Source organism: Spiroplasma endosymbiont of Sarcophaga variegata, assembly GCF_965178695.1.
GTDB classification, from domain to species: domain Bacteria; phylum Bacillota_I; class Bacilli_A; order Mycoplasmatales; family Mycoplasmataceae; genus Spiroplasma; species Spiroplasma poulsonii.
The window spans coordinates 1,441,785-1,557,127 of sequence record NZ_CBCXVU010000002.1; the positions used below are offsets into that span (position 1 = coordinate 1,441,785).

The 115,343-nt window shown below is 26.8% G+C and carries 130 protein-coding genes, 5 pseudogenes and 1 riboswitch (2 of these 136 cut by a window edge); of the genes and pseudogenes, 111 read left to right on the plus strand and 24 right to left on the minus strand.

Annotated features, from left to right (window positions below):
* From oppD (ACOBME_RS09590) to ACOBME_RS09665, 16 genes and pseudogenes are all read left to right on the plus strand, one after another.
* Positions 1–1,624, plus strand: partial view of an oligopeptide ABC transporter ATP-binding protein OppD gene (oppD, locus tag ACOBME_RS09590; protein ID WP_419335071.1) — the 3' portion only. The gene continues 80 nt to the left of window position 1, outside the view; only the last 1,624 of its 1,704 coding nucleotides appear in the window; its start codon lies off the left edge, out of view; its stop codon occupies positions 1,622–1,624.
* Position 1,625: 1 nt separating this feature from the next.
* Positions 1,626–3,845, plus strand: a complete 2,220-nt coding sequence (gene oppF, locus ACOBME_RS09595) for an oligopeptide ABC transporter ATP-binding protein OppF (RefSeq protein ID WP_419335073.1) — start codon at positions 1,626–1,628, stop codon at positions 3,843–3,845.
* A 2-nt stretch (positions 3,846–3,847) separates the two neighbouring features.
* Positions 3,848–6,022: an ABC transporter substrate-binding protein gene (locus ACOBME_RS09600; protein ID WP_419335075.1), complete on the plus strand. Its 2,175-nt coding sequence runs from the start codon at positions 3,848–3,850 to the stop codon at positions 6,020–6,022.
* Position 6,023: 1 nt separating this feature from the next.
* Entirely contained in the window at positions 6,024–6,674 is a 651-nt protein-coding gene (locus ACOBME_RS09605) for a hypothetical protein (protein ID WP_338965959.1), read from the plus strand.
* A gap of 165 nt (positions 6,675–6,839) precedes the next feature.
* Complete coding sequence (gene efp, locus ACOBME_RS09610; protein WP_338965961.1) at positions 6,840–7,397, plus strand: elongation factor P; 558 nt, start codon at positions 6,840–6,842, stop codon at positions 7,395–7,397.
* Positions 7,398–7,428: 31 nt separating this feature from the next.
* A complete protein-coding gene (locus ACOBME_RS09615; RefSeq protein ID WP_338965996.1) occupies positions 7,429–7,734 on the plus strand; it encodes an MMB_0454 family protein in 306 nt (101 codons plus the stop codon).
* Between the two features lie 300 nt (positions 7,735–8,034).
* Positions 8,035–8,226 carry a hypothetical protein gene (locus ACOBME_RS09620; RefSeq protein WP_338965965.1) on the plus strand — a complete coding sequence of 64 codons (192 nt, stop codon included), beginning with the start codon at positions 8,035–8,037 and terminating at the stop codon, positions 8,224–8,226.
* 284 nt (positions 8,227–8,510) lie between these two features.
* The gene (locus tag ACOBME_RS09625) at positions 8,511–9,833 is read left to right on the plus strand and encodes an amino acid permease (protein ID WP_419335078.1); all 1,323 of its coding nucleotides are present in this window, start codon (positions 8,511–8,513) and stop codon (positions 9,831–9,833) included.
* Positions 9,778–10,005 carry a hypothetical protein gene (locus tag ACOBME_RS09630; RefSeq protein WP_338965971.1) on the plus strand — a complete coding sequence of 76 codons (228 nt, stop codon included), beginning with the start codon at positions 9,778–9,780 and terminating at the stop codon, positions 10,003–10,005. Before ACOBME_RS09625 ends, ACOBME_RS09630 begins: the two co-directional genes overlap by 56 nt.
* 214 nt (positions 10,006–10,219) lie before the next feature.
* A complete protein-coding gene (locus ACOBME_RS09635) occupies positions 10,220–11,977 on the plus strand; it encodes an ABC transporter permease (RefSeq protein ID WP_419335058.1) in 1,758 nt (585 codons plus the stop codon).
* 23 nt (positions 11,978–12,000) lie between these two features.
* Positions 12,001–13,035, plus strand: coding sequence for an ABC transporter ATP-binding protein (locus tag ACOBME_RS09640; RefSeq protein ID WP_419335080.1), 1,035 nt, complete (start codon positions 12,001–12,003; stop codon positions 13,033–13,035).
* Positions 13,036–13,185: 150 nt separating this feature from the next.
* Positions 13,186–14,341: pseudogene (ilvA, locus tag ACOBME_RS09645) on the plus strand (threonine ammonia-lyase).
* An 80-nt stretch (positions 14,342–14,421) separates the two neighbouring features.
* Complete coding sequence (locus tag ACOBME_RS09650) at positions 14,422–14,796, plus strand: RidA family protein (RefSeq protein ID WP_338965935.1); 375 nt, start codon at positions 14,422–14,424, stop codon at positions 14,794–14,796.
* Positions 14,797–14,799: 3 nt separating this feature from the next.
* Positions 14,800–14,982: a hypothetical protein gene (locus ACOBME_RS09655; protein ID WP_338965937.1), complete on the plus strand. Its 183-nt coding sequence runs from the start codon at positions 14,800–14,802 to the stop codon at positions 14,980–14,982.
* An 80-nt stretch (positions 14,983–15,062) separates the two neighbouring features.
* On the plus strand, positions 15,063–16,154 hold the full coding sequence (locus tag ACOBME_RS09660) for a TSUP family transporter (protein WP_419335082.1): 1,092 nt from the start codon (positions 15,063–15,065) through the stop codon (positions 16,152–16,154).
* Between the two features lie 8 nt (positions 16,155–16,162).
* Entirely contained in the window at positions 16,163–16,435 is a 273-nt protein-coding gene (locus ACOBME_RS09665; protein WP_338965983.1) for a hypothetical protein, read from the plus strand.
* Between the two features lie 98 nt (positions 16,436–16,533).
* Here the strand turns inward: ACOBME_RS09665 and ACOBME_RS09670 are convergent, their stop codons facing one another.
* Positions 16,534–16,929: a hypothetical protein gene (locus tag ACOBME_RS09670; protein ID WP_419335084.1), complete on the minus strand. Its 396-nt coding sequence runs from the start codon at positions 16,927–16,929 to the stop codon at positions 16,534–16,536.
* Between the two features lie 277 nt (positions 16,930–17,206).
* Between ACOBME_RS09670 and oppB the strand changes: the two genes are divergently transcribed.
* The 18 genes from oppB (at position 17,207) to ACOBME_RS09760 (ending at position 35,084) form a co-directional block, all read left to right on the plus strand.
* Positions 17,207–18,451, plus strand: a complete 1,245-nt coding sequence (gene oppB, locus ACOBME_RS09675; RefSeq protein WP_338965949.1) for an oligopeptide ABC transporter permease OppB — start codon at positions 17,207–17,209, stop codon at positions 18,449–18,451.
* A gap of 12 nt (positions 18,452–18,463) precedes the next feature.
* Positions 18,464–19,456, plus strand: a complete 993-nt coding sequence (oppC, locus tag ACOBME_RS09680; protein ID WP_338965952.1) for an oligopeptide ABC transporter permease OppC — start codon at positions 18,464–18,466, stop codon at positions 19,454–19,456.
* 26 nt (positions 19,457–19,482) lie between these two features.
* On the plus strand, positions 19,483–21,186 hold the full coding sequence (oppD, locus tag ACOBME_RS09685) for an oligopeptide ABC transporter ATP-binding protein OppD (protein WP_419335086.1): 1,704 nt from the start codon (positions 19,483–19,485) through the stop codon (positions 21,184–21,186).
* Between the two features lies 1 nt (position 21,187).
* The gene (gene oppF / locus ACOBME_RS09690; RefSeq protein ID WP_338965956.1) at positions 21,188–23,407 is read left to right on the plus strand and encodes an oligopeptide ABC transporter ATP-binding protein OppF; all 2,220 of its coding nucleotides are present in this window, start codon (positions 21,188–21,190) and stop codon (positions 23,405–23,407) included.
* Between the two features lie 2 nt (positions 23,408–23,409).
* The gene (locus ACOBME_RS09695) at positions 23,410–25,584 is read left to right on the plus strand and encodes an ABC transporter substrate-binding protein (protein ID WP_419335075.1); all 2,175 of its coding nucleotides are present in this window, start codon (positions 23,410–23,412) and stop codon (positions 25,582–25,584) included.
* Between the two features lies 1 nt (position 25,585).
* Positions 25,586–26,236, plus strand: coding sequence for a hypothetical protein (locus ACOBME_RS09700; RefSeq protein WP_338965959.1), 651 nt, complete (start codon positions 25,586–25,588; stop codon positions 26,234–26,236).
* A gap of 165 nt (positions 26,237–26,401) precedes the next feature.
* Positions 26,402–26,959: an elongation factor P gene (gene efp, locus ACOBME_RS09705; RefSeq protein ID WP_338965961.1), complete on the plus strand. Its 558-nt coding sequence runs from the start codon at positions 26,402–26,404 to the stop codon at positions 26,957–26,959.
* 31 nt (positions 26,960–26,990) lie between these two features.
* The gene (locus tag ACOBME_RS09710) at positions 26,991–27,296 is read left to right on the plus strand and encodes an MMB_0454 family protein (protein ID WP_338965963.1); all 306 of its coding nucleotides are present in this window, start codon (positions 26,991–26,993) and stop codon (positions 27,294–27,296) included.
* 300 nt (positions 27,297–27,596) lie between these two features.
* Entirely contained in the window at positions 27,597–27,788 is a 192-nt protein-coding gene (locus ACOBME_RS09715) for a hypothetical protein (RefSeq protein WP_338965965.1), read from the plus strand.
* A 147-nt stretch (positions 27,789–27,935) separates the two neighbouring features.
* A complete protein-coding gene (locus ACOBME_RS09720) occupies positions 27,936–29,318 on the plus strand; it encodes an amino acid permease (RefSeq protein WP_419335089.1) in 1,383 nt (460 codons plus the stop codon).
* Positions 29,319–29,555: 237 nt separating this feature from the next.
* The gene (udk, locus tag ACOBME_RS09725; RefSeq protein ID WP_419335091.1) at positions 29,556–30,113 is read left to right on the plus strand and encodes a uridine kinase; all 558 of its coding nucleotides are present in this window, start codon (positions 29,556–29,558) and stop codon (positions 30,111–30,113) included.
* Between the two features lie 74 nt (positions 30,114–30,187).
* Positions 30,188–31,150, plus strand: a complete 963-nt coding sequence (locus ACOBME_RS09730) for an IS1/IS1595 family N-terminal zinc-binding domain-containing protein (RefSeq protein WP_338963247.1) — start codon at positions 30,188–30,190, stop codon at positions 31,148–31,150.
* 199 nt (positions 31,151–31,349) lie between these two features.
* Positions 31,350–31,820, plus strand: a complete 471-nt coding sequence (gene greA, locus ACOBME_RS09735) for a transcription elongation factor GreA (protein ID WP_040093552.1) — start codon at positions 31,350–31,352, stop codon at positions 31,818–31,820.
* Between the two features lie 86 nt (positions 31,821–31,906).
* Positions 31,907–32,173, plus strand: coding sequence for a bacteriocin leader domain-containing protein (locus tag ACOBME_RS09740; RefSeq protein ID WP_338966003.1), 267 nt, complete (start codon positions 31,907–31,909; stop codon positions 32,171–32,173).
* Between the two features lie 6 nt (positions 32,174–32,179).
* Complete coding sequence (locus tag ACOBME_RS09745) at positions 32,180–32,404, plus strand: hypothetical protein (RefSeq protein ID WP_338966006.1); 225 nt, start codon at positions 32,180–32,182, stop codon at positions 32,402–32,404.
* Positions 32,405–32,669: 265 nt separating this feature from the next.
* Positions 32,670–34,208, plus strand: coding sequence for a cytoskeletal motor fibril protein Fib (gene fib / locus ACOBME_RS09750; protein ID WP_338966008.1), 1,539 nt, complete (start codon positions 32,670–32,672; stop codon positions 34,206–34,208).
* 106 nt (positions 34,209–34,314) lie between these two features.
* The gene (locus ACOBME_RS09755) at positions 34,315–34,926 is read left to right on the plus strand and encodes a YitT family protein (protein ID WP_338966010.1); all 612 of its coding nucleotides are present in this window, start codon (positions 34,315–34,317) and stop codon (positions 34,924–34,926) included.
* On the plus strand, positions 34,896–35,084 hold the full coding sequence (locus tag ACOBME_RS09760) for a YitT family protein (RefSeq protein WP_338966012.1): 189 nt from the start codon (positions 34,896–34,898) through the stop codon (positions 35,082–35,084). Before ACOBME_RS09755 ends, ACOBME_RS09760 begins: the two co-directional genes overlap by 31 nt.
* A gap of 159 nt (positions 35,085–35,243) precedes the next feature.
* Here the strand turns inward: ACOBME_RS09760 and ACOBME_RS09765 are convergent.
* Positions 35,244–36,229 (minus strand): annotated as a pseudogene (locus tag ACOBME_RS09765) (IS30 family transposase).
* Between the two features lie 313 nt (positions 36,230–36,542).
* Here ACOBME_RS09765 and ACOBME_RS09770 point away from each other — a divergent pair.
* The 7 genes from ACOBME_RS09770 (at position 36,543) to ACOBME_RS09800 (ending at position 43,289) form a co-directional block, all read left to right on the plus strand.
* The gene (locus tag ACOBME_RS09770; RefSeq protein ID WP_419335095.1) at positions 36,543–36,941 is read left to right on the plus strand and encodes a hypothetical protein; all 399 of its coding nucleotides are present in this window, start codon (positions 36,543–36,545) and stop codon (positions 36,939–36,941) included.
* The gene (locus tag ACOBME_RS09775; RefSeq protein ID WP_419334685.1) at positions 36,934–38,394 is read left to right on the plus strand and encodes a PBSX family phage terminase large subunit; all 1,461 of its coding nucleotides are present in this window, start codon (positions 36,934–36,936) and stop codon (positions 38,392–38,394) included. Before ACOBME_RS09770 ends, ACOBME_RS09775 begins: the two co-directional genes overlap by 8 nt.
* Positions 38,394–38,672 (plus strand): hypothetical protein, encoded by a 279-nt coding sequence (locus ACOBME_RS09780; protein WP_338963373.1) that lies wholly within the window; start codon positions 38,394–38,396, stop codon positions 38,670–38,672. Before ACOBME_RS09775 ends, ACOBME_RS09780 begins: the two co-directional genes overlap by 1 nt.
* Entirely contained in the window at positions 38,665–39,492 is an 828-nt protein-coding gene (locus ACOBME_RS09785) for a hypothetical protein (protein ID WP_419335097.1), read from the plus strand. The genes ACOBME_RS09780 and ACOBME_RS09785 overlap by 8 nt, the downstream gene beginning before the upstream one ends.
* Before the next feature lie 225 nt (positions 39,493–39,717).
* Positions 39,718–40,056 carry a hypothetical protein gene (locus ACOBME_RS09790; protein WP_419335099.1) on the plus strand — a complete coding sequence of 113 codons (339 nt, stop codon included), beginning with the start codon at positions 39,718–39,720 and terminating at the stop codon, positions 40,054–40,056.
* A gap of 3 nt (positions 40,057–40,059) precedes the next feature.
* Complete coding sequence (locus tag ACOBME_RS09795) at positions 40,060–40,311, plus strand: hypothetical protein (RefSeq protein WP_419335101.1); 252 nt, start codon at positions 40,060–40,062, stop codon at positions 40,309–40,311.
* Positions 40,275–43,289 carry a hypothetical protein gene (locus ACOBME_RS09800; RefSeq protein ID WP_419335103.1) on the plus strand — a complete coding sequence of 1,005 codons (3,015 nt, stop codon included), beginning with the start codon at positions 40,275–40,277 and terminating at the stop codon, positions 43,287–43,289. The genes ACOBME_RS09795 and ACOBME_RS09800 overlap by 37 nt, the downstream gene beginning before the upstream one ends.
* A 105-nt stretch (positions 43,290–43,394) precedes the next feature.
* Here the strand turns inward: ACOBME_RS09800 and ACOBME_RS09805 are convergent, their stop codons facing one another.
* Complete coding sequence (locus ACOBME_RS09805; RefSeq protein ID WP_419335104.1) at positions 43,395–43,946, minus strand: lipoprotein; 552 nt, start codon at positions 43,944–43,946, stop codon at positions 43,395–43,397.
* Between the two features lie 83 nt (positions 43,947–44,029).
* Entirely contained in the window at positions 44,030–44,458 is a 429-nt protein-coding gene (locus ACOBME_RS09810; protein WP_419335106.1) for a hypothetical protein, read from the minus strand.
* Between the two features lie 300 nt (positions 44,459–44,758).
* On the opposite strand from ACOBME_RS09810, the gene ACOBME_RS09815 reads away from it, so the two are divergent.
* The 15 genes and pseudogenes from ACOBME_RS09815 (at position 44,759) to ACOBME_RS09885 (ending at position 54,680) form a co-directional block, all read left to right on the plus strand.
* Entirely contained in the window at positions 44,759–44,929 is a 171-nt protein-coding gene (locus ACOBME_RS09815) for a hypothetical protein (RefSeq protein ID WP_419335108.1), read from the plus strand.
* A 90-nt stretch (positions 44,930–45,019) separates the two neighbouring features.
* Positions 45,020–45,220, plus strand: a complete 201-nt coding sequence (locus tag ACOBME_RS09820) for a hypothetical protein (protein WP_419335110.1) — start codon at positions 45,020–45,022, stop codon at positions 45,218–45,220.
* 15 nt (positions 45,221–45,235) lie between these two features.
* Positions 45,236–46,501 (plus strand): hypothetical protein, encoded by a 1,266-nt coding sequence (locus ACOBME_RS09825; RefSeq protein WP_419335112.1) that lies wholly within the window; start codon positions 45,236–45,238, stop codon positions 46,499–46,501.
* A 6-nt stretch (positions 46,502–46,507) separates the two neighbouring features.
* Positions 46,508–46,807, plus strand: a complete 300-nt coding sequence (locus tag ACOBME_RS09830) for a hypothetical protein (protein ID WP_419335114.1) — start codon at positions 46,508–46,510, stop codon at positions 46,805–46,807.
* The gene (locus tag ACOBME_RS09835; RefSeq protein ID WP_338966611.1) at positions 46,808–46,963 is read left to right on the plus strand and encodes a hypothetical protein; all 156 of its coding nucleotides are present in this window, start codon (positions 46,808–46,810) and stop codon (positions 46,961–46,963) included.
* A 168-nt stretch (positions 46,964–47,131) separates the two neighbouring features.
* The gene (locus ACOBME_RS09840) at positions 47,132–47,224 is read left to right on the plus strand and encodes a hypothetical protein (RefSeq protein WP_419335391.1); all 93 of its coding nucleotides are present in this window, start codon (positions 47,132–47,134) and stop codon (positions 47,222–47,224) included.
* A complete protein-coding gene (locus tag ACOBME_RS09845; protein ID WP_338963620.1) occupies positions 47,224–47,475 on the plus strand; it encodes a hypothetical protein in 252 nt (83 codons plus the stop codon). The genes ACOBME_RS09840 and ACOBME_RS09845 overlap by 1 nt, the downstream gene beginning before the upstream one ends.
* Before the next feature lie 410 nt (positions 47,476–47,885).
* The gene (locus ACOBME_RS09850; protein ID WP_338963247.1) at positions 47,886–48,848 is read left to right on the plus strand and encodes an IS1/IS1595 family N-terminal zinc-binding domain-containing protein; all 963 of its coding nucleotides are present in this window, start codon (positions 47,886–47,888) and stop codon (positions 48,846–48,848) included.
* Positions 48,849–49,036: 188 nt separating this feature from the next.
* Entirely contained in the window at positions 49,037–49,999 is a 963-nt protein-coding gene (locus ACOBME_RS09855) for an IS1/IS1595 family N-terminal zinc-binding domain-containing protein (RefSeq protein WP_338963247.1), read from the plus strand.
* A gap of 117 nt (positions 50,000–50,116) precedes the next feature.
* A pseudogene (locus ACOBME_RS09860) lies at positions 50,117–50,551 on the plus strand (DUF3627 domain-containing protein).
* 151 nt (positions 50,552–50,702) lie between these two features.
* Positions 50,703–50,906, plus strand: a complete 204-nt coding sequence (locus ACOBME_RS09865; RefSeq protein ID WP_338963585.1) for a DUF2649 family protein — start codon at positions 50,703–50,705, stop codon at positions 50,904–50,906.
* Positions 50,906–51,919, plus strand: coding sequence for a hypothetical protein (locus ACOBME_RS09870; protein ID WP_419335116.1), 1,014 nt, complete (start codon positions 50,906–50,908; stop codon positions 51,917–51,919). Before ACOBME_RS09865 ends, ACOBME_RS09870 begins: the two co-directional genes overlap by 1 nt.
* Positions 51,912–52,172 (plus strand): annotated as a pseudogene (locus tag ACOBME_RS09875) (hypothetical protein); the annotation flags it as partial. The gene ACOBME_RS09870 and the pseudogene ACOBME_RS09875, both read left to right, overlap by 8 nt.
* Positions 52,173–52,222: 50 nt before the next feature.
* Positions 52,223–52,459, plus strand: a complete 237-nt coding sequence (locus tag ACOBME_RS09880) for a hypothetical protein (protein ID WP_419335118.1) — start codon at positions 52,223–52,225, stop codon at positions 52,457–52,459.
* A gap of 142 nt (positions 52,460–52,601) precedes the next feature.
* Positions 52,602–54,680, plus strand: coding sequence for a spiroplasma phage ORF1-like family protein (locus ACOBME_RS09885; RefSeq protein WP_419335120.1), 2,079 nt, complete (start codon positions 52,602–52,604; stop codon positions 54,678–54,680).
* A 20-nt stretch (positions 54,681–54,700) separates the two neighbouring features.
* Here ACOBME_RS09885 and ACOBME_RS09890 read toward each other — a convergent pair whose 3' ends face one another.
* A complete protein-coding gene (locus ACOBME_RS09890) occupies positions 54,701–54,886 on the minus strand; it encodes a hypothetical protein (protein WP_338965864.1) in 186 nt (61 codons plus the stop codon).
* A gap of 123 nt (positions 54,887–55,009) precedes the next feature.
* Complete coding sequence (locus tag ACOBME_RS09895; RefSeq protein ID WP_338964746.1) at positions 55,010–55,132, minus strand: lipoprotein; 123 nt, start codon at positions 55,130–55,132, stop codon at positions 55,010–55,012.
* A 119-nt stretch (positions 55,133–55,251) separates the two neighbouring features.
* On the opposite strand from ACOBME_RS09895, the gene ACOBME_RS09900 reads away from it, so the two are divergent.
* The 6 genes from ACOBME_RS09900 to ACOBME_RS09925 all read left to right on the plus strand — a co-directional run bounded on the left by ACOBME_RS09900 (position 55,252) and on the right by ACOBME_RS09925 (position 60,404).
* Positions 55,252–56,223: an IS30 family transposase gene (locus ACOBME_RS09900; protein ID WP_419335122.1), complete on the plus strand. Its 972-nt coding sequence runs from the start codon at positions 55,252–55,254 to the stop codon at positions 56,221–56,223.
* Positions 56,224–56,351: 128 nt separating this feature from the next.
* Positions 56,352–57,047 carry a hypothetical protein gene (locus tag ACOBME_RS09905; RefSeq protein ID WP_419335123.1) on the plus strand — a complete coding sequence of 232 codons (696 nt, stop codon included), beginning with the start codon at positions 56,352–56,354 and terminating at the stop codon, positions 57,045–57,047.
* Positions 57,037–58,083: a hypothetical protein gene (locus ACOBME_RS09910; RefSeq protein ID WP_338966017.1), complete on the plus strand. Its 1,047-nt coding sequence runs from the start codon at positions 57,037–57,039 to the stop codon at positions 58,081–58,083. Before ACOBME_RS09905 ends, ACOBME_RS09910 begins: the two co-directional genes overlap by 11 nt.
* A 74-nt stretch (positions 58,084–58,157) precedes the next feature.
* Entirely contained in the window at positions 58,158–59,120 is a 963-nt protein-coding gene (locus ACOBME_RS09915) for an IS1/IS1595 family N-terminal zinc-binding domain-containing protein (RefSeq protein ID WP_338963247.1), read from the plus strand.
* Between the two features lie 245 nt (positions 59,121–59,365).
* Positions 59,366–59,992, plus strand: coding sequence for a hypothetical protein (locus ACOBME_RS09920; protein WP_338966019.1), 627 nt, complete (start codon positions 59,366–59,368; stop codon positions 59,990–59,992).
* A 73-nt stretch (positions 59,993–60,065) separates the two neighbouring features.
* On the plus strand, positions 60,066–60,404 hold the full coding sequence (locus ACOBME_RS09925; RefSeq protein ID WP_419335126.1) for a hypothetical protein: 339 nt from the start codon (positions 60,066–60,068) through the stop codon (positions 60,402–60,404).
* Positions 60,405–60,423: 19 nt separating this feature from the next.
* On the opposite strand, the gene ACOBME_RS09930 is transcribed toward ACOBME_RS09925, so the two are convergent.
* From ACOBME_RS09930 to ACOBME_RS09945, 4 genes are read right to left on the minus strand one after another with little or no spacing between them, the layout of a single operon-like run.
* Positions 60,424–60,633 (minus strand): hypothetical protein, encoded by a 210-nt coding sequence (locus tag ACOBME_RS09930; RefSeq protein WP_338966021.1) that lies wholly within the window; start codon positions 60,631–60,633, stop codon positions 60,424–60,426.
* A complete protein-coding gene (locus ACOBME_RS09935; protein WP_419333849.1) occupies positions 60,626–60,829 on the minus strand; it encodes a hypothetical protein in 204 nt (67 codons plus the stop codon). The genes ACOBME_RS09930 and ACOBME_RS09935 overlap by 8 nt, the downstream gene beginning before the upstream one ends.
* Positions 60,819–61,283 (minus strand): hypothetical protein, encoded by a 465-nt coding sequence (locus tag ACOBME_RS09940; RefSeq protein ID WP_338966024.1) that lies wholly within the window; start codon positions 61,281–61,283, stop codon positions 60,819–60,821. Before ACOBME_RS09940 ends, ACOBME_RS09935 begins: the two co-directional genes overlap by 11 nt.
* Positions 61,268–62,080 (minus strand): recombinase RecT, encoded by an 813-nt coding sequence (locus ACOBME_RS09945; RefSeq protein ID WP_338966599.1) that lies wholly within the window; start codon positions 62,078–62,080, stop codon positions 61,268–61,270. The genes ACOBME_RS09940 and ACOBME_RS09945 overlap by 16 nt, the downstream gene beginning before the upstream one ends.
* Before the next feature lie 306 nt (positions 62,081–62,386).
* Between ACOBME_RS09945 and ACOBME_RS09950 the strand changes: the two genes are divergently transcribed.
* A complete protein-coding gene (locus ACOBME_RS09950; RefSeq protein WP_338963247.1) occupies positions 62,387–63,349 on the plus strand; it encodes an IS1/IS1595 family N-terminal zinc-binding domain-containing protein in 963 nt (320 codons plus the stop codon).
* Between the two features lie 24 nt (positions 63,350–63,373).
* Here ACOBME_RS09950 and ACOBME_RS09955 read toward each other — a convergent pair whose 3' ends face one another.
* Genes ACOBME_RS09955 through ACOBME_RS09965 form a run of 3 tightly spaced genes read right to left on the minus strand, consistent with a single transcriptional unit; the run spans position 63,374 to position 64,313 of the window.
* Positions 63,374–63,997: a hypothetical protein gene (locus ACOBME_RS09955; protein WP_419335128.1), complete on the minus strand. Its 624-nt coding sequence runs from the start codon at positions 63,995–63,997 to the stop codon at positions 63,374–63,376.
* A gap of 3 nt (positions 63,998–64,000) precedes the next feature.
* On the minus strand, positions 64,001–64,138 hold the full coding sequence (locus ACOBME_RS09960; protein ID WP_338965593.1) for a hypothetical protein: 138 nt from the start codon (positions 64,136–64,138) through the stop codon (positions 64,001–64,003).
* Positions 64,139–64,154: 16 nt separating this feature from the next.
* On the minus strand, positions 64,155–64,313 hold the full coding sequence (locus tag ACOBME_RS09965) for a hypothetical protein (protein ID WP_338965591.1): 159 nt from the start codon (positions 64,311–64,313) through the stop codon (positions 64,155–64,157).
* A 797-nt stretch (positions 64,314–65,110) separates the two neighbouring features.
* On the opposite strand from ACOBME_RS09965, the gene ACOBME_RS09970 reads away from it, so the two are divergent.
* Positions 65,111–65,656, plus strand: coding sequence for a hypothetical protein (locus tag ACOBME_RS09970; protein ID WP_338966029.1), 546 nt, complete (start codon positions 65,111–65,113; stop codon positions 65,654–65,656).
* Here ACOBME_RS09970 and ACOBME_RS09975 read toward each other — a convergent pair.
* A complete protein-coding gene (locus ACOBME_RS09975) occupies positions 65,653–66,633 on the minus strand; it encodes a hypothetical protein (protein ID WP_338966031.1) in 981 nt (326 codons plus the stop codon). The two genes, ACOBME_RS09970 and ACOBME_RS09975, sit on opposite strands and share 4 nt — an antisense overlap.
* A 90-nt stretch (positions 66,634–66,723) precedes the next feature.
* Here ACOBME_RS09975 and ACOBME_RS09980 point away from each other — a divergent pair, with 90 nt between their 5' ends.
* Positions 66,724–67,650 (plus strand): deoxyribonuclease IV, encoded by a 927-nt coding sequence (locus tag ACOBME_RS09980; protein ID WP_338966033.1) that lies wholly within the window; start codon positions 66,724–66,726, stop codon positions 67,648–67,650.
* A gap of 3 nt (positions 67,651–67,653) precedes the next feature.
* Positions 67,654–68,127 (plus strand): protein-tyrosine phosphatase family protein, encoded by a 474-nt coding sequence (locus tag ACOBME_RS09985; RefSeq protein ID WP_338966036.1) that lies wholly within the window; start codon positions 67,654–67,656, stop codon positions 68,125–68,127.
* A 240-nt stretch (positions 68,128–68,367) separates the two neighbouring features.
* Here the strand turns inward: ACOBME_RS09985 and ispG are convergent, their stop codons facing one another.
* The gene (gene ispG / locus ACOBME_RS09990; RefSeq protein ID WP_338966039.1) at positions 68,368–69,462 is read right to left on the minus strand and encodes a flavodoxin-dependent (E)-4-hydroxy-3-methylbut-2-enyl-diphosphate synthase; all 1,095 of its coding nucleotides are present in this window, start codon (positions 69,460–69,462) and stop codon (positions 68,368–68,370) included.
* Positions 69,463–70,118: 656 nt separating this feature from the next.
* Positions 70,119–70,220, plus strand: a riboswitch (purine riboswitch).
* An 89-nt stretch (positions 70,221–70,309) separates the two neighbouring features.
* Between ispG and ACOBME_RS09995 the strand changes: the two genes are divergently transcribed.
* The 10 genes and pseudogenes from ACOBME_RS09995 (at position 70,310) to ACOBME_RS10040 (ending at position 79,207) form a co-directional block, all read left to right on the plus strand.
* Positions 70,310–71,710, plus strand: coding sequence for a BMP family ABC transporter substrate-binding protein (locus ACOBME_RS09995; protein ID WP_338966042.1), 1,401 nt, complete (start codon positions 70,310–70,312; stop codon positions 71,708–71,710).
* Positions 71,711–72,253: 543 nt separating this feature from the next.
* Positions 72,254–72,403: a hypothetical protein gene (locus ACOBME_RS10000; RefSeq protein WP_004027793.1), complete on the plus strand. Its 150-nt coding sequence runs from the start codon at positions 72,254–72,256 to the stop codon at positions 72,401–72,403.
* Positions 72,403–72,654 carry a hypothetical protein gene (locus ACOBME_RS10005; protein ID WP_040092696.1) on the plus strand — a complete coding sequence of 84 codons (252 nt, stop codon included), beginning with the start codon at positions 72,403–72,405 and terminating at the stop codon, positions 72,652–72,654. The genes ACOBME_RS10000 and ACOBME_RS10005 overlap by 1 nt, the downstream gene beginning before the upstream one ends.
* A 45-nt stretch (positions 72,655–72,699) precedes the next feature.
* Positions 72,700–73,146: a hypothetical protein gene (locus ACOBME_RS10010; protein ID WP_419335132.1), complete on the plus strand. Its 447-nt coding sequence runs from the start codon at positions 72,700–72,702 to the stop codon at positions 73,144–73,146.
* Positions 73,147–73,557: 411 nt separating this feature from the next.
* The gene (locus tag ACOBME_RS10015) at positions 73,558–74,520 is read left to right on the plus strand and encodes a transposase (protein ID WP_419334611.1); all 963 of its coding nucleotides are present in this window, start codon (positions 73,558–73,560) and stop codon (positions 74,518–74,520) included.
* A 361-nt stretch (positions 74,521–74,881) separates the two neighbouring features.
* Positions 74,882–75,313 (plus strand): DUF3627 domain-containing protein, encoded by a 432-nt coding sequence (locus tag ACOBME_RS10020; protein ID WP_338966047.1) that lies wholly within the window; start codon positions 74,882–74,884, stop codon positions 75,311–75,313.
* A 153-nt stretch (positions 75,314–75,466) separates the two neighbouring features.
* A complete protein-coding gene (locus tag ACOBME_RS10025; RefSeq protein WP_338966050.1) occupies positions 75,467–75,670 on the plus strand; it encodes a DUF2649 family protein in 204 nt (67 codons plus the stop codon).
* A pseudogene (locus tag ACOBME_RS10030) lies at positions 75,606–76,130 on the plus strand (hypothetical protein); the annotation flags it as partial. The gene ACOBME_RS10025 and the pseudogene ACOBME_RS10030, both read left to right, overlap by 65 nt.
* Before the next feature lie 85 nt (positions 76,131–76,215).
* Positions 76,216–78,045, plus strand: coding sequence for a hypothetical protein (locus ACOBME_RS10035; protein ID WP_419335134.1), 1,830 nt, complete (start codon positions 76,216–76,218; stop codon positions 78,043–78,045).
* Positions 78,046–78,157: 112 nt separating this feature from the next.
* Positions 78,158–79,207 carry a hypothetical protein gene (locus ACOBME_RS10040; protein ID WP_338966054.1) on the plus strand — a complete coding sequence of 350 codons (1,050 nt, stop codon included), beginning with the start codon at positions 78,158–78,160 and terminating at the stop codon, positions 79,205–79,207.
* Between the two features lie 25 nt (positions 79,208–79,232).
* Here ACOBME_RS10040 and ACOBME_RS10045 read toward each other — a convergent pair whose 3' ends face one another.
* Together ACOBME_RS10045 and ACOBME_RS10050 are read right to left on the minus strand one after the other, a co-directional pair.
* The gene (locus tag ACOBME_RS10045; protein ID WP_338966057.1) at positions 79,233–79,640 is read right to left on the minus strand and encodes a lipoprotein; all 408 of its coding nucleotides are present in this window, start codon (positions 79,638–79,640) and stop codon (positions 79,233–79,235) included.
* An 83-nt stretch (positions 79,641–79,723) separates the two neighbouring features.
* Positions 79,724–81,187 carry a ribosome-inactivating family protein gene (locus ACOBME_RS10050; protein ID WP_419335136.1) on the minus strand — a complete coding sequence of 488 codons (1,464 nt, stop codon included), beginning with the start codon at positions 81,185–81,187 and terminating at the stop codon, positions 79,724–79,726.
* Between the two features lie 339 nt (positions 81,188–81,526).
* On the opposite strand from ACOBME_RS10050, the gene ACOBME_RS10055 reads away from it, so the two are divergent.
* From ACOBME_RS10055 to ACOBME_RS10065, 3 genes are read left to right on the plus strand one after another with little or no spacing between them, the layout of a single operon-like run.
* Positions 81,527–81,988: a hypothetical protein gene (locus ACOBME_RS10055; protein ID WP_419335138.1), complete on the plus strand. Its 462-nt coding sequence runs from the start codon at positions 81,527–81,529 to the stop codon at positions 81,986–81,988.
* 15 nt (positions 81,989–82,003) lie between these two features.
* Positions 82,004–83,368: a hypothetical protein gene (locus ACOBME_RS10060; RefSeq protein ID WP_419335139.1), complete on the plus strand. Its 1,365-nt coding sequence runs from the start codon at positions 82,004–82,006 to the stop codon at positions 83,366–83,368.
* A 6-nt stretch (positions 83,369–83,374) separates the two neighbouring features.
* The gene (locus ACOBME_RS10065) at positions 83,375–83,548 is read left to right on the plus strand and encodes a hypothetical protein (protein ID WP_419335141.1); all 174 of its coding nucleotides are present in this window, start codon (positions 83,375–83,377) and stop codon (positions 83,546–83,548) included.
* Positions 83,549–83,727: 179 nt separating this feature from the next.
* Here the strand turns inward: ACOBME_RS10065 and ACOBME_RS10070 are convergent, their stop codons facing one another.
* Positions 83,728–84,129 (minus strand): hypothetical protein, encoded by a 402-nt coding sequence (locus tag ACOBME_RS10070; protein ID WP_419335143.1) that lies wholly within the window; start codon positions 84,127–84,129, stop codon positions 83,728–83,730.
* 58 nt (positions 84,130–84,187) lie between these two features.
* Here ACOBME_RS10070 and ACOBME_RS10075 point away from each other — a divergent pair, with 58 nt between their 5' ends.
* The 22 genes from ACOBME_RS10075 to ACOBME_RS10180 all read left to right on the plus strand — a co-directional run bounded on the left by ACOBME_RS10075 (position 84,188) and on the right by ACOBME_RS10180 (position 103,496).
* Positions 84,188–84,472: a hypothetical protein gene (locus ACOBME_RS10075; protein ID WP_419335145.1), complete on the plus strand. Its 285-nt coding sequence runs from the start codon at positions 84,188–84,190 to the stop codon at positions 84,470–84,472.
* A 94-nt stretch (positions 84,473–84,566) separates the two neighbouring features.
* On the plus strand, positions 84,567–85,529 hold the full coding sequence (locus tag ACOBME_RS10080; protein ID WP_338963247.1) for an IS1/IS1595 family N-terminal zinc-binding domain-containing protein: 963 nt from the start codon (positions 84,567–84,569) through the stop codon (positions 85,527–85,529).
* 278 nt (positions 85,530–85,807) lie between these two features.
* Positions 85,808–87,127, plus strand: a complete 1,320-nt coding sequence (locus tag ACOBME_RS10085) for a DEAD/DEAH box helicase (RefSeq protein WP_419335147.1) — start codon at positions 85,808–85,810, stop codon at positions 87,125–87,127.
* 278 nt (positions 87,128–87,405) lie between these two features.
* Positions 87,406–88,095 carry a glycosyl hydrolase family 18 protein gene (locus ACOBME_RS10090; RefSeq protein ID WP_419335149.1) on the plus strand — a complete coding sequence of 230 codons (690 nt, stop codon included), beginning with the start codon at positions 87,406–87,408 and terminating at the stop codon, positions 88,093–88,095.
* Between the two features lie 46 nt (positions 88,096–88,141).
* Positions 88,142–89,104 (plus strand): IS1/IS1595 family N-terminal zinc-binding domain-containing protein, encoded by a 963-nt coding sequence (locus tag ACOBME_RS10095; protein ID WP_338963247.1) that lies wholly within the window; start codon positions 88,142–88,144, stop codon positions 89,102–89,104.
* Between the two features lie 130 nt (positions 89,105–89,234).
* On the plus strand, positions 89,235–89,636 hold the full coding sequence (locus ACOBME_RS10100) for a glycoside hydrolase family 18 protein (protein ID WP_419335151.1): 402 nt from the start codon (positions 89,235–89,237) through the stop codon (positions 89,634–89,636).
* A gap of 323 nt (positions 89,637–89,959) precedes the next feature.
* Positions 89,960–90,187 carry a hypothetical protein gene (locus ACOBME_RS10105; RefSeq protein ID WP_338966068.1) on the plus strand — a complete coding sequence of 76 codons (228 nt, stop codon included), beginning with the start codon at positions 89,960–89,962 and terminating at the stop codon, positions 90,185–90,187.
* A gap of 248 nt (positions 90,188–90,435) precedes the next feature.
* The gene (locus tag ACOBME_RS10110; protein WP_338966070.1) at positions 90,436–91,416 is read left to right on the plus strand and encodes a hypothetical protein; all 981 of its coding nucleotides are present in this window, start codon (positions 90,436–90,438) and stop codon (positions 91,414–91,416) included.
* A 488-nt stretch (positions 91,417–91,904) separates the two neighbouring features.
* Complete coding sequence (locus ACOBME_RS10115) at positions 91,905–92,060, plus strand: hypothetical protein (protein WP_338966072.1); 156 nt, start codon at positions 91,905–91,907, stop codon at positions 92,058–92,060.
* 23 nt (positions 92,061–92,083) lie between these two features.
* Positions 92,084–93,703: a helix-turn-helix domain-containing protein gene (locus ACOBME_RS10120; protein ID WP_419335154.1), complete on the plus strand. Its 1,620-nt coding sequence runs from the start codon at positions 92,084–92,086 to the stop codon at positions 93,701–93,703.
* 218 nt (positions 93,704–93,921) lie between these two features.
* Complete coding sequence (locus tag ACOBME_RS10125) at positions 93,922–94,209, plus strand: hypothetical protein (protein ID WP_419335156.1); 288 nt, start codon at positions 93,922–93,924, stop codon at positions 94,207–94,209.
* A gap of 208 nt (positions 94,210–94,417) precedes the next feature.
* Complete coding sequence (locus ACOBME_RS10130; protein ID WP_338966079.1) at positions 94,418–95,425, plus strand: hypothetical protein; 1,008 nt, start codon at positions 94,418–94,420, stop codon at positions 95,423–95,425.
* A gap of 300 nt (positions 95,426–95,725) precedes the next feature.
* Complete coding sequence (locus ACOBME_RS10135; RefSeq protein WP_419335159.1) at positions 95,726–96,379, plus strand: ABC transporter permease subunit; 654 nt, start codon at positions 95,726–95,728, stop codon at positions 96,377–96,379.
* An 84-nt stretch (positions 96,380–96,463) separates the two neighbouring features.
* Entirely contained in the window at positions 96,464–97,009 is a 546-nt protein-coding gene (locus ACOBME_RS10140) for an ABC transporter permease subunit (protein WP_419335161.1), read from the plus strand.
* The gene (locus ACOBME_RS10145) at positions 96,997–97,245 is read left to right on the plus strand and encodes a hypothetical protein (protein WP_419335163.1); all 249 of its coding nucleotides are present in this window, start codon (positions 96,997–96,999) and stop codon (positions 97,243–97,245) included. Before ACOBME_RS10140 ends, ACOBME_RS10145 begins: the two co-directional genes overlap by 13 nt.
* Before the next feature lie 74 nt (positions 97,246–97,319).
* On the plus strand, positions 97,320–98,282 hold the full coding sequence (locus ACOBME_RS10150; protein WP_338963247.1) for an IS1/IS1595 family N-terminal zinc-binding domain-containing protein: 963 nt from the start codon (positions 97,320–97,322) through the stop codon (positions 98,280–98,282).
* Between the two features lie 188 nt (positions 98,283–98,470).
* Positions 98,471–99,433: an IS1/IS1595 family N-terminal zinc-binding domain-containing protein gene (locus ACOBME_RS10155; protein WP_338963247.1), complete on the plus strand. Its 963-nt coding sequence runs from the start codon at positions 98,471–98,473 to the stop codon at positions 99,431–99,433.
* Positions 99,434–99,793: 360 nt separating this feature from the next.
* Positions 99,794–100,729, plus strand: coding sequence for a tRNA (adenosine(37)-N6)-dimethylallyltransferase MiaA (gene miaA, locus ACOBME_RS10160; protein WP_338966093.1), 936 nt, complete (start codon positions 99,794–99,796; stop codon positions 100,727–100,729).
* A 12-nt stretch (positions 100,730–100,741) separates the two neighbouring features.
* The gene (locus tag ACOBME_RS10165; protein ID WP_419335165.1) at positions 100,742–101,317 is read left to right on the plus strand and encodes a chromate transporter; all 576 of its coding nucleotides are present in this window, start codon (positions 100,742–100,744) and stop codon (positions 101,315–101,317) included.
* A complete protein-coding gene (locus ACOBME_RS10170; protein WP_338963247.1) occupies positions 101,318–102,280 on the plus strand; it encodes an IS1/IS1595 family N-terminal zinc-binding domain-containing protein in 963 nt (320 codons plus the stop codon).
* Positions 102,281–102,540: 260 nt separating this feature from the next.
* Positions 102,541–102,849, plus strand: coding sequence for a hypothetical protein (locus tag ACOBME_RS10175; RefSeq protein WP_419335167.1), 309 nt, complete (start codon positions 102,541–102,543; stop codon positions 102,847–102,849).
* Entirely contained in the window at positions 102,849–103,496 is a 648-nt protein-coding gene (locus ACOBME_RS10180) for a chromate transporter (RefSeq protein WP_338966089.1), read from the plus strand. Before ACOBME_RS10175 ends, ACOBME_RS10180 begins: the two co-directional genes overlap by 1 nt.
* A 124-nt stretch (positions 103,497–103,620) precedes the next feature.
* Here ACOBME_RS10180 and ACOBME_RS10185 read toward each other — a convergent pair whose 3' ends face one another.
* On the minus strand, positions 103,621–104,583 hold the full coding sequence (locus ACOBME_RS10185) for an IS1/IS1595 family N-terminal zinc-binding domain-containing protein (protein WP_338963247.1): 963 nt from the start codon (positions 104,581–104,583) through the stop codon (positions 103,621–103,623).
* A gap of 245 nt (positions 104,584–104,828) precedes the next feature.
* Here ACOBME_RS10185 and ACOBME_RS10190 point away from each other — a divergent pair, with 245 nt between their 5' ends.
* The 8 genes from ACOBME_RS10190 to hpf all read left to right on the plus strand — a co-directional run bounded on the left by ACOBME_RS10190 (position 104,829) and on the right by hpf (position 109,941).
* A complete protein-coding gene (locus tag ACOBME_RS10190) occupies positions 104,829–105,419 on the plus strand; it encodes a DnaJ domain-containing protein (RefSeq protein WP_419335168.1) in 591 nt (196 codons plus the stop codon).
* A 114-nt stretch (positions 105,420–105,533) separates the two neighbouring features.
* Complete coding sequence (obgE, locus tag ACOBME_RS10195; protein ID WP_338966098.1) at positions 105,534–106,838, plus strand: GTPase ObgE; 1,305 nt, start codon at positions 105,534–105,536, stop codon at positions 106,836–106,838.
* Entirely contained in the window at positions 106,838–107,590 is a 753-nt protein-coding gene (nadE, locus tag ACOBME_RS10200; RefSeq protein ID WP_338966101.1) for an NAD(+) synthase, read from the plus strand. The genes obgE and nadE overlap by 1 nt, the downstream gene beginning before the upstream one ends.
* A gap of 146 nt (positions 107,591–107,736) precedes the next feature.
* A complete protein-coding gene (locus ACOBME_RS10205; protein ID WP_419335171.1) occupies positions 107,737–108,033 on the plus strand; it encodes a hypothetical protein in 297 nt (98 codons plus the stop codon).
* 74 nt (positions 108,034–108,107) lie between these two features.
* A complete protein-coding gene (locus ACOBME_RS10210; RefSeq protein ID WP_419335173.1) occupies positions 108,108–109,070 on the plus strand; it encodes a transposase in 963 nt (320 codons plus the stop codon).
* A gap of 54 nt (positions 109,071–109,124) precedes the next feature.
* Positions 109,125–109,304, plus strand: coding sequence for a hypothetical protein (locus ACOBME_RS10215; protein WP_419335175.1), 180 nt, complete (start codon positions 109,125–109,127; stop codon positions 109,302–109,304).
* A 27-nt stretch (positions 109,305–109,331) separates the two neighbouring features.
* Entirely contained in the window at positions 109,332–109,466 is a 135-nt protein-coding gene (locus tag ACOBME_RS10220) for a hypothetical protein (RefSeq protein WP_255516867.1), read from the plus strand.
* 94 nt (positions 109,467–109,560) lie between these two features.
* Positions 109,561–109,941, plus strand: a complete 381-nt coding sequence (gene hpf, locus ACOBME_RS10225) for a ribosome hibernation-promoting factor, HPF/YfiA family (RefSeq protein ID WP_338966112.1) — start codon at positions 109,561–109,563, stop codon at positions 109,939–109,941.
* 49 nt (positions 109,942–109,990) lie between these two features.
* Here hpf and ACOBME_RS10230 read toward each other — a convergent pair whose 3' ends face one another.
* Both ACOBME_RS10230 and ACOBME_RS10235 read right to left on the minus strand, forming a co-directional pair.
* Positions 109,991–110,437 (minus strand): hypothetical protein, encoded by a 447-nt coding sequence (locus ACOBME_RS10230; protein WP_127092665.1) that lies wholly within the window; start codon positions 110,435–110,437, stop codon positions 109,991–109,993.
* Positions 110,438–110,505: 68 nt separating this feature from the next.
* On the minus strand, positions 110,506–110,925 hold the full coding sequence (locus ACOBME_RS10235) for a hypothetical protein (protein ID WP_338966117.1): 420 nt from the start codon (positions 110,923–110,925) through the stop codon (positions 110,506–110,508).
* A 74-nt stretch (positions 110,926–110,999) separates the two neighbouring features.
* On the opposite strand from ACOBME_RS10235, the gene ACOBME_RS10240 reads away from it, so the two are divergent.
* Together ACOBME_RS10240 and ACOBME_RS10245 are read left to right on the plus strand one after the other, a co-directional pair.
* A complete protein-coding gene (locus ACOBME_RS10240) occupies positions 111,000–111,551 on the plus strand; it encodes a DJ-1 family glyoxalase III (RefSeq protein ID WP_338966119.1) in 552 nt (183 codons plus the stop codon).
* 339 nt (positions 111,552–111,890) lie between these two features.
* Positions 111,891–113,588 (plus strand): lipoprotein, encoded by a 1,698-nt coding sequence (locus ACOBME_RS10245; protein WP_419335179.1) that lies wholly within the window; start codon positions 111,891–111,893, stop codon positions 113,586–113,588.
* 960 nt (positions 113,589–114,548) lie between these two features.
* Here ACOBME_RS10245 and ACOBME_RS10250 read toward each other — a convergent pair.
* From ACOBME_RS10250 to ACOBME_RS10260, 3 genes are all read right to left on the minus strand, one after another.
* Entirely contained in the window at positions 114,549–114,959 is a 411-nt protein-coding gene (locus ACOBME_RS10250; protein WP_419335181.1) for a DNA cytosine methyltransferase, read from the minus strand.
* Between the two features lie 116 nt (positions 114,960–115,075).
* Complete coding sequence (locus ACOBME_RS10255) at positions 115,076–115,312, minus strand: hypothetical protein (RefSeq protein WP_419335183.1); 237 nt, start codon at positions 115,310–115,312, stop codon at positions 115,076–115,078.
* Positions 115,303–115,343, minus strand: partial view of a hypothetical protein gene (locus ACOBME_RS10260; RefSeq protein WP_338966130.1) — the final stretch only. Its footprint extends 184 nt past the window's final position; the window shows 41 of its 225 coding nt (coding positions 185–225); its start codon lies off the right edge, out of view; its stop codon occupies positions 115,303–115,305. Before ACOBME_RS10260 ends, ACOBME_RS10255 begins: the two co-directional genes overlap by 10 nt.

The window sequence follows — 115,343 nt, forward strand, 5'->3', positions numbered from 1 at the left end:
GAATATTTCATTTGATATTTATGATGGTGAAACATTAGCAATTGTTGGTGAATCAGGGAGCGGAAAGTCAATAATGACAAAAACTTTTACAAATATGTTAGAAAATAATGGGTGAATTAGTAATGGCTCAATTGTTTATTCACCATCAACTAATATTTTAGCGGATGAGCTAGCGTACTTTAAAAAACCAGTGCACTTAGTTGATTTCCATAAAATTTTATTAGATAGTAGTTTACGAAAAAGTATTATGAAATATAATAAAAAATTAATTACAAAAACAGAACAAAAAATTAAGATAATTAATAGTTTACAATTAGAACCAGTTAAAGCAGAAATTACCCAATTAAAGGCAAAAGAACAAGAATTAAAAAAACAAATTAGTTTTACGCATTCAAATCGCCTAAATAATAAGTTAGTAAAAGTTAGTACCTTAATTAAAAAAATGGAAAAAAACGAAGCAATGTTATTAGATGATAATCTTAAAGCAAAAAACATTGAATTATTACAAAGCCGAATTATTGATTATACTAATGAAATTAGTAAGATAAAAAATTTAACATGACCAGAAAAGCATTTATTAAATAAAAATATGTTGTTTTTAAAAAAATATTTTGATGAACAAATCGTTCCAACCGTTGAAGAATTTAAAAAGATTACAACTTATTTTAATAAAAAAACTTTTACTGATGGAGTTCGTTATCGGATTAATAAAATGAATCTTTTAATGTTGAAAAAAGAGACATTAAATGTTAGTGATTTTAATAATTTGTGAGAAGAATGAAATTTAATTAAAAATTTTGGTTTTATTAATAAACTAAAAGCAGCAAAACAAATTAGTAAACTACGTGGACAAACAATTGCAACAATTTTTCAAGATCCCATGACATCATTGAATCCATTATTATCCGTTGGATTTCAAATTTCAGAAGTATTACGAAAACATCGTAAGTTTTCTCGTTCAGCAGCAAAAAAAATGGCAATTGAATTATTAGAAAAAGTTGGAATTCCAAAGGCAAAAAAACGTTATCATGATATTCCTGGGATGTATTCTGGCGGAATGCGCCAACGGGTGGTTATTGCAATTGCGTTAGCTTGTCAACCAAAAGTATTAATTTGTGATGAACCAACAACCGCTTTGGATGTAACAATTCAAGCTCAAATTTTAGATTTAATTAAAGAATTGCAAAAAGAATACAAATTTACAATTATTTTTATTACTCACGACTTAGGAGTTGTTGCAAATATTGCGAATCGAGTAGCTGTAATGTATGCTGGTCAAATTATTGAATATGGAACAGTTAATGAAATCTTTTTTAACCCAAAACATCCATATACATGAGCATTATTATCTTCGTTACCACAATTTGGTGAAAAAGGTGAAGAACTTTATTCAATTCCTGGTTCACCACCATCATTATATGCTAAAGTTTATGGGGATCCGTTTGCTCCTCGAAATAAATATGCAATGAAAATTGATTATTTGTTAGAACCACCAATGTTTAAAGTAACCGAAACACATTATGCGAAAACATGATTATTAGATCCACGTGCAGCAAAAGTGGAAAAACCAAAACAATTACGACAGTTGGCAAAACTTGAAAATGATGCAAAGGTAGGTGAATAAGATGAACAAGAACAAACAAGAACAATTTATTATGGTTCGCGATTTGTTAATTCAATTTCGCCAAAAAAATAAAAAAGTAAATGCGGTTAAAAGAGCAAATTTTGATATTTATCGGGGAGAAATTTTTAGTATCGTGGGAGAATCTGGTAGTGGTAAAACAACAATTGGTCGTGCCATTGCGGGAGTGCAAGCAATTAAAGATGGAACTGTTTATATGGACCGTCGGGTACTACGTGGAAAACCACCACAATTATATAAAATTAATTTACATATTAATGAACAATTTCGCCTTTTAAAAAATAATAATATGTTACTAAATAAAAACTTAAGTAATTATATTAATAATTTAAAAATTAGTTATTATCGTTATTTTGAAAATAAAAACTATGTGATTAGTACAAAGGAATTACTTTCATATGGAACAGAGCGTTATTTAATTACTAGTGATGTTGCTTTAAATAAAGTTGATTTGTTAAACTTTAATCATAGTAAAAATAATTTTGCGTTAGTAAAAGAAATGTATGAAAATAATTTAATTTTATTAAAGGAAATTTTAAAAAATTACCAACGGATTTATCGTTTTGCTCATAATTTACACGAATGAATTCCAACTTTATCGTTAGAGTTAGAAGCAGAAATTACAATGCGGGTACAAGAAAATATTGCCATTATTGAAGGATGTATTTTATTGGGTCATCGAATTTATAAGACTTTGTTAAAATTAGAACAAATTCGCAATGAATTAAAAGATAACTTTGTTCTAATGCAAGCAAAAAAATATTATAATCAATCTTTTTCAGAATTAGAAAAATTATTACCAGTTCATAATGAGTTATTAGATAAGGTTAAAAATATTACAAAAAACCAACGAAAAGCTTTTATTCTTTTTGTACCAATATCAAAACGAATGAAATATATTTCTGCTTATAACAAACGTTATAATGTCTTTAAAAAAGATTTTGAAAAAGAATATTTTAAACAGTTAAAGAAGTTACAATTAGAGCCAGTTGCAAATGCGCAAGCAATTAGTAATTTACAAGAAAAATATGCTAATTCTTTGCTAAAAACATCAATTTCACCAACTGCTAGTGGTAATTTATTAACAGCAACTGATTTTACAGCAACATTAGCGGCGTTATCTGCTGATGAGTGTAGTAATTCATTAAAAGATATTTTAGCGGCGATAAAAGATAAGGACCAGTTACAAGTAATATTAAGAGACTTATCTTACTTAGCAAGACATGGGGTTTTTCGCGACCAAGAAACAATTAAATTATATTATTTATGAATTAACAAGGAATACAAGTATTCAAGAGCTGAAATTAACGATTCAAATCGGTTGTTAGATTTATTAGATTTACCATTAATTGATGAAATTGTAAAGGAATCGGCGCTTTTTAAATTACCAACGCATCGGGAAAATCGTGCCCAAAAGAAAAAGATTCAAATGATTTTTCAAGATCCATCTTCGTCACTAAATGACCGTATTTCTGTTGCAGAAATTGTTGGCGAAGGGTTAAATAATTTTCCCGAGTTATATAAAAATGATGAAGCCCGAAAATTATATTTAGATTATTATAATAATAATTTAGGTACAAATGAAAAACAACTAACATTGGAGGCTGTTAATGACAATAATGTGAAGAATTTTTTAATTCTAAATATTTTAAAAGAAGTTGGTTTACTACCAGAACATTTATCACGTTATTCACATGAGTTTTCAGGTGGTCAACGCCAACGAATTGGGATTGCCCGCGCTTTAATTATGAAACCACAATTTATTATTGCCGATGAACCAATTTCAGCGTTAGATGTTTCAATTCGTGCGCAAGTTTTAAATTTATTAAAAAAATTTCAACAAAAATATAATTTAACTTATATTTTTGTTGCCCATGATTTGTCGGTTGTGCGCTTCATTGCGGATCGAATTGCTGTAATTTATCATGGTCAGGTTGTTGAATTAGCACCTGCCGAAGAATTATTTGCAAATCCGTTGCATCCGTATACGCGGGCATTATTATCAGCAATTCCATTACCGAACCCAAATTATGAAAAGGAAAAAGTTCATTTTATTTATGAACCAGAGAAAGAACATTGAGATTATTTATTTGATTTACCAGAGTTTACTGAAATTAAAACGGGACATTATTTATTTGGTAATTCCCGCGAAATTGTGGCAGCACAAACTAAAATTGCTGGTCCAAAAGGTAAGGAGGCATAACGATGTTAAAGAAGAAATTAGCGCTTTTTGCAAGTTTAACGACCATTACAACGGTGACGCCCTTGGTAGTATCGTGCGGAATTAGTTTAGAGCGATTAGCTAACCGTTTAAATTATGATAATGTTTTTCGTTCAATGTTTAAATATCCGTTAACATCATGATCAAGCGGAACAACAATGCAAGGAGAGGATAATAAGATTTTAGCGGACTTAGTTGGAACATTAGTGGCAACCGATAAATATAATCGTAGTTTTGGTGATCTTGCGGTGCAAGCCGATAAAACATCAAAATATGTTGGGCAACCAAATGCTAATGCAAGTGAATGAAAATATAAAATTTCTTCAGCAGCAAAATGATTTAATTATCAAGGTACCTTTCAACGACAAATTAAAGCAAGTAATATGATTAACACAGCTAAGTTTGTGTTATTTCCAAAAAACTTATCAGCAACCGCTGGGATTTGACGAACTTTTATTGCTGGAGCACAAGAAATTTGAGAGTATTTTCAAGCTGGTAAATATCAACCGGATTATTATAATGACCCAATTTGAACAAAATTAGGAATGAGTGTTAACGCGGCAGATGATGAAATTACAATTAAATTAGCAAAGCCAGCAGAGTATTTTGATACCTTAATGACTTATTTAGCGTTTGCACCAATGCCAGAAAAAGCAGTATTACAAGGTTATAATTATGGGACAAATTATAAAAATATTTGGTATTCGGGGGCATATTTAGTTGAAAAATATAGTTCAACCTCGCAAGTTTTATTACGAAAAAATGCTGCCTATCGTCATTCTAAATTAACTTATATTGATAAATTGAATTATACCTATTTAGCAAACAATGATGTTTCGCGGGAACGAGTATTATTTGAATCAGGGGATGTTAATGACTTTGTTGTTCAACCAACTGATACCAATGGTTGGGGGAAATATGTTGGGCCTAATCCTGCCAATCCCGTTTTTAGTGGGGCCTCAAGTATTATTAATCCTGATCCAACCACTTATACGCTAATGCTTAATTATGCTAATGCAAATATTTTAAGTAGTAACAGTAGTTTGGCTCAAAAAAGTTTAAATGCGAGCAAGGCACTACAATATGATAAAATTCGAAAATACTTAGCAACTCATTTAGATCGTAGTAAGTTTGTAAAATATTATTCAGAAACATTAGATGATTCACAAACATCAAAATTTTTACGAAATGTTTATACTGCTCGTGATTTTATTAATAATGCGGGGGTTGATTATCCGTACTATGTTGAAGTAGAATATGCGGCGAAATTTCGAAACAATGATGTGCAAGCAAGCAGTCAGTTATTAAAAGATGGTAGTGATGCCTTGTATCTGAATGAAGATTTATTAAAAAACGATAAAGATATTTTGAATGATATTCGAACTTGGTTACAACAAAACACAGGTTCATCAAATGTTGAAATTATCTTTTTAATGAATGGGGCATCAACATTAACAAGTAATCGCTTCTTATTAAATATGATTGATTCGTTTAATGCGGAAAATAATGTTATTAAAATTATTCCAGACATTACTGTTGATGCAACAGAATATACTAGTCGTACGAAAAAAGCTGATTGAGATCTGTTGGTTTGTGGATGATCACCAGATTATGCTGACCCATATACTTATTTACATACCTTTTCCCTTGGTGGTGATTTACAATATTATTCAGGAACATCACGCATTTTTAGTGATTTAAAATTAGTAAATAATCGTGCTCCTGATTTTGCTGATATTGAAAATAAATTGAATAATCCATATTGAAATCGGTTAAAAGAAACTTCGGCAATTGAAAATTTCTATAATGTTTTTAAAAATTATACTAATCAAGTTAATGATGCTGATCATATTACTGATCCAAAATTATTAACTAATCGTTATAAAGGTTTTGCTAAAGCAGAATTTAATTCAATTTATACTGATTTTATTTTTATTCCAATTTATGTTCCCAATGGTTCATATCAAATTCGAATTTCATATGTTACCCCTCGAACACAAATTACCGTTGGTTATGGAAGTTCAAAATATAAACACTGAGGAATGGAATTAAATCCGTACTTATTAACTGCTAGTGAACGTCAAATTATTGAGGCTCGTTATCAAAAACAATTAGGAATTATTCAAACTGATTATGCGGCTTTTGGGGAGGATTATTAAAATGAAAAGACTATTGACAATGTTTAGTGCTTTGACCGTATTTAGTGCTCCCGTAACAGCTGTTAGTTGTAATAATTTTGCAACACGTGATCGTAGTAAAATTTCCTTAGCGTTATTTAAAACCCAATTAGCATTAGTTCCTGTTTTTGATCACCAAAACACAATTGCCACTGTAACGGAACCAATTTTTCAAAATGCAATTTATGAGGCACTAGAAACCAATCAATATCGCGGTGAAGTTGCTAGTAATGAACTGGAGTTCACATATTATCAGCAAGGAACAACTCCAACTAGTTGAACTGATTTAACTTGACAGCAAATCCCTGGTGGGGGCGAAAAGACAACTTTGATTAATGTAAAAATTAAGGCAAATGCGACGAGTGTTCATTTTGCTGATACAACAGAAATTATCGCAATCGCATTGTACCGAACACAACCAGCTGATTTAGCAACAATTAAGTTTAATTATGAAACAAAGGTTTTAGCAACGTTACCAGTTAGTGAAATGATGGAATATTTTGCGGTTTTAAATCCAACCTTTTATTTTACACCGCGTCATTTTGAAATTCAAAAGACGGCAACTGAGGTTGAAATTATCGCAGCGAAAAATTCAGAACGTTATATTGGTAAAAATGTTATTACTTGGAGTTAACAGAACCGGGGTGTAGTTCAAAAGAAGAATTAGCGCCTTTTTCTTTTTTAAAACATTAAGAGGCAAAAAAGCGCAAAAAATTTAACAATTTTTCTTTGTGTCTTTATTTATTATTAAAATTAGGTTATAATCATAAAAAAGATAAGATAGAAAAGGAAGAAGAAAATGATTAGTGTAAATGATTTCCGTCCGGGATTAACATTTCAATATGAAGGTAATATTTATGCTGTAGTTGAAGCACAACACTCAAAGTCGGGGCGGGGGCAAGCTCACGTTAAGGCAAAAGTAAAAAATCTTCGTAGCAACGCGACAACATCAATTACTTTTACTGGCGGTGATAAAGTTGAAAAAGCAATGATTGATAAGGTTGAAATGCAATATTTATATGATGATGGAGCGAATGTTATTTTTATGGATACCCAAAGTTATGAACAATTAGAAGTTCCGTCAAGTAGATTAACATGAGAAAAAAACTTTTTTAAAGAAGGAGTAATGGCTTCGGTAACAAAATATGAAGGTGAAGTTTTGGGTATCATTTTACCAGATAAAGTTGATTTAACAATTACCACAGCGGAAGCGGCTGTTAAAGGTGATACTAGTTCTGGCGCGATGAAAAAGGCAGTTTTAGAAACTGGGTTAGAAGTACAAGTACCATTATTTATTAAAGAAGGGGAATTAATTACGGTCTCAACAAGTGATGGTAAATATTCTAGCCGTGCATAAAAAATAAAATAAATGTAAGGGGTGATCGAAAATGGCTAATAATTTTACTGAGTTAACAATCGATAGTAATCACCGTGGTAGTATTATTGTGAGTTTATTAACAATTAAAAAAATTATTTTATATGCAATTCGTGATATCACTCACCAATATTTTATTGATAAAATTGAATGCCGTATGATTGATAATTCAATTTTACATATTTATATTAGTGGAAAGATCTTACGTGAAGAAGAATTAACTGAGTTAACAGAAGAAATTAATGAAGCAATCACGAAGGAACTAAGTTACTCATTACAAATTAAACTAAAAAATATTAGTATTGCTTATCGTCATTAACCTAAAGTAATTAATGATGGAATGCTGAATAAAAAAAATAACAAATTAACAAAATAATAGCATTATTTATGAAAATCTTTGGATTTTCTTTTTTATTGGTAAAACAATCTTTTCACAGGAACCTAAAAGGTCTAGTTTTTTTCTTTTTCGTGCTTGCTTTTTCACCTCAGATTTTTATAATTATAGATAAATTATTTAGAAAAAATTTAAATAATTTGAATGTTATAATTTAATTTTTATGTAAATATCATCAATTAAATATTAACACTGTTTTTTAACTAGGAAGGAAAAAACTATTTTATGCTTAAAAAAGAACAGAACAAAAAATTTAGTTTGGCGGATTTTGTTTGATTAGGCTTTAATTATATTGTTGGAATTAGTTTTATCGGTAATTTTGCTATTTTAGCAAATATTTCAGAACCTAACTCAATTGGAATTCATACTATGTGGTTATTTGCAGTGGAAGGACTAATTGCTGGAATATGTGCATAAGCATTTGCTAAAATGGCACGAGTTCACCATTCAAACAATAATGGAGCTTCATATATTTATGTGCGAACAACTTTCGGAAAGTTTTGAGGAATTTTTGTTGCTTTTATGCAATATGTCTAATTACCATTCTTAATTACGATTCAAGTAATGATGTTAATTCGTGGTTCATTTGGAGCTGATTGAATCTCACAATTTAATCCTGATGGAAGCATTACCGTTCCGTGGTATGCTGCTGATTGAGGCTCATTTGGGGATTTATGGTTTAGTTTTAGCGGTTCAACATGGTGCATGGTGGGGAAAATTTAAGTTATTGGGGGCACAATACTAAATTTTCATTACCGGGATTTATTAAAGCTTTTAACTCTTGCTTTTTCTTCTTTGCTGGTTTTGAAGTATTCTCAACCGCGGGGAGAAATATTAGTAATCCAGAAAAAAATATTGGCCGTGGAATTATTTTAATTATGTTAATTAGTACCATTTTCTATATTGTTATTTCAATTATTTTCTTTGCAGCTTTTAATCACTTTGTTCAAAATATGAACATAGGGACATGGAGTTTAGGGTTTAACAATAAACTTATTTTATATGGTGGTCCGATTATTATGATTATTAGTGCGTTGTCCTTAAAGGTTAATGTTGCAATGCAAAATGCGCTGTATGGTGGAACTTCGTTACAACCATTATCAACTGAAGTATATTTACCTGATCGTTTACGAAAACTAAACAAAGATGGTTTACCAGCGCGTGCTTCGATTTTAAACTTGGTAATTACTAGTTTAATTATTTTTATTTGATTAGCAATTCCCGATATTATTAAAGGAGTTGGTTTAACAAAAGAATTTTGGTTTATGGCAACTCCAGCGCAAGCAATGACATATCAACAACCGTTTGATATTTCATCTTTAACAGAAGCGTCATCAGCAATTACAATTTTTATTTATGCGATGGTCATTGCCGTTACATTAAAACTAGGGTATCAACGTAAAATTAAAATGCGGTTATGAGAACATATTGCCTTTCCAATTGTATTTATTATTTTATGCTTTGTTTTTGTGTGACATTATTATAGTTTAATTGATAATATTGTTTCAACAACAGGAACTAATGCTAATTGGGTTTTAAATAACGCTAAGGAAATTTTACTACGATCACGTGTTGCAAAATTATTAGAATTAAAAGATGTTTCTGATTCATTACAAACCTTATTCAAAAATAATAACCTTAAAATAGTTTTAGAACAAGAATCATCAAATATTGTTAATTTACAATTAGATGCGACCGAAATAGAAGGTTATACTGGACAAGCGATTCTTCGTCTTGCTGTTAAAATTAAACAAGAAGTGCTTGATGATGCTATTAAAATTAATGGTGTTGCTAATTTAAATAAGGGGGCCAATAATGTTTATGAAACAACTACTTTTAAAAAACATTTTGAGCCATTATTAAAACTATATGATAAACCAGTTAAATTTAGCGTTGACATATGAACAGGATATTTACCAACATTGGGATTACCAATTGCTCTTTCCCAAAATCAAAAAAAATATTTTAATGTCAGCTTTAAACGAAAGATATTTACCAACGCGTGAAATTGTTCAAATTCGTAAAAATGGAAATATTCAAAATTTACGTATTCATTGAATTTTTAGTAAAGAGAACAAGAAAGATAAAATTATTGACCTTGTCCCATACGCTTGAGAACAACCCTTTGATCAATCGCACTTTCAATTAGATTTTAAATATAGTTTAAAAATTAAATATACAAATAATATTGCCTAAAAGGCAATATTATTTATTTTTTGGTCATTATGGTATTTTTCGCTGCAGTAAAAAAGCAGTATCAAAAATCATGAAAATGTTATATAATATATATGTATAACAAATTATTAAAAGATTTGAGGGGTTGTAGGTGGCGAATAGAGTATTAAGATCAGGCAAATCAAATTTATGATGGTCGTTGATTTCTTTTTCAATTTTTAAAATACGCCGTTCAATGGCGGTTTGAGTTCTTTTTATTTTATCAGTTGTCTTATTTGGGGCAGTTGCTATTACTTTATTTTCTTCTTCAAAAAATGTTTATGAGTTTTTTAAGAATTTTCAGTATGGCGTTTTTATCTTTAATAATATTTTGTTATTGCTATTTATTTTATTAGTAATTATTAAAATTTTTGGTCGTGAATTTGAAGATGGAACATATTTGTTATTAATTTCAAAGCCATATTCACGATTTGTCCTGTTCTTATTAAAAATAATTGCCCTTTGAATTTTAATTCTTCTTTTTTTAGGAACAATTATTCTTTTTGCTTTTGGGATTGGTTATTTAGGTAATATTTTTAATAAGGATCCCCAATATTTACAAGTTTATCAAAATTTATTATTAAAATTATTTCTTTATTCAATGGCATTATCATTTTTTGCTTCAAGTGGGATTTTATTTGCGGTAACATTTTTAAACTCACAAGTTGTTTTACTAATTGTTGTTATTTTCTGTAGTTTGTTTCTAGTTGGTGGGATGCCATATTCATTAATTATGAGTTTAGCAAAAACCGTTGAATTAACATTTGCTAATGATAGTATTACTCAAAACTATCCAGTTCCAATTATTAAAAGTACAATTAATTTTAAAAAGAATCTTAAAAAAGATTTAATTAAATATCCTCATTTAACTAATGCGATTTGAAACTTTTATGATGAATGAAGTTATAGTGATTTAAATTTAGTCTTTAAAAATGATGACTACAAAGATATTACTAGTGACCCAGCATTACGTGTTAGTCGCTTAGATTTTTATAAAAATTTAGGATTAACTGTTCCTAAAACAGAAGAATTTGAAATCAAAAAACTTAAAGCATGAGATTCATCAACAAGATATCTTTATGATAATAAGCTTGAAGATCTTAAAACAATTATTAATAATGTTGGAGCAGCGAGCGGAAATGATGTTTCAATGAAAGTTAATTTTGCAACAGATTATTTTTTCAAATCAGAACAAGAATTAGATCAAAATGACCCCGTTCAAAAAGAACTTGCTGATTACATGGCAGTTGTCTCAAAGGCAGCGGGTTCATGAACAAATTATATTACAATGAATCTTTTTAGTGGGACATCGTTATTTTACTTTAATCCCACTGCTTCCTATTATAGTTTATCAACGACAAATGATAGCAAATTAGTAACAGTTGATCGGACATTATCGGAAGAAAATTCATTTAATCCAACGGATGTTTTTCGTCAAGAATGAGATAATGAATACAAAGGAACATTGTCCGATTATAATAATGGTAGTGATTTTAGAGATTGGGTCTTAGATTATTTTGATTCACCAACCCTGTTTGTTCTTCGTGAAATTGAAATTAATATTTTAAAGAAAATAATGGATTATAAATTACTTGAAGAACAACCAATTAAAATTAACAATGAGTGAATTAAATATGATAACCTAATGAATACTTATGGTTTAATTTCGAAGTTTAATATTATTGAACATTGAAACCAAATTTGAACCGCTTCGTTAAACTTCACGCCATATTGATTTGAACCATTACAGCGGAGTAACATTGACTTTGAGGTTCAAAATAACTATTTAATGAGTTATCAAGATTTCCGTCTAGCCTTAGGGGCTGATAAGAAAATTGATGTTTACCCAGCACCATTTTTGAACATTAGTTTAATTCAATATATCTATCTCGGTTTATCGTGTCTTTTCTTAATATTTGCTTATTTAATCTTACGCCGTAAAAATATTACTTAAAAGTTGAAAGGGGATGCTAAGAAATGAATAATAATGCATTAGTAGTCAGTGAAGTTGCAATCTCATCACGAAATTTTACTAAAAAATTTAAAAATAGTGTTGTTGGTCCTTTTAACTTTAATGTTGGACGGGGAAAATTACATGCAATTTTAGGAGCTTCTGGTAGTGGAAAAACCGTTTTCATTAAGTCTTTAATTGGTGGGTTAAAAGGTTTTAAAGGTGATATCTCTATTTTTGGTAAAAAAGCAACCAAACTTGGAATGAAAAAAATGATTGGTTATGTACCAGAATTTATTACTTTTCCAGAAAACATTAGTTCTTATAACTTCTTAAAATACATGGGAAAAACAAATGGTTTGCGTGGAAGATATTTACGGGAACGAATTGAATACTTAATGAAGTCATTAGAAATTTGAGAACACCGTGATAAAGATGTTAATTCTTTTTCATCGGGGATGAAAAAAAGGGTAATGATTATTCAAGGAATTATTCATGATCCAGAAATTTTAATTTTGGATGAACCAGAAGCAGGATTAGATATTAATAATCGAAAAAAAATTATTTTTTATTTAAAACAATTAACCCTACGTGGAAAAACAGTCTTTTTTTCATCACATTTACTAGATGAAATTAAAGAATATATTGATGAATTTACAATGGTTATGAATGGAACCCAAATTTATAGTGGTCAATTAGCGGCTTTTAATATTAAAAACAGTTATTATTTTGTTACTAATAATCCACAGGCTATGATGCGTTATTTTAACTCTAATCGGGTACCAAATTGATATGATAAGACCAATAATTATTTAAATTTTGTTTTAAATTCGCCGTTACATTTATATTATGTTACTCAGTATGCGTTAAAGAAACGGATTAAGATTGTAAAAATTAGTGAAGTTGAATTTTCATTTGATTTCTTACTACAAAAATTAAATATTACTTTACCACCTAATATGACAACAAATCGAAAATTACGAAAAAAATCAAATCAAAAAAGTCAAAAATTTTTACCAGGTCCTAGGGTAGGTCCTGGACCGGGGGGATACGGTCGTTAGGGAATGATAAAGTGTCATAAATTACAGTAAATTATGGTAAAGTACAACCAAATTAAGAAAATATTTTTATAAGAATTGAAAAATTTAAGAATATTTTTTTTGTATAATTAAATTAGGCTCAAACAAATTCGGAGAAAGAAGGAACAATATATGGAATATGATATTTCAAGAGAACGAATTGAAAATACATATAACAAAATTAAAAACCACATTATCAAAACTCCAGTAATTTATGCAACAAAATTAAGCAATATTACTGATAATGAAGTCTATTTAAAATTAGAAAACTTACAACGTGCTGGTTCGTTTAAATTACGAGGAGCTTTATCAAAAATGATGGCTCTTGAACCAGCGACAATTAAAAAGGGCGTTATTGCGGCAAGCGCTGGGAATCATTCACAAGGAGTTAGTTTTGCAGCTAACTTATTAAAAGTTCCAGCGACAATTGTGATGCCAAAAACAGCTCCAATTAGTAAAATTAATGCAACTAAAAATTATGGTGTAGAAGTGATTTTGCATGGTGATTTTTTTGACGATGCCAATCAAAGAGCATTAGAGGTTGCAAAAGCAGAAGATAAAGTATTTGTTCATGCCTTTAATGATCATGATGTTATTATTGGTCAGGGAACAATTGCAATAGAAATATTAGAAGAATTGAAATATGTTGATTACATTCTTGTCCCAATTGGTGGGGGGGGTCCTTTCAGGAATTGCAAGTTATGTCAAAGCTGTAAATCCCAATTGTAAATTAATAGGTGTACAAAGTCAAAATGTTCCAAGTTATTATGAAGCAAGGAAAAGCAATAAATCGTTTTCAGTTCACGGTAAATTATCAATTGCCGATGGAATTGCGGTTAAACAAACTGGTGATATTACCTTTAGTATTTTAAATAAATATGTTGATGATGTTATCCTTGTATCAGAAGCAGAAATTGCTGAAACAATTTTATTTTTATTTGAAAATTGTAAAATTGTCGCAGAAGGCGCAGGGGCAGTAACCACGGCCGCAATGCTATTTAATAAACTAAATGTTAAAAACAAAAAAATTGTTTGTGTTTTATCAGTGGGAAATATTGATGTGACAACTTTCTTAAATATTACAAACCGAGCTTTAATTAATCAGCGGCGTAGGGTTGTTTTAAAAATTGATGCACCACTAGGGAAAGGACATTTAACAAAGATTACGAATGTTGTTGATTCTCATGGTGTTCAAATTCATAAAATTTCTGATTCACAATTAGAAAATAGTTTAGAAATTAATCGAGAAATTATTCGATTAGTAGTTGATATTAATACAAAAGCTTAATTAGGAGACATTGTTATTGACTTAGAGAAGTTGGGATATACTGTGATGGAAAAAGAATTTATTGATTCAATTATAAAATAATGGAATTAATCTATACTGATCAAGCACCCAAAGCAGTGGGTCCATATTCTCAAGCAGTAAAACTTTCAAATGGCTTTTTGTATATTTCGGGACAATTAGGATTTGATCCGAAAACAATGGTGTTAGGCGCTGATATTCAAAGTCAGGCTAGCCAAGTTCTAACAAATATTGCTGCGATTTTAACAGCCGCAAACTATCACAAAAATAATGTTGTTAAAACAACAATTTTATTAAAAGATATTAACGATTTTTTTGTTGTTAATGAAGTTTATGAAGCATTCTTTGGTTCACATAAACCGGCAAGAAGTACATTTGCGGTGAAAGACTTACCAAAATCTGGCCTTGTTGAAATTGAAGTTATTGCCTTTAAATAACATATGGAAAATCAAACTCAAGTAGAAAAAATTATTAAGAATGAGAATGATTTACTTCATCACACAGAAAAAATTTATCAATGAACTGATCGGCAAGGGGAATTAAAAGCGTTTTATAAACAACAAATTTCGTTTTTAAAACAAGCACTTAAAAAAATAATCTTACCAAAGCTGATTTTGAATTAAAAGAAAAATATATTAAAGAAGCTTATCATTAATATTGCCAAAAGATTCAAGAATATTTAAATTTAAATTATTCATTGGCAATGTGAGAATATCAAGAAACAAATAAATTAAAAAGTGATTTAGACCATCAATCATTACACCAAGAATTTAAAACAAAAATTGCTAGTGTTTTGCACGATGAAACTGAAACAAGTCAAGTTAAAAAAAAACAATTAAAAAATATTAAAACAGAACATAATATGATGAAACGAAGTTTAAGTGGGCGCACAATTGCTATAATTGCCGTGACCTTAACATTATTGTTATTATTAGCTAGTTTATTAGTAAATTACTTATTTTATTTTAAAATTGTTAATGATGGCCAAAACTTCACTTTTACTAATAAAAACCATTTAACAGCCTTTATTTTTATGTGTGTTGGTATTATTTTAATTTTAGGATTTTTAGTTTTTATTATTTATAATACAACAAAACGAATTTTTTTAGATAAACAAGAAAACCTTTTCAAAATTTCAACAATTTGTTTTCTTGGTAGTTTTACTGATACGATTGGGGTTGGTAGCTTTGTGGTAACGGTTGCTGCTTTGAATGCAACAAATAGTGTTCCAGATGTTAAAAAGTTACCAGGAACATTAAATGTTGGTTTAACAATTCCAAATTTATTAGCTGGAACCTTGTTTGTTAGTGCAATTCAAGTTGAACTAGTAACCTTAGTAACTTTAGTGATTGCCGCTATGATTGGGGCTTTTTGTTCCGCAAAGATTGTTAATAAAGTTAATAAAAAATTTGTCGCTTTATTCGTGGCAGTGTCCTTAGCGGCGGCTGGAATTTTAATGATTTTAGGCCAAGTTGGACTATTTAATACTGTTGGAACAAAAGGACTTAGTGGTTGAAAATTAGCTGTTGGGATTATTGCGTTCTTTATCATTGGAGGATTACAAAGTTTTGGCGTTGGATTGTATGCGCCAGCTTTAGCGATCGTGTCATTATTAGGAATGGAAACAATTATTGCTTTTCCAATTATGACGTGTGCTGCTGGTTTTGCCTTGCCAACAACCGCATGAACATTTCATTGTGATAATAATTATAGTCCCAAAGTGGCCTATGGTCTTTTAATCGGTGGTGTTGTGGGAACTGTTACTGCTTTCTTTGTTGTTTTTGTTGGAATTTAGGGGTTAAAATGAATGATTTTACCCATTACTTAAAATGATTTGCCGTTGGGGTAATGTACTATGCGGCATTTATGTTATTTAAGAAATACTTAGCTTTACGGAAAGAAAATGTTAACGTAAGTAAGGCACAAACCGAAAATTATTATCAGAAATATAAAGAGCAATTTAATGAAATGCTTCTCGAAAAAATGGTCAGTATTAGTTGAATGCATACTGATGATATCTTAAAAGAACAGTCAAAAATGAAGATATGTAATGTTAAATCATTAGTATGAACTTAAAAACCAACTTTTAAGAATTATGGATTAGCTTTTTAATTATAAATTTAGTTTTAAAAGCCTTGCTTGTAATAGCAAGGCTTTTTCTTTTTAAAAAAGAATTAGACAGTAAAGAAAATAATTAGGGAAGAAATTAATAAGATGGCGCCAATAATTAGTAAAATATTACGAATTTTTTTAATGTTTGCTTCTTCATCAGTTAACGTTGGTTGATAACGGCGACGGTGATCATTAAAATAAGCAGCAGCCGTTTTATTTTTATATCATCCCAAGATAAATCAAATTAATAGAATAACAACTAAAAAACTAACAACAATTCATTCGGTTTTTTTAATGTCTTTAAATGCAAAAATACCGAGCAAAAAACTAAAACCAATAATAATTGCACTAATTAACACCGCAATCAAACAATGAAATCAAGTAATTTTTTTTAGTTTTTGATAAGTTTCTAATTTTAAAGTGTGATTTTGATATGTCTCATCAACAATTTCTGCCACCTCTTTTTGGTGGTTTTTTTTTGCTCTTGTTTTAATTTATGTAATTGTTTAAAAACATTCTTCTTTTTTGCCATTGGATCCCCCTTATTAATATTTTTTAAATTTATTATTAAATTATATTGTATTTTTTACAAAAGTAAAATATAATAATATAATATAAAATTATATTTTGTATCGAGCACATTATTTGAACGAATTATTTTAAGTACATTATTTTATTAAAAATTTAAAAAAGGGACATTTTATTTTTACTTAATATAAGGAGGGGAAAAAATATATGAAAGGGATTAACAAGAGGAAAAATATTTCCGAAAACAATATTTTAGTTGCAAAAGAGTATGACCAAAAGTTTAATAATGTTGAGTTAGATTATCAAGGGGCAGATAAACGAACATCATGACTGGTGGAGATGAAATATCGAACTAGTATCTTTAATCATCATCGTCGTGAATTTTTTAATCGTTTTCCATTATTAGGTTATTCGTTAAAACGAATCTTTTTTGCCATAATTACATTATTATTAGCAATTTGTGTTATTTTTATTTTATTACGATTAGTAACACCAGATGATATTTATATTTCTGATATTGATATTAATAAATTAAATATTCTTCCTGGAACACCAGAATATAATAATTTATTAGAACAAAGAATGAAAATCTTTGGTGTATATGGTTCAATTTGAACCCAATTAGGGACATATTTATATAATATTATACCGTTTTTTAAAAAGACAATTATTGTTAACAGTGCTTTTGATCCCGTAACGGGACAATTGGTTGGAGATAAAATTACAACATTCTTTTATTTAGGGGTTGTTTTTTCAACAGCTGTTGCCCAACCAGGGGAATTAGTATCAGAAATTTTTGCCAGAGCAATTCCGTATTCATTTGCTTTTGGTTCAGTTGCTGTGTTATTAGCTTATTTAATTGGTGTTCCCCTAGGAATTATTTCTGCTAAAAATAAAGAACGTAGTGTTGATAATACGATTAATGCCGCTTCAATTATCTTTTTAGCAATTCCTCCCGTTGTTTTAGTGGTGGGCGTTTATTTGATTTCAATTAATGCTTTTTATGCTCATGGGTTATTTAGTTCTGGAACCTTTGATACTAAGTTTTGGCCAGTTTTTGCGATTTTTCTAATGATTACCCCGCCAATTGTGATTAACACAAGACGGTATGTTATTGATGAAATGACCGCTGACTATACTAATTTTGCCTTATCAAAAGGGATGACTAATCGTTACATTTTTTATATTCATATTTTCCGTAATGCCGGAATTCGAATTTTTCGATTATTGCCAACTGCTTTTGTCACAACTATTTTTGGGGCCAGTATTTTTGCCGAACAAAACTGATCAATTCCGGGGATGAGTAAATTTATTGTTTCTGGAGTTGGAAATAAAGACTCTTTTGTTATAATGGGATATATTCTCTTAACAGCAACTTCTGGAATTATTACTAGTTTATTAGCAGATATTATTATGGCGGTCTTAGACCCCCGTGTTAAATTAACAAAATAAAGGAGGAACAAGATGATGAAAAGAATTACAGATGAAGAGTTATTTGATTTTCAAAACTATGATGTTGATAATTTAGATCTAAGTTTATTTGAAATTGTTGGTCCTCAAATCGAAGAAAATGAACGAATTTCAACAAAATCATATAGTTATTGAAAAGTTGTCGGGAGAATTTTAATTGCTAAAAAAACATTTATTATTTGTTTACTATTATTAGTTGCGATTGTGTTATTAACCGCAATTGTTCCAATTGGAAAAGTTGCTAATCCATTAACAGCTAATTTACCAATTCCGAATTATCAACAACCGTTAGCACCAAATGCAACTTATTTATTTGGATTAGGAATGAATGGGGAAAATTATTGAGATAAAATTTGGATTGGAATGCGGACTACATTATTATTTACTTTAATTATTGCCGTAATTCAAATTTTATTAGGAGTTATTATTGGTTCAATTTGAGGATTTTATAAAAAATTTGATATTTTATTTATTGAAATTACTAGATTTTTAAATTTGGTACCAACTTTAATTTTATGATTAATTATTATCTTTGCTTTAGGGAAATCGATGATTGTAATTATCTTTGTTGTATCCTTGACGAGTTGGATTACTTTAGCGGAAGTTATTCGTGTTCAAATTATTCTAGTTCGTAATACAGAATACAATCTTGCGTCAAAAATGTTAGGAACATCAGGACCAAAAATTGTTACAAAAAATATTATGCCTCGTATTTTGCCATTAATTATTCAAACTGCATCATTTGCCGTGCCAATGGCGATTGCAATTGATTTAACTTTAAATTACTTTAATTTTGGCTTTATTCAAGGACGAGAAAATACAACATTAGGATTTATTTTAAATGAAGTGTTAGCGTCAAGTAAATGACAAGATTTTCCACATTTATTAATTATTCCCGTTTGTTTCATTGCCGGAACATCTGTTTTATTTTTCCTATTTGGGAAAGTATTTGCTGATTCCCTAGATCCAAAAAACCATTATAAATAAAAAAGTATTAAAGGAGATATCGTGTTATGAGGAAAGAAATTGTAATTTCAATTAAAAAATTAGTTATAAAGTTTAAAACGAGGTCGAATGTTTTAACAGCAATTCGGAATATTTCATTTGATATTTATGATGGTGAAACATTAGCAATTGTTGGTGAATCAGGGAGCGGAAAGTCAATAATGACAAAAACTTTTACAAATATGTTAGAAAATAATGGGTGAATTAGTAATGGCTCAATTGTTTATTCACCATCAACTAATATTTTAGCGGATGAGCTAGCGTACTTTAAAAAACCAGTGCACTTAGTTGATTTCCATAAAATTTTATTAGATAGTAGTTTACGAAAAAGTATTATGAAATATAATAAAAAATTAATTACAAAAACAGAACAAAAAATTAAGATAATTAATAGTTTACAATTAGAACCAGTTAAAGCAGAAATTACCCAATTAAAGGCAAAAGAACAAGAATTAAAAAAACAAATTAGTTTTACGCATTCAAATCGCCTAAATAATAAGTTAGTAAAAGTTAGTACCTTAATTAAAAAAATGGAAAAAAACGAAGCAATGTTATTAGATGATAATCTTAAAGCAAAAAACATTGAATTATTACAAAGCCGAATTATTGATTATACTAATGAAATTAGTAAGATAAAAAATTTAACATGACCAGAAAAGCATTTATTAAATAAAAATATGTTGTTTTTAAAAAAATATTTTGATGAACAAATCGTTCCAACCGTTGAAGAATTTAAAAAGATTACAACTTATTTTAATAAAAAAACTTTTACTGATGGAGTTCGTTATCGGATTAATAAAATGAATCTTTTAATGTTGAAAAAAGAGACATTAAATGTTAGTGATTTTAATAATTTGTGAGAAGAATGAAATTTAATTAAAAATTTTGGTTTTATTAATAAACTAAAAGCAGCAAAACAAATTAGTAAACTACGTGGACAAACAATTGCAACAATTTTTCAAGATCCCATGACATCATTGAATCCATTATTATCCGTTGGATTTCAAATTTCAGAAGTATTACGAAAACATCGTAAGTTTTCTCGTTCAGCAGCAAAAAAAATGGCAATTGAATTATTAGAAAAAGTTGGAATTCCAAAGGCAAAAAAACGTTATCATGATATTCCTGGGATGTATTCTGGCGGAATGCGCCAACGGGTGGTTATTGCAATTGCGTTAGCTTGTCAACCAAAAGTATTAATTTGTGATGAACCAACAACCGCTTTGGATGTAACAATTCAAGCTCAAATTTTAGATTTAATTAAAGAATTGCAAAAAGAATACAAATTTACAATTATTTTTATTACTCACGACTTAGGAGTTGTTGCAAATATTGCGAATCGAGTAGCTGTAATGTATGCTGGTCAAATTATTGAATATGGAACAGTTAATGAAATCTTTTTTAACCCAAAACATCCATATACATGAGCATTATTATCTTCGTTACCACAATTTGGTGAAAAAGGTGAAGAACTTTATTCAATTCCTGGTTCACCACCATCATTATATGCTAAAGTTTATGGGGATCCGTTTGCTCATCGAAATAAATATGCAATGAAAATTGATTATTTGTTAGAACCACCAATGTTTAAAGTAACCGAAACACATTATGCGAAAACATGATTATTAGATCCACGTGCAGCAAAAGTGGAAAAACCAAAACAATTACGACAGTTGGCAAAACTTGAAAATGATGCAAAGGTAGGTGAATAAGATGAACAAGAACAAACAAGAACAATTTATTATGGTTCGCGATTTGTTAATTCAATTTCGCCAAAAAAATAAAAAAGTAAATGCGGTTAAAAGAGCAAATTTTGATATTTATCGGGGAGAAATTTTTAGTATCGTGGGAGAATCTGGTAGTGGTAAAACAACAATTGGTCGTGCCATTGCGGGAGTGCAAGCAATTAAAGATGGAACTGTTTATATGGACCGTCGGGTACTACGTGGAAAACCACCACAATTATATAAAATTAATTTACATATTAATGAACAATTTCGCCTTTTAAAAAATAATAATATGTTACTAAATAAAAACTTAAGTAATTATATTAATAATTTAAAAATTAGTTATTATCGTTATTTTGAAAATAAAAACTATGTGATTAGTACAAAGGAATTACTTTCATATGGAACAGAGCGTTATTTAATTACTAGTGATGTTGCTTTAAATAAAGTTGATTTGTTAAACTTTAATCATAGTAAAAATAATTTTGCGTTAGTAAAAGAAATGTATGAAAATAATTTAATTTTATTAAAGGAAATTTTAAAAAATTACCAACGGATTTATCGTTTTGCTCATAATTTACACGAATGAATTCCAACTTTATCGTTAGAGTTAGAAGCAGAAATTACAATGCGGGTACAAGAAAATATTGCCATTATTGAAGGATGTATTTTATTGGGTCATCGAATTTATAAGACTTTGTTAAAATTAGAACAAATTCGCAATGAATTAAAAGATAACTTTGTTCTAATGCAAGCAAAAAAATATTATAATCAATCTTTTTCAGAATTAGAAAAATTATTACCAGTTCATAATGAGTTATTAGATAAGGTTAAAAATATTACAAAAAACCAACGAAAAGCTTTTATTCTTTTTGTACCAATATCAAAACGAATGAAATATATTTCTGCTTATAACAAACGTTATAATGTCTTTAAAAAAGATTTTGAAAAAGAATATTTTAAACAGTTAAAGAAGTTACAATTAGAGCCAGTTGCAAATGCGCAAGCAATTAGTAATTTACAAGAAAAATATGCTAATTCTTTGCTAAAAACATCAATTTCACCAACTGCTAGTGGTAATTTATTAACAGCAACTGATTTTACAGCAACATTAGCGGCGTTATCTGCTGATGAGTGTAGTAATTCATTAAAAGATATTTTAGCGGCGATAAAAGATAAGGACCAGTTACAAGTAATATTAAGAGACTTATCTTACTTAGCAAGACATGGGGTTTTTCGCGACCAAGAAACAATTAAATTATATTATTTATGAATTCACAAGGAATACAAGTATTCAAGAGCTGAAATTAACGATTCAAATCGGTTGTTAGATTTATTAGATTTACCATTAATTGATGAAATTGTAAAGGAATCGGCGCTTTTTAAATTACCAACGCATCGGGAAAATCGTGCCCAAAAGAAAAAGATTCAAATGATTTTTCAAGATCCATCTTCGTCACTAAATGACCGTATTTCTGTTGCAGAAATTGTTGGCGAAGGGTTAAATAATTTTCCCGAGTTATATAAAAATGATGAAGCCCGAAAATTATATTTAGATTATTATAATAATAATTTAGGTACAAATGAAAAACAACTAACATTGGAGGCTGTTAATGACAATAATGTGAAGAATTTTTTAATTCTAAATATTTTAAAAGAAGTTGGTTTACTACCAGAACATTTATCACGTTATTCACATGAGTTTTCAGGTGGTCAACGCCAACGAATTGGGATTGCCCGCGCTTTAATTATGAAACCACAATTTATTATTGCCGATGAACCAATTTCAGCGTTAGATGTTTCAATTCGTGCGCAAGTTTTAAATTTATTAAAAAAATTTCAACAAAAATATAATTTAACTTATATTTTTGTTGCCCATGATTTGTCGGTTGTGCGCTTCATTGCGGATCGAATTGCTGTAATTTATCATGGTCAGGTTGTTGAATTAGCACCTGCCGAAGAATTATTTGCAAATCCGTTGCATCCGTATACGCGGGCATTATTATCAGCAATTCCATTACCGAACCCAAATTATGAAAAGGAAAAAGTTCATTTTATTTATGAACCAGAGAAAGAACATTGAGATTATTTATTTGATTTACCAGAGTTTACTGAAATTAAAACGGGACATTATTTATTTGGTAATTCCCGCGAAATTGTGGCAGCACAAACTAAAATTGCTGGTCCAAAAGGTAAGGAGGCATAACGATGTTAAAGAAGAAATTAGCGCTTTTTGCAAGTTTAACGACCATTACAACGGTGACGCCCTTGGTAGTATCGTGCGGAATTAGTTTAGAGCGATTAGCTAACCGTTTAAATTATGATAATGTTTTTCGTTCAATGTTTAAATATCCGTTAACATCATGATCAAGCGGAACAACAATGCAAGGAGAGGATAATAAGATTTTAGCGGACTTAGTTGGAACATTAGTGGCAACCGATAAATATAATCGTAGTTTTGGTGATCTTGCGGTGCAAGCCGATAAAACATCAAAATATGTTGGGCAACCAAATGCTAATGCAAGTGAATGAAAATATAAAATTTCTTCAGCAGCAAAATGATTTAATTATCAAGGTACCTTTCAACGACAAATTAAAGCAAGTAATATGATTAACACAGCTAAGTTTGTGTTATTTCCAAAAAACTTATCAGCAACCGCTGGGATTTGACGAACTTTTATTGCTGGAGCACAAGAAATTTGAGAGTATTTTCAAGCTGGTAAATATCAACCGGATTATTATAATGACCCAATTTGAACAAAATTAGGAATGAGTGTTAACGCGGCAGATGATGAAATTACAATTAAATTAGCAAAGCCAGCAGAGTATTTTGATACCTTAATGACTTATTTAGCGTTTGCACCAATGCCAGAAAAAGCAGTATTACAAGGTTATAATTATGGGACAAATTATAAAAATATTTGGTATTCGGGGGCATATTTAGTTGAAAAATATAGTTCAACCTCGCAAGTTTTATTACGAAAAAATGCTGCCTATCGTCATTCTAAATTAACTTATATTGATAAATTGAATTATACCTATTTAGCAAACAATGATGTTTCGCGGGAACGAGTATTATTTGAATCAGGGGATGTTAATGACTTTGTTGTTCAACCAACTGATACCAATGGTTGGGGGAAATATGTTGGGCCTAATCCTGCCAATCCCGTTTTTAGTGGGGCCTCAAGTATTATTAATCCTGATCCAACCACTTATACGCTAATGCTTAATTATGCTAATGCAAATATTTTAAGTAGTAACAGTAGTTTGGCTCAAAAAAGTTTAAATGCGAGCAAGGCACTACAATATGATAAAATTCGAAAATACTTAGCAACTCATTTAGATCGTAGTAAGTTTGTAAAATATTATTCAGAAACATTAGATGATTCACAAACATCAAAATTTTTACGAAATGTTTATACTGCTCGTGATTTTATTAATAATGCGGGGGTTGATTATCCGTACTATGTTGAAGTAGAATATGCGGCGAAATTTCGAAACAATGATGTGCAAGCAAGCAGTCAGTTATTAAAAGATGGTAGTGATGCCTTGTATCTGAATGAAGATTTATTAAAAAACGATAAAGATATTTTGAATGATATTCGAACTTGGTTACAACAAAACACAGGTTCATCAAATGTTGAAATTATCTTTTTAATGAATGGGGCATCAACATTAACAAGTAATCGCTTCTTATTAAATATGATTGATTCGTTTAATGCGGAAAATAATGTTATTAAAATTATTCCAGACATTACTGTTGATGCAACAGAATATACTAGTCGTACGAAAAAAGCTGATTGAGATCTGTTGGTTTGTGGATGATCACCAGATTATGCTGACCCATATACTTATTTACATACCTTTTCCCTTGGTGGTGATTTACAATATTATTCAGGAACATCACGCATTTTTAGTGATTTAAAATTAGTAAATAATCGTGCTCCTGATTTTGCTGATATTGAAAATAAATTGAATAATCCATATTGAAATCGGTTAAAAGAAACTTCGGCAATTGAAAATTTCTATAATGTTTTTAAAAATTATACTAATCAAGTTAATGATGCTGATCATATTACTGATCCAAAATTATTAACTAATCGTTATAAAGGTTTTGCTAAAGCAGAATTTAATTCAATTTATACTGATTTTATTTTTATTCCAATTTATGTTCCCAATGGTTCATATCAAATTCGAATTTCATATGTTACCCCTCGAACACAAATTACCGTTGGTTATGGAAGTTCAAAATATAAACACTGAGGAATGGAATTAAATCCGTACTTATTAACTGCTAGTGAACGTCAAATTATTGAGGCTCGTTATCAAAAACAATTAGGAATTATTCAAACTGATTATGCGGCTTTTGGGGAGGATTATTAAAATGAAAAGACTATTGACAATGTTTAGTGCTTTGACCGTATTTAGTGCTCCCGTAACAGCTGTTAGTTGTAATAATTTTGCAACACGTGATCGTAGTAAAATTTCCTTAGCGTTATTTAAAACCCAATTAGCATTAGTTCCTGTTTTTGATCACCAAAACACAATTGCCACTGTAACGGAACCAATTTTTCAAAATGCAATTTATGAGGCACTAGAAACCAATCAATATCGCGGTGAAGTTGCTAGTAATGAACTGGAGTTCACATATTATCAGCAAGGAACAACTCCAACTAGTTGAACTGATTTAACTTGACAGCAAATCCCTGGTGGGGGCGAAAAGACAACTTTGATTAATGTAAAAATTAAGGCAAATGCGACGAGTGTTCATTTTGCTGATACAACAGAAATTATCGCAATCGCATTGTACCGAACACAACCAGCTGATTTAGCAACAATTAAGTTTAATTATGAAACAAAGGTTTTAGCAACGTTACCAGTTAGTGAAATGATGGAATATTTTGCGGTTTTAAATCCAACCTTTTATTTTACACCGCGTCATTTTGAAATTCAAAAGACGGCAACTGAGGTTGAAATTATCGCAGCGAAAAATTCAGAACGTTATATTGGTAAAAATGTTATTACTTGGAGTTAACAGAACCGGGGTGTAGTTCAAAAGAAGAATTAGCGCCTTTTTCTTTTTTAAAACATTAAGAGGCAAAAAAGCGCAAAAAATTTAACAATTTTTCTTTGTGTCTTTATTTATTATTAAAATTAGGTTATAATCATAAAAAAGATAAGATAGAAAAGGAAGAAGAAAATGATTAGTGTAAATGATTTCCGTCCGGGATTAACATTTCAATATGAAGGTAATATTTATGCTGTAGTTGAAGCACAACACTCAAAGTCGGGGCGGGGGCAAGCTCACGTTAAGGCAAAAGTAAAAAATCTTCGTAGCAACGCGACAACATCAATTACTTTTACTGGCGGTGATAAAGTTGAAAAAGCAATGATTGATAAGGTTGAAATGCAATATTTATATGATGATGGAGCGAATGTTATTTTTATGGATACCCAAAGTTATGAACAATTAGAAGTTCCGTCAAGTAGATTAACATGAGAAAAAAACTTTTTTAAAGAAGGAGTAATGGCTTCGGTAACAAAATATGAAGGTGAAGTTTTGGGTATCATTTTACCAGATAAAGTTGATTTAACAATTACCACAGCGGAAGCGGCTGTTAAAGGTGATACTAGTTCTGGCGCGATGAAAAAGGCAGTTTTAGAAACTGGGTTAGAAGTACAAGTACCATTATTTATTAAAGAAGGGGAATTAATTACGGTCTCAACAAGTGATGGTAAATATTCTAGCCGTGCATAAAAAATAAAATAAATGTAAGGGGTGATCGAAAATGGCTAATAATTTTACTGAGTTAACAATCGATAGTAATCACCGTGGTAGTATTATTGTGAGTTTATTAACAATTAAAAAAATTATTTTATATTCAATTCGTGATATTACTCACCAATATTTTATTGATAAAATTGAATGCCGTATGATTGATAATTCAATTTTACATATTTATATTAGTGGAAAGATCTTACGTGAAGAAGAATTAACTGAGTTAACAGAAGAAATTAATGAAGCAATCACGAAGGAACTAAGTTACCCATTACAAATTAAACTAAAAAATATTAGTATTGCTTATCGTCATTAACCTAAAGTAATTAATGATGGAATGCTGAATAAAAAAAATAACAAATTAACAAAATAATAGCATTATTTATGAAAATCTTTGGATTTTCTTTTTTATTGGTAAAACAATCTTTTCACAGGAACCTAAAAGGTCTAGTTTTTTTCTTTTTCGTGCTTGCTTTTTCACCTCAGATTTTTATAATTATAGATAAATTATTTAGAAAAAATTTAAATAATTTGAATGTTATAATTTAATTTTTATGTAAATATCATCAATTAAATATTAACACTGTTTTTTAACTAGGAAGGAAAAAACTATTTTATGCTTAAAAAAGAACAGAACAAAAAATTTAGTTTGGCGGATTTTGTTTGATTAGGCTTTAATTATATTGTTGGAATTAGTTTTATCGGTAATTTTGCTATTTTAGCAAATATTTCAGAACCTAACTCAATTGGAATTCATACTATGTGGTTATTTGCAGTGGAAGGACTAATTGCTGGAATATGTGCATAAGCATTTGCTAAAATGGCACGAGTTCACCATTCAAACAATAATGGAGCTTCATATATTTATGTGCGAACAACTTTCGGAAAGTTTTGAGGAATTTTTGTTGCTTTTATGCAATATGTCTAATTACCATTCTTAATTACGATTCAAGTAATGATGTTAATTCGTGGTTCATTTGGAGCTGATTGAATCTCACAAGTTAATCCTGATGGAAGCATTACCGTTCCGTGGTATGCTGCTGATTGAGGCTCATTTGGGGATTTATGGTTAGATTTTATTGGAATTGCCATTTATATGTCAGCTGCAGCAATCATCTTTGGGGGGATTAAATTATATAAAAAATTAGCAAATGGAACAGGAATTATTAAATGAGTTACCGCTGGTTTTTTAATTCTTGCCGGGTTAGTTTTAGCGGTTCAACATGGTGGGGAAAATTTAAGTTATTGGGGGCACAATACTAAATTTTCATTACCAGGATTTATTAAAGCTTTTAACTCTTGCTTTTTCTTCTTTGCTGGTTTTGAAGTATTCTCAACCGCGGGGAGAAATATTAGTAATCCAGAAAAAAATATTGGCCGTGGAATTATTTTAATTATGTTAATTAGTACCATTTTCTATATTGTTATTTCAATTATTTTCTTTGCAGCTTTTAATCACTTTGTTCAAAATATGAACATAGGGACATGGAGTTTAGCGTTTAACAATAAACTTATTTTATATGGTGGTCCGATTATTATGATTATTAGTGCGTTGTCCTTAAAGGTTAATGTTGCAATGCAAAATGCGCTGTATGGTGGAACTTCGTTACAACCATTATCAACTGAAGGATATTTACCTGATCGTTTACGAAAACTAAACAAAGATGGTTTACCAGCGCGTGCTTCGATTTTAAACTTGGTAATTACTAGTTTAATGATTTTTATTTGATTAGCAATTCCCGATATTATTAAAGGAGTTGGTTTAACAAAAGAATTTTGGTTTATGGCAACTCCAGCGCAAGCAATGACATATCAACAACCGTTTGATATTTCATCTTTAACAGAAGCGTCATCAGCAATTACAATTTTTATTTATGCGATGGTCATTGCCGTTACATTAAAACTAGGGTATCAACGTAAAATTAAAATGCGGTTATGAGAACATATTGCCTTTCCAATTGTATTTATTATTTTATGCTTTGTTTTTGTGTGACATTATTATAGTTTAATTGATAATATTGTTTCAACAACAGGAACTAAACATCAAAGTGCAATTATTGGAACAGCAATTGAATTAGCCTTTGTTGGATTCTCAGTTAGTTTTGCTACAATTTGATATTTTACTTATTATCGTCAAAAATATTTACGTCTGATGAAAGAACGCCCCGAATTACAAGCAAAATTAGATGCTGAATTTGAAATAACAGATGATTGAAAATACGTTTCATTAGAAATTCGTAACGAAATCAAGTATTATTTAAAACGGAATCAAGCGTTATATCGGGATCAAACGAATGCTAACTATCATATGATGCTAAGCATATGCTTAGTGAATTAGACCTTGTTTTTGACAAATATAAGCAACTTGAAGTTGATGAAGACGCCGAAGAACATGATTAATAAAACAATTTAACAACAGTTAAGTTGTTTTTCTTTGTGATATACTAACATTAGAGCACCAGTGGAGGGTTTACATAATTAAGTTAAAAAAGGAAAATAACGTTCAGTTAGTAACAATTGCCGGAGGCACACAGCAAGTGGGAAGACGACAGTTGCAACTAAAATTGCAAAAATCTTGCAAGGTAAAAAAATTGTTTACTTAAAAATGGATCATTACTATAAAAAGTTAGATCATTTAACATTAGCAGAACGCAAGCAAATTAACTTTGATCATCCTAATGCGCTTGATTTAGACTTATTAGTAGAACATTTGACATTATTAAAACAAGGCCAAGCAATTGAAACTCCAATTTATGATTTTACGGTTTATAATCGGTCAGAAACAACAAATCACGTTATGGCTGGTGATTTTATTATTTTAGATGGGATTTTAGGGTTGGCATTAGAAGAAATTCGCCAATTATCAGATATTAAGATTTTTATTAAAACCGAAGATGACATTCGTTTTATTCGCCGCTTAAACCGCGATTTAAATGAACGAGGGCGAACAATTGATAGTATTGTTAGTCAATACTTAACGACGGTTAAACCAATGTATGAATATTTTGTTGAACCAAGTATTAAGTATGCTGATATTATTGTCCCATATTATGAAGGCAACGAAATTGCAATTGATATGATTGCCACTAAAATTAAAACGCTATTAACAGAGCAAGGCAATAAAAACCTTTAATTTTGTCGAAAACTCTTGATATTTATAAAATATACCTAAAATTAGGTATATTTTTAATATATAGAGGTAAATAAATGATGAAAAAAATAATTACAGAATTAATAAATAGCTTAACAGATGATCAATTTTTAGAATTTTATGAAAAAATAAAACAACAAGCAGACTTAATTAAAAAACAAAAACGTTTAAATGAAATTGATCAAAAATTTAGAGATAAAGGCATTATATGTCCTAATTGCAAATCTTTTCATTGTGTTAAAAATGGTCATAATTCCGAAGGAAAACAAAAATATTTATGTAAAAAATGTCGTGCTAGTTTTGATGCATTTCGTCATCATTTTACTTATTGAAGTCATTTAAATTATGAACAGTGAAATTTATTAATTCAAATTTCATTGTTAGGACAATCTAGTAAAATAATTTCTCGTTTTATTAAAACAACCCCAAAAACCGCTTGATATAATCGACAAAAATTAATGCAATCAAAACAATTAGAAAATACACAGTTAAAATTTAAAAAATTAAATGGTCAAATCCAAATGGATGAAACATTTATTAAAGAAATTCATAAAGGCAATTTTAAAGATAAATTTGATAAACGAAAAACTCATCTCGATCCATTTTCAACTGATACCAAATGCTGTATTCAAATGGCAGTTGATAGCAATAATAATATTTTTGTTCAATCCACCAATACCAAAAGATTACAAAAACAATGGATTATTGAAAATATGAATAAGCAACTAATTAAAGAAAAATCAATAATTATTTCTGATATGCAACCACTATATTTATTAGTAGCAAAACAAACAAATTCTACTCTATATTCCACCAAAACTAGTACAAACCCTGATACTAGTTATCAAAAGTTAAATAAGATTAGTAAATTACAATCCAGTCTTAAAGAAGCCTTAATTCATTATCATGGTTTGGGTTTCACTAATATTCAAAATTATTTAAAGCTCTGAAAATGAAAATACCAACACAAAGGTTTAACACCAAACCAACAATCAACGGTATTATATTTTAACGTTTAAAAAATTTAAAGCAAAATCATAATCTTACACAAAATTAGTTTTCAAATTGTCATATTGATGATTTTTTTTATTTCATCAAGAGTTTTCGACAAAATTAAAGATAAAAACTAAAAAAAGTTAAAAAAATATTAACTATCTTATTTTTTAAGGTATAATAATCATTGTTGTAATTAAAAATGGAGAGGAACGGGAATATTAAATGAATGAAGAAATTTTATTGACCAAAGAGGGAATTAAGGATTTACAAGAGGAATTAGATAATTTAATTAACGTCATTCGACCAGAAGTTATTGAAGAATTAAAAGAAGCCCGTGCACAAGGGGACTTATCAGAAAACGCGGATTATGATGCGGCACGAAATCGCCAAGCGGAAGTTGAAGGTCGCATTAAAGAAATTGAATCGTTGTTAACAAAAGCAAAAGAAATTAAAGAAGTAAAATCAAAAACGGGAATTATTAAATTAGGAAGTAAAGTTACTTTTACTAATTTATTAATTAACAAAAATTTTGAAATTAAAATTGTGGGGGCTGTTGAAGCAAATCCCTTTGAAAATACGATTTCAAATGAATCTCCAATTGCTAAAGCTATTATTGGCCAAAAAATGGGCGATTTAGTTGAAATTAAAGGAATTCAAGTTCCATATAAAGTTAAAATTGTAAGTGTTGAATAAATAATAGAAAGTGATTAAATAATTACTTTTTTTTCAAGGAATTTATAAAAGAAAAGGTTAAATAATTAACAAGGGGGAAAAATAAAGTGACAAAATTAACAATAGAACAAACAAAGCAACTATCTGGGGGAAAAATGTCGGGGGCTTTTTTAACTGGGATTGCTGCTATTATTAATGCTTGTAGTAACTCATTAACAAATTTAATTTCAACTGGTTTTTCAACTTATTTCGCAACGCAACAAATGAATCGCACCGAAGGTGGTTATAAAACAACAAATGGGGCACATTTAACTTGATCAGATAAACATAGTAATTTAAATCATGCTAATTATTCCCAAATTTTATTTGTTTAACTGAAAATGAAATTATTAACAATAAAAGAACAAAAGGAAATTACGGGTGGGGCGGCTTGATTTATTGGTGCATTTGCTTTAACTAGTTTTTTTGATATTGTTAAAATTAGTTTAGATAGTTATCAAATTGCGCATCATTCAAGACAAACAAATCAAAACAAAATAACAAAGCCAAATGAGCAAACAACAGGGGAAAATTCATCACAAGAATATGCAATTCTCTATGTTTAATGTTAAACATTAAATAAAAATAATTGTGTTTTTAATAATAATTATAGAAAATAATTTTTATTTATTTTAAAAATAAAAAACAAAATAATTTTTATTATTTCAATAATTTTTAACATTTTAACATTATCCATTGATAATTTATTAAAAATACGATACAATAATTTTAGTTGTATTTTGCATATAATCAAATATTAGTTATAGTAAGATGCACTAAAAATAATCAATTTTGGAAATTAATTATTAAGAAAATAGGGGTGGAAAATAAATGATCGGTGTTATTTCAACGGCATATTTTACAATGAAAGATAAGCACAATATCAAAACAGTAAAAAAATATTGATGAAAAAACTGTGTTATCCAACATGTTAAGTACCATGGAAAAACTTTCATTATTGCAACAGTAGGTTATGGTAAAGCAAATGCAGCAATGGCTATTACTTACTTATTAGAAAAATATCCTGGTTTACAAACAATCTTGAACATAGATTTAGCCTTGTCAACAAATGACAAACATGACACAGGAGATACAACAATTTCAACAAAATTTATTTATCGTGATGCAGACTTAACAGTTTTCAAAGATATTAAATATGGACAAATTGTTAATGAACCTGAGTCATTCCAATTCGATGGTGAATTTGTGAAAGTTGTTAAAGACTTTAAATTAGGATTGACTGAAGGAGTTACTGGAACAGCAGATATGTTGATTTATAACTCAAAACAATTTAAAGAGATGGTTGACAAATATGGTCACACAATTGATGTTATTGATACTGAAGCTGGTGCAATTGCCCAAGTTGCTAAAAAATCAAGCATTAATTATATTGCTTTAAAAATTATTTACAATAATGCATTATCACCATGAGATAATGATCCAATTCATAAATTTAAAATGTATGAAACAGTAAATACTTTAAAATACTTATTAAGAAGATTATTTAACTTATTAAGTTCAAATTATATTATTGATTTATCACAATCATCACAAGATGATTTAGATTCAATCAATGAATTATTTGAAATCAAACATGACCAATGAGTTAAATTATTTAAACCAAATACTCATAAAGTATTATCAGGATTTGGACCTTCATTAATGTTAGTTGATAAACAAGAAAGAACGCCTGTTGCCTTAGATATCATTCAAGTAATGAGATCAAAAACAAAGGAAAACGAGGGACCAAGTAAAGTAATCTTAGGAGAAGATGAATGAAAAAATGCTCCTAAAAAATGATTACGTAAATTATTATTCTTAGAACAAGTTCGTGTTAATGATGATGAATTATTATGAAATAAATCAGCAAAATATGATTTAAATAATGAAAAATTATATAAAATTGAAACAGTTGCTAATGAAATTGCAGCAGCAATTGCTGAAAAATGTCAAGACAAATCATCATACACATATAATGGTGCAACAGTACCAGAAAAATACTTATTAGTAAATGTTGATGCTAGAATTTCATTTTACATCACACACAACCAATCACATGAATTTGTTGAAGATAAAAACTTTGGTGCACAATTAGTAAGCAATGAATTTATTAAGTATTTAAATGAAGCATTAAAAGATGTTGACTCACCATATCAACAAATTGTTGTTTATATGACAATCCCAGCTTTAGACTATCGTAAAATCCCAGTTTTTATTCCTTCAAATAAAGGAGCAAACAGAGGGGTTAAATTTGGAAACTTAAACCAAAAATTACAAAAAGATTATACAGTTGTGGATATTACAAGAAACGATTATGACCCAATTAAAGTTGGATCATTCAAAGTTACAATTCGTTTAAAAAGTGAATAATTATTAATTTTATTATAAAAACAACCCAAGGGTTGTTTTTATTTTGTAAGATAGTGTTATACTTATTTGTAATTAAGGTTTAAGAAAGGGCAAGGAAATCTAAAGTATGACATATGATGAAGAAACACACGTAGCACAAAATAATAATGCCTCGGGAGTTTGCGCAGAGGATGTTGAAAGTAAAACAATTGATGCTTATAAAGAAGGGCATCGGAAAACAAGAAGTTGTGAACGAATTTCTCGCAAAGAATTTAATTTACGATTTAAGAGTTATTTTAAATCACGATTATTTCGTGATTATGGGTATATTACTTTTGCGGCATTTCTAGCAATGGTTAGTTATGATTACTTTATTGCCGCAACAACAAGTTACGGAATTATGCCGAGTGGAATTGGAGCGATTGCAAGGGGAGTTGCGGTTGCAATTTGACCACACCAAGATCAACTGGCATTTCAAACAAGTATGTATTGAGTTTTTTTCTTTATTCTTAATTTACCACTATTTATTTTTTGTGTAATTAAAGTTGGGATTCGGTTTTCAGTTCGGACAATTGTTTATATTGCATTACAAAATGGTTTCCACTTTGCCTTTGCTTATATTCCACTTATTAATCCCCAAGAACTATTTTTTATTACTAACTATAATAGTTTAAATGTTTTTAGTAATTATGGTGGAATGTATCAAATTTGATTATTTGTCTTTGCGGCGGGGCGGTAGCAGGAATTTTAAACGGAATCGCTTATGGATTAGTTTATAAGGGTGGTGCTTCGACGGCTGGAACTGACTTTGTTTTAGCTTATTATTCGGTTAAAAAGAAAACATCAATTGCTAATTATAATCGAATTGTTAATTATATTATTTTAGGCATCGTGTAAATTCAAGCAGCAAATTCTGTCTCTTGTTAGATTGATAATAACACTCTTTTTAAGAAATGCAACTATTTTTTTCAAAAAAATAAAATATTTGTAAATTTGCCCTATTTTTAGCATATTTAAACACACTGAAAAATAATTTATTAAATTTTTCAAATAAACTTATTTAAAATTCTCTGAAAATACTTCTTTGGAAGTTTTTCAATTTAGAACAGGCCTTAATTTTTCATTTATAACATCATTGACTACTCAATCTATTTCTTGTTGAGCGACATTATTAAAATCAGTTCCCTTAGGATATCATTCTCTAAGTTCAGAATTCATATATTCAATTAATGGCTTTTGTTGTGGTTTACCGGGGTCGCAAAAATAAATATTAGAACCAGTAATCTTTTCCATTTCTTCAAACTTACTAAATTCTTTTCCTCTATCTGTTATTATTCCTTTAATTTTTCCAACTAAACCATTAATTCTAACTATATGTTCAAGTTTTTCTAAAACTTCACTTGAATTATTTTTTTCTAATTTCATTGCAAAATAATTTTTACTATTTTGTTCAACTAATACTAAAACAGCAGATTGATGCTCTTTTCCAACTACCGTATCCATTTCAAATCAACCAACATTAGATTGTTTATTTTCAATATCTCATATTGACTTAAATTTATCATCTAATTTTCCACGATTTTCAGTTTTTCCTTTTCTTTTGTATTTTTTACCATGATGGCGTAAATTTTGTTTATTTAATCCTAATAAATTTAACTTAATTCATTTATATAAAGTTTTTTTACATGCTGGAAATTTAACACCAAACTTTTTTTAAATTTTCTAATAATTTGTGATGGTGTATCATGATATTTATTAAATCTTACATTTAATCATTCTTTTTGTTCTTCTGTAAATTCAGGTAGTTTTTTAATAGATTTTTTTCGTTTTTTATAATAATCATCATGTGCTTTACGAGCATCATAATCTTCTATATTTTTAAATCTATTAATTTCTCTTTTAACAGTATTAACTGCACGACCCGTTTGCCTTGATATTTCAGATAAATTAAGTGTGCCATTTTTCTTTTTACAACTATCAGATAAAAATAAATCCTTAAAAAATCTTCGTTCATCAAATTTTACATGTATATAATCTTGCATTTTTTTCTGTCTCCAATCTTTTAATTTAATTTATAACATTAAATTAAAAAATTAAAATTATTATATTGACAAATATTTTTATAGGAATATAATATACACAATAAACAGTAGTTGAATTCTGTCTCTTAAAAACTGTTTATATTAAAAAATAAAAAGTAAAGTAATTTGCTTTTTTTTATTTTGATGTAAAATATAGATAATAAAAAAAGAGCCGAGTTGGTTCTTTTGTTACATTTTTATAGTATTGTTTACTCTTTTATTTAATCATATTGTTTAAATAATAGCAATTTTAATATGCAAAAAGGAGTAAAAAATGAAAGAATTTAATCCAAAAACAGCAAGTTTAAGCACAATTAAGCGTAAAATAGAAGAATTTTGAGCCGATAAGAAACCCAATATTCCCTATACTTTGAATGATTTAACCAATAAATTCAACCTTTCTCGCAAGTGAAGATATGATACTTATGCGAGCGAAAAGATAGTTCCTTTAATTGAAAGACAAATTAATAGGATTGAAAGTGAAATAATTGAATATATGATGCGTTCACCTGATGGTGCTAAATTATATTGACAACGAGCATTTAATTATAAATATTCACTGCAAGAAAAACAGTTAGAACAAGAATTAAACTTAAATAATCAACAACCAATAATAGTTAATTTACAAACTGATATTAGAGATATTAAGAAAGAAAATGATAATAATGCTTAACCATTTTACTTATTTGTTAGAAACTCCTTATTGGTTATTACAAAATAGTAGTATTGGTAATAAATATCCATTTGCTAAGAAATATGAGTTAGTTAATGAAATTAATCAAATTGGAACACGATATAGTGGTAAGACTATTTCAAATATTAAAATGTTTGGTGAATTATTAAAAATTAGTTTATTAATTAAAGAACCAATTTGTATCATTGCTAGTATGTATTGAAGTAAAGATTTAAAAGATAGTGTATTTCAAAATATATGAAATATGTTAGATGAAAATCATATTCCTTATACTATTAATTTATCAAATTTTACTTTTACTTTATCAAATGGTAGCAAAATATATTGTAAAGGTTTACATTCACCAAGTCGGAAAGAAAAATTAAAAGCCTTTGCTGATTTGAATAAATATAAATTAGTAATTGATTGAAGAGAAGAATGTGATCAATTTCAACAAAAAGATTTAAGTGATTTAGAGTTTGCTATTCGTGGTTATCAAAATAAAATAACAATTAATACATGTAATCCTGAAAGTTTAAAACGATATATTGTTGGTTATTGTAATGAATTAATGCCTTTTGATGAAGAAATAATGCGTAGTAAATATGAGCAAATTAAGTATATTGAAAAATGAAATATGAAAATTATTATTCATTATTCTAGTTGAAGATTAAATTATGAATTACCACAAGATAAAGTTAATGAGCAATTAAGATTAGAACAATTAGATATTGAAAGAGCAAGAGTTTGGAGTTGAGGTTTACCAGGTAATACTAGTGGTTCAATCTTTGCAAGATATCTTGATATTATGCAAGCAACAGATATTATTCAACCAACTAAGTTATTAGGTGGTGTTGACTTAGCAAACTCTACTAGTCCTAAGGGACATACAACAGCAGCGAGTTTTTGAATATATAATTCATTTGATAAAAAAGCCTATAAAGTTGCTGAATACACACACTCAAATGCTACTCAACAATTTAAAGGACCATTAGAACAAGTAAAAGATATATTGGAGTTTTATAATAATCAATTAAATCAATATTTTAATTTAATACAACAAGGTATATCAATTAATGTTGATGATAGTGCTTATGCAACATTAGAAAGTTTAAACCGAGAGAAATACAATTATACTTTTGGTCAATACATGCATTTTAAACCAGCGCAAAAGCAGAAATTTAAAATAAAGCATCGTGTAGAAGCATTTACAATGTTAATTAATACTAATCAATTAAAATGATTATGAGAAAAATGTCCTGTAAGTAAAACACAATATGAATTAATTCAATGAGAAGATAAACCAGATGCTAGAGAAGAGAGAATGTTAGATTTATATGATGATACATTTGATAGTGATTTTTATGCTTTACACTTTGAATTAGTTAATATGGTTAAACATAATAGTTCAGCAGATTATAAATTATGACAACAAAGGGAGTGAATAACTTAATGAAAAAAGATATTTATGTAATACACGATGAAAGAGTAATTAATGCAAAAAGACCATATATGTCTGTTTGTGGACAAGTTAAAAAAAGACTTTGTCAAGAATTAAAAAAAGATAATATCGCAATATGTAAATTAAATTTATATAACGAATATATTAAGAAATATCAAAAAGTTAAAGTATGTGTACAAGTTTTAGCAAATGAACCTAGTTTATTAACAGTAAATATTATTAATTATGCACTTATTTTAAAATTAAAGGAGCAAAATAACAATGAATAATACTTTTCCTAGTTTACCAAACTTAAATGATATTAATAGTGTTTTAAAATTTTATAATTATGATTGAACTATTAATTTAGCCAATATTATTGCTCGTCATCAAATGCGATTAATAAATGGTAAAGATATTTTATTTAAATCTCATCGTAAAGACATTTTAGAAAAATTAAACTGATGATATGAAACTTATAAAATAAAAGAAAAATTAGATAAAAATGAATTAACAGCAAGTTTAATGGGTAAAACTATCTTTGGTTTATTAGAGACTAATGACGGCAATATTGATTTATGAATTAACCCTTTTAACTTTACATCACGTGTAAGTAAAATAAACGAAATTGAACAAGGTGCTGATATTTGATTAAATTATCATCAATCAGATAGTGGTTTTATTTTAAATTTAATTTGTACCAAAGATAAAATAGTTATTAAAGGTTGACCTAAAAATAATGAAGTAGTTGTTGGACAAAGTAAAACACAAATTAAAGATGGTGTTAGACCTGTTTTAGTACAAGAATTTAAAAACAAATTAGGTATTGTCCCTTTTTGAGAAATGATTAATGAACCTAATCCATTATTTTTATCAACTTCAACAACATTAAACCCATGGCCTACTATGGCAAATTGTTATAAATTACAATTTGATTTAGAAGATAGTTTTAATATTAAATCAAAAGAAAGATGAGCAAATCGTACTCATTGATATGGAATATTAGATGATGATTTAATGACTGCTTATAACAAAGGTAATAAAAAAGTATTACAAGATGCTTTTGATGATATTTTTATTCAATCAGGTCAATCAGCAGTAGATGGTTAATTATCCCAATCTTTACAAGTAGTACAAGGTACACCAACCTTAGAAACATATACCGAAGACCAAAAAGCTATTATTGAACAAGTATACTTAGCATGTCATTTTTCTAGTCCTTTTGGTGATAAATCAGATAATGACCAAAATAAAACACAGTCATTATTAACTAAAACAAAAGACTTAGAAAAACAAGCATATTTACAAGCATATCGTAAGCAATACTATACTAAAATGTTTGATACTGTTTTAAAATATTATGGTTTATGAGATGGTGTTGGTGAACGAGAATATGGTTTTGATTTTGTTAGTGCTAGTTTAGTTGACCAAATGCGACAAAATGAACTAATTACTGCTAGATTAGATAATGGCACAATGGAACCAATAAGAGCAATTACTGAATATGATAATATTGATGAATTAGAAGCAACCAAATATTTTGAAAAAGTAGAAGCATGACAAGACAAAATGCAAGCCAAAGAAATAAAACATAATAATAAATTACTAGAATATGATGAAACTGGTAATAATCAAAATGCAGTACAAGGTAGAACGGAAATTAAGGAGAATTAACAAATGAGTAGAATTAACCCAGGTGTTATGGAAGAATTAAGAAGACAGGCCCATGATACTTTAATAGATATTAGAGAAAATATACGAGATAATAGACATTGAATGGTATTTCCTTTTAATGTTTATAGAGCTCATATATACCTGATACTGAAACAGGTTGAAAACCTAATAATGCCAAACCAAGTGATTATGGTAGTTATTCACGCATATTTGATAATATGGAAAGTACTATTGCTCAATGACAAAATAGTTTAAAAATAGTACAAAAATATAAAGGTAAAGAAATTAATATCTTAACTATTGATGATTTTAAAAATCAACCAGTTAACTCAACTATATGAGCCAATAATGAAACACCATTTGCGATAAAATTAAAAGATGAAAATAGTAATATTTATTGAAAATTAATTGATGGTGAAAATATCTATGATATTAATAGACTGGTAAAATACTTAAACCAATATAAATTAAGTTATTTTATGAATAATGATAATAAAGCTGATAATTTTTATACAAAAGAGGTTAAAGTTGGTAAATATTTAGATGCTTATATGATTGATGATAGAAGTTCAATTCAATTTGGTGAAGCTAAATTTGAACAAGTATTTACTCAGCAATCAACAGAAAGACAATATACTTTATTAATTTTAGATGAAGATGCTGAGAAATTAAATATTAATGATTATTATAATTTTTATACCGTATTTAATGACCGTGGTTTAAATATTGGTGGGGGTGGTATTAATTCTGCACCCCAAGATAGACAATGATTATATCCATCAAATGTTATTAATTATTATTCACCATATGATGGTAGTTTTTTATGACAAGAAATTACATTTTCAAGTATTAATGATAAAATTAGTCATAGTGGTTTATCAGTACGACAATTTATTCAAACAAGTGCCCCGGGCGAAGGCTATTGTTTTCCTAAAATAACTTATGATGAAAAACTAAATAAAGGAATTGTTGAATTAGATGAAGTTTTATTAAAAGATCCAGGGGTTAGAGCAATGGCAGTTAAATTTTATGGTAACCCTATCTTTTTTGATATGCCTGTTATTGGCCGACCAATTATTAAAGGTCAATTTAATAAAAAAGTAATGAATTCTCGTGATTTATTAATGTATAACATGTATCCATGTCCACCCGACAAAGTAAATACTTATGCATCACCTGAAGTAAGTTGATATAACATTCAAGGTATTCAACCAACAATGATAACTGTCTATGAAGACTGAAAAAAAGATATGGAAAGTAGGTATGACTTTTGAAAACAGAAAAATAGTGAAGGTATTATTATAACCGACCCCAGTACTACATTGACAACTAATTCTAGGGTTGGTAGAAATATTCATAAAGAAGATAAAGATTCTAAGTTTTATTGGTCTAAAGATTGAAAAATAACACCACCAAGCAAAATAAAAACAAATGGCGGTACATTTGATAACATTATTAGCACCCAAGCATCATCTTATTTTAGAAGAAAAGATGAATTTGGCAATACAGTTGGTCAAGTTCAAATTGAATATAATAAAATGGGTGCATGTAATGTTTGAGATATTTTAAATATGAATAATTTTATTAATCGCCAAATTACAGTATTACCTTTAAATTATACACAAAAATTAGTTTTTAACCCTTTTACGATACCGGGTGGAGTTGGTAAATTCTTAAACTTTATTTCGTTTGGTATTCCGTGAGGTTGAGTCATTAATCAAGATGAAAAATCATGACCCAATTTTCAATGACTTAATGGTTTTATGAGTGCTAATATTTATAGTTTCTATAATGATGCCTTTTGGTCTGAAAAATCAAAAGGTAAAGGTTATTTACCATTTGAAATATTTAGAGAGCAAGGTAATGATAAAGTTGGTGCTATCTTTGGTGCAAATGCTACTAGTTTAGGTTTTACAACTTTATTAACTGATAAAATACAAGGTAACGTTTTAGAAAAAGATGGTAAACCAACTGAACGAATAACTTATTCAACTTATAATTTAAAACAATTAAATCAAAAAACTAACCGAGTTTATTTAATTAATGAACAAACTAAAGCGGTAGATGCTCAAATACCAGTTAGTGATAGTGAAAAAGATAATGATTGTGAATTCTTACAAACACCAGATGGCACAAATTGTAGTTATATAATTGATATGTTTTCAATCCAAGCATTATATAAAGGTAATTTTGAAATTATCTTTTATGCTGATAATCCATATACAAACAATGAAGAAGATTATTTAAGATTATCAGTATGAAGTTTTCGTGGTAAAACAAAAAGCGTATTAAATAATTATTTACGTGATATGACAACTAATTATAAAACTAGTTTTTTACTACCACACGACTATGAAATACCAACATTTAATTACCCACAATATGTTCTCCCACCAGTACCATATAACTACAAACCTTATACCAAAGATATCTGAGATGCTAATGCAAATCAACCATTAAAAACTAAAATTACAGCATCAGCACAGTGTTCTAATACTCTTTCAATAATTAGAGGAAACAATTTTTATAATTTATTTAATAATAATTATTTTAATGGTTATTATGAAACTGAAATTGATTTAAAACAAATTGACCCAACCATTCAAAGTATTGATAAATTTATAAGTTCTTATAAAACAATTGAAATAAGTAACCTTAATAATTTACAAGTTGAATGTGCAGTCCCTAATATAGAAAATTTTATTCCTAATAGAAATATAAATATTATAGGCGGTGTTGATGATTGTAAAAATAATTTTAAAACACTAACTGATGTAAGTTTACGTTCCGCAGGCCTATCACAAAGTGATGGTATTAATTTTGATAATACAATAACTTTATATACTGATAATATAAAAGTAAATGATATTAAAACTTTCGCTACTGCTTATACTAATGATTTAACAAAAGATTTGTATGAAAGTACTTATGAAGCTTATGGTGCTACTTTATTATTTTTATTACAAATAACATCATTATCTAATAAAGTTAATGATAAAATTAAAGAAACATATTTACAAGCATATTATACTAATGATGTAAAATTAAAAATTAGATTTTCAAAAACATTATATTTAGAATTATCACTATCTTATCTTAATTATAGTACTATGAAGTTTTATAAATATTTTGGTAATGACAAAAACATTACAATAGATGTTAGTAATTACGACGTATTAAAAATTAAAAATAATAGTAATAGCCCTGTTAAAATTACATGTAACCCAAGATAAAAATAAAAAATATTTAAAAAAAACTGCACCCCAAAAAGTAAGTAAAGTTAAAAAGGCTTTGTTAAACTTTTAGAGGATATGCAGTTTTTAAATAATCTTTTTTTATTATTCATTAACTTTTACATTATTGTTTTCATCTAAAATTAAATCAGGTTCTTGTGTATCTAAATTTCAACGATAAACTGATTTAAAAACTGTTTCACTATTTGGTTGACTAAATTTTCAAGAAAATGAAGAATTTCATTGAACTGCTATGTCTTTTGGAAATTTTATTTCTTTATTTTTAATTAAACCTCTTGTTTCCATAAGTATAAATAATTTTTCTACACCATGTTCATTAACAATTATTCTTTTTCCATTTTCTTTTGATGTTTTTGTATCATTTTTAAATTTTGTAATTCTTCAATTTTCACTTGAATTACTGTGTCATACTACATAATAATATTTGTTGTCTAATTGAATAAATGGTTTTTCTTTTGATGCTATTCATTCTAAATTGTTTTTAATAGTTTCATCAGTTGTATTTATTTGGTTTTCTTTTTTTAAATGTTTTAATTCTTCGGCTGTATATTCTGCTATACTATCACAAGCTACTAAACTTGTTGTGCTTGTTCCAATTAAAGTGATTGAACCGAAGATACTTAACATTTTTTTCATATTGTATATATTATTCCTTTTTTTGAATTTTGTTAATTTAATTAAAAATGGAAATAAATTGAAATTTACTTCCATAAATATTTTTAAACAACTGACCCTATACCGGCACCAATTCCAGCACCAATAGCACCATTAAAAACTGTTCCAGTAACAACAGTTCCTATTCCCGAAGCAGTGGCTAATCCACCTGCTGATCCAGCGGCTCCAGATATTGCTCCAAAACCAGTAGCGGCTCCTAACCCAGCACCCATAAGAATTGTACCGCCAGTTAAAAAAATAAGTACTCCACCACCAACAATTCCAGCACCAATAATAGCACCTTTAGATGCATTATTTAAATCATCTCAACCTCTTTTATTTCTGTTTAATTTTTCTAAATTATTTGTTTGTTGATAATTAATATCAGTATTTTTGATAGTTTCTTCTTTTTGATAAGGACTAGCGGCAATTGTTGTTGGTACAGCACTTCCACTAATTGTTAATACACTTAATAAACTAAGTAACTTTTTCATACTTGTTTTTCTCCTTTTCTTAATCTTGAAACTTTTTATCAAGATCTACCTGCATTATATATATATATATAATACAAGCAAAAAATGAATTATTTTAAAAATTTTATCTTGAAAAATAATGATTATTAAACATTTAATAAATATTTCTTAAAGTATTGCATTGGTAAAATAATAGTGTAGAATTAAGTTAACGGTTTATCCTTTTAACAAAAAAGTAATTTACGGTTTATGCTTTCCGCCTTAAAAAGACTTATGCTGACTTGTTATTCGAACAAGGATAAAAAAAGAGAGGTTTATCAAATGGCAATTACAAAAGAACAATTAATAGAACAAGGTTTAAGTGAAGAAATAGCAGATAATATTTTAAATGAATTTCATAATGAAACAAAACAAATTATTGAGGGAATACAAAAACGAAAAGATACTATTTCAAAAGAAGAGTATTTAAAAATTGCTAATGAATTAGATTAATTAAAAGCATTTAAAGATGTTCCATCTACTAAAATTGAAGATATTAAAACTAATTTAAATAAAGTTAGTGGTAGTTCTTTATCTGAAAAAATGCAAACTTTAAAAGAATTAAAACCTGATTTGTTTGTTGAAGAACAACCATCAATTTCACCAACTAATTTTATTAAAGATATGATTGAAAAATCGGTTGAAAATAAAAATGATGAAATTGAAAGTATTAAAGAAAAAGGAGCATATACTCCCGAAGAAATTAAAAAGATATCAGATTTCACACTTAAAAACCTTAGATAATGAGGAGTGAAAATTATGGCAACAATTAATTTGCCACAAGTACCTTTTACATTACAAGGTAATACAACAAATCAAAAAGCCTATGTTGATATGGTTAATGCTTTATTGCGTGGACCTTTATATAATGAATGTGCAAGTATTATGCAATATGCGACAGCAACAGCCGAACAAGTTGCTTGATTACCAAATGCTGGTCAAGCATTATATAATTTAACTCATCGTGTGGTATGACAAGATGATTATTCATTACCAAATGGTGGGACAACTCAAACTATGGGATTAACAAGAATTCCAGTTCCTATTGATAAAAGATTTAATTTAAAATTAATGAATGAAGCATTTGATTTAGCAATGATAGAAGCAAATATTAAAAATGGAATGATTTCCGATGCTATTTCTAGTGTTGTACAAAATAAATTTGTTAATTTAGAATGTGAATTAATTCAGGATATTTATGATTATTGTTTAGCAGATGGTCAATATGAAGTAATTCCATTTCGTAGTTATACAGCCGAAAATGCAGATGATGCAAATAAAGCATTCTTTACATTAAATGAAACATTGATTGAATTAACAAATCAAATTAGTAATTTATATTTTGGTTTGCCAACAGATAAAATGTTTATGGTTTTAGGTCGTAGAGCCTATTTAGGATTAACACCTGCTTATTTAAAAGTAATTGGTTCACAAGCTCAATTAAAAGCAATGGTTAATGGTGAATTATATGAAAATACAGCAATGGGAATTCCTGTATCAAAAAGTTTTCATTTAGAAAAAACATATACAAAAGGACAAGTTAACCGTGATAAAGGTTATAATTTTACTAATGTAAATGGTTTAATTATTAATAAGCAAGTATGAGCATATCCAATTAATATGGATACTATTCAACAAGTTTTAGATAATGATACTGCTAACCCGAAATGAATTGGTAAAGTACAATATGCAACACCAACAATTTTATATCCTAAAACATGTAAGATTATTTTAGAAAAAGCGCCAACACAAGATGAAATTAATCAAGCAATTAATAATTTAAATAAAACTTATCGTGTTCCTATTGATTATATTAGAACAATTATTACACAAAATAATTTAGGAAAAATTACAATGTCAGGAGAAAATCCTACTGTTCCTGAATTAGAAACAGCAATTAAAGCTAAAAATCCTAGTTATCAAAATGGTGATGCTACATTTTCTAATATAAAATCTACTAGTGCATTGGCAATTGCTAATCCAAGCAAATACAGTGGAACAGTTAATTTAACTTATTCAAAATAATAAACAATGAATTTACTAATATTACGAGTTTTAACTTTATTAGTATCTAATTTAGAAAATAAACATTTAATAAGTAAATTTGTAAATTTAATTAATAGAGTTAATCAAATTCAAAATAAAGTATTAAAACCAATTAATTATATTACTGATAAATATAATAAAATTACAAATAAAGTTGAAGATATTTATCAATGATTAAATCCATTTACTTATTTAGATTTAATTAAAAAAGGTCATAAAAAAGAAATACAACAAATATTAAGTCAATTAGAAAAAGATAATAATATTAAAAATGGCATCGTGTAAGTGAAGTGCAACAAATCAACTCAGAAAGGAGTTGATTTTTTAATGGAAAGAAAACATTATTTTATTTTACGGTCCTTAGTAACTAAGTATGGAAAAGATAATGTTATTAATACGGTAAATAATATTGTAATTAATAATGAAAAAGAAGATGAATAAATTATCCGCGTAATTTATTAGTGGTAATTTATTCAATATAGTTTATTTTGAGCGTAGCGAACACGCGAAGCGTGCCGCGAAAATTAGATTTTTAGGAGGAATAAGTTATGCCAGTTTGATTAACGACAATTTTTAGTGTTGTTATTATACTAGGTATTTTTGCGTGAATTGGTTTATCAATTTATCAAAAAATTCGCCAAATTCGTTCGAGGAAAGAAAAAAGATAAAAAAGAAATTGAAAATAAGGGGGATAAAAAATAATGTTAGGTATGTATTTAACAACAGCAATTAATTTTTTAGCAGTTGGTGATAAACCTACTATTTCAGATGGAATGGGTTCTATTTGAAGTGGTTTAGGGCAAGCAATGATGAAAGTTAAAGAAGCAATTTATGCTGTATTACCACAATTAATGACCTTTTTAGGTGATGCGTGAATTATTTTAATTCCATTTGGTATTTTTGTTATCATTAAGATTTTAAACTTTTTCCGTGTTATGGTTAAAGTATTTTAATATTTATTATTACTGATCATATATCTTAGCTATGGCACACTAGCTTTTATGTGAGTTGATTAAATAATTTTGTTGTTTATTTTTGTATTACACACTGTCTATAAGTTATTATTGAAATTATTAGTAATGAAATAATTGTTTTAAAGTAGGATTTAATAAAAATAAGAATATTTTTATTAAGGGTCATATTAATAGTAGTTTTGGAATATAAATTTTTATAATATTCTTTATAAATATATCTACTTTCTTTTTAAAATTTGTAGGCAGTGTGTAGTGCAAAAATATCAATTTAATTATAAATGATTAATTTTATATTTTAATAACTATTATCTTTAATTTTGTCGAAAACTCTTGATATTTATAAAATATACCTAAAATTAGGTATATTTTTAATATATAGAGGTAAATAAATGATGAAAAAAATAATTACAGAATTAATAAATAGCTTAACAGATGATCAATTTTTAGAATTTTATGAAAAAATAAAACAACAAGCAGACTTAATTAAAAAACAAAAACGTTTAAATGAAATTGATCAAAAATTTAGAGATAAAGGCATTATATGTCCTAATTGCAAATCTTTTCATTGTGTTAAAAATGGTCATAATTCCGAAGGAAAACAAAAATATTTATGTAAAAAATGTCGTGCTAGTTTTGATGCATTTCGTCATCATTTTACTTATTGAAGTCATTTAAATTATGAACAGTGAAATTTATTAATTCAAATTTCATTGTTAGGACAATCTAGTAAAATAATTTCTCGTTTTATTAAAACAACCCCAAAAACCGCTTGATATAATCGACAAAAATTAATGCAATCAAAACAATTAGAAAATACACAGTTAAAATTTAAAAAATTAAATGGTCAAATCCAAATGGATGAAACATTTATTAAAGAAATTCATAAAGGCAATTTTAAAGATAAATTTGATAAACGAAAAACTCATCTCGATCCATTTTCAACTGATACCAAATGCTGTATTCAAATGGCAGTTGATAGCAATAATAATATTTTTGTTCAATCCACCAATACCAAAAGATTACAAAAACAATGGATTATTGAAAATATGAATAAGCAACTAATTAAAGAAAAATCAATAATTATTTCTGATATGCAACCACTATATTTATTAGTAGCAAAACAAACAAATTCTACTCTATATTCCACCAAAACTAGTACAAACCCTGATACTAGTTATCAAAAGTTAAATAAGATTAGTAAATTACAATCCAGTCTTAAAGAAGCCTTAATTCATTATCATGGTTTGGGTTTCACTAATATTCAAAATTATTTAAAGCTCTGAAAATGAAAATACCAACACAAAGGTTTAACACCAAACCAACAATCAACGGTATTATATTTTAACGTTTAAAAAATTTAAAGCAAAATCATAATCTTACACAAAATTAGTTTTCAAATTGTCATATTGATGATTTTTTTTATTTCATCAAGAGTTTTCGACAAAATTAAAGACTATTATCTTTAATTTTGTCGAAAACTCTTGATATTTATAAAATATACCTAAAATTAGGTATATTTTTAATATATGGAGGTAAATAAATGATGAAAAAAATAATTACAGAATTAATAAATAGCTTAACAGATGATCAATTTTTAGAATTTTATGAAAAAATAAAACAACAAGCAGACTTAATTAAAAAACAAAAACGTTTAAATGAAATTGATCAAAAATTTAGAGATAAAGGCATTATATGTCCTAATTGCAAATCTTTTCATTGTGTTAAAAATGGTCATAATTCCGAAGGAAAACAAAAATATTTATGTAAAAAATGTCGTGCTAGTTTTGATGCATTTCGTCATCATTTTACTTATTGAAGTCATTTAAATTATGAACAGTGAAATTTATTAATTCAAATTTCATTGTTAGGACAATCTAGTAAAATAATTTCTCGTTTTATTAAAACAACCCCAAAAACCGCTTGATATAATCGACAAAAATTAATGCAATCAAAACAATTAGAAAATACACAGTTAAAATTTAAAAAATTAAATGGTCAAATCCAAATGGATGAAACATTTATTAAAGAAATTCATAAAGGCAATTTTAAAGATAAATTTGATAAACGAAAAACTCATCTCGATCCATTTTCAACTGATACCAAATGCTGTATTCAAATGGCAGTTGATAGCAATAATAATATTTTTGTTCAATCCACCAATACCAAAAGATTACAAAAACAATGGATTATTGAAAATATGAATAAGCAACTAATTAAAGAAAAATCAATAATTATTTCTGATATGCAACCACTATATTTATTAGTAGCAAAACAAACAAATTCTACTCTATATTCCACCAAAACTAGTACAAACCCTGATACTAGTTATCAAAAGTTAAATAAGATTAGTAAATTACAATCCAGTCTTAAAGAAGCCTTAATTCATTATCATGGTTTGGGTTTCACTAATATTCAAAATTATTTAAAGCTCTGAAAATGAAAATACCAACACAAAGGTTTAACACCAAACCAACAATCAACGGTATTATATTTTAACGTTTAAAAAATTTAAAGCAAAATCATAATCTTACACAAAATTAGTTTTCAAATTGTCATATTGATGATTTTTTTTATTTCATCAAGAGTTTTCGACAAAATTAAAGGTTAGGAGTTGATAAAATTGAGTAATTTTGTTAAGAAAAATCAAAATATAGAAAATTATTTTATTCGTAAAGAGTTGATAGTTTTTGAAACAAAAAAAGCAATTTTTATAAATTTACCTAATCATAATCGTCATATTGGTTTTTGGTTGAGTAATAAATTTATTTATCCGAGTGAAAAACACTCAGAACAAGTAGCAATCGGTTTGATTTATGATAATTCTTATCCTATTGTAAAATATGATGAAAATTTAAAACGTCATGTGTGAAAATATTTAACTGGAGCAGAACTAATCAATTTGTATAATCAATACAAATAAAATTATTTTACACAAATGAAAAAAGCAATATTTCCTGGTGAACCTCAAAAAGTAAAAACAACTAACAATAATTTAACAAATTGAAGTGATGAAAAAGTAGATAAATTAATTAATGACTTGAAGGACTTAAATTAATGGGTTTATATTATTATTGAGTTCAATTTGTTAGTTATATTATTGGTTCAAATGCTCCTGAATTTTTATATGTCATATCATTTGTATTATTTATCGTTTTATTTTTGGTGATGTTTTTTAAACTTATTCAGAAAATGTGGAGTTTTTAAATATGCAAAATGATTGAGAAAAATTAAAAGAGTTTTTTATTTATGTATTTTTGTTTATAGATAAAACGAATGTTGAAATTATTACAACTTGAAATTTAACTCAAAATGAATATTTAACTCTTATGATTGGTATTTGAATTGTGATTTTATTTTTAACGTGGTTTTTATTGTGAATGGTTTTTAAAATAGTTGGGTATTTTAAGTAATGAAAAAATTTATATTTTTCTTAAAAAATTATTGTTATATTGGTGGTTCAATGATTTTGTTTAGTTTAATTGATTTATTACTTTGAATAATTTCATTAAATTATACCGGTTTAGTATTTTGATTATTGTTTGCTTTGCAATGTGTTTATTTTGTCTGATGAGTTTGAAAAAACATATTTTATCAGTTGAGTGCTTTTCGTTTAGTTAATTTTGTTTGAGATAATCCGTTATCAGTAATTATTGGTAAGTTAGGGACGGGAAAAACTTTACTTTTAACTTATTTATCACAAACTATTAAACTATTAACAGATAAGATTTATAGTAATTATCCGTTAGAAGATGATAAAGTTAAAGTTTTAACATTTAAAAATTTAGATTTTACAGATAGAACAAAACCAGTTCCCCCAGATGATAGTGTTATTTTATTTGATGAAAGTTATTTATATATTGATGGAACTAGTCCCCACGATGAGAAAAAAGTTCGTAGTGGTAAAATTCCGTGAATTGTATTAGCAAGACATTTTGGTAATCGTGCTTTATTTACTGCTCAGCGTGAGGGTATGATTTGAAATAATATTCGACAATTAGCAAGTGGTATTATTATTCCAATTTCATTGAAAAAACCTATTGCTAAAAAAGGATTTAATTTTTTTAATCGTTTCTTTATTATGCGAATTGGTATTTTTCAAGATATTACAGATTATGAAATTTGAAAAACAAAATCAGTAGAACGAACAGCCGAAGGTAAACGAGCAAAACATAAGTCGGATGTTGGGTTAGGAATTCGGTTTTTTAAAATAATTATTCCATTAGAATTTGCACAGAAATATGATAGTAAATGATTAAAGTTTGTTCGTGATTTAAAAAATGATGAAATAGTTAATTATAAAGAATATTATTGGTCAGAAATTACTAAATTAAGTGTTAAAGAGCGTTTAGCATTGTTTGATATTTATATTTTGAAAAAAAATTTAAAACCTAAAAAAGAAAAAGGAAGTGATAAAGATGATTAATTTATTATCAGAAAGTAATAATTGAGATAAGATTTTTAGTTTGATTTTTGATGTATTTTTGTTTATTTTTGATGTAATTTGAAATACTAAATTACCAATGACAAATACAACTATTGCTTATTTTATTATCTTTTTTATGGTTGTTAAGTTATCAATTTATGCTATCCACGGAACAAGAACACAATATAATGAATTAGGTTCAACTGTTAAAAACAATACATCAAAATTGTATGCTTCAACAGTACGTGGTGTTAAAAAAGCACATAAGGCTAATAAAAATGGTCGGTGAAAGGAAACAGATTAATGATTAGATTAGTTTTATTAGTTGCTGCAATTGCTATTTTTGGTACTAGTTTTATTACGGTGATTATAAATCAATTAACATCAGCAAAAAATATCATTATTGATTTATATAACTCAGATACTTTTTTACTTTCTTTGTTTGGTAAAATGGCAATTTTGTTTAGTCATCCATTAATGTTAACAATATCAAGTTTATATATTGTTGGGTTTATTGTTTCAAAAACATTGTATAGTTAGGGGTTGAATTATAAATATGAAAAAATCATTATCTTTATTTGCCATATCTATTTTAGGTATTTTAGGTTTAATTATTCCATTTATTACTTTAACAGCATTTAAACCCTTAAATCAGCAGAATTATACTGTTAATTAACAAACAATGGGAATGAATGAAACTGATTTTATTAATACAATGTTTTTACGCAGTAGTTTTTTTGAAAACTGGTCTGAAACAAATTACTTTATTAATCCAACTCTAAAAACATCACAAACATTAACTTATAATGATAAATGATATTTAGACTTTTTAAAGGATAGTTATTCAACGGGAATTTCATTTGATAAGCCTAGTGATGAGTTTATGGATTTATATAAAAATTGAGATACTTATGCTAAACAATATAATATTGATAAATTCTATGATGTTGATAAAAAACAATTTTTAAAAGAATTAACTAATTTTTCTTATTCTTTTGCTAAGTATTTTAATACTGTGGAAGTTATTAATAAATTAGAAAGAGGTATTGATAATTTACAATTAGTTAAAATGATTAATGAGTTTTGAATACAAATTCCTATAACACAGGCACCTAATAAAGAATTTTTAACTGCTACTAATAAATGATATTTTTATGGAGAAAAAAGAAATGGTCAATATTTGCTTACAAAATTTTATTTTGATAATAATTTTATTAAAAATCAAAATTTGTTATGACAACACTTAAAAAATGATTCAGATTTTATTTGAAACTATAATTTAGTATATCGTTGAGATGGAAACGGTGAACCAGAATTACCCGTTGTTGATAATGATGGCAAATTAAAATTATATACTGAATATTATCAAAATGTTCGTTCTTTTTTGCTTAAATATATTGATGTTATTGTACAAGAAAATATCCGAATTCAGCAAGGTGGTAATCCAAACTATGATGACCCAAATTTGGGTAGTGAAAGAATAATTTTTGATTTTGAAATTATTAATAATATGGAAAAATTAGATTGAAAACCTGATGTTATTTTAACTAGAAAATCAATTTATCGGATGATTTTAACAATTGATGAAAATAAAAATATTATTGCTGGTAGTTTAGAATTAACACATTTTAAACAATATTGGGATGGTAATAATGCAAATAGTTATTGGTATACTGATGATTTAGGTTTTTTATTTTCTTTCATAAAAGAAAAAGAAGATACTTTTAATTTTAGTGCTGAAACTTATAATTATTATCAAGGTAATTCTCCTAATATTGGTAAAATGGTTTTTGAACAGATGAAAGGTCAAATTGATATTAATAAATTTTTAAAAGCCTTTTTTACCCATGCTTTGGTACCTGTATTTCAAAATCGCAGTAATTTTATTGAAAGTGGTTATATTGATAATTTACAGTATGATACTGTTTTAATTAATTTTTTTGGTTTAAAATTGATTAATTTTAGAGATGTTTTAATTGATGAAACTAATACTAATAAAAATCAATTTGAAAAACTATTAAATAGTATGTTTACGGTTTCCCAAAATTTTTATAAAGATTATTTACGTACCATTTTTGATTTAGAAAATGATACTTATGTACAAGGATATAATAAAAAATATGGTTTATTAGCAAATAATGGTTTTAAAATTTATCCTCGTTATTTTTATTTTTCTGATAAATACAATCAATTAGACATTAAATTGTATTCAGCATTTAAAAATCGTTTTTATAATACTAATTATGGTAATGTATTTAATTATGATTTTTCAGTTGCAAATAATTATAATATTAATCAAAATGAAGGTTATATTTTTGAAGGTGCTTTAAAAGATAAATACGGTTTAAAATACAAAAAAATTGAAGAACAAAAAATCGGTTATAATGTTTTTGAATTACAAGCCCAAAAAGAAAATGATATGTACCGTTATTATGATTTTAATTTTGGAATTTATAACTGACAAGAAATAAATAATGGCGGGTTGTTTCCTGATGGACAATGATGACAAGCCCAATATGAAAGTTGTAGTTGATATAATTTAGCGTGTCATATAAAAAATGCTGCAATTTGAATTGTAAATAATATTCCCGGTGTTAAACAAGTAAACGAATTATCAAGCGGTGTTGGTAAAATATTTCAAACAATATATAGTTTTTTTAGTCAAACATTTGAGGTATGAAAATTTAGTCCAGCATTATATAATACAATAACAAATATATTCCTATTAATTATCTTTATGAAGTTTGTTCGATTAATTTAAAAAAGGACTTGTTAGTCCTTTTATTCTTTTCAATCAATTATTAGTCCTGTGTCTTTATTAATTTCTGGTATTTGTGGTTCATTGTTTTTATTTCAACGATATACTAAATTATAGTTTCAAATAAAATCTGAATCATTTTTTAAGTGTTGTCATCAAGTGTTTTGATTATTAATAAAATTATTATCAAAATAAAATTTTGTAAGCAAATATTGACCATTTCTTTTTTCTCCATAAAAATATCATTTATTAGTAGCAGTTAAAAATTCTTTATTAGGCGCCTGTGTTCTAGGAATATTAGTTCATTTGCTATTTTCTGGTAGTTGTTGTGGTTATGGTGTAGGTTTATTACCCCCCCCGTTTTCATTATTATTTGGTTTTTCACAACTAATTAATGTTGTTGTACTTGTTGCTGTTAATCCGATTACTCCTAAAATACTTAGTAACTTTTTCATATTTTACTTCTCCTTTATTAAAATTACTTGAATGCTATAATTGATTTTATCATATATCAATAATGTATTAAATAATTTTAATATTAAATTTATAAATTAATGAAAGGTATATAAATGTTATGTATAGTCATTTAAGTTTTATCGATAAGGTTAAATTGGAAAAATTATTATTATCAAAATTATTTTTAAAAAATAATGGTGAAATAAATATTTCACAAATTGCTAAATGTTTGAACAGAAATCGTAGTACTATTTTGCGAGAAATTAAGCGTTTTAAAACTATTGATGAATATAGTGCTTATAAGTCAGATAAAATGTATTATGAGAAAAGAAAAAAGAATAATAAAAGATATAAGTTTACAGAAGAACAATTAAATTTTATTAATATAAGATTTAATGTTTATCGTGATTCTCCATCACAACTTATTCATCGTTATTTTCTAAAGTTTGGTATTAAATTTCCTGTTTGTGTTAAAACATTGTATAAATGAATTCGTTTGGGTTTTTATGGTTTTTTAAAACAGAATTTACGTCATCGTGGTAAAAAATATAAAACAAAAGGAAAATTTGATAATCGTGGTAAATTAATTAATTTTAAATCAATATGAGATATTGAGAATAAAGAGACTGATGTTGGTTGATTTGAAATGGATACCATAGTTGGAAAAGAGCATCAATCTAGTAATTTGGTTTTAGTTGAACAAAATAGTAAAAGTTATTTTGTTATGAAATTAAAAAATCATACTGCTAATGAAGTTGTGGAAAAGTTTAAAGATATTGTTATAAGTAATAATTTATTTGGGAAAATTAAAGGAATAATAACTGATAGAGGAAAAGAATTTAGTAAATGAAGAGAATTAGAAATATTTGCTGAAACACAAGTTTATTTTTGTGACCCTGGTAAACCACAACAAAAACCATTAATTGAATATATGAATTCTGAACTTAGACAATGATTTCCTAAGGGAACTGATTTTAATAATGTTAGTCAACAAAAAATAAATTGAGTAGTTAATGTTATAAATGATAAATTAAGGCCTGTTCTTAATTTAAAAACAGCAAAAGAGGTATTTTCAGATAATTTTAAATAGGTTTATTTGAAGTAATTTAATAAATTATTTTTTAGTGTGCTTAATTTTCCTTAAAATAAAATAAAAACTATAAATATTTTGATTTTTAAAAATTTATAATTGATTTTTTATGATTTTTATTGTATTATTTGAATAATAAGATTTGTTGCACTTCATTTTACATAATTCCAATTAGAGAACAATTTAAAAATGAAAATTATTTAAATACTAATTGACAACCTTTAAATAGTAGTTGACTTGATAGTGGAATGTTTAATATTACAAATAAGTTAACTTTAACAGGTAATTTAACTATTTTAATATATACAAAAACATCAAAACATCCTAAGTTTTATGGACCTTATGTTTATCCTAGTGTTCCAGTTGAAATTTGAAAATTATTAAGTAATTCTGTATCTAATGCATGAACTTTATTTTGGCGTTATTGATTAAGAAAATGATTACCTAGTCATTTAAGAAATTATATTAAAAAAAGATTACCACAAACATTAAAAGAAAAATATTCCAAAGGAACTACTAAATTAACATTACCAACAGTTCAAAAATTACAACAAATTAAAAAGTTTATTAATAATTTAAAGATTGGACATTTTAATTTTAATTTTGCTGGTGAAATTAATAATAAAAAATGATATCGAGAACGAAAAAGTGATGTTAAAAATATTAAGAATTTATATAAAACACCAGTTAAAAATAAATTTTATCAGGTTAATAAATCTATTAAAGCAATTAATAAAACCAAAAGAAAGGTTAATAGTTATAAACCAAATAATTTAAAAAATAAATATCGTAATCAATTAAGGGGTGTTTTATATGGAAAATAATTTAAGTAATTTGTTATTTATAACAGTTGAAGATGTTAAAGAAAGTAAACTTTGACAACCTATTAATGATCGTAAACAATCTGCTTATAATGATAATTTAATTTATAATGCTATTTTAAAAACTAGTTTATGAATGGATAGATTATCAGGTGGAACAATTTCAGATAAAATTAATAAAAAAGATTTGTTTCCTTGAGTAAAAAAAGATAATACTGGTTTAATTGAATATGATAAATGATTAAGTTATATTCAATCTGCTTGTTTATTAGCAGTTATAAATTGATATTTACCAAAAGGAGTTAATGATTTAACTGGTAGTGCTTCATTTTCACAAGGTGGTGTAGCATATTCACAAACTAATGACCCAGAAGCAAATGAAAATATTACTCGTGATGTTAAAAATGCTTTAAAATTAGCAGGTGAAATTATTGATATTATATCTAGTAAAACAGTATCTAGACCTTATAATTATAGTTTAGATAATTATGCTCATCCATGAGAAGAAGAATATAAGCATATTAGTAAAAAAAATTTTTATCCAACATTATTATTTTGATTAAAAGAACGATTACAAACTGATAATTCAATAAATATTATTTATTCTACTATTAATGACTTTTCTAAAATTGATTATAACGAATATATTAAACTTATTGTTCCGTTTGATAATGACACGATTTATTATGAAAATAATGTATGAAAAGCAAAACAAAGTGGCGGTAGTGATATTAAAATTGATAATAAATATATTATTAAAAATGATAAAAATGAGATTACTGTTTCTGATTTAAAACAAGATCAATTAATATCGGGTGAAAATATTAAAACTATTAATGGTAATTCATTATTATGTAATGGTGATATACTTATTAGTAGTAGTAATTGAGAATTTGTAGATACTAGTGATTTTAATCCAAATAGTAGTCTAACATATCAAATTAAAAATTTTGATAGTTCTAAATTTGAATATAAAATATGATGTCAATTTTCAATTTTACCATATATGTTTTTAGAAACTTTTAAAGATTTTCTTTAATTTTGTCGAAAACTCTTGATATTTATAAAATATACCTAAAATTAGGTATATTTTTAATATATAGAGGTAAATAAATGATGAAAAAAATAATTACAGAATTAATAAATAGCTTAACAGATGATCAATTTTTAGAATTTTATGAAAAAATAAAACAACAAGCAGACTTAATTAAAAAACAAAAACGTTTAAATGAAATTGATCAAAAATTTAGAGATAAAGGCATTATATGTCCTAATTGCAAATCTTTTCATTGTGTTAAAAATGGTCATAATTCCGAAGGAAAACAAAAATATTTATGTAAAAAATGTCGTGCTAGTTTTGATGCATTTCGTCATCATTTTACTTATTGAAGTCATTTAAATTATGAACAGTGAAATTTATTAATTCAAATTTCATTGTTAGGACAATCTAGTAAAATAATTTCTCGTTTTATTAAAACAACCCCAAAAACCGCTTGATATAATCGACAAAAATTAATGCAATCAAAACAATTAGAAAATACACAGTTAAAATTTAAAAAATTAAATGGTCAAATCCAAATGGATGAAACATTTATTAAAGAAATTCATAAAGGCAATTTTAAAGATAAATTTGATAAACGAAAAACTCATCTCGATCCATTTTCAACTGATACCAAATGCTGTATTCAAATGGCAGTTGATAGCAATAATAATATTTTTGTTCAATCCACCAATACCAAAAGATTACAAAAACAATGGATTATTGAAAATATGAATAAGCAACTAATTAAAGAAAAATCAATAATTATTTCTGATATGCAACCACTATATTTATTAGTAGCAAAACAAACAAATTCTACTCTATATTCCACCAAAACTAGTACAAACCCTGATACTAGTTATCAAAAGTTAAATAAGATTAGTAAATTACAATCCAGTCTTAAAGAAGCCTTAATTCATTATCATGGTTTGGGTTTCACTAATATTCAAAATTATTTAAAGCTCTGAAAATGAAAATACCAACACAAAGGTTTAACACCAAACCAACAATCAACGGTATTATATTTTAACGTTTAAAAAATTTAAAGCAAAATCATAATCTTACACAAAATTAGTTTTCAAATTGTCATATTGATGATTTTTTTTATTTCATCAAGAGTTTTCGACAAAATTAAAGAAGATTTTGATATTGGTTGTGGAATTGTTGTATCATCTAGTAAAGGTGTTTCAGGTTGGTATATTGACACAAATGGTCTTATTAGTTCTTTTGAAAATATAAAAATAGGTAATTTAAAAATTAAAAGAAAATTGGTGAGTTAATAATGAAACAAGATAAAACAACTTTATTAAAAGGTGCCTTACCTTGAAATTGATTTAAAAAAGACCCTATTCCGACTTATAATTGAACTCATAAATATATTAGAGAATGAGAAAGAAAATATAAAATTCGTAGTTGAGTAGTTAGTTTTTATATATTGATATTTTTAGCATTAAATTGTTGATTAGAATATGGCATGATCAATGCAATAAAAGATAATATTAATTGATATAATTATGGTCAATATTGAGGTAATGGAATTGCTATTTTATTAACACCTTTATTTACACACGGAATTCAGGGTATATTTGTTGCTAGTAGTAAACCCAAAGTAGATATGAAAATTGATATTCCACGATTAAAAATATCTAAAATGGGATTAGTATTTACAATTTTACCTTTAATTACTTTAATAATTTCTTTAATTATTATTTGAATTGATAAATCAAAATGAAAAAAAGGCCATTTAAGACATTGCTTAGATTGTCGAATTAATTCTCGTGTTATTCAACCAAGAATAGCAAAACAATGAAATAATTTGGATGGTATAACAGAAGAAATATTTAAAAATATGCAAGATGAATATACTAAAAAACAAGAAGAAAATAACAAAGAATTAAATTTAAAATAAACTATATATAGGGGCGGTTGATATTTTTGGGTGGTTATATAGTTTAATTTATAAATTATTTTGTTCTGAAAGAATGGATGGCCACTGTTTGAGTAAGGATAAGAAATGAAATAAAGAAATGGAAATTAGTAATGAAATAGTAATTGCTTTACTTGTGTTAGCGGGTGCTGGTGGAATGGGTAGTCTTGGTATTCTTGGATTATCTGCTAAAAAAATTAAAAAATATAAAGCAGAAATTAGAGAATTAAGAACTGCTGTTATTGCTCACGAAAAACATTTACGAGGACCTGATTATGCAACAGAATTAGCATTAAAAACAGGTCAAATTAAAAATGTTAAAAAACAAGTTAAAGTAAATGACAAAAAACAAGCACAAAAAGATGCTATTAAAAAACTAACAAATAGTATTTAAAAAAAATAACCTTAATTGGTTATTTTTTATTTTCTAATATTAAGTCTAAATTTTTAACTTTACAAATAACTAAATTATTTTTTCCATAATTATTTTTATAATATTCTCAGTATTCAGTTGAATTAATATCTACATCTTGTTTATCAATCCCAATTATATATTCACCACGATGGTTTTTACAAGGGCGATTACCTTGTTCAGATCGATAACATAAAATATAATTATTCATATTCTTTATTTCCTTTATAATGTGTTATATAAAAGTTAATAAGATATTCAATTCGTTGCGAATAAGTAAAGTTATTAAATTCATTTCAAACTTTTTCTTCATTTTTATTTAAGTAAATATTAACATTACGAATTTGACAAGAATAATACTTTCCTGTTTTTTGATTATATGAATGTTTCATAATATTAACTTTCATAATTAGCAATAATAATTGCATCTCGTAAATGATTACTTATTTTTTCATTATTATAAAATCAACCTTTACCATATTGATAAGTTAAATTAGTATCTTTATCAAATTTTCATATACAACTATCATTATATTTACTTAAATTTTCCATATTTTTAACAACTGATTTAGTATTTTTTGGTGATACTCAATTAATAAAATATTTATAAACAGATAATGCTCCTAATAATCTTAATAAATCATCTCTATCTTTACTTGCATTAGCAGATGTATATAAACAATCTTTAATATTAATTTTTTCTTCATAATCAAACAATTTATCATTAATAAATTCATATTGTTCTTTTCAATTTTTATTTGTAAATTCTAATTTTTCAATTAATTTATTATCTTCATAAATAACAATAGCAGTAGTACCTGTTCCTGATGGGTCAATACCTATTTTTATCAAGTGGCTCATTCCTCATCGTTGTTATTATTAATTGTTGGCACTACATTTGATATATCTTCTTCTTTAACTAAATTATTATCTGTCACTTCTTCACTTGATATATTTTCATTACTAATTTGACCCTTATTTATGCTTATATTGCTATCATTATCAATATAAATCTTTTCATCATTAGTTGTAATAACTGCCTGATCTGATTTATAAGCTTGTTGTAATTCAACAGACATAATACCTCATTTTCTTAATAAAGATGTTAATACTGTTTTTAATGCCATTTCATCAAAAGTAGCAATATAAAATGATTTATTTTTAGCATAAGTTTTAGAATATTTCATAAAATGATTTTCCATTTGTTCTTTTGTCATATATAAAGTTTTTTCAAAACCATTAACCATTTTAAAATATGATACATAACCTATAATTGGTAATTTTTCTCTTTCATCTTCATTTTGAATTCAATTAAAAGTAGTACCTTTTAAACGATCATAATTTACTAATTCATTTTCTTTTACATCCGATACTGACATATCTAAATATTGACCACTACGCTGTGCTAATTGTATATAACCTTTATAACCCATTTGAAATTGTGCTTGATTAATTCACTCTTGCACTTCACGACCATTAATAATTCTTGTTATTTTTGTGTTATATGGCACTACATAAGCATACCCGAATTGTTTTTCCATTGGTAAATTTAATAAAACACCTTGATAACAAGCAGTCATAATTGTTTTTGGATCTGCTTTTTGTAATAATTCATTACTATTTGATATTGCAACTATATTACTTTTAAATCTTCTAATTTCATTTTAATCTGAAAAATTACTTTTTATTCATTCTGTTGCTTTATCTGTTCTTAAAAATTCAACAATATTTGCCATATTATTTTTCTCCTTTATTTATTTTAAAATTAATACCTTTAACCCCAATTAAATTAATATCTTTATTACTATCTCACTGATCTTTAATTTCATTTTTAACAATTTGTTCATCAACAACTAAATAATTTTTAATAAGATTAATAAGTTCCTTTAATTTTGTCGAAAACTCTTGATATTTATAAAATATACCTAAAATTAGGTATATTTTTAATATATAGAGGTAAATAAATGATGAAAAAAATAATTACAGAATTAATAAATAGCTTAACAGATGATCAATTTTTAGAATTTTATGAAAAAATAAAACAACAAGCAGACTTAATTAAAAAACAAAAACGTTTAAATGAAATTGATCAAAAATTTAGAGATAAAGGCATTATATGTCCTAATTGCAAATCTTTTCATTGTGTTAAAAATGGTCATAATTCCGAAGGAAAACAAAAATATTTATGTAAAAAATGTCGTGCTAGTTTTGATGCATTTCGTCATCATTTTACTTATTGAAGTCATTTAAATTATGAACAGTGAAATTTATTAATTCAAATTTCATTGTTAGGACAATCTAGTAAAATAATTTCTCGTTTTATTAAAACAACCCCAAAAACCGCTTGATATAATCGACAAAAATTAATGCAATCAAAACAATTAGAAAATACACAGTTAAAATTTAAAAAATTAAATGGTCAAATCCAAATGGATGAAACATTTATTAAAGAAATTCATAAAGGCAATTTTAAAGATAAATTTGATAAACGAAAAACTCATCTCGATCCATTTTCAACTGATACCAAATGCTGTATTCAAATGGCAGTTGATAGCAATAATAATATTTTTGTTCAATCCACCAATACCAAAAGATTACAAAAACAATGGATTATTGAAAATATGAATAAGCAACTAATTAAAGAAAAATCAATAATTATTTCTGATATGCAACCACTATATTTATTAGTAGCAAAACAAACAAATTCTACTCTATATTCCACCAAAACTAGTACAAACCCTGATACTAGTTATCAAAAGTTAAATAAGATTAGTAAATTACAATCCAGTCTTAAAGAAGCCTTAATTCATTATCATGGTTTGGGTTTCACTAATATTCAAAATTATTTAAAGCTCTGAAAATGAAAATACCAACACAAAGGTTTAACACCAAACCAACAATCAACGGTATTATATTTTAACGTTTAAAAAATTTAAAGCAAAATCATAATCTTACACAAAATTAGTTTTCAAATTGTCATATTGATGATTTTTTTTATTTCATCAAGAGTTTTCGACAAAATTAAAGATAAGTTCTAATTTATCAGCATTTTGTAAAAAATCATCATTAATACCAATAACCTCAATATCTTTAATTAATAATTTTTCTTTCCGAAAATTACTAGTAATAATTTTTAATTCTTGCTCTTGTTTTGCTACACTTTTAATTTCTAAAAATTGTTCTTTTTTATGAGTTTCAATAATTTCATTTTGTTTTTGAAATTGAATATTAATAACATTATTTTTTAAAGAATCATGATTATTCTTAATATTATTTTCTAAATTCAAAATATCTTTTCTAATAAAATTTAATTCATCTTTAAAAGATTTTATTAATTCTAATGGTTCTCTAAAAATATAATCAATTTTTGAAACTAATAATTTTAAATCTTTTAGTGATTGTGATTTATATCCTCCATTTATTAATCAAGCTTGTTGTCGATATATAAATTCTGCTAATTCTTGTCCATTTTCATCAATTCATTTTTTAATTGGTAATGCTTTTAAACTTAATGCTTTAAAATCATTTCCTTTTAAATAAAACGGATAAGTAATATTTTTAATTAAATCTGCCATTACTTAAATTTCCTCTAATTCCATTTCATTAATTAAATTATCAATATATTCATAAGCACTTTCTTCTGAATGACATTCTTCTAGTGCTAAATTAAATAAATCTTCTTCAGTATAAACTTTACCATATTCATCTTTTCACATATTATTTATCTCCTTGTTATGTAATACCGTTATCTTCTAAATCAATAATAGTTGTTAATCATTCTTGTTGATTTTCAACATTAGCGGTAATTTTTGCTTCTTTTAATGTATAAAAGAATTCTGTTTTTAAATCACCATATTTACTTTTTATTACTAATAAATATTTTTTATTCATAATTTAATTCCTCCTATTTTTAACTCGCTGGCACTCACTCCCAAGTGAAAGTGTCAAAGCGAGAGTTAGTTATATAATTAAGTATTTATTTACTACACCATCCGCTTCACCGGGGTGAGCGGTGGCCGTATATTTTATTGTTTAATGTTTAATAATAGACAGTTGTTTTTATAAGTTAGTGCCAGAGAATTCTCTCTCTTCATCCGCACCATTTCAGGTCAAAACGTTCAGTTTTTAAAATAAATTCACTTGCACCTTGAAGAGCCCAATGCTGACTTTGTGGTTTTTAAACCGCCGTCACTTCTAAGAAGTAATATCTATCGCAAATTTATTTATAAAGTGGCCATCTCAATATTTATTGTCGTTTGATGTTGACCCCGCACTTATCACGACTATCGCTTGTTAAAGCGTCTATTATTTACGGACTGATTACCGCTGGGCTAGACCGCCTATGTGGAAAAAAACACTTAGTTATTTAAAATAACTGTTCCACCCTGCATTAAGTTGTTTTATAAAATCAAAGTTTAAAAGAACCAGTTTTATCATCAAAAATAATTTTTGAATTTTCTAGTTTTTGATAAAATTGCTTTTGTTTTTTATCTTTTACTTTATTCAATAAATATTTATGTTTTTCACAAGTTCATAAAACTTTATTTGATAAAAATTCTTCGGTAATGAATGATATTGTTTTATAACAATCATTAACATCACATATTTTTTGTTGTTTAATTATTATTACCTCCTTTGGAAGATTGTTTTATTTCAAATAAAAAAACAACCCTAACAAGAGTTGTTTTTTGCCGCTTCATCGTACACGATGCCTTATTATAATCTTAGCAATTCATACGGCATTATTAACACGTAATGAAATTACTAGTGTCTATTTTGGAAGAGATTGAGCAAACCATCTTGACGCAATTAAAAAACTTGGTTTTAATATTGATGAAAACGGTTTAAATGGAATTGATTTTGCAAGTCATAAAGCGAAATACTTCTTTGGTCCCGTCTTATTTGCATCATATTTATTTGTGGTAGTTCAATCAATTACAATTGATATTATTTTCCCAAAATTTAAATATCGTAGTTTAATGATTATTACTTCAAAAGGCGATGCTGTTGTTTCAGGACTACAATATGTTCATTATCCAAATGATATTGTTCGTCTTCCTGCTCGTGATCATTATGAAGGAAATGATATTAATAACGAAGTAATTATTGTTTCAACATCCTTTTTAGAATATAAATGTATTAAAGCCGCAATTGTTGTTTCTGATCCAGATGCTAAAATCTTATCCCATAAATTAGATAAGATTATTGCAAATTATAAGGTTGATAAATATTAATTATGTTTTAAAATTAAATTTAATCAGACAAAACTCTTTTGAAGAGTTTGATAGTCATTCTTAATAGTTTCAATCATATTATCAAGCATGACGTTTTTATTTAAACTAATATTAAAGTTGAAAAGACTGTCGCAGTTATCAATTCAACTATTTGTTGAAATTGTTGCTAGTTGGAGGGATAATGCTTTAGGTGTAACTTTAATATTTGGGATTAAGGTAGTTGTAACCACATTATCTAGGATAAGAGTTTTGAGTGTTGGGGTAATATTTGGATTAGTTTGATCGTATCAAAAAAAATTATCAAAGGTTAAATTATTTTTAGGATACTTATTTTTTCGATTAATTTCAAAAGCATTATTTTGAAAATTTGATGTTGTAACTGTTAAAAATAAATAACAGTAGTATTGTGTGTTGTATGGTTTTGGCATTAAATTTGGTTCTAAATTATCAACAACAGTTGTTGTTGCTTGGCTAATTGAACCAATATTAAAAGCTATATTTTGATATTTTCCAACGATAATTTTATCATTAATTTTAAATTCGTTAATTGGGTAATGATTAGTTGGCGTAATGGTTCATTTGGTTGTAATGTCGGTAATCGTTACGTCAGGCATTATGTTAGCAAAAATAGTATTATATAAATCAATTAATGACGTAATGTCAAAATTATTTTTAATTTGTTGTGTTAAATCCTTTTGGTGCTTTTTAATAAAAATAATAAGAGTGGTAGTTGTTATAAAACAAAGGAATGCCACAATTCCCACTGGTAAAAAAATTGTTTTATTTAGTTGAAAATGAAGATCATATGTAACAACAAAACTAAAAATCGTTAGGAATAAACTAACCATAATGAAAAGATAAAAAAATAAGTTAATTCATTGTCAAGCAACAATTCTATCTTTCTTTTTTATAATTACTTTTTGATAAACATTATCAATCGCTATTTCAATTTGTTTACTATTTTCTTCGTTAATCACGATAATCCTTTCATTATTAATAAATTATTTTTTCTTGTCTTTATATATGATATTATAAAATTAATGAGAAAGAAAGGGAGAAATTAAAAAATGAAAGATTATAATTTAATTATTGGAAGTCATGTTAGTATGAACAAACAACAAAATTATTTGTTAGGAGCATTAACAGAAAGTTTAAATAATGATGCTAATGCAATGATGATTTATACTGGGCCACCACAAAATACAATTCGAGTTAGTACTGACCATTTTTTTATTTCAGAATTTTATCAACAGTTACCTGTCCAACATTTTTCAATTGACAATGTTATTATTCATGCCCCTTATATTATTAATTTAGCTAATACAACAAATCCTAGTACATTTGAAATTGCTGTTGAATTTCTAAGAAAAGAAATTATTCGTGCTGATGAGATTGGAATTAAAACAATTGTTTTACACCCAGGCAGTGCTGTTGGTGCTCCTGAGCAAGTTGGGTTAGATCGAATTGTTGAAGGTTTAAACTTAGTATTAACTTCAGAACAAAAGGCAAAAATTGCTTTGGAAACAATGGCTGGAAAGGGCAGCGAATTAGGAACTAACTTTGCACAATTAAAATATATTATTGATAATGTAATGTTGAAGGACAAAGTAGGGGTTTGTTGGGATACTTGTCATATGCATGATGCTGGTTATCAATTTAAAGAAAACTTAGAAGATATTATTAATGAATTTGATCAATTAATTGGTTTAGACCGTTTGTTATGTTTACATATTAATGATAGTAAAAATCCTTTGAATGCACATAAAGACCGTCATGAAAATATTGGTTATGGTTATTTGGGATTTGAGACCCTTTTGAAAATTATTTATCATCCAAAGTTAGATGGAATGATAAAAATTTTAGAAACACCATATGTTGGTGAAAAAGGAAAAGATTTTGCTCCATATAAAACTGAAATTGCAATGATAAAATCAAAACAATTTACAGACCCGTTTCAAGAGAATGGTAAAGTAAAAATAGATCTAGGAGAATAAAAAATGTCAGCAAAAAAAATTATCACTAATTTATATCTTGGTGACCGTCATAGTATTCCAATCGATGCTAACTTAGTCATCAGTTGTACGGCTGAAATTTATCGTGAACAAATTCAAAAGCACAACATTAAAAATGATAATCAAGAGTTTATTTGAACTGATGATCAACATATTTATTTTAATTTTAAAGATTATCCAACTTTACAAGAGTTAGATGTTAATGTTGTAATTCTAGCATTAAAAGTTATTGAAAATAATATTAAAACTAAAAAAATTTATGTTCATTGTATTTGAGGTGTTAATCGTAGTGCTTCAATTGTTTTTATGTATTTAGTTGCTAAAGGATATATTAATGATGATGATTTTGATAGTGCTTTAGAACAGTTTGAACGAATTTATCCGTATATTAATCCAAACCCAGGATGATTTGATTTTTTAATTAATGAATTTCCTTATACACATTTAATATCAAATTAATAAAATAAAAATCTAAGTAATGATTACTTAGATTTTTATTTTATTAACGTTTTCCTTTACAACATTCACACTTCTTGTTAATACAATCTGTGCAAGAAATACAAATTAAACAAGAACGACACCCTACTTTTGGTTTATTACAGGTGCGACATGACATACAATCATGATTTTTTGCGGGACAACATACATCCATTACTCTCCACCTCTATTTTCTTTACCACTTTTTAATTGTATCATAAATTATAATGTAGTTTTATTAGCGCGATTTTTTTCTTGTCAGTCACGATGATATTCATCAATCAGTAATTTTAGTTCAGGCACAAGTTCTTCTTGTTTACATGATTTATAAATTTTACCTTTTTTAAAAATAATGCCGCCATTTTTTCCCCCAGCAATTCCGAGGTCAGCTTGTTTTGCTTCACCAGGACCATTAACAACACAACCTAAGATGGCAATTTTTAATGGAAATTTCATGTCCTTGGTATATTCCTCAATTTCTTTGACTACTGGGAAGAGATCATATTCAAGCCGACCACAAGTTGGACAAGCAATAACATCAACAACATTATCATAAAGCCCAAGGGCATTTAACATTCGTTTTGCAACTTCAACTTCGGCAATTGGATCAGTTGATAAACTAATCCGGATGGTGTCACCAATCCCATTGAAAAGAAGGGGTGCTAAGCCACTACATGATTTGATTGTTCCGGTATGATGACTACCAGCTTCAGTGATTCCCAAATGAAGGGGATAGTTTCATTCTTGACTAGCTAAGGTATAAGCTTCAATGGCCATTAATGCTTCGGTTGCTTTTAACGATAAAATAATATCATAGAATCCTAGATTTTCTAATATTTCAATATGACGTCGAGAACTTTCAATCATTGCTTTTGGTGTTCAACCGTATTTATTGACTAGATCTAAAGGGAGACTTCCTGAATTAACCCCAATTCTAATTGAGATTTTTTTCTCTTGACATTTTGCGACAACTTTTTTGGTATTTTCAATACTACCAATATTGCCGGGATTAATTCGAATTTTACTAATTCCAGCATCAGCGGCAATTAGAGCAAATTCATGGTTAAAGTGAATATCAGCCACTAAAGGACAGGGGGCATGTTCAACAATCGTTTTCAAAGCTGCTGCATCATCTTTGCCTAATACTGCTACTCGGACAATTTCACATCCTTCCTGATATAATTGATTAATTTGGGCTAAAGTAGCTTTAATATCGTGAGTTTTTGTATTAGTCATTGATTGAATAACAACTTTGTTTTGACCACCAATTTGGATGTCACCAACCATTACTTTTCTTGTGTTATTTCGTTTATTCATTGTTCAAACATTCCTTATCTTTGCAATAATTTTTTTTATGTAAAAGAAGAGCGGTAGGGGAGTTGGGGATACCGGTAGGGGAGTTGAAAAAACCCAGTAAAATCAAGGGTTTTTTAGTTTCACATAAATTATAATTATTGGATTATCCTTTAGATAATTTCACAATAATCATACGACTAAAAGCAGATAAATTCAACATTAAAGTTAATTTTTGTTTTTTCTTGGTTATTTATGATCACATGTTGAATGGAACTAATTGAAATATTAACGGAAATTAAGCTTTTATTAACTATTTTAAATATCACTAAAACGCAGTAAAATCAAGGGTTTTTATATTGTTCCAATTTAATTCCAATTACATTCCATTATTGTTCCAAATACGAAAAAAAATATAAAAAGTTAATTGAATATTGTTGAATTTTATTTTTTGAACTATATAATTATAAATGTCTAGGGAAGTATAAGAATTGTACATTTATTAATTATAATAAATAGCACAAGTTTAGCCCTATCAATATGACCATACTTTGTATTATATTTATCTTATACTTCATGGATACCCCAAAAAAACAATCTCACCCGGATTGTTTTTTTCATTTCTATTTTAATTTTAATTTTTTAAATTGCTTTTTATAAAAAAAGAGTTATGATGTAAACATAAAAATAAATAATATACCTGTATATGCTAGTAATATGGTCTAGCGTGTTTCTACGTCTTACCATAGGAAAAAGACTCTATAGGTTAATGATTTTGCTTTTCAGACATTAACCCTTCATATTTTAATTGAAAGTAATGGGCTAATGTTTTTATTTTTAGAAATATTAAATTTAAAAAAGGAGCAAAGAAATGAAAAGTCTTTTACAAATTTTTACAACAATTACTGTTGTTGGCGCTTCTGCTGCTAGTGTTGTTGCTTGTGGAAAGAAATATCTTTTTGATAGTAGTATTTGAGTTATTACCGATGGTGGAACAACAAGTGATCTTGCTTTTAACCAATTAACATGAGAAGGGGCTAGTAAGTATGCTGTGGCAAGAGCAAACCCAACCTTACCATTATCACAATGAAAGCAATCAAACTTAAGAGCAAGTTATTTTGAACCAGTTAGTCAAACACCGGGTGATTTTAAAAGTGCTTATATTACCTCATCTATTGCTGGCGCAAAAACATTGGTACTACCTGGTTTTAACCATGGTAATACAATTGGGTGAGCATCAGGTTTAGTTGATAATATTATTTATATTGATGGCAGTGGGCAAGGGATACATATCAATATGAATCCAAGTGGACAATTAGCAAAAAATATTATTGGTATTAATTATCAAGCAGAGGCATCAGGATTCTATGCAAGTTTAGCGGCAAGCATTTATTTAAATGCACATCAGCAAGAATATGATAATCAATTAAAAATTGGAAGTTATGGTGGAATGGATAATCCAATTGCTGTTTCAAATTATATGTGAGGGTTTTTAGTTGGGACTGATGTTTTTAATGCAATCATTAATTCATTACCTGGACAAAAAATGAATTATTTAAAAGATGAAATTCTAAAACAAGTTCAAGTTATTAATAGTAACATCAGTACTTTGCAACCAGTTGCTAAAGTGCAAAATGTTTTAAACAAAAATGAATCATGATTTTCACAATCGTTTCAAGCTGGTGATGGAAAAATTATTAGTGATGAATTATTATCTCGTGGTGCTAAAATTATTTTTCCTGTTGCTGGAACACAAGTACAAGATACTGTTAATCAAATTAGAATTAATAAAGTTAATGCAAAGATTGTTGGTGTTGATACTGAACAATCAAAAATTTATGGTGAAGATATTGTTGTAACAAGTGCCTTAAAACAAATTTCAACATCAACTTTTGATGCTTTAAATAACATTTATTCATCAGAATGTGGTTATGATGCAAAAAATAATAGTTTAAATGAAAATAACAGCACAAAAAAATGTTGAATTAACACCGACCAAACCTCAATTGATCATCCATCATGAACGGGGATTGAAACAACAAAGTGAGTTAAAACAAACTTAGTTAATTTTTTACACAATGTATCTGATAATCAAAGTAAAAATACGCCGTTTGATAAGATGGTAAAAGTATTACAACATGCTTATAAAGATGGAATTGATAATCATTCGCCAATTGGAATGAATGCTTTCTTTAGTACCCTTCAAAATACTTATGAAAATCAAACAACATTAAAACAATATTTATTAGCAGCAATTGAGAACGCATTATAATTAAAGAAAATGAATGTGAAACTTAGATGATAATTAAGTTTTTCTTATATCAAATTATTTGCATTAAAATTAAAATTATAATAACAATTTGTTAAAAGTATGAATATACTTTTTTTAAGGATAATATTAATGAAATGAATCTTGTTATTATAAGGAGTTTATTTTATGCAAAAAATATTAAATAATTTTTTATGTCAAGTCCAAAATCATTATGTTTTATTAAATAATGATAATAAAAATTGATCACTTCAAAGTCTTAAAATAAAAAGGTATCGTGTAAGTTAAGTGCAACAAATCAACTCAGAAAGGAGTTGATTTTTTAATGGAAAGAAAACATTATTTTATTTTACGGTCCTTAGTAACTAAGTATGGAAAAGATAATGTTATTAATACGGCAAATAATATTGTAATTAATAATGAAAAAGAAGATGAATAAATTATCCGCGTAATTTATTAGCGGTAATTTATTCAATATAGTTTATTTTGAGCGTAGCTAACACGCGAAGCGTGCCGCGAAAATTAGATTTTTAGGAGGAATAAGTTATGCCAGTTTGATTAACGACAATTTTTAGTGTTGTTATTATATTAGGTATTTTTGCGTGAATTGGTTTATCAATTTATCAAAAAATTCGCCAAATTCGAGGAAAGAAAAAAGATAAAAAAGAAATTGAAAATAAGGAGGATAAAAAATAATGTTAGGTATGTATTTAACAACAGCAATTAATTTTTTAGCAGTTGGTGATAAACCTACTATTTCAGATGGAATGGGTTCTATTTGAAGTGGTTTAGGGCAAGCAATGATGAAAGTTAAAGAAGCAATTTATGCTGTATTACCACAATTAATGACCTTTTTAGGTGATGCGTGAATTATTTTAATTCCATTTGGTATTTTTGTTATCATTAAGATTTTAAACTTTTTCCGTGTTATGGTTAAAGGATTTTAATATTTATTATTACTGATCATATATCTTAGCTATGGCACACTAGCTTTGTTATTTGATTTATTAATTTTATATTTTCTATTAACGTTGTTAATAGTATTTTTCAGTGTGCCTTACTTATTTTTTATATATTTAACAATGTTATTAACAGTGTTTATTACAGTACATATACATTATTTAGACATTAGTATAACAGTGTTTATTACGGTAAAGGAGTATTTATGAAAAAAAATAAATGTTGGTAATTATGAAATATTTTCTCAAGAAGAGCGTAAAAATATTTTAGAGAAAGTAAAAAATTTTTATAAAAATATAATGCAAGATTTATTGGATGAAATTAAGATGAAAATTAAAACTATGCAAGCTACTTTAATTCAATTAAATGAGTATGAGATTCATCATGAATCCGTTAATATTATTCGAAAAGAAATGAATTTTTATCAACATATTGCAGAACATTTAGAAAGTGAAATGAGCAAAAATGGCAAATTATAAAACATATGATGATTTATTTGAAAAAACAAAATTGTATTGTGTCATCCGTAAAAAATATATAGAACTGGAATAATATGGAACTCAATATTTAGAAACACAAGAATGTGGCGATTGTGTGGAAAAAATAAGAAAAACTAATCCAAATTATTAAAAAGGAGAATAGATAATGTGAATTAAATACAATGGAAAAAGAATTAATTTAAGTAATAAAGATATTCAATTAGAACATACTACATTTACATTATTGGATTTGGATAAGTGGTGTGATTAATTATGTTAGGAATTTGAATATTTTTTATTAAGCGTAAATGTCAAATTTGTCATTCTATTTCTTTAATTTTGTCGAAAACTCTTGATATTTATAAAATATACCTAAAATTAGGTATATTTTTAATATATGGAGGTAAATAAATGATGAAAAAAATAATTACAGAATTAATAAATAGCTTAACAGATGATCAATTTTTAGAATTTTATGAAAAAATAAAACAACAAGCAGACTTAATTAAAAAACAAAAACGTTTAAATGAAATTGATCAAAAATTTAGAGATAAAGGCATTATATGTCCTAATTGCAAATCTTTTCATTGTGTTAAAAATGGTCATAATTCCGAAGGAAAACAAAAATATTTATGTAAAAAATGTCGTGCTAGTTTTGATGCATTTCGTCATCATTTTACTTATTGAAGTCATTTAAATTATGAACAGTGAAATTTATTAATTCAAATTTCATTGTTAGGACAATCTAGTAAAATAATTTCTCGTTTTATTAAAACAACCCCAAAAACCGCTTGATATAATCGACAAAAATTAATGCAATCAAAACAATTAGAAAATACACAGTTAAAATTTAAAAAATTAAATGGTCAAATCCAAATGGATGAAACATTTATTAAAGAAATTCATAAAGGCAATTTTAAAGATAAATTTGATAAACGAAAAACTCATCTCGATCCATTTTCAACTGATACCAAATGCTGTATTCAAATGGCAGTTGATAGCAATAATAATATTTTTGTTCAATCCACCAATACCAAAAGATTACAAAAACAATGGATTATTGAAAATATGAATAAGCAACTAATTAAAGAAAAATCAATAATTATTTCTGATATGCAACCACTATATTTATTAGTAGCAAAACAAACAAATTCTACTCTATATTCCACCAAAACTAGTACAAACCCTGATACTAGTTATCAAAAGTTAAATAAGATTAGTAAATTACAATCCAGTCTTAAAGAATCCTTAATTCATTATCATGGTTTGGGTTTCACTAATATTCAAAATTATTTAAAGCTCTGAAAATGAAAATACCAACACAAAGGTTTAACACCAAACCAACAATCAACGGTATTATATTTTAACGTTTAAAAAATTTAAAGCAAAATCATAATCTTACACAAAATTAGTTTTCAAATTGTCATATTGATGATTTTTTTTATTTCATCAAGAGTTTTCGACAAAATTAAAGTTCTATTTTGAATAGAAAATTTATTGGTAGTTTGTATTTTAAGTTAGCAGTGTAATAGAAAGCGAGTTGATTTGAGTAATGTATCAGAAACCAAATTATAATAAAAGTCCAAATCTGTTTAATACTATTAAAGTAATCAATATTGAGTGATTTATAAATTTTAATGGTTTTCAATCTTTTCGCAAAATAATTGAAAGTAAATGATTTGCTGGTATTGATACTAGAAAAAATGAGTTATATGTGTGAAAGTAAGGTGTTTTTATGAGTTTTTATAAGAAGAATATTAATGTAGAAAATTATTTTATTCGAAGAGAATTTATAGTTTTTCAAACTGATAAAGCTTCATTTATAAATTTGCCTAATCACAATAAACATATTGGTTTTTGATTAAGTAATAAGTTTGTTTACTTTAGTGAAAAACATTCTGATCAAGTAGCTATTAGTTTGATTTATGATAATTCTTATCCTATTGTAAAATATGATGAAAATTTAAAACAACATGATTGAAAATATTTAACTGGAGCAGAACTAATCAATTTGTATAATCAATACAAACAAAATTATTTTACGCAAATGAAAAAAGCAATATTTCCTGGTGAACCTCAAAAAGTAAAAGCAACTAATAATAATCTAACAAATTGAAGTGATGAAAAAGTAGATAAATTAATTAATGATTTGAAAGACTTAAATTAAATGAGTTTATATGATTATTGAGTTCAATTTGTTAGTTATATTTTTGGTTCAAATGCTCCTGAATTTTTGTATGTTCTCTCGTTTGTATTATTTATTGTTTTATTTTTTGGTATGTTTTTTAAAATCATTCAAAAAATGTGAAGCTTTTAAATTATGCTAAAAGATTGAGAAAAATTAAAAGAGTTTTTTATTCATGTATTTTTGTTTATTGACAAATCTAACGTTGAAATTATTACAACTTGAAATTTAACTCAAAATGAATATTTAACCCTTATGATTGTTGTTTTAAATAATGAAAAAGTTTATATTTTTCTTAAAAAATTATTGTTATATCAGTGGCTCGATGCTTTTGTTTAGTTTAGTTGATTTATTATTTTGAATAATTTCATTAAATTATACCGGTTTAGTATTCTGATTATTGTTTGCTTTGCGGTGTGTTTATTTTGTTTGATGATTATGGAAAAATATTTTTTATCAGTTAAATGCTTTTCGTTTAGTAAATTTTGTTTGAGATAATCCGTTATCGGTAATTATTGGTAAGTTAGGGACGGGAAAAACATTACTTTTAACTTATTTGTCAGAAACAATGAAATTATTAACGGATAAAATTTATAGTAACTATCCATTAGAAGATGACAAAGTTAAAGTTTTAACATTTAAAAATTTAGATTTTACAGATAGAACAAAACCAGTTCCCCCAGATGATAGTGTTATTTTATTTGATGAAAGTTATTTATATATTGATGGAACTAGTCCCCGCGATGAGAAAAAAGTTCATAGTGGTAAAATTCCGTGAATTGTATTAGCTTTATATTTCATATATACCCGATACTGAAACAGGTTGAAAACCAAATAATGCCAAACCAAGTGATTATGGTAGTTATACAAGAATATTTGATAATATGGAAAGTACTATTGCGCAATGACAAGATAGTTTAAAAATAGTACAAAAATATAAAGGTGAAGAAATTAATATATTAATGATTGATGATTTTAATAAACAACCAATTAACTCAACTATATGAGCCAATAATGAAACACCTTTTGCGATAAAATTAAAAGATGAAAATAATAATGTTTATTGAAAATTAATTGATGGTGAAAAAATTTATGATGTTAATAAAATGTTAGAATACTTAAAGCAATATAAATTAAGTTATTTTATGAATAATGATAATAAAGCAGATAATTTTTATACAAAAGAAGTTAAAGTTGGTAAATATTGAGATGCTTATATGATTGATGATAGAAGTTCAATTCAATTTGGTGAGGTTAAATTTGAACAAGTATTTACTCAGCAATCAACTGAAAGACAATATACTTTATTAATTTTAGATGAAGATGCCGATAAATTAAATATTAATGATTATTATAATTTTTATACTGTATTTAATGATCGTGGATTAAATATTGGTGGTGGTGATATTAATTCTGCACCACAAGATAGACAATGATTATATCCATCAAATGTTATTAATTATTATTCACCTTATGATGGTAGTTTTTTATGACAAGAAATTACCTTTTCAAGTATTAATGACAAAATTAGTAATAGTGGTTTGGCAGTACGACAATTTATTCAGACCAGTGCTCCAGGGGAAGGTTATTGTTTCCCTAAAATAACTTATGATGAAAAACTAAATAAAGGTATTGTTGAATTAGATGAAGTTTTATTAAAAGACCCAGGTGTTAGAGCAACGGCAGTTAAATTTTATGGTAATCCTATCTTTTTTGATATGCCTGTTATTGGTCGGCCAATTATTAAAGGTCAATTTAATAAAAAAGTTATGAATTATCGTGATTTATTAATGTATAACATGTATCCTTGCCCACCTGACAAAGTAAATACTTATGCTGCTCCAGAATTAAGTTGATATAACGTTCAAGGTATTAAACCAACAATGATAACTGGTTTTAAAGATTGAAAGCAAGATATGGAAAGTAGATATGATTTTTGAAAACAGAAAAATAGTGAGGGAATTGTAATAACCGATAAAGCGAGTTCAACAGCAACTAATCCTACGGTTGGCACAACTATTCATAAAGAAGATAATGACTCTAAATTTTATTGGTCTAAAGATTGAAAAATAAAACCACCAAATAAAATAAAAGTAAATAGTGGAAATGTTGATAATATTATTAGTACACAAGCATCATCATATTTTAGAAGAAAAGATGAATTTGGTAATACAGTAGGATCTGTGCAAATTGAATATAATAAAATGGGTAAATGTAATGTTTGAGATATTTTAAATATGAATAATTTTATTAATCGCCAAATTACAGTATTACCTTTAAACTATACACAAAAATTAGTATTTAATCCTTTTACGATACCGGGTGGTGTTGGTAAATTCTTAAACTTTATTTCATTTGGTATTCCATGAGGATGAGTAATTAATCAAAATGAAAAAACTTGACCTAATTTTCAATGACTTAATGGTTTTATGAGTGCAAATATTTATAGTTTTTATAATGATGCATTTTGGTCTGAAAACTCAAAAGGTAAAGGTTATTTACCATTTGAAATATTTAGAGAACAAGGGAATGATAAAGTCGGTGCTATCTTTGGAGCAAATGCTACTAGTTTAGGTTTTACTACTTTATTAACTGATAAAATACAAGGCAATGTTTTAGAAAAAGATGGCAAACCAACTGAACGAATAACTTATTCAACTTATAATTTAAAACAATTAAACCCCAAAACTAATCGTACGTATATATTTAATTAATGAATTAGTAAGAGCAGTAGATGCACAAACACCAGTTAGTGATAGTGAAAAAGATAATGATTGCGAATTCTTACAAACACCAGATGGAACAAATTGTAGTTATATAATTGATATGTTTTCAATCCAAGCATTATATAAAGGTAATTTTGAAATTATCTTTTATGCTGATAATCCATATACAAATAATGAAGAAGATTATTTAAGATTATCAGTATGGAGTTTTAGAGGTAAAACAAAAAGTACATTAAATAATTATTTACGCGATATGACAACTAATTATAAAACTAGTTTCTTACTACCACACGACTTTGAAATACCAACATTTAATTACCCAAAATATGTTCTGCCACCAGTTCCATATAACTATAAACCTTATACAAAAGATATTATGCCTTCTGATTTAGTACCACCATTAAAAACTAAAATAATAGCACCAGCACAATGTAAAAATATAATTGAATATCCAGCAACTTTATTTTCTAATGAATTTAATGAAGGTTATTATGAAACTGAATTTGATTTAAGACAAATTGACCCAACAATTCAAAGTATTAGTAAATTTCAAGATGCTTATAAAACTATTGAAATAAGTAATCTAGGTAATTTACAGATTGAATGTGGACCGCCTGAAATAGATAATTTTATTCCTAATAGAAATATTAATTTATTAGAGGGTCAAAAATGTGACCATAATATTGGTTCATTAAACAACATTACTTTGCAAGAAAGTGGTCGTTCACAAACTGATAATGTTAATTTTGAAAATACAATAACTTTATATACAGATAATATAAATAATGATATTCAAACACTCACTACTGCTTATACTACTGGTTTACCTAGCGAAAACTATCAAAATATTTATAAAATTAATAATAAAGAATCATATATTACATTTTTATTACAAATAACATCTCTGTCAAATGAAGTTGATAATAAAATTAAAGAAACATATTTACAATCACATTATACTAATGATGTAAAATTAAAAATTAGATTTTCAAAAAAATTAAAACCAGAATTAAGATTTTTAGGTGGTGCTGGATATTGACCTTATTTTGGTAATGACAAAAATATAACAATAGACTTAAATGCTTTGGGTGTATTAGGTATGATAAATAATAGTGATAACCCAGTTAAAATTACAATTACACCAAGATAAAAAAAGAGATATTAAATCTCTTTTTTTATTCACCGTTAACTTTTAAATTACCTTTATCATCAATAATTAAATCAGGTTCTTGTGTATCTAAATTTCAACGATAAACTTTTATTCATAATGGAGACCAAGGTAAAGCAATATTAGTATATCGATTATTATTTAATCTTTTTGATAATTTTATATTATTAGAATTATCTTTATATATTATGTAGTACCATTTATTATCTACTACCTCACTAAATGGTTTTTCATGTTTTGCTATTCATTCTAAGTTGTCTCTGATTTCTTGATTAGCAGTATTTATTTTATTCTTTTCTTTTAGTTCTTTTAATTTTTCTGGTGTATATTCTACTATATTATCACAAGCTACTAAACTTGTTGTACTTGTTGCAATTAAAGTGATTGTTCCTAAAATGGCTAATATTTTTTTCATATTTAATTTCCTTCTTTTATAGTTTGTTAATTTAATTAAAAATGGAAATAAATTGAATTTATTCCCATCATAAGAAATTTTAATTATTTATTATTTAATATTCTTATATTTAAAAGAAAAGCCATTAAAGCTGGAGAAATTCTACTAGAATTATCATTAACACGATCGTAAAATTGCACACCATTATTCATATTATTTACTCGTCTTATAAATTCTTGACTCAGTGAACCTCAATTAGTTAATAAATTTGAGAAATAATTTCTCCATGAAATAGGATTATTATTACGTTGAATCGTACTAATTATATTGTTAAATCTAAGTGATTCTGAAGTAGCTAAAATTATACGCATTAAATTTGATGATATATTTATTCTTTGTTGATAGCTATTATTAAAAGACGCTAAAAATCGAAAAGAACTAAATAATGATTGTGAAGAAATATTAAGATCTCCGTCGGCGATTAGATTAGTATAACTTCCTCCAAAATTTAAATTAACATTAGTTAAATGCCTAATTCCTAAATTTGTTCTATAAGTACTATCTGAAAAATAATAATATGTTCCATGAGCACTAGTTTTTCTGCCATTATCTTCTCTTAATATAAATCCTTGAAGATATAAATTTGATCTATCAAAAACTAATTCAACAGTATTATTTAAATTAGATAAACCTTGAAATTGTATACCTATAATAAAATATCCATTTTGGTTAGTTAAACGGTAAGTGCCGTTCATTCTGCCAATTTGTTCTATTATTCTTTCTCTATTTAAATAATCTACAACACTAATTAAAGAATCATAATATTGACTAAGATTGTCATCTCATTCATCTATCACTAAATTTGGTGCATAGTTATTTTGATTATTATTGCTTGTTCGTCTAACTAATGGTCTACTTATTAAATTAGGAAATTTTTCTATTAAGGCACTTGATTCATATATTTTATTATTCATTATTATAAATTTTTCTGTTCATTCTCCTTCAGAAGTATTTCAAGTATAAAAATTATCTTGGCTATCATTTTTTACAAATCTTGTTTTATTTGCTACGGCCGATCATATTTTAATACTATATCCATTACTATAATGAATACCATTTTGTAAACCAAAATAATGTATAATAAATTTCATTGTGCCCGATCCACCAATTTCAATATTTTTAACTAATTGATTATTTTGATTTCTAATTTCAATTTTTTTATAATTTAAATAATTTGTATCAAAATATTCATCATCTCCAGAAAATATTATTTTTGAATAATCAAGATCAAGATAAACCTTGCCTCTTTCTTGGCCATTTGAACCTAATAAGCTTATTATTTCTTTTTTATTTTGCCCAAAACTACTAAAAGGTCGATTAATTTCTGTTACTTGTTGTCAAGTATTTCTTTTATTTCTTTTTAAACTTTCTAAATTATTTGTTTGTTGATAATTAATATCACTATTTTTGATAGTTTCTTCTCTTTGATAAGGATTAGCGGCAATTGTTGTTGGTACGGCACTTCCACTAATTGCTAATACGCTTAATAAACTAAGTAATTTTTTCATTACGTGTTTTTTCTCCTTTTCTTATCTTGAAACTATTTATTGAAATTTTTTATCAAGATTTACCTTCAGTATATATACAAGCAAAATTAGGAATTATTTTAAAATTTCATCTTGTTAAATACCCCTTATTACGCGTTTTAAAGGCTAAATTAGCAATCAAGCATATTAAGTTTAGTATTTATTAATAAAAAGTATTGTATTAGTAAACTATTAGTATATAATTAAATTAATGGTTTATCCTTTTAACAAAAAAGTAATTTACGGTTTATGCTTTCCGCCTTAAAAAGACTTATGCTGACTTGTTATTCGAACAAGAATAAAAAAAGAGAGGTTTATAAAATGGCACTTACAAAAGAACAATTAATCGAACAAGGTTTAAGTGAAGAAATAGCAGATAATATATTAAATGAATTTCATAATGAAACAAAACAAATTATTGAGGGAATACAAAAACGAAAAGATACTATTTCAAAAGAAGAGTATTTAAAAGTTGCTAATGAATTAGACGAATTAAAAGCATTTAAAGATGTTCCATCGACTAAAATTGAAGATATTAAAACTAATTTAGATAAAGTTAGTGGTAATTCTTTATCTGAAAAAATGCAAACTTTAAAAGAATTAAAACCTGATTTGTTTATACAAGAACAACCCTCAGTTTCGCCAACTAATTTTATTAAAGATATGATTGAAAAGTCGGTTGAAAATAAGAATGATGAAATTGAAACTATTAAAGAAAAAGGAGCATATACTCCTGAGGAAATTAAAAAATTAACTGATTATACACTTAAAAACCTTAGATAATAAGGGAGTGAAATTATGGCAACAATTAATTTGCCACAAGTACCTTTTAAATTACAAGGTAACACAACAGGTCAAAAAGCCTATGTTGATATGGTTAATGCTTTATTGCGTGGACCTTTATATAATGAATATGCAAGTATTATGCAGTATGCTACTGCAACCGCAGAACAAGTTGCTTGATTACCTAATGCAGGACAAGCACTATATAATTTAACTCATCGTGTGGTATGGCAAGATGATTATCCATTACCAAATGGTGGGACAACTCAAACAATGGGATTAACAAGAATTCCAGTTCCGATTGATAAGAGATTTAATTTAAAATTAATGAATGAGGCTTTTGACTTAGCATTAATAGAACAAAATATTAAAAATGGTTTTATTGCTGATGCTATTTCTAGTGTTGTACAAAATAAATTTGTTAATTTAGAATGTGAATTAATTCAGGCTATTTATGATTATTGTTTAGCAGATGGTCAATATGAAGTAATTCCATTTCGTAGTTATACAGCAGAAAATGCTGATGATGCAAATAAGGCATTTTTTACATTAAATGAAACTTTGATTGAATTAACTAATCAAATTAGTAATTTATATTTTGGATTACCAACAGATAAAATGTTTATGGTTTTAGGTCTTAGAGCCTATTTAGGATTAACACCTGCGTATTTAAAAGTAATTGGTTCACAAGCCCAATTAAAAGCAATGGTTAATGGTGAATTATATGAAAATACTGCAATGGGTATTCCTGTATCTAAAAGTTTTCATTTAGAAAAAACATATACAAAAGGACAAGTTAACCGTGATAAAGGTTATAATTTTACTAATGTAAATGGTTTAATTATTAATAAACAAGTATGAGCATATCCAATTAATATGGATACTATTCAACAAGTTTTAGATAATGATACTGCTAACCCTAAATGAATTGGTAAAGTACAATATGCAACACCAACTATTTTATATCCAAAAACATGTAAAATTATTTTAGAAAAAGCACCTACACAAGCAGAAATTAATACTGCTAAAAGTAATCTTAATAAAACATTTAGAGTTTCTGTTGATTATGTAATTCCATCATCAAATAAAATTGATATTAGTGGGATTAATAAATTAGATAAACCAACTATTCATGTTGACGATCCAACTCAAACAACAGCCGAACAATTAAAACCACAATTTAAAGCTGTCGTTTTAAAAGCAGTTAAAGCCATAGATAGTTCTTTAACTGAGAATGATTATGATTACTTTATTGAAGCTAAGGGTGAAGATTGACCAATTAATATTACAAATGATAAAACTGTTGAAGTTCAAATTGAGGGTAAAAACAATGCTACTGGTCAAACAAATCCAATTGATGTAGTAATTAAAAATTCTTAATAAACAATGAACTTACTAATTTTACGAGTTTTAACTTTATTAGTATCTAATTTAGAAAATAAACCTTTAATAAGTAAATTTGTAAATTTAATTAATAGAGTTAATCAAGTTCAAAATAAAGTATTAAAACCAATTAATTATATTACTGATAAATATAATAAAATTACAAGTAAAGTTTAAGATATTTATTAGTGATTAAATCCATTTACTTATTTAGATTTAATTAAAAAAGGTCATAAAAAAGAAATACAACAAATATTAAGTCAATTAGAAAAAGATAATAATATTAAAAATAGAGAACAATTTAAAAATGAAAATTATATAAATACTAATTGACAACATTTAAATAGTAGTTGACTTTATAGTGGTATGTTTAATATTACAAATAAATTACCTATTAATTTTTGTTTATTAGTTATTTGAAAAAATCCTTTTTTACATCAACTACTAGATAATATAGTTCAATTACTTTCTGTCGGTGTTAATGATTTTACAATTTCTTTATATTTATTTTTATCTAAAAAACTAATATCTTTAAATAATTGTATTTCTAAACTTTTAGGTATTTTTGCTAATAAATCACTTAATATATTTGGGTTTAAATAATATTGTATTTGTGCTAATTGATGCTTAATATCTTTAATAATTTGTAAAATTGCTTTTATTTTAGAATTACCATATTTTTCTAATAATTTTATAATTCTTATTGCTATTTTTGGATTTTCTAAAATACTAGTAATTAATGTTAATAATTTTCACATTTTTTGACACTCTCCTTATGGTGATTATATAATGGGTGATGTAAAAAGAGGTGTAAAAATGGATAATAAACAAGAAATAAATTTTAAAGAATTAATTAATAAACCGGAATATTTAAGTTATTTAGAACAAGGAAAATATCCAATATTATCAGAACAAAAATATTATATTGATATTCCTTGAATTGTTGCTAATAGAAAAGCGGCTCCGTTAACTATTGGACAAGGCTTAATGTTTAATTGTGATAATGATGATACACAAGATTGGATAGAAGAATGATATGAAAAAAACTATGTTTATTTTAAATTATATCAAAATGAATTAGCTAATAGCTTAATTTACTAAATTATGTTAATTTTCTTTAATTTTGTCGAAAACTCTTGATATTTATAAAATATACCTAAAATTAGGTATATTTTTAATATATAGAGGTAAATAAATGATGAAAAAAATAATTACAGAATTAATAAATAGCTTAACAGATGATCAATTTTTAGAATTTTATGAAAAAATAAAACAACAAGCAGACTTAATTAAAAAACAAAAACGTTTAAATGAAATTGATCAAAAATTTAGAGATAAAGGCATTATATGTCCTAATTGCAAATCTTTTCATTGTGTTAAAAATGGTCATAATTCCGAAGGAAAACAAAAATATTTATGTAAAAAATGTCGTGCTAGTTTTGATGCATTTCGTCATCATTTTACTTATTGAAGTCATTTAAATTATGAACAGTGAAATTTATTAATTCAAATTTCATTGTTAGGACAATCTAGTAAAATAATTTCTCGTTTTATTAAAACAACCCCAAAAACCGCTTGATATAATCGACAAAAATTAATGCAATCAAAACAATTAGAAAATACACAGTTAAAATTTAAAAAATTAAATGGTCAAATCCAAATGGATGAAACATTTATTAAAGAAATTCATAAAGGCAATTTTAAAGATAAATTTGATAAACGAAAAACTCATCTCGATCCATTTTCAACTGATACCAAATGCTGTATTCAAATGGCAGTTGATAGCAATAATAATATTTTTGTTCAATCCACCAATACCAAAAGATTACAAAAACAATGGATTATTGAAAATATGAATAAGCAACTAATTAAAGAAAAATCAATAATTATTTCTGATATGCAACCACTATATTTATTAGTAGCAAAACAAACAAATTCTACTCTATATTCCACCAAAACTAGTACAAACCCTGATACTAGTTATCAAAAGTTAAATAAGATTAGTAAATTACAATCCAGTCTTAAAGAAGCCTTAATTCATTATCATGGTTTGGGTTTCACTAATATTCAAAATTATTTAAAGCTCTGAAAATGAAAATACCAACACAAAGGTTTAACACCAAACCAACAATCAACGGTATTATATTTTAACGTTTAAAAAATTTAAAGCAAAATCATAATCTTACACAAAATTAGTTTTCAAATTGTCATATTGATGATTTTTTTTATTTCATCAAGAGTTTTCGACAAAATTAAAGATTTAATCTAACATCTAATCCAAAATGCTTGGTTTTTTCGTTATTTTAGGATATACTTATTAGGTTGTTAAACTTTAATTTATTCTGTTATCCAAAATAATGCCAATATGTGAATTCAACAGTCGTAATGTTAAAAAACAACTAAACTATTTTATACTAACTATTTAAAGGAGACTAAATGAATTTTAATACACTAAATTTATCCCCAGCTTTAGAACGAATGATTACTAAGATGGGATATACCAATTTAACGGAAATCCAAGAGAAAGCTATTCCAGTTGCATTAAATAATCAAGATATTATTGGGAAGAGTCATACCGGAACTGGTAAAACAGCAGCTTTTCTTTTACCAATTTTGCAAAGACTAGACCCACAATTAAAACGGCCACAAGCTATTATTTTATGTCCAACAAGAGAATTGGCAATGCAAGTAATTGATCAGGTTCGAAAATTTGCAACTTATTTAGAAGGGGTTAATGCAACATTATTATGTGGTGGTTCTCATTTACAACGTCAAATTTATTCATTACGAAAAAGTAACATTGTTGTTGGAACACCAGGACGAATTGCTGATCATATTAACCGTAATACATTACGATTGAACACAATTAAAACAATTGTTTTAGATGAAGCAGATGAAATGCTAAAAATGGGTTTTAAAACCGAACTTGATAAGGTGTTTGAGAATGCTCCTAAAAAATATCAAACATTATTATTTTCAGCAACAATGCCAAAACAAGTGCTAGAAATTGCTAATAAATATCAAAATAATCCTGTTGAAATTGTTGTAACAAAAAATGCTACCGAACAAAATAATATTACCCAGTATTATGTTGATGCAATTTCTTATCGTAAAGAAGATGTGATAATTGCTTTATATAAGAATTTACAACCAAAACGAAGCATTATTTTTTCTAATACAAAAGCTTTTACTGATAAAATTGCTAAAATGCTTGCAACAATTGGAATTACTAGTTGCGTTATTAACGGTGATAAGCGCCAACGTGAACGATTGCAAGCAATGCGATCATTTCGAGAAGGAAAAGCAACGGTATTAGTTGCAACTGATGTTGCTGCACGGGGAATTGATATTGATCAAATTGATTATGTTTTTAATTATGATATTCCAACAGAACGAGAAAGTTATATTCACCGCATTGGTCGCACAGCCCGCGCAGGTGCGACAGGTGTGGCAGTAACGATTGTTTCTAATCGCAATGATTTAAATGAAATTAAACATTTAGCACAATATCAAAAGAAAAAAATTGAACTATTTGATATTACTGGCTATGATTTAAAAGAAAAAACAAAAGAATCAAAAAATTTTGGTGGGAATTACAAACAGGCAGATTCTAAACAAAAAAATAATAATAGTAAATATCATAATTCTTATAAAACTGATCGTGGTAACTTTAATAATAGTAATGCCCCACAATTTGGAAAAAATAACAAAAGAAAAAATAAAAAATTTTCAAAAAACAAATCAAAATTTAACTAAATTTTAATGAAAACAAAGAGGATCCTCCTCTTTTTTATATATAGTTGATTGATTTTTAATTTGTAAAAAACAATAAATTATTATAGAATTATGCTACATCTGTTGAAAAGAACCGTTAGGGAGAATAATAAAAAATAAAAAAACTATTAACTATTTTAAGTGCGATTTTTTTAAGCAGCACAACAACTATTACATTATATGGTTGTAAAAATACTGGTGATTATCAAAATGAAATAATTTTTCTTAATAAAATTATCAAAAACCAAGATTTAGGAATTTTGGCAAATAGCAATTCCACAACAATTTTTGCTAGTTTAAAAAAAGCAAATCCGAATCTTATTTTAGAAGAGATTGAAATCAAATTAGGGTCGGTGACTAATAAATCGGTTATTATTCAAGCTATTAAGAACTCAACAATGTATCAAGGGGAAGTTAAAGTTAATTTTCGGATTAATAACGAAGGTACAGAACAAAATGATAATTTACTAATTGGTTATTGATACGAATGAGGTGGCACAAATCAACAAAAGCTAGAATTATGAGAAATTGATGCAAGGTATAATGTAATTATTGTATCCTTTCTTTATACTGATCAACCATATCAAATGCCAACTTTTGTTGCTCAAAATCCAGTTAATTTAAAGAAGGGGATTAAAGTACAACATGAAAAAGGCCATAAAGTTTTGATTTCAATGGGTGGTCAAACTGGGAATAGTATGCGTTTTCGTCAAAACCAAAAAGATGATTTAAAAAAAGCATTTAAAAGTGTTGTTAATGAATATGAATTTGATGGGGTTGATATTGATTGAGAAGGAGAATGTTTACAAGATAACGAATCAAAACAAACAACAGTTATTGCTTTAAAAGAAATTAAACAAGAATGACAAGCAACAAAAAAGAAAGAATTTTATATTACAATGGCCCCAGAATTTCCCTTTAATTTTGTCGAAAACTCTTGATATTTATAAAATATACCTAAAATTAGGTATATTTTTAATATATAGAGGTAAATAAATGATGAAAAAAATAATTACAGAATTAATAAATAGCTTAACAGATGATCAATTTTTAGAATTTTATGAAAAAATAAAACAACAAGCAGACTTAATTAAAAAACAAAAACGTTTAAATGAAATTGATCAAAAATTTAGAGATAAAGGCATTATATGTCCTAATTGCAAATCTTTTCATTGTGTTAAAAATGGTCATAATTCCGAAGGAAAACAAAAATATTTATGTAAAAAATGTCGTGCTAGTTTTGATGCATTTCGTCATCATTTTACTTATTGAAGTCATTTAAATTATGAACAGTGAAATTTATTAATTCAAATTTCATTGTTAGGACAATCTAGTAAAATAATTTCTCGTTTTATTAAAACAACCCCAAAAACCGCTTGATATAATCGACAAAAATTAATGCAATCAAAACAATTAGAAAATACACAGTTAAAATTTAAAAAATTAAATGGTCAAATCCAAATGGATGAAACATTTATTAAAGAAATTCATAAAGGCAATTTTAAAGATAAATTTGATAAACGAAAAACTCATCTCGATCCATTTTCAACTGATACCAAATGCTGTATTCAAATGGCAGTTGATAGCAATAATAATATTTTTGTTCAATCCACCAATACCAAAAGATTACAAAAACAATGGATTATTGAAAATATGAATAAGCAACTAATTAAAGAAAAATCAATAATTATTTCTGATATGCAACCACTATATTTATTAGTAGCAAAACAAACAAATTCTACTCTATATTCCACCAAAACTAGTACAAACCCTGATACTAGTTATCAAAAGTTAAATAAGATTAGTAAATTACAATCCAGTCTTAAAGAAGCCTTAATTCATTATCATGGTTTGGGTTTCACTAATATTCAAAATTATTTAAAGCTCTGAAAATGAAAATACCAACACAAAGGTTTAACACCAAACCAACAATCAACGGTATTATATTTTAACGTTTAAAAAATTTAAAGCAAAATCATAATCTTACACAAAATTAGTTTTCAAATTGTCATATTGATGATTTTTTTTATTTCATCAAGAGTTTTCGACAAAATTAAAGGAATTTCCTAATCTACGTAAAACATCAGCAATGTCTTATGAGATATTTCTGACCGTCTTAGCAGGATTCTATAATTGAATTCATCCGCAATTTTATAATGGTTGAGCTGATGGCGTTTTTGTTGATTCACAAGATGCGAAAAAATTGGGTCTAACTCCGGGGATGGTTATTAGTAATGATAATAATGAACTTCGTGGTGAATTTTATTATCTATTAATAAAATATATTACAACAGGTCAAAGCCAGTATAATAATTTTTTACAAATTGATGCTGATAAATTAGTAATTGGTGCATCAACAAGTGAACCAGCTGGTCGTGGCGCCGCGACAAAAGCAGCAATTAATCAAGCTTTTGTTTTATTAACAAAAAATAATATTATGATTCGTGGTCTGATACCCCAGTTGCTATTATTAGCAATCAACATACAGTAATAACACAAAAAGAAAACTCAGACAATATTTTATCAGCTAGTGCACAAGATATTAATATTAGTGCACATGCTGGAATTACTTTCCAATGATGATATACTAGCGATAGTCATTCTAGTGCAACCGTTGATTTAATTAATATTGATGATTATGCAACAAGTGTCAATGACTTTGTAACATTATTCCCAAAACTTAAACTTTCAAATACCATTGGAAATATTACCCAAAACTTCATTGGTTATTCAAATCCAATTTATCCATCGCCACATAATCAAGGAAACTTTAATAGTACTCCAATTGTGTTAAATACCTCTGATTTATTTAAAATGGGACAAACAGTTGATACTACTATTGGTCATTATAACTATTCAGATACATCAACAAGTGCGACTTCAGAATCACGTATTACAACAGGAATAAGTACTATTGCTGGAAAAACATTTTTAACAATGTATTGTATTTCAATTGCAAAAGGAAATGCTGGTCCATTTAGTCAATTTGTTTATAATACTGCTGACACAAACATTAATAAAGTAGAATTTTTAAGTGGCTAGTTATTAAATTAAAAAAAGCAATTATTATTGCTTTTTTTTTGCAAAATTAAGGTTAATTTTAGAATGTAAAAAATAAAACTATTTTTTGGTACAAATATTATATTTATTTATAAAAATGATAAATTATTAAATGATAATATTTAAATGTAGAGGCAGAGATAAGTAAACTAGAAAAAGATGGTTTTGGAGCAAAAACTAATTTTTAGTACTCTTATTTTGGCTATTTTAACATAAAAGTGGTAACAATTATGAAATTTTTATTTTCTGAAATTTGTTTAAAATGTCGACAAAGACTAAAACAGCAACTTATTCCATTGATTCAAAAAGAAACTAATCTTGTCTTAGAAGATGTTCTTTTTATCAAAATTAAGATGGATAGTAGTATTGGTGAACGTTATGATACAATTCGGCCATTAATTATTTTTAATTGTAATAATTTGATGTTTGGTGTTTTTGGCAAACGACAATTTTATCGTGATTTAATTACTAAAATTCCAAATTATAAATATCAAAATAACATTCTATATGTCTCAGGTAATTTTATTCTTAGTTTTCATAAGAAATATTCAAAAAATCTTAAAAATAATACTGAACATAAGTTTGGCAGTTGCACACCAGTTGATTTAAAATTAGATTTTAGTCAAAAACCATTAACATATGATTTATTATTACGTGATCCAGTCCTACAACCACAACTATTTGTAAAAGAATCACAAGAGTCTTTAAAGGTTAAACAACAAGCAAAAGTTAATTCTTCTTTTCAAAAGCCAAAGATTATAGAAAATAATGATCCATTTTCTGTTATTAGCAAAAATGAAATGCCATTAATGGCATTTCCAATCGTTAAAACAAATACCTTGAGATGGTCAAAATTAAATCCAGTTAAATGAAATTGAAATTTATTAATTGGTAAAATTCAATTATGAGTATTAATTGTTATTTTATTTTTTATTATACTAATTATTACTTTGGTTAGTGTTTTTTGTACGAAATTAATGCATAAAAATGCGCTTGAGGGTATTCAAATTTTACAATTAGGTAATAGTGGTATTGATAGTCTAAACGTATTACCAAGTGGTGATGTATATTTATCACAAGATAATGGGCAATTATACTATAGTAATGATCATAATATCCAAGGTAATTTAAAAACGCTTGGTTCAATTAGTGATCAAATTACACATATGAGTGTTAATCCAAATGGACAAATGATATGTGGGAACAAGTAGTGTCAAACAACATATAATTTAAAAAATGTTGCTTTACTTGATTATTATGATTTCAAAGTTAATGACACAGCGCATGTAACAAATCAGGAAATAACAGCAAAATATCAAGAATTATTATCAATAATAAAAAATATAATTGCTTGCGAATGAAAAGATAGTTATTTACAAGCGGGAATTGATTATTCTGTTACAATTCCAAGTTTAGTTCCTGGTGATTTAACAGATACATTTTTATCAGTTTATTTAAAAACATTAATATGACGAACAACTAATAGTAAACATATTACAATTATTCTATATAGTGTTGATAATGGCAATGATGCAACATTAAGTGGTTATGGTGATGCGGTTAGCTTTTGTGGAATTGATAAAACAAGACCATTAACAAACGAAGAATGTCAGTTAATTTATCAGTTTCTTAATAACACATTGCCCAAAGTATTTTTATTTCACAAAAGGTATACTATGCAAAACAAGGGAAAACAAATATGGAAAATGATTATACAATTGCTGTAAATGATATTGAACCAGGCCATCTTTTACCGTTTGATCAAATGACAATCAAATTTTCTGGTAATAAAACTGATCAAAATCCAAAGGCACGCATCAAGGGTTATTGCACTTGGCAAGTGAATTTTACTTAATGCTCTAATTGGGGGGGAAAATTATGCTTGATTATAAAGACCTAGAAATATTAGAATTAATTAAACTTTGAATTGATACACAATATAAAAAAGTTAAAGATTTTTTAAATGATAATAAAATGTCGAAAGGTTATTTTTATTATCATTTAAAACATATTAATAATTATTTGGTAACAAAAAACCTAATGTTAGATATTAATAATTTACAAAAATATGAGTTTCTACAGATTTATAATGTTATGGTTAATGAAACAAATGTTTTTATTACGGCAAAAAATCAACTTATTGTTTTTATGATTTTATTTGTAATTAATAAATACACTAAAATTAGCGAATTACGGAAAATTTTTGAAATTAGTGTTAGTAGTGTTTTTAAAAATATAGCAAAATTGAATCATATTTTAAGGGAACATCATACTGACATTGTAATTCGCAATAAAGGGGAAGGTTATTATTTAGATGGTAATTTGTTAACAATTCGCAGACTAATTGTTAATTTAGCAGTTTACATCAATAATAATCATAAAAGTAAAAATTTAATATTAAACTGTATGTTTTCAAAATTAAACCTAGAATATTCTGAAGATGCATATGATAAAATTTGTTATATTTTAACAAAATATTATGATCAAATTTTAATTATGGATTTAGATTTTAATACATATAGTTTAATTTTGTATTTTTTAATGTTATCAATTAAAAATGATCGAAAAGATTATAATCTTGAAGATAATTTTATTAAAAACCATTCATATTTTGATTTGCGATCATTTCAAATTGCTACGCAGATTATTAATGAATTACAAGAAACATTTGAAATAACATTCAATAATAGTCAATTTGAAAAATCTTTTTTAGGAATGTTAATGTTAAATCGATATGATATTTTACCAGAAGAAAATAGTGGTGATGAAGAAACATTACAAGTAAAAAAGGTTTTGTCCGAAATGTTAGATAATATGAATAATATTGGTTATTCAACAGATAAACAGTTAGCGCTTTCTGATTTATTAAGTCACGTATTGTTCTTTAAACAACAATGAAATTATTTTTTGTTTGATGATGCATCAATTGTTTTTAAACAAAATTTTATTAATCATAAAATTGAATATCAAAATTTATTTAAGTTATGTTATGATAATTTGGAAAATATTGAGTGCTGTATTAATAAAAAGTTATTACCACGGAATTACTTAGAATTTACCCTTGTTTTGTTGTCTTATGTTTATACATGACCAATTGTTAATCAACCAGCAATTCAAAAAGCAATTTTAGTTACTAATTTACAAGGGAATTTAATTAACTTATTGAAAGAAAAAGCAATTGAGGCCTTTCTAAGTTTAGCAATTATTGAAATTGTTCCGATGTTAAAATTTAATGAGAATAAAGAACAATACCTAGATTATTTAATTATTAGTGATAATAAAGACTTTTTAGCTGTTAATGCTGGAATATATTTTAGTTTAGATATGGTTGAGGATAATATGGCAGGATTAAACCTTAATAATTTTATTTTTAATGACTTTCAAACAAATAGTAATATTAAACTGTTAATCCAAAAAATATTAGACAGTAAAATTAATAAAAAACATAAAATTGAAGCGTTATTACAATTAACACTAAAAAATGATTTTAAAAAATAAAAGTTATATTAAATTCTAAGATGTATTTCAATTTATAAATATACTAATATATTTTCTGTGAAAAAATAATCTGGAACTTAATACAAAGGGAGAAATCAAAATAAATGGAAGAAATCAAAAAAGAACCACTTAGTAAGAAACAAAAATTTGTTAATTTTTTTACGCATGGTTTAAATAAAAAATTAAAATAAAATTACTAAATTAAAAGGGGACTACTTATGGGAAAACAACATTCGATGAAATTATCAGAGCCAGAAATTCGCGCAATTTGAGATAACACTGCTCGTGGTGGGGGGCGTAATAATTTATTATTTCGCCGCGATATTGCCGGAGCATTTATTAAACTTGGTGAATTAAACAAAGAAATAGAATTTGGGTGAGTTATTGAACCATTATTGCCATTAGAAAAAGGTGGTAAATTAGAGGTTAATAATTGTTTTGCAATGCATTGAAAAAATGCTAAAGTTCGTCGTGGGTCATTAAATGATTGAAAAGCAGCGGTCTAAGGGGTTACAAAAACAGATAACAAAAAGGAATTCCAAAAACCAATTAATATTAAAAGTGATAAAATTATTAAAGCAACAATTATGAAAGTTACGGAAGCACACCCAATTTGAGAAAAAAGATAAATTAATCTTGTATTTATGGAAAAAATAATATAATATTAATTATAAAATACCGAAAATGATATTTTTGGTAAAGGAGATAGTGGGAATGAAAAAATTGTTAAGTGTTTTTACTGCAGTTGGCATTTTAGCTATTTCAGTAACATGAGTTGCTGGTTGCAGTCCAGTTCTTGACTTACCTTATATTTCAAATAATAAAATTTCAGAAAATACAAAGAAAGCAATTAATAATGCTGTTTTAAGTAATGACAAAGATGCTAAAATTAAGTCATTATTTGATTATAATCTTGATGAGTGATCAAATCCTAACTTTGAACCAGTTAAAAATATTATGACGGTAAAGTTAAGTTCACATAATCTATTTAATCAAGCACAGCAATATTTAGCAATGCAACAAAAGTTGAATAATAATGTAGCAATCAAAAAAGATACTTTAGAATATATGCAGAAAAGTTTATTATCTTCGTATGATATGATTAGTCAACCGTGACCAAAAGTTGTTGAAAAATATAATTGATATTTAGACGCCAAAAGTAAAAATCAAACCGTGAGTGATTTAAATCAATTAGTAAATTATTTTGGTGGTAGTTCTTGAAACAAAAATTTAATTGATAAAAAACGTTGATTATATGTTGACCAAGTTCGTAGTAATAATCCAAATGATTGATTTAAAGATGCTCATACGTGATCATTAAATCCAAAGAGTGCACGTTATAATGGAAATACTAAATTTGATCAAGGGATTTTTTATCATATCTTACTTAATACTTTTTTAACAGAAGTTAACAATGAATATAATGTTAAATTAAGAGCAATTTGAAATGAAAATGATAGTCAAAATATTATTAGTCCAGATATTGCGGGGATTACGTTTGCTTTTACAACATGAGATCCAAACAAGTGAACAAAATACTTTGTTGATGGACACCCAATCGTTGAAAGTAATGCCAATATTTTTGAAAACTTACCAATTTTACCAATTGAGCAAACAGTTGGTGTTAAATTAGTTGTTGCTGACATTTATGGACGTATTTCAAGTTATCTTATTGGAAACTTTGTTATTTCTAGTTTATTAGGTTTACATAGTGAGAATTAGTTTTAATATGAAAAAAGAGACTAAGTCTCTTTTTTCGTTGATAATTAAATTTGATGTTTTTATCTTAAAAATAGTTAGGTAATACTGGAGAAAATCCTAGCGTTATGGTATTTAATTTAAGCAAATTTCTTGCGATAAGTTATTTTAAGATGGAAATAAATTTGATAAAGATTTCATTTTCTTGCATTTTTACTAGTTTTAAATAAAAATTATCTTGTAAACAGTTTTAAAGTTTACATTTTGACCGTTGAATATTAGGTAATATTAATTAAATTACCAGAATCATTTGGAGGATAATGATTGGAATTATTAGATGGAATTCCCCCAGTTTTATTTGCGGTGTTTGGTCGGGAAACAATTTGAATGTTGTTTGTACGGATGGGAGCTACTGGTCCAACCAATTTATTAACAGCAGGTGTTATTTTAGCTTTCTTAGCTTTACCAACAATTTTTGCGTTATCAGCAAATGCCTTTTTAAGTGTTCCTAAATCATATCGTTTTGCTGCTTTGGCAATGGGTGCATCACGAACATATACCGCTTTTAAAGTAGTTAAAAAAGCGGCAAAGACAAAAATAATTGGGGCTGTAATTTTTGGAATGTGTCGTGTAATTGGTGAAGTGACAGCAATGATTTTATTAACGGGAATGGCGGCGCAAATTCCTAATTTAAAAGAAGGTTTTTGAGGTTTTTTATTTAGTCCAATTGCAACTTTAGCCACACAAATTGGGATCGAATTGCCCGAACATGTTGCTAGTTTACATCGTTCGGCTTTATTTGCGTTAGGATTAATTTTATTATTGATGGTTTCAATTTTGAATATTATTATTTTAGCGACGTATAAAATTCAACGCCAAAAAGAACGGGGAAAGCATTTAATCCGTGGGTGAAAACAAAAACAACCCCAACCTTTAACTAAGATGTTAAGAGACGAAAAACATTCATCAACCTTATAGCAAGAAAGTTTTTTAGCTTTAATTAATAAAAAAATATCAACTAATTATTATAATAAAACAATTAATTATTGTCGGATTTTTTGAATGATAATAGCTTGTTTAGTAACAATTAGTTTTGCTTCTTGAATTATTTTAAATATTATTAGCAATGGCTTTGCTGCAATAGGTTATTTATCGCAGTTTAATGCAAGTGCTTTTATTGGCTATTATGAATTGCCACCACTAATAATTTCAACGCTTATGTTAATTTTTACAGGAACATTTTTATCAATTCCAATTGGAATTATTACGGCAATTTACTTAAGTGAATATGCGCGTAAAAATAGTTGTTTAGTAACTTTAATTCAATTTTCAACTGATGCTCTTGTTGCAACGCCATCAATTGTTTTTGCTATTTTTGGTTATGTTGTTCTTGTTGTGGGGTTACAATTAGGCCATAATTTCTGATCAGCCGGATTAATGTTTTTTATAATGACGTTGCCGATTATTATTCGTGTGGTTGAAGATGCCCTTCGGAATGTGCCGCAAGAATATCGCGATGCTGCTTTAGCATTGGGAACAAGTAAGATTGGAATGGTTTGTAAAGTTGCTTTACCAAATGCCAAAGGGGGGGCATTGTGACAGGAGTAATTTTTGCAATTAGTAAGATTATTACAGAAACGGCACCAGTGCTTATTATCTTAACTTCTTCACCCCTTATTCCAACTAGTTTTAATGATATTGGAACAACGTTAACGGTAAAAGTTTTTCAATTAGTTAATGAACCAGGGCTATTACTAGTTGTTTCTAATCAACTCCAAGTTTCATTAACTGAATTAACAAACCATATGATTCATCATTTGTCCTTTATTATTATTTTACTTTAATTTTGTCGAAAACTCTTGATATTTATAAAATATACCTAAAATTAGGTATATTTTTAATATATAGAGGTAAATAAATGATGAAAAAAATAATTACAGAATTAATAAATAGCTTAACAGATGATCAATTTTTAGAATTTTATGAAAAAATAAAACAACAAGCAGACTTAATTAAAAAACAAAAACGTTTAAATGAAATTGATCAAAAATTTAGAGATAAAGGCATTATATGTCCTAATTGCAAATCTTTTCATTGTGTTAAAAATGGTCATAATTCCGAAGGAAAACAAAAATATTTATGTAAAAAATGTCGTGCTAGTTTTGATGCATTTCGTCATCATTTTACTTATTGAAGTCATTTAAATTATGAACAGTGAAATTTATTAATTCAAATTTCATTGTTAGGACAATCTAGTAAAATAATTTCTCGTTTTATTAAAACAACCCCAAAAACCGCTTGATATAATCGACAAAAATTAATGCAATCAAAACAATTAGAAAATACACAGTTAAAATTTAAAAAATTAAATGGTCAAATCCAAATGGATGAAACATTTATTAAAGAAATTCATAAAGGCAATTTTAAAGATAAATTTGATAAACGAAAAACTCATCTCGATCCATTTTCAACTGATACCAAATGCTGTATTCAAATGGCAGTTGATAGCAATAATAATATTTTTGTTCAATCCACCAATACCAAAAGATTACAAAAACAATGGATTATTGAAAATATGAATAAGCAACTAATTAAAGAAAAATCAATAATTATTTCTGATATGCAACCACTATATTTATTAGTAGCAAAACAAACAAATTCTACTCTATATTCCACCAAAACTAGTACAAACCCTGATACTAGTTATCAAAAGTTAAATAAGATTAGTAAATTACAATCCAGTCTTAAAGAAGCCTTAATTCATTATCATGGTTTGGGTTTCACTAATATTCAAAATTATTTAAAGCTCTGAAAATGAAAATACCAACACAAAGGTTTAACACCAAACCAACAATCAACGGTATTATATTTTAACGTTTAAAAAATTTAAAGCAAAATCATAATCTTACACAAAATTAGTTTTCAAATTGTCATATTGATGATTTTTTTTATTTCATCAAGAGTTTTCGACAAAATTAAAGGGACGTTTCTTTAATTTTGTCGAAAACTCTTGATATTTATAAAATATACCTAAAATTAGGTATATTTTTAATATATAGAGGTAAATAAATGATGAAAAAAATAATTACAGAATTAATAAATAGCTTAACAGATGATCAATTTTTAGAATTTTATGAAAAAATAAAACAACAAGCAGACTTAATTAAAAAACAAAAACGTTTAAATGAAATTGATCAAAAATTTAGAGATAAAGGCATTATATGTCCTAATTGCAAATCTTTTCATTGTGTTAAAAATGGTCATAATTCCGAAGGAAAACAAAAATATTTATGTAAAAAATGTCGTGCTAGTTTTGATGCATTTCGTCATCATTTTACTTATTGAAGTCATTTAAATTATGAACAGTGAAATTTATTAATTCAAATTTCATTGTTAGGACAATCTAGTAAAATAATTTCTCGTTTTATTAAAACAACCCCAAAAACCGCTTGATATAATCGACAAAAATTAATGCAATCAAAACAATTAGAAAATACACAGTTAAAATTTAAAAAATTAAATGGTCAAATCCAAATGGATGAAACATTTATTAAAGAAATTCATAAAGGCAATTTTAAAGATAAATTTGATAAACGAAAAACTCATCTCGATCCATTTTCAACTGATACCAAATGCTGTATTCAAATGGCAGTTGATAGCAATAATAATATTTTTGTTCAATCCACCAATACCAAAAGATTACAAAAACAATGGATTATTGAAAATATGAATAAGCAACTAATTAAAGAAAAATCAATAATTATTTCTGATATGCAACCACTATATTTATTAGTAGCAAAACAAACAAATTCTACTCTATATTCCACCAAAACTAGTACAAACCCTGATACTAGTTATCAAAAGTTAAATAAGATTAGTAAATTACAATCCAGTCTTAAAGAAGCCTTAATTCATTATCATGGTTTGGGTTTCACTAATATTCAAAATTATTTAAAGCTCTGAAAATGAAAATACCAACACAAAGGTTTAACACCAAACCAACAATCAACGGTATTATATTTTAACGTTTAAAAAATTTAAAGCAAAATCATAATCTTACACAAAATTAGTTTTCAAATTGTCATATTGATGATTTTTTTTATTTCATCAAGAGTTTTCGACAAAATTAAAGGGACGTTTTGGTTAAAAGAAATAAAATATATGATAAAATATAATTGTCCGCAAGGACAGTTTTCTACGTTTATTATAACGTTAAGGTGTGTTTGGGGTTATTAACCGCTATATAAATCAATAACTCTACACCCAAGCACTTAAAGCGGTTCAGAGTTATTTAAAAGCAAAAAGAAACTAACACTTGTTGTTAGTTTTTTCATTTGAAAAAGTAGATTATTCATTAAAAATTAGTTATATTTATAATGAGATTAGGGAGGTTTGACTGGTGAAAAAAAAGTTATTTTAATTGTTGGACCAACAGCAAGTGGTAAAACAGATTTATCAATTCAAGTTGCCCAACAATTTAAGGGAGAATGTGTTAATGCTGATGCAACGCAAATTTTCAATGGGTTGAATCTTGCAACAAATAAAATAACACCCGCTGAACAAGCAGGAATTCCCCATCATTTATTATCAACAATTGATTTAAATGATAATTATTCCATTAGTACTTACCAAGAACAAGGACGAGTTGTGTTAAAACAACTCTGAGCAAAAGACAAATTGCCAATTGTTGTTGGTGGTAGTGGCTTATATATTAATGCTTTATTAAAAAAATATAAATTTTCTAATCAAGGTCGTGATTTAACAAAAGCAAAAGAATATGAACAAGATTCAAATCAAGTCTTATGAGAAAAATTAGCAGCAATTGATCCACAAGAAAGTGCTAAAATTCATCCTAATAATCGGAAACGAGTTTGACGCGCATTAGAGTATTACTTTCAAAAAGGAACTTTAAAATCAAGCAATGATCAAGCACATAATGATTGGTATACTGAGCCATACATTATTGGGTTATTGCCCGATAAAGCAGAACTATATCAGCATCTTGCTGATCGTGTTTTAACCTTGACAGAACGAGGTTTATTTGCTGAGGTTAAAGCAGCATATGAATATTGTAATTATGATGTAACAAAACAAAGTATGAAAATTATTGGTTGTCCAGAAATTATCCAGTATTTAAAAGGAGAAATTTCTTATAAAGCAGCATTAGCAGCAATGGTACAAGCTAATAAAATTTATGCAAAGAAACAAATAACATGATTTAAACATCAATTAACAAATGTTCATTGATACCCATTCCATTATGAACAATTTAAGGATGTTTGTCACCAAATTATTCTTGATTTACAAAATAGTCATTATTTAAAATAGGAGGCCCCCCATATGAAAATTCCGTCAGATTTGCAATCATTTGCAGAAATGGTTCAAACAAAACGTCATCACATAAAAACTAATGAACAAATGCGAAAAGATTATTATGTTATCAAAAAAACAAAATTAATAGCAGCAAAAGAACAAGGGTGACGAAAAAAAAGAAAAAACCTTAAGAAAGAGTATCAACAAGAACTTCATCGCTATTATTTAAATGCAAATCATTTTTTTACTGAACAGATTCTAGAAGTAAAAACAATAATTAATTTAAATCTTATGACAATAACAAACTTAAAAAAGAGTAATACCAATGCTAATAAAAGTGAAGTTAAAACACAAATTAAAACATTACAAAAGAATAATAAAGTTAACTATCAAAAGTTAAATATTTTACAACCACATTTATTTTGAACAATTGTTTTAATGTTTATTAAGATTGCTTTTATTGGTTTTGGTGGCGGGAATGCGATGCTACCAATTATTTTTTCTGAAATTGTTGAAAAGAAAGCTTTAATTTTGTCGAAAACTCTTGATATTTATAAAATATACCTAAAATTAGGTATATTTTTAATATATAGAGGTAAATAAATGATGAAAAAAATAATTACAGAATTAATAAATAGCTTAACAGATGATCAATTTTTAGAATTTTATGAAAAAATAAAACAACAAGCAGACTTAATTAAAAAACAAAAACGTTTAAATGAAATTGATCAAAAATTTAGAGATAAAGGCATTATATGTCCTAATTGCAAATCTTTTCATTGTGTTAAAAATGGTCATAATTCCGAAGGAAAACAAAAATATTTATGTAAAAAATGTCGTGCTAGTTTTGATGCATTTCGTCATCATTTTACTTATTGAAGTCATTTAAATTATGAACAGTGAAATTTATTAATTCAAATTTCATTGTTAGGACAATCTAGTAAAATAATTTCTCGTTTTATTAAAACAACCCCAAAAACCGCTTGATATAATCGACAAAAATTAATGCAATCAAAACAATTAGAAAATACACAGTTAAAATTTAAAAAATTAAATGGTCAAATCCAAATGGATGAAACATTTATTAAAGAAATTCATAAAGGCAATTTTAAAGATAAATTTGATAAACGAAAAACTCATCTCGATCCATTTTCAACTGATACCAAATGCTGTATTCAAATGGCAGTTGATAGCAATAATAATATTTTTGTTCAATCCACCAATACCAAAAGATTACAAAAACAATGGATTATTGAAAATATGAATAAGCAACTAATTAAAGAAAAATCAATAATTATTTCTGATATGCAACCACTATATTTATTAGTAGCAAAACAAACAAATTCTACTCTATATTCCACCAAAACTAGTACAAACCCTGATACTAGTTATCAAAAGTTAAATAAGATTAGTAAATTACAATCCAGTCTTAAAGAAGCCTTAATTCATTATCATGGTTTGGGTTTCACTAATATTCAAAATTATTTAAAGCTCTGAAAATGAAAATACCAACACAAAGGTTTAACACCAAACCAACAATCAACGGTATTATATTTTAACGTTTAAAAAATTTAAAGCAAAATCATAATCTTACACAAAATTAGTTTTCAAATTGTCATATTGATGATTTTTTTTATTTCATCAAGAGTTTTCGACAAAATTAAAGAAAGAAAGGATGAATTAGTGCAGAATATTTTGATAAAATTGTTATTTTATCAAATGCTTTGCCAGGACCAGCAACAATTCAAGTTCCTGCTGTGATTGGTTATCAACTTTACGGGTGACAGGGGGCATTAGCAGCTTCTTTGTGAGCTAATTTTCCTCTAATGTTATTAGTTGGAGCTTTGACTGTTATTTTGCAAAATGCTATTCCTGAGTTATATTTGGCATACATATCATTAGCCATTATGCCCGTTATTTTAGCTTTAATTTTTGTTTTAATTATTAAAATGTTTCGTTCTTCGATGAAAGAAATTACATTATTTGTTTCTTTACCAATTATGATTTTTTGAATTATTTTTTTAGTGGCGGTTCCAGCTCCTTATAATATTCCATCAATTGTTGTTATTGTAATGTTGATAATTAGTTTAATTGTTTATAGTTATAAAAATAGACCACAAAGAGGACAAAAATAATGGTATTAAATATTATTCTTTATATTATTATTTGTTTTTTAGTCGGAATTACTACTTTTGGTGGTGGACAAGTTTTTTATGTTATTTTTAATTCGTTATTTACGCTAATTTTAACGCCAACAGTTGCAAATGAATTAGTTACTGTGCAAGACTGAAATTGAGGATTAATTTTTTCATCAGTAACTACAGGACCAGTATCTACTCATTTAACGGCTTATTTATCAATTTTAGTTTCAAAACAAAACGTTGGGCTATCACTATTAGTACTGATTATATCTTATGTTGTGATTACCTTGCCAGCAACAATTATTATGGTTAGCGTTGATAAACATGTTTCAATGGAAAGCAAACAATTTGGGTACATTGCAAAATTATTAAAACCAGCTATTATTGCAATTCTATTTTATTTAATTATTGATTTGATTTTTTCAGTTGCTAATTTTAATTTATATGGGGGAACTGCAAAAACAGGCCCCTATAGTTTTATTACAGGTAATTGGGTTGAAATTGTTAAAGTAAGTGTTTATTTTATTGTTGATTTTAGTTTAGCTGTTTTCATTTTTCTAAAGTATAAAAAAGTTAATCCGTTATGAGTAATTTTAGGATCGGGGGTTATTGGGTTCTGTATCTTTTATTTTATCCATTAATTTCAGGTATTTCTAGTAAATAACCTTTAATTTTGTCGAAAACTCTTGATGAAATAAAAAAAATCATCAATATGACAATTTGAAAACTAATTTTGTGTAAGATTATGATTTTGCTTTAAATTTTTTAAACGTTAAAATATAATACCGTTGATTGTTGGTTTGGTGTTAAACCTTTGTGTTGGTATTTTCATTTTCAGAGCTTTAAATAATTTTGAATATTAGTGAAACCCAAACCATGATAATGAATTAAGGCTTCTTTAAGACTGGATTGTAATTTACTAATCTTATTTAACTTTTGATAACTAGTATCAGGGTTTGTACTAGTTTTGGTGGAATATAGAGTAGAATTTGTTTGTTTTGCTACTAATAAATATAGTGGTTGCATATCAGAAATAATTATTGATTTTTCTTTAATTAGTTGCTTATTCATATTTTCAATAATCCATTGTTTTTGTAATCTTTTGGTATTGGTGGATTGAACAAAAATATTATTATTGCTATCAACTGCCATTTGAATACAGCATTTGGTATCAGTTGAAAATGGATCGAGATGAGTTTTTCGTTTATCAAATTTATCTTTAAAATTGCCTTTATGAATTTCTTTAATAAATGTTTCATCCATTTGGATTTGACCATTTAATTTTTTAAATTTTAACTGTGTATTTTCTAATTGTTTTGATTGCATTAATTTTTGTCGATTATATCAAGCGGTTTTTGGGGTTGTTTTAATAAAACGAGAAATTATTTTACTAGATTGTCCTAACAATGAAATTTGAATTAATAAATTTCACTGTTCATAATTTAAATGACTTCAATAAGTAAAATGATGACGAAATGCATCAAAACTAGCACGACATTTTTTACATAAATATTTTTGTTTTCCTTCGGAATTATGACCATTTTTAACACAATGAAAAGATTTGCAATTAGGACATATAATGCCTTTATCTCTAAATTTTTGATCAATTTCATTTAAACGTTTTTGTTTTTTAATTAAGTCTGCTTGTTGTTTTATTTTTTCATAAAATTCTAAAAATTGATCATCTGTTAAGCTATTTATTAATTCTGTAATTATTTTTTTCATCATTTATTTACCTCTATATATTAAAAATATACCTAATTTTAGGTATATTTTATAAATATCAAGAGTTTTCGACAAAATTAAAGTAAATAACTATTAAATTATTAGAATTTTTTGATATAATATAAAATGTCAAAACTTAAAAACTATTTTATATTTAACTAGATATGACTACAGTAATATTTTTTACTTACAAAAATTATATTTAATAATAATTTTATTAATAGACTATTTTTAATAAGGGGAAAATAATGAATAAGAATTACTATAAGATATTAGAAATATCATCAACTGCTTCTGCTGAAGAAATAAAAGAAAATTTTCGTCGTTTAGCAAAAAAATATCATCCAGATATTTCGAAAGAGAAAAATGCTGAAAACAAGTTTCGCGAAATTACTGAAGCATATGAAATTTTATCAAATCATAAAACAAAACAAGAGTATGATGAAAGTTTATTTGTTCCTAGTTTTGATGATGTAAAACATCATTATTTTTTTGATTTTGATGATAAAGCTTGATTAAAAAAACGCTTTAAAAAACCAAAAAAAGGACCATTACTAGTTGGAAAAGTTGTTTTAAAAGCAGCTAATGTTATTAGTTCGGGGAAAGCTAATGTTACTTTATTAGTCGAAGAAAATTGCAAAATTTGTGATGGAACAGGGTATTACCTTGAAAATGATTTTGATTATTTCTGTTCGACTTGTGGTGGTTTTGGTCGGTATGAAGAACAAAAAATAATTGTTGTTTACTTACCAAGTTTATCAAAGCCAAAGCAAAAAGTAACAATTCACCGTGTTGGCCATACTGGCTATGCTGGTGGTGAACGGGGGGCGTTCGGTTAAAGTTAGTTCTTTACTATCCTTTGTTCATAAAAAGCAAAAATAACAAAAAAACGAACAAATTGTTCGTTTTCTTTTAGTATAATGATAATAATGGATTTAAGAAAAGGAAGAACGATGAAATTTATTGATGTTGCAACAATTAAATTATTTGCAGGGAAAGGCGGCGATGGAGCGGTTTCTTTTCATCGTGAATTGTATGTTCCCAAAGGAGGACCATCGGGTGGTGATGGTGGTAATGGCGGTAGCATTATCTTTGTTGGGGATGAAGGAATCAACACCTTATTAGATTTAAAGTATCAACGTGAAATTAAAGCTCTTGATGGCGAAAATGGTACAATTAAAAATATGCACGGAAAAAATGCTACTAACAAATATATTAAAGTACCATTGGGAACATTAATCTATAATAATGGAACCAATGAAGTTATTGGCGATATTGTTGCTCATCAGCAAGAGCTTGTTCTTGCGAAAGGGGGACAAGGTGGTCGTGGTAATGCTCGTTTTGCGAATGCAAAAAATAAAGCACCAACCATTTTTGAAGCAGGTGATTTAGGGGAAACATTAGAAATTCGTTGTGAATTAAAAGTTTTAGCTGATGTTGGACTTGTTGGATTACCAAATGCTGGTAAGTCGACATTATTAGCTAAAATTTCAAAAGCAAAACCCCAAATTGCTGATTATCCCTTTACAACTTTAACACCGCAACTAGGAGTTGTTCGTGATCAAAATAATGATAGTTTTGTTGTTGCCGACTTACCAGGATTAATTGCGGGCGCTGCGGAGGGAAAAGGGTTAGGACATGACTTTTTACGCCATATTGAGCGTTGTAAATTAATTGTGCATGTCTTAGATATGTCCGGAAATTATGGAACAGAAGATGTTTATCAAAATTATTTAAACATTAAAAGTGAATTAAAAGATTATAATTATAAATTAGAACTCCGCAAAGAAATTATTGTGGCAAATAAAATGGACCTTAAAATTTCTCCAGCAAATTTAGTAAAGTTTAAAGCGCAGATGCCAAGTGCTGAGATTATTGAGATTAGTGGTTTAAAAAATCAAAATTTAACATTGTTAGTAAATCAAATTGGTGCTACTTTAGCAACAATTAATGAAAATAAAGCTTTATGACAATTAGATGAACTACCCACAGAACAAGAAGATTATAAGGTATATACTTATAGGACACCAATTGAAACAGAAGTAGTTGTCGATAATCTTGGCAATGGTGTTTGAAAAGTGAGTGGTCCTGCTGTTCAAAAAGCATATCAAAAAACACCAATCACAACATATGATAATTTATTATTATTTAATAAAAAATTACAAGACTTAAAAGTTTTTGAAATGTTACGAGCAAAAGGAGCACAACAAGGGGATGTTGTTCTAATTTTTGATTACGAATTAGAATGGGATGGATAATGATGAAAGATTTAAAACAATATTTAACATATTTAACTGATTGAATCAAATCAGAAGTAACAAAAGCACATTGTGATGGGGTTGTTATTGGTCTATCTGGTGGAATTGATTCTGCTGTGGTTGGGTTATTAGGACAAAAAGCTTTTCCTGAACAACATTTAACGGTTATTATGCCTTGTCATTCTGATCAATTTGACCAAGAATGTGCAAATTTACTAATTAATAAACACCAGTTAAACCATCAAATTGTTGATTTATCATCAACATATGATCAATTAGTGACAACTTTAGCATTACCACCACACCAATTAGCATTAAGTAACATTAAACCACGATTACGAATGACAACCTTATATGCTTTAGCACAAAGTCATAACTACTTGGTGTTAGGAACGGATAATGCTGATGAATGACATGTTGGTTATTTTACCAAATATGGTGATGGGGGAGTTGATTTAGTGCCACTTATTCACTTGTTGAAAGGTGAAGTCCAACAAGCAGCACATTTATTGGAGGTTCCAACTGAAATTATTATGCGTCCCCCAACAGCGGGATTATGAACAGCACAAACAGATGAACAAGAAATAAGTGTTAGTTATCACCAGTTAGATGCTTATTTACAAGGAAAACCAGTTCCAGCCGCGGCAGCAAACCGAATTCAACATTTGCATCAAGGTTCAGAACATAAACGGCAATTACCAAAAGCACCACCAGTTGTTTTTAGTTCTTTAATTAACGAATCAAAAAAGTAAAAATTATGAAAGCATAAACATAATGAAATATTTTTATTCCATTACTAACATTAAAAATGGTAAACTTTTGCCTCTTGTTTTACGAACCGTTTTAGAGTATAATATATAATAGTGAAAGTTTGTATAATTTTAAGGAGTAATATAAAATGGACGATAAATTAATTGTAGATAATACCGATTTTTTATTAAAATTTACACTTGAAAATTTAGATATTTTAAAGAAGTTAAAAACTAAACTTGATCAAGAAGTAATTAATTTATATGATCTTGCAAATCAAAAGAAACAGTCAATTCAACATTTATGATGAAAAACAAAGAATAATCATAATAAGATTAAAAATCGTAGTGAGCTTGAAAATTTAATTCAACATTCATTATTAGAAAAATATGTTACAGGAATTTTAACGCGTTTTGAATTTCGAATTGACACAATTGTTCTTTAATTTTGTCGAAAACTCTTGATATTTATAAAATATACCTAAAATTAGGTATATTTTTAATATATAGAGGTAAATAAATGATGAAAAAAATAATTACAGAATTAATAAATAGCTTAACAGATGATCAATTTTTAGAATTTTATGAAAAAATAAAACAACAAGCAGACTTAATTAAAAAACAAAAACGTTTAAATGAAATTGATCAAAAATTTAGAGATAAAGGCATTATATGTCCTAATTGCAAATCTTTTCATTGTGTTAAAAATGGTCATAATTCCGAAGGAAAACAAAAATATTTATGTAAAAAATGTCGTGCTAGTTTTGATTCATTTCGTCATCATTTTACTTATTGAAGTCATTTAAATTATGAACAGTGAAATTTATTAATTCAAATTTCATTGTTAGGACAATCTAGTAAAATAATTTCTCGTTTTATTAAAACAACCCCAAAAACCGCTTGATATAATCGACAAAAATTAATGCAATCAAAACAATTAGAAAATACACAGTTAAAATTTAAAAAATTAAATGGTCAAATCCAAATGGATGAAACATTTATTAAAGAAATTCATAAAGGCAATTTTAAAGATAAATTTGATAAACGAAAAACTCATCTCGATCCATTTTCAACTGATACCAAATGCTGTATTCAAATGGCGGTTGATAGCAATAATAATATTTTTGTTCAATCCACCAATACCAAAAGATTACAAAAACAATGGATTATTGAAAATATGAATAAGCAACTAATTAAAGAAAAATCAATAATTATTTCTGATATGCAACCACTATATTTATTAGTAGCAAAACAAACAAATTCTACTCTATATTCCACCAAAACTAGTACAAACCCTGATACTAGTTATCAAAAGTTAAATAAGATTAGTAAATTACAATCCAGTCTTAAAGAAGCCTTAATTCATTATCATGGTTTGGGTTTCACTAATATTCAAAATTATTTAAAGCTCTGAAAATGAAAATACCAACACAAAGGTTTAACACCAAACCAACAATCAACGGTATTATATTTTAACGTTTAAAAAATTTAAAGCAAAATCATAATCTTACACAAAATTAGTTTTCAAATTGTCATATTGATTATTTTTTTTATTTCATCAAGAGTTTTCGACAAAATTAAAGCAATTGTTCGACAATATAATCCAAAAGAAAAATATGTCAGTGTTGTTAATCCAGCAGAAGTAAATGCTAAAAATTTGTATTTAAAAATTAAAGAGCCACAACGTTATTCAACAAAAGAAATGTTAGAGTTATAAGAGTTATTAAAAGAAGTTAATGCTCCTTTGGTTAAATTAGTTAAACAATATAATGAAAATCTTGCGCAAATTAATGCAAGTAAGGTTTTAGTTGAAAAAATAAGATTAGAGGAAGTCACAAATGAATATATTGATTTTTTCTTATTAGATAATGAAGGTTAAAATTTTTTATTAATTTTTATTTGTTTTTCTTTTTTTAACCTGTGAATTATTCGTGGTTTTGTTATAATAAAAATATAGAAACGAGGCGAATATAATGGAATACAAAGTTCGTAGCAAAAACATTATTATTACTGATGCAATGCATCAGCATTTAATGGATACTTTTAATAAATTATTAAAATATCAGCAAGTTAATGAAAATGATCTTGTTCATGTTGATATTGAGTTTACCAAAGAGAACAATGTTGTCATTAATACTTCAATTGATATTAGAGGGAAAAACAATTTCTTAAAAGTAGAAGTTCATAATAGTGATTTTTATAAAGCAGTTGACCAAGCTTTACATAAAATTGAAGAACAGTTACGAAAAATTAAAGGCAAAAGAGAAGACCGCCATAATAAAAATCAAGCCCTCGGAAAAGTCTATGCAACATCACTTGAAGCTGAAGCGGACCAAGAAGAGGAATTTAGTTAAGCTAAAATAAAAAAAGGTTAACCAATGTTGGTTAACCTTTTTTTATTTATTACTGTTTAGTAGTAGTAGTTGTATTATTTGTGGCGTTTGCTTTATTAACCCGAATTGCACCAATTCCTTCTAATAATCAAATTAAAGCCCCAATTACAGCAACTAATTCACCAACAACAATTACTCAAGTTGAAATTTCTTTTGTTGAAGTGATAATTGCACCGATCATACCAATAATTGCAATTGTGATAAAAACAATTCCAGCAATTAATTTACCAATTTTGTGACGAACAAAGGTTGCGACACAAATAAACAAGAAAGCGGTAATTAAAATAATTGCGCCATTATCTCCAGTGTTATTGTGAACAAAGAGTCTTGTGTCAACTTTAACATTTGGAAATGAGTTTAAAATTGCTAAAATAAACAATCATAATCCAGAAATTCAAATCATTACTTTTTGGAAAGTAACATTAACCTTAATTGTTGCATATTTTAATTTTGCCATAATTTTTTCCCTCCTTAACCATATCAATAGATATATTATAACTTAGTTTTAATAATATTATTAATAAATTAAATAATTCGTAAAATATCGTTTGCTTTAATATTCAAGAATTTAATCATTCCCGGTGCTAAACAATAGACAAAATAACATTCTGAAAAATAATGACTCATTTTTTGTGAACCAAAATTTTGAATTGTTGAAATAACTTCAAAGTTTTTATTACAAAAAATAACATCAAGTTGATAAAAAATCCCAAAACTATTAAATCTGCGCACGTTTCGTAGTAAATAACCATCTTTCATTGTAATATCTTTTGGTTGAATTAAACTAGTAAATTTATCGCGTCAAGATTTAATAATATGAACATCAACATCTCGGGAAATACTATTGACTGTCAATGTTTTACGATCTTTTAATAAATAATATTTTTTATTTCGTTTATGTTTCGTACGATGAAATTTATAAATTAAATTTGAAAAAATTCCCATAATTACACCTTTTTCTTTTTTCTTAACAATTATATAAAATTATATTATAATTACCAAGAGAAAGGGGTGTTATTATGAAATTTGCATTGTTTTTAGCAACTGGTTTTGAAGAAGGTGAAGCAATTATTACCGCTGATGTATTACGTCGTGGTGGGATTAACTTGGAATTAGTTAGTATCATGAAAAAACGAGAAGTTGTTTCAGCGCATAATGTTACAATTGTAGCAGATAAATTAATTGAGGATGTTAAATATGAAGATTATGATGGGTTTGTCTTGCCTGGCGGTCGGGTTGGTGTTGATAATCTTACAAAAAGTGAAATGTTAAAAGACTGATTATTAAAAGCAAATAGTGATCAAAAAACAATTGCCGCGGTGTGTGCTGCTCCCCAAATTTTAGGGCATTTAGGAATCTTGGACAACAGAGAAGCAACAAGTTATCCAGGATGTACGAAAGGAATGGAAAAAGCAATTTACAATGATGAAATGGCAGCAATTACTGATGGTCACGTTATTACAGGGGCTTCGGTTGGATCAACAATGAATTTTGCGTTGGCAATTGCTGATCGGGTATTAGGACCAGAAAAAGTGATGGAATTACATCACGAATTAGTCATTAGGGATTAAAATTATCTTGCAAATAATTTGCAAGATAATTTTAATTTAGCAAATAATTTGTTAAATAAAAAGAGTAAAATAAAAATACCTCAAAGGAACATAAGTAATTTAAAATTAATTGTTAACAACTCTTGGATCCGTTTGTAGTAACTTAGCTATTAACTCCCTTTGTCCAAAAAAGAGGTTTTTAACTTAATTGAGGTAGACAGGGTGTTTGTTATTTTTTAATAACAAAAAATATTTTTAACTGATAATGACAAAAAATGTTATTATAAATTTTGAAAAATAAAACTAAAAGATATTAATGGGATTAATTAGATAAAAACTTTAAAAAATAGGAGGACTAATATGAAGAGAATATTAGCTCTTTTAGGAGCAATATCGTTGGTGGGGACAAGCGCCGTTTCAGTTGTTGCTTGTAGTCACCCTCAAGATCAGAATGTGTCAGTTGATGACATTAAAAAACAATTAGAACAATATACTGATACACCATTTTTTGCTTCTTCATCAGAAATAACAAACGATAAATTAGCATCAGAAGTAGCTAGTAAAATAACATTAGGAAGTTACAAGTTAGTCGTTAAAGCTGATCCGACATTTGTGCAACCAAAAATTTCTGATGGCAATGCTCTATCAGCAGCAACCATTAACGAGTTTAAAACACAATTAGCACTAACCGCAGCAGAAGGAAAATTAGTTGTGAATAATGGAAATGCAATTGTTAGTTTGGAGAAAAAATCAACTGAACTATTTAGTGTTAAAATTAAGTGATCAACAAATGAATTACTGTTTTTAGCAAGCATCATTAATAAAATTAATGATGTGGGGGGGGATACAACTCAAAGTATTAAATTTCCACTACCACCAATTATGCCGGGATTAGATATTAATCTTGCTGATTTATATAGTTATCTTGGCTTAATTGAATTGCCAGCAGAATTAATCAATAGTATTGATTTATCACAAATAAATACCCCCGATTTTGTTACTAAGTTTAATGATGTTTTAAAAAAGATTAGCGATATATTGTCAGTTCTTGGTCTTGATGATTTCTTAACAAAAGACTTACCGTTTTCTTTTCAAGTAGTAAAACCCACTAAAGAGAACAAAACTGATATTACCATAAAAGGAACTGGAACTGTTAATGATTTATTGCATAATATTGCTCCAGATGTTATTGCATTATTACAATGATACCTTAAAGAAGGCAAAGAAAGAATTGGAACAACTCATAATACTGTTTTACCATTAATTCAATATTTATTGTCACCAGTTAATAAAAATGTTCAAGAAAATATTAAAACTGAATTTGGTGAAACTAACTGATTCTATGAAAATACAGCAACAAATTTTGATAGTTTGATGTTTCATTTACTTAGTGGGTATAAAGGAGAACCAACGAAAGCTGATAATCAGTATATTTTTAAAGTTGTTGGAAAAGTAGTTTTGAAGTTCTTTTTCGAATTTACTATAGAAATTGATGATGTTTTTGATCAAAGTCTTGTTGGTGATAAAGGTCATTCTGGTTCTTTTGAAAAAACACTTGTTTATTTAAGCTTAAATCCAACCTTATTAATTGCAAGTATTTTAAATGTTTTTAGTCAAAATGAAGGAAAAGGGATTGATGCTGTTGGGAAAAGTATTTTACAACCAAAAACGTGAAAAGGAATTAATTCACTGATAAAATACAATATTCCAGCAATTAATGTTTATTTAGGGCCAAGTATTATGAGTTTTGCTGGACCAACGATTTTACGTAATTTAGGTTTAAGCAATACTGAAATAGATAACAATAACATTACAATGACTGCCGGAACAGTTAAGTTATCACTTAAAAATAAAAATAATCAGTGAGAGGATTTTAAAGCAACTTTTAAAGAAGGTGATAAGCAACCTGATTTAACGCAAATTCTTAATGCAACTGATATAAAAATTAGTTTTATGAATGTTAAATTTAAAGTTACTCCAAAAAATAATGATAAAATTGCTTACGAAACAAATGGAAATATCAATTTTGATTTATGATTATCGGACTTGATGAATTAAGATATTAAGAAAAAGTATTTTAAATTTATCTTTGTTACATATATAAATACTTCAAAATAGAGTATTAAAAATTCTGATTTGAAAGCATAGTTAACTATGCTTTCAAATCATTTTTATTTTAAAATACAAAATTAAGGACAATAATTCCTATAATAATTTAGGGGTGCTTGCTTTTTTTAATTATAATTAGTGATATAGGAAAAATATGATAAAAAACTTAGCAACAAATAAATATATTAATAAGGAGACATAAAAAATGAAAAAAATATTAGCCTTATTAGGAACCTGCTCATTGTTAACGGCAGGAGTAACAACCGTTGTTAGTTGTGCATCTAAGCCGAATGTTGACCCTAGTGATGATGATAATGATATTAGAAAAGATTTAGATTTGTTATTAAAGATTATGAATGAAGCTCATGAAGTATTTTTAAATTATGCACTTGAGAATAATTTTAAAACAGTTTTTGATGAGGTTAATCGATTAATTGCCAATAAATACTCAAACTATTATGTTAATTCAATGCCGTTTGCTTTTAAGACGAGTCCTTCAAATTTAAAAGTAAATTACGTTGATGTAGCAGCATTACAAAAATTAACTACAGAACCAATTAAGGATTTAAAAGCAGTTGTGGTAAATTATAGTTTTGGTTATACTGGTTCATTCAAAACATTAACTAATCCAGCAAGATTTAATATTAAATATGTTACTACAAATAATCCCAATTTAATTAAAACTTTAATGCTTGATTTAACGAATAAAATTGGAAAAGTTTTAATTGATTTTATTAATCAAAATCCAGAAATTACGATTGACCAAAATCCCGCTTTTAAAGAAACATATGATATGTTTAATGTTTATTATGCACAAGATGCAGTCTTAATTAATAAGGATATGTTAGGTTTCTTAGATGTGATGTTTAAACAGAATGATGTAACAAAAGAAATAATGGAAGTCGTTAATTATGATTCTAAGCAAGATATTTTAGATTTACAACGAGGAACAATAAATGGTGATAATAGTATTAACATGAATGTTCCAGATTGACGAACAAAATATCAAACTCCCGCGGCATGAGCGGGGCAAGTATCACTATCTTTATCCATTCCTTTTCTTTTTCCAGCTATCAAAATGTCTTGGCAAGGTCAACCGCCAATTATTATATCAACCTCTTCTTTTTGTAAATTATTAACATCTATTTTAGTAATATCACCTAAATTAGGGGTTTCATAATCATTAAAAATTGCTCTATAACTATTTTCTGCATATTTATCAATTTCACTAAATCATATAGTTTTATGTGAAATATTTGCAAATTCTAGTGCTTTTCTTGGGGCTCCAATTCCAGCAAATAATTCTATTATTTTAAGCACAACTTACTTTTCACTTTTTTAGAAAATTAAAACATTTATAGTGTAGCGTAATACTATATTTATTTACTATATTTCCATGATTAATATTTTTATTACAAAAATTACATTTAATTTTGCTATTCATACTTATCATCCCCATCTATAAATTTATATATTTTTAGTTTCTGATTCTTAAAGGTTTTTTTCTTTGTTTTAGCAATAACCTTAGCTATATATCTTTTTTTAAATTGATAATTTTTATTTGATGAATCAATTCCAAACAAAAAACATATTATTTCTTCATAAGTATCAAAAGTTCCCAAGTGATTATCATCTCAATCATAAATTGCAAAAAAATAATTCTTTAATCTCATATTATTTTTCCTTCTTCTGTATCAAATAAAT